Source organism: Mycobacterium sp. D16Q13 (genome assembly GCF_002013375.1).
Taxonomy (GTDB): domain Bacteria; phylum Actinomycetota; class Actinomycetes; order Mycobacteriales; family Mycobacteriaceae; genus Mycobacterium.
Map to the genome: position 1 here is coordinate 1 of NZ_MAEW01000002.1, position 83,004 is coordinate 83,004.

At 65.0% G+C, this 83,004-nt stretch carries 80 protein-coding genes and 2 pseudogenes; 30 read left to right on the forward strand and 52 right to left on the reverse strand.

The features are described from left to right. On the forward strand, positions 1-1,997 hold a 1,997-nt coding region (locus B4400_RS02215), incomplete at its 5' end, for an ATP-binding cassette domain-containing protein (RefSeq protein WP_078355994.1). Positions 1,998-2,002: 5 nt separating this feature from the next. Here the strand turns inward: B4400_RS02215 and B4400_RS02220 are convergent. Both B4400_RS02220 and B4400_RS02225 read right to left on the reverse strand, forming a co-directional pair. Further along, positions 2,003-2,557 (reverse strand): pentapeptide repeat-containing protein, encoded by a 555-nt coding sequence (locus B4400_RS02220; protein WP_078308983.1) that lies wholly within the window; start codon positions 2,555-2,557, stop codon positions 2,003-2,005. A gap of 26 nt (positions 2,558-2,583) precedes the next feature. Next, positions 2,584-2,979 carry a tautomerase family protein gene (locus B4400_RS02225; RefSeq protein WP_078308984.1) on the reverse strand — a complete coding sequence of 132 codons (396 nt, stop codon included), beginning with the start codon at positions 2,977-2,979 and terminating at the stop codon, positions 2,584-2,586. A 65-nt stretch (positions 2,980-3,044) separates the two neighbouring features. Between B4400_RS02225 and B4400_RS02230 the strand changes: the two genes are divergently transcribed. Further along, positions 3,045-3,272 carry a hypothetical protein gene (locus B4400_RS02230; RefSeq protein ID WP_078308633.1) on the forward strand — a complete coding sequence of 76 codons (228 nt, stop codon included), beginning with the start codon at positions 3,045-3,047 and terminating at the stop codon, positions 3,270-3,272. A gap of 540 nt (positions 3,273-3,812) precedes the next feature. Here the strand turns inward: B4400_RS02230 and B4400_RS02235 are convergent. Then, positions 3,813-4,277: a GNAT family N-acetyltransferase gene (locus tag B4400_RS02235; RefSeq protein ID WP_078308632.1), complete on the reverse strand. Its 465-nt coding sequence runs from the start codon at positions 4,275-4,277 to the stop codon at positions 3,813-3,815. 60 nt (positions 4,278-4,337) lie between these two features. On the opposite strand from B4400_RS02235, the gene B4400_RS02240 reads away from it, so the two are divergent. Next, complete coding sequence (locus B4400_RS02240) at positions 4,338-4,799, forward strand: tRNA (cytidine(34)-2'-O)-methyltransferase (protein WP_078308631.1); 462 nt, start codon at positions 4,338-4,340, stop codon at positions 4,797-4,799. Here the strand turns inward: B4400_RS02240 and B4400_RS02245 are convergent. Beyond that, positions 4,796-8,077, reverse strand: coding sequence for an error-prone DNA polymerase (locus B4400_RS02245; RefSeq protein WP_078308630.1), 3,282 nt, complete (start codon positions 8,075-8,077; stop codon positions 4,796-4,798). The two genes, B4400_RS02240 and B4400_RS02245, sit on opposite strands and share 4 nt — an antisense overlap. A gap of 151 nt (positions 8,078-8,228) precedes the next feature. On the opposite strand from B4400_RS02245, the pseudogene B4400_RS02250 reads away from it, so the two are divergent. From B4400_RS02250 to B4400_RS02260, 3 genes and pseudogenes are all read left to right on the forward strand, one after another. Further along, positions 8,229-9,207, forward strand: a pseudogene (locus tag B4400_RS02250) (alpha/beta hydrolase). Positions 9,208-9,298: 91 nt separating this feature from the next. Then, on the forward strand, positions 9,299-9,871 hold the full coding sequence (locus B4400_RS02255) for a TetR/AcrR family transcriptional regulator (RefSeq protein WP_078308629.1): 573 nt from the start codon (positions 9,299-9,301) through the stop codon (positions 9,869-9,871). Continuing rightward, positions 9,868-10,617, forward strand: a complete 750-nt coding sequence (locus tag B4400_RS02260) for a nucleotidyltransferase domain-containing protein (protein WP_078308628.1) — start codon at positions 9,868-9,870, stop codon at positions 10,615-10,617. The genes B4400_RS02255 and B4400_RS02260 overlap by 4 nt, the downstream gene beginning before the upstream one ends. A 77-nt stretch (positions 10,618-10,694) precedes the next feature. On the opposite strand, the gene B4400_RS02265 is transcribed toward B4400_RS02260, so the two are convergent. Beyond that, on the reverse strand, positions 10,695-11,225 hold the full coding sequence (locus B4400_RS02265; RefSeq protein WP_502688370.1) for a PH domain-containing protein: 531 nt from the start codon (positions 11,223-11,225) through the stop codon (positions 10,695-10,697). Continuing rightward, positions 11,222-11,683, reverse strand: coding sequence for a hypothetical protein (locus tag B4400_RS02270; RefSeq protein ID WP_078308627.1), 462 nt, complete (start codon positions 11,681-11,683; stop codon positions 11,222-11,224). The genes B4400_RS02265 and B4400_RS02270 overlap by 4 nt, the downstream gene beginning before the upstream one ends. 129 nt (positions 11,684-11,812) lie before the next feature. Here B4400_RS02270 and B4400_RS02275 point away from each other — a divergent pair, with 129 nt between their 5' ends. Next, the gene (locus tag B4400_RS02275; RefSeq protein ID WP_078308626.1) at positions 11,813-13,825 is read left to right on the forward strand and encodes an SDR family oxidoreductase; all 2,013 of its coding nucleotides are present in this window, start codon (positions 11,813-11,815) and stop codon (positions 13,823-13,825) included. A 68-nt stretch (positions 13,826-13,893) separates the two neighbouring features. Continuing rightward, entirely contained in the window at positions 13,894-14,925 is a 1,032-nt protein-coding gene (locus B4400_RS02280) for a nucleoside hydrolase (protein ID WP_078308625.1), read from the forward strand. Positions 14,926-14,939: 14 nt separating this feature from the next. Here the strand turns inward: B4400_RS02280 and B4400_RS02285 are convergent, their stop codons facing one another. From B4400_RS02285 to B4400_RS02300, 4 genes are all read right to left on the reverse strand, one after another. Then, positions 14,940-16,460: a DNA polymerase Y family protein gene (locus B4400_RS02285; protein WP_502688371.1), complete on the reverse strand. Its 1,521-nt coding sequence runs from the start codon at positions 16,458-16,460 to the stop codon at positions 14,940-14,942. A 70-nt stretch (positions 16,461-16,530) separates the two neighbouring features. Beyond that, the gene (gene imuA', locus B4400_RS02290) at positions 16,531-17,235 is read right to left on the reverse strand and encodes a DnaE2-dependent mutagenesis accessory factor ImuA' (protein WP_078308624.1); all 705 of its coding nucleotides are present in this window, start codon (positions 17,233-17,235) and stop codon (positions 16,531-16,533) included. Between the two features lie 169 nt (positions 17,236-17,404). Further along, the gene (locus B4400_RS02295) at positions 17,405-18,046 is read right to left on the reverse strand and encodes a LuxR C-terminal-related transcriptional regulator (RefSeq protein WP_078308623.1); all 642 of its coding nucleotides are present in this window, start codon (positions 18,044-18,046) and stop codon (positions 17,405-17,407) included. Continuing rightward, positions 18,046-19,251 carry an ATP-binding protein gene (locus B4400_RS02300; RefSeq protein WP_170914912.1) on the reverse strand — a complete coding sequence of 402 codons (1,206 nt, stop codon included), beginning with the start codon at positions 19,249-19,251 and terminating at the stop codon, positions 18,046-18,048. The genes B4400_RS02295 and B4400_RS02300 overlap by 1 nt, the downstream gene beginning before the upstream one ends. Before the next feature lie 163 nt (positions 19,252-19,414). Between B4400_RS02300 and B4400_RS02305 the strand changes: the two genes are divergently transcribed. Then, a complete protein-coding gene (locus B4400_RS02305; protein WP_078308622.1) occupies positions 19,415-20,572 on the forward strand; it encodes a PspC domain-containing protein in 1,158 nt (385 codons plus the stop codon). Next, on the forward strand, positions 20,565-20,831 hold the full coding sequence (locus B4400_RS02310; RefSeq protein ID WP_078308621.1) for a tetraspanin family protein: 267 nt from the start codon (positions 20,565-20,567) through the stop codon (positions 20,829-20,831). Before B4400_RS02305 ends, B4400_RS02310 begins: the two co-directional genes overlap by 8 nt. A 4-nt stretch (positions 20,832-20,835) precedes the next feature. On the opposite strand, the gene guaA is transcribed toward B4400_RS02310, so the two are convergent. From guaA to guaB, 4 genes are all read right to left on the reverse strand, one after another. Then, positions 20,836-22,404, reverse strand: coding sequence for a glutamine-hydrolyzing GMP synthase (guaA, locus tag B4400_RS02315; protein ID WP_078308620.1), 1,569 nt, complete (start codon positions 22,402-22,404; stop codon positions 20,836-20,838). 46 nt (positions 22,405-22,450) lie between these two features. Next, positions 22,451-24,208 (reverse strand): GMC oxidoreductase, encoded by a 1,758-nt coding sequence (locus B4400_RS02320; protein WP_078308619.1) that lies wholly within the window; start codon positions 24,206-24,208, stop codon positions 22,451-22,453. Between the two features lie 93 nt (positions 24,209-24,301). Next, positions 24,302-25,438, reverse strand: coding sequence for a GuaB3 family IMP dehydrogenase-related protein (locus tag B4400_RS02325; RefSeq protein WP_078288324.1), 1,137 nt, complete (start codon positions 25,436-25,438; stop codon positions 24,302-24,304). A 26-nt stretch (positions 25,439-25,464) separates the two neighbouring features. Next, positions 25,465-27,000: an IMP dehydrogenase gene (guaB, locus tag B4400_RS02330; RefSeq protein ID WP_078308618.1), complete on the reverse strand. Its 1,536-nt coding sequence runs from the start codon at positions 26,998-27,000 to the stop codon at positions 25,465-25,467. Positions 27,001-27,163: 163 nt separating this feature from the next. Here guaB and B4400_RS02335 point away from each other — a divergent pair, with 163 nt between their 5' ends. Then, positions 27,164-27,568, forward strand: a complete 405-nt coding sequence (locus tag B4400_RS02335; protein ID WP_005056069.1) for a DUF5319 domain-containing protein — start codon at positions 27,164-27,166, stop codon at positions 27,566-27,568. Positions 27,569-27,585: 17 nt separating this feature from the next. On the opposite strand, the gene B4400_RS02340 is transcribed toward B4400_RS02335, so the two are convergent. The 3 genes from B4400_RS02340 to B4400_RS02350 form a co-directional block, all read right to left on the reverse strand. After that, entirely contained in the window at positions 27,586-28,953 is a 1,368-nt protein-coding gene (locus B4400_RS02340) for an anti-sigma-D factor RsdA (RefSeq protein WP_078308979.1), read from the reverse strand. Further along, positions 28,946-29,524 (reverse strand): sigma-70 family RNA polymerase sigma factor, encoded by a 579-nt coding sequence (locus B4400_RS02345; protein WP_078288326.1) that lies wholly within the window; start codon positions 29,522-29,524, stop codon positions 28,946-28,948. The genes B4400_RS02340 and B4400_RS02345 overlap by 8 nt, the downstream gene beginning before the upstream one ends. An 89-nt stretch (positions 29,525-29,613) precedes the next feature. Then, positions 29,614-30,447 carry a hypothetical protein gene (locus B4400_RS02350; protein WP_078308617.1) on the reverse strand — a complete coding sequence of 278 codons (834 nt, stop codon included), beginning with the start codon at positions 30,445-30,447 and terminating at the stop codon, positions 29,614-29,616. Positions 30,448-30,807: 360 nt separating this feature from the next. Between B4400_RS02350 and B4400_RS02355 the strand changes: the two genes are divergently transcribed. Then, on the forward strand, positions 30,808-31,098 hold the full coding sequence (locus B4400_RS02355) for a WhiB family transcriptional regulator (protein ID WP_030096777.1): 291 nt from the start codon (positions 30,808-30,810) through the stop codon (positions 31,096-31,098). Positions 31,099-31,170: 72 nt separating this feature from the next. On the opposite strand, the gene B4400_RS02360 is transcribed toward B4400_RS02355, so the two are convergent. The 14 genes from B4400_RS02360 to glmS form a co-directional block, all read right to left on the reverse strand. Next, positions 31,171-31,512, reverse strand: a complete 342-nt coding sequence (locus B4400_RS02360; RefSeq protein WP_139361231.1) for a DUF4333 domain-containing protein — start codon at positions 31,510-31,512, stop codon at positions 31,171-31,173. Positions 31,513-31,593: 81 nt separating this feature from the next. Next, the gene (gene groL, locus B4400_RS02365; protein WP_078308615.1) at positions 31,594-33,213 is read right to left on the reverse strand and encodes a chaperonin GroEL; all 1,620 of its coding nucleotides are present in this window, start codon (positions 33,211-33,213) and stop codon (positions 31,594-31,596) included. 108 nt (positions 33,214-33,321) lie between these two features. Beyond that, positions 33,322-33,621: a co-chaperone GroES gene (gene groES / locus B4400_RS02370; RefSeq protein WP_070952100.1), complete on the reverse strand. Its 300-nt coding sequence runs from the start codon at positions 33,619-33,621 to the stop codon at positions 33,322-33,324. A 183-nt stretch (positions 33,622-33,804) separates the two neighbouring features. Next, positions 33,805-34,263, reverse strand: coding sequence for a nuclear transport factor 2 family protein (locus B4400_RS02375; protein ID WP_078308614.1), 459 nt, complete (start codon positions 34,261-34,263; stop codon positions 33,805-33,807). Then, a complete protein-coding gene (tsaD, locus tag B4400_RS02380) occupies positions 34,260-35,294 on the reverse strand; it encodes a tRNA (adenosine(37)-N6)-threonylcarbamoyltransferase complex transferase subunit TsaD (protein ID WP_078308613.1) in 1,035 nt (344 codons plus the stop codon). Before tsaD ends, B4400_RS02375 begins: the two co-directional genes overlap by 4 nt. A gap of 12 nt (positions 35,295-35,306) precedes the next feature. Next, positions 35,307-35,774 (reverse strand): ribosomal protein S18-alanine N-acetyltransferase, encoded by a 468-nt coding sequence (gene rimI, locus B4400_RS02385; protein ID WP_078308612.1) that lies wholly within the window; start codon positions 35,772-35,774, stop codon positions 35,307-35,309. Next, entirely contained in the window at positions 35,771-36,394 is a 624-nt protein-coding gene (gene tsaB / locus B4400_RS02390; RefSeq protein ID WP_078308611.1) for a tRNA (adenosine(37)-N6)-threonylcarbamoyltransferase complex dimerization subunit type 1 TsaB, read from the reverse strand. The genes rimI and tsaB overlap by 4 nt, the downstream gene beginning before the upstream one ends. Further along, the gene (gene tsaE / locus B4400_RS02395) at positions 36,391-36,858 is read right to left on the reverse strand and encodes a tRNA (adenosine(37)-N6)-threonylcarbamoyltransferase complex ATPase subunit type 1 TsaE (RefSeq protein WP_078308610.1); all 468 of its coding nucleotides are present in this window, start codon (positions 36,856-36,858) and stop codon (positions 36,391-36,393) included. The genes tsaB and tsaE overlap by 4 nt, the downstream gene beginning before the upstream one ends. Next, positions 36,855-37,946, reverse strand: a complete 1,092-nt coding sequence (locus B4400_RS02400; protein ID WP_078308609.1) for an alpha/beta fold hydrolase — start codon at positions 37,944-37,946, stop codon at positions 36,855-36,857. Before B4400_RS02400 ends, tsaE begins: the two co-directional genes overlap by 4 nt. After that, positions 37,936-39,141 (reverse strand): alanine racemase, encoded by a 1,206-nt coding sequence (alr, locus tag B4400_RS02405; RefSeq protein ID WP_212566635.1) that lies wholly within the window; start codon positions 39,139-39,141, stop codon positions 37,936-37,938. Before alr ends, B4400_RS02400 begins: the two co-directional genes overlap by 11 nt. A 33-nt stretch (positions 39,142-39,174) precedes the next feature. Then, positions 39,175-40,605, reverse strand: a complete 1,431-nt coding sequence (gad, locus tag B4400_RS02410) for a glutamate decarboxylase (RefSeq protein WP_078308607.1) — start codon at positions 40,603-40,605, stop codon at positions 39,175-39,177. 10 nt (positions 40,606-40,615) lie between these two features. Next, positions 40,616-42,049, reverse strand: coding sequence for an NAD(P)H-hydrate dehydratase (locus B4400_RS02415; protein WP_078308606.1), 1,434 nt, complete (start codon positions 42,047-42,049; stop codon positions 40,616-40,618). Next, the gene (locus B4400_RS02420; RefSeq protein ID WP_078308605.1) at positions 42,046-42,999 is read right to left on the reverse strand and encodes an alpha/beta fold hydrolase; all 954 of its coding nucleotides are present in this window, start codon (positions 42,997-42,999) and stop codon (positions 42,046-42,048) included. The genes B4400_RS02415 and B4400_RS02420 overlap by 4 nt, the downstream gene beginning before the upstream one ends. Before the next feature lie 21 nt (positions 43,000-43,020). Next, positions 43,021-44,886, reverse strand: coding sequence for a glutamine--fructose-6-phosphate transaminase (isomerizing) (glmS, locus tag B4400_RS02425; protein WP_078308604.1), 1,866 nt, complete (start codon positions 44,884-44,886; stop codon positions 43,021-43,023). A 65-nt stretch (positions 44,887-44,951) separates the two neighbouring features. Here glmS and B4400_RS02430 point away from each other — a divergent pair, with 65 nt between their 5' ends. Next, positions 44,952-45,818: a dienelactone hydrolase family protein gene (locus B4400_RS02430; RefSeq protein WP_078308603.1), complete on the forward strand. Its 867-nt coding sequence runs from the start codon at positions 44,952-44,954 to the stop codon at positions 45,816-45,818. Here B4400_RS02430 and B4400_RS02435 read toward each other — a convergent pair whose 3' ends face one another. The 3 genes from B4400_RS02435 to B4400_RS02445 are packed head-to-tail and all read right to left on the reverse strand — an operon-like array spanning position 45,819 to position 47,978. Beyond that, positions 45,819-46,049: a hypothetical protein gene (locus tag B4400_RS02435; protein ID WP_078308602.1), complete on the reverse strand. Its 231-nt coding sequence runs from the start codon at positions 46,047-46,049 to the stop codon at positions 45,819-45,821. Then, positions 46,046-47,680, reverse strand: a complete 1,635-nt coding sequence (locus tag B4400_RS02440) for a hypothetical protein (protein ID WP_078308601.1) — start codon at positions 47,678-47,680, stop codon at positions 46,046-46,048. Before B4400_RS02440 ends, B4400_RS02435 begins: the two co-directional genes overlap by 4 nt. Further along, positions 47,670-47,978 (reverse strand): type VII secretion target, encoded by a 309-nt coding sequence (locus tag B4400_RS02445; protein ID WP_078308978.1) that lies wholly within the window; start codon positions 47,976-47,978, stop codon positions 47,670-47,672. The genes B4400_RS02440 and B4400_RS02445 overlap by 11 nt, the downstream gene beginning before the upstream one ends. Before the next feature lie 103 nt (positions 47,979-48,081). Here B4400_RS02445 and B4400_RS02450 point away from each other — a divergent pair, with 103 nt between their 5' ends. Beyond that, positions 48,082-49,119 (forward strand): LLM class F420-dependent oxidoreductase, encoded by a 1,038-nt coding sequence (locus tag B4400_RS02450; RefSeq protein WP_078308600.1) that lies wholly within the window; start codon positions 48,082-48,084, stop codon positions 49,117-49,119. A gap of 60 nt (positions 49,120-49,179) precedes the next feature. Then, complete coding sequence (locus B4400_RS02455) at positions 49,180-50,694, forward strand: alkaline phosphatase D family protein (protein ID WP_078308599.1); 1,515 nt, start codon at positions 49,180-49,182, stop codon at positions 50,692-50,694. On the opposite strand, the gene glmM is transcribed toward B4400_RS02455, so the two are convergent. The 7 genes from glmM to eccCa form a co-directional block, all read right to left on the reverse strand. Then, complete coding sequence (glmM, locus tag B4400_RS02460; protein WP_286151071.1) at positions 50,691-52,034, reverse strand: phosphoglucosamine mutase; 1,344 nt, start codon at positions 52,032-52,034, stop codon at positions 50,691-50,693. The two genes, B4400_RS02455 and glmM, sit on opposite strands and share 4 nt — an antisense overlap. A gap of 102 nt (positions 52,035-52,136) precedes the next feature. After that, on the reverse strand, positions 52,137-52,595 hold the full coding sequence (rpsI, locus tag B4400_RS02465; RefSeq protein ID WP_502688372.1) for a 30S ribosomal protein S9: 459 nt from the start codon (positions 52,593-52,595) through the stop codon (positions 52,137-52,139). Between the two features lie 47 nt (positions 52,596-52,642). Next, on the reverse strand, positions 52,643-53,086 hold the full coding sequence (gene rplM / locus B4400_RS02470; RefSeq protein ID WP_078288345.1) for a 50S ribosomal protein L13: 444 nt from the start codon (positions 53,084-53,086) through the stop codon (positions 52,643-52,645). Positions 53,087-53,374: 288 nt separating this feature from the next. Continuing rightward, positions 53,375-53,662 (reverse strand): WXG100 family type VII secretion target, encoded by a 288-nt coding sequence (locus B4400_RS02475; RefSeq protein ID WP_078308596.1) that lies wholly within the window; start codon positions 53,660-53,662, stop codon positions 53,375-53,377. 49 nt (positions 53,663-53,711) lie between these two features. Further along, positions 53,712-53,990 carry a WXG100 family type VII secretion target gene (locus B4400_RS02480; protein ID WP_078308595.1) on the reverse strand — a complete coding sequence of 93 codons (279 nt, stop codon included), beginning with the start codon at positions 53,988-53,990 and terminating at the stop codon, positions 53,712-53,714. A 140-nt stretch (positions 53,991-54,130) separates the two neighbouring features. Beyond that, complete coding sequence (locus tag B4400_RS02485) at positions 54,131-55,510, reverse strand: type VII secretion-associated protein (RefSeq protein ID WP_078308594.1); 1,380 nt, start codon at positions 55,508-55,510, stop codon at positions 54,131-54,133. After that, positions 55,507-59,493, reverse strand: coding sequence for a type VII secretion protein EccCa (eccCa, locus tag B4400_RS02490; RefSeq protein ID WP_078308977.1), 3,987 nt, complete (start codon positions 59,491-59,493; stop codon positions 55,507-55,509). Before eccCa ends, B4400_RS02485 begins: the two co-directional genes overlap by 4 nt. Positions 59,494-59,759: 266 nt before the next feature. Here eccCa and eccD point away from each other — a divergent pair, with 266 nt between their 5' ends. Further along, positions 59,760-61,295: a type VII secretion integral membrane protein EccD gene (eccD, locus tag B4400_RS02495; protein ID WP_078308593.1), complete on the forward strand. Its 1,536-nt coding sequence runs from the start codon at positions 59,760-59,762 to the stop codon at positions 61,293-61,295. Then, positions 61,292-62,734: a type VII secretion-associated serine protease mycosin gene (gene mycP / locus B4400_RS02500; RefSeq protein WP_078308592.1), complete on the forward strand. Its 1,443-nt coding sequence runs from the start codon at positions 61,292-61,294 to the stop codon at positions 62,732-62,734. The genes eccD and mycP overlap by 4 nt, the downstream gene beginning before the upstream one ends. A 17-nt stretch (positions 62,735-62,751) precedes the next feature. Here the strand turns inward: mycP and eccB are convergent, their stop codons facing one another. Next, positions 62,752-64,230: a type VII secretion protein EccB gene (eccB, locus tag B4400_RS02505; protein WP_078308591.1), complete on the reverse strand. Its 1,479-nt coding sequence runs from the start codon at positions 64,228-64,230 to the stop codon at positions 62,752-62,754. Between the two features lie 205 nt (positions 64,231-64,435). Between eccB and eccE the strand changes: the two genes are divergently transcribed. Then, positions 64,436-66,070: a type VII secretion protein EccE gene (gene eccE / locus B4400_RS02510; RefSeq protein ID WP_078308590.1), complete on the forward strand. Its 1,635-nt coding sequence runs from the start codon at positions 64,436-64,438 to the stop codon at positions 66,068-66,070. Between the two features lie 13 nt (positions 66,071-66,083). On the opposite strand, the gene B4400_RS02515 is transcribed toward eccE, so the two are convergent. After that, positions 66,084-66,638: a CGNR zinc finger domain-containing protein gene (locus B4400_RS02515; RefSeq protein ID WP_078308589.1), complete on the reverse strand. Its 555-nt coding sequence runs from the start codon at positions 66,636-66,638 to the stop codon at positions 66,084-66,086. A gap of 72 nt (positions 66,639-66,710) precedes the next feature. Between B4400_RS02515 and B4400_RS02520 the strand changes: the two genes are divergently transcribed. The 5 genes from B4400_RS02520 to B4400_RS02540 all read left to right on the forward strand — a co-directional run bounded on the left by B4400_RS02520 (position 66,711) and on the right by B4400_RS02540 (position 70,873). After that, entirely contained in the window at positions 66,711-67,763 is a 1,053-nt protein-coding gene (locus tag B4400_RS02520) for an EamA family transporter (protein ID WP_078308588.1), read from the forward strand. Between the two features lies 1 nt (position 67,764). After that, a complete protein-coding gene (locus B4400_RS02525) occupies positions 67,765-68,415 on the forward strand; it encodes a cutinase family protein (protein ID WP_078308587.1) in 651 nt (216 codons plus the stop codon). 10 nt (positions 68,416-68,425) lie between these two features. Next, positions 68,426-69,415, forward strand: a complete 990-nt coding sequence (locus tag B4400_RS02530; protein WP_078308586.1) for an alpha/beta fold hydrolase — start codon at positions 68,426-68,428, stop codon at positions 69,413-69,415. A gap of 132 nt (positions 69,416-69,547) precedes the next feature. After that, positions 69,548-70,099 carry a cutinase family protein gene (locus B4400_RS02535; protein WP_078308585.1) on the forward strand — a complete coding sequence of 184 codons (552 nt, stop codon included), beginning with the start codon at positions 69,548-69,550 and terminating at the stop codon, positions 70,097-70,099. A gap of 57 nt (positions 70,100-70,156) precedes the next feature. Beyond that, on the forward strand, positions 70,157-70,873 hold the full coding sequence (locus B4400_RS02540) for a cutinase family protein (protein ID WP_078308584.1): 717 nt from the start codon (positions 70,157-70,159) through the stop codon (positions 70,871-70,873). Here B4400_RS02540 and truA read toward each other — a convergent pair whose 3' ends face one another. From truA to B4400_RS02585, 9 genes are all read right to left on the reverse strand, one after another. Continuing rightward, on the reverse strand, positions 70,874-71,758 hold the full coding sequence (truA, locus tag B4400_RS02545; protein ID WP_078308583.1) for a tRNA pseudouridine(38-40) synthase TruA: 885 nt from the start codon (positions 71,756-71,758) through the stop codon (positions 70,874-70,876). Positions 71,759-71,761: 3 nt separating this feature from the next. Then, the gene (gene rplQ / locus B4400_RS02550) at positions 71,762-72,322 is read right to left on the reverse strand and encodes a 50S ribosomal protein L17 (RefSeq protein WP_078308582.1); all 561 of its coding nucleotides are present in this window, start codon (positions 72,320-72,322) and stop codon (positions 71,762-71,764) included. 59 nt (positions 72,323-72,381) lie between these two features. Then, positions 72,382-73,434: a DNA-directed RNA polymerase subunit alpha gene (locus B4400_RS02555; RefSeq protein WP_030096739.1), complete on the reverse strand. Its 1,053-nt coding sequence runs from the start codon at positions 73,432-73,434 to the stop codon at positions 72,382-72,384. 77 nt (positions 73,435-73,511) lie between these two features. Then, entirely contained in the window at positions 73,512-74,117 is a 606-nt protein-coding gene (gene rpsD / locus B4400_RS02560) for a 30S ribosomal protein S4 (RefSeq protein WP_078288360.1), read from the reverse strand. Between the two features lie 16 nt (positions 74,118-74,133). Next, positions 74,134-74,550, reverse strand: coding sequence for a 30S ribosomal protein S11 (gene rpsK, locus B4400_RS02565; RefSeq protein WP_078308581.1), 417 nt, complete (start codon positions 74,548-74,550; stop codon positions 74,134-74,136). A 4-nt stretch (positions 74,551-74,554) separates the two neighbouring features. Beyond that, positions 74,555-74,929: a 30S ribosomal protein S13 gene (gene rpsM, locus B4400_RS02570; protein ID WP_030096736.1), complete on the reverse strand. Its 375-nt coding sequence runs from the start codon at positions 74,927-74,929 to the stop codon at positions 74,555-74,557. Positions 74,930-75,084: 155 nt separating this feature from the next. After that, positions 75,085-75,198, reverse strand: coding sequence for a 50S ribosomal protein L36 (rpmJ, locus tag B4400_RS02575; RefSeq protein ID WP_003886927.1), 114 nt, complete (start codon positions 75,196-75,198; stop codon positions 75,085-75,087). A 28-nt stretch (positions 75,199-75,226) separates the two neighbouring features. Further along, positions 75,227-75,448 (reverse strand): translation initiation factor IF-1, encoded by a 222-nt coding sequence (gene infA, locus B4400_RS02580; protein ID WP_003418601.1) that lies wholly within the window; start codon positions 75,446-75,448, stop codon positions 75,227-75,229. Between the two features lie 205 nt (positions 75,449-75,653). Beyond that, on the reverse strand, positions 75,654-76,937 hold the full coding sequence (locus B4400_RS02585; protein WP_078308976.1) for an FAD-dependent oxidoreductase: 1,284 nt from the start codon (positions 76,935-76,937) through the stop codon (positions 75,654-75,656). A gap of 93 nt (positions 76,938-77,030) precedes the next feature. On the opposite strand from B4400_RS02585, the gene B4400_RS02590 reads away from it, so the two are divergent. The 7 genes and pseudogenes from B4400_RS02590 to B4400_RS02620 all read left to right on the forward strand — a co-directional run. After that, a complete protein-coding gene (locus tag B4400_RS02590) occupies positions 77,031-78,122 on the forward strand; it encodes a SecDF P1 head subdomain-containing protein (protein ID WP_139359949.1) in 1,092 nt (363 codons plus the stop codon). 72 nt (positions 78,123-78,194) lie between these two features. After that, positions 78,195-78,707 (forward strand): NfeD family protein, encoded by a 513-nt coding sequence (locus tag B4400_RS02595; RefSeq protein WP_078308579.1) that lies wholly within the window; start codon positions 78,195-78,197, stop codon positions 78,705-78,707. Positions 78,708-78,768: 61 nt separating this feature from the next. After that, the gene (locus B4400_RS02600; protein ID WP_078308578.1) at positions 78,769-80,280 is read left to right on the forward strand and encodes a flotillin family protein; all 1,512 of its coding nucleotides are present in this window, start codon (positions 78,769-78,771) and stop codon (positions 80,278-80,280) included. Positions 80,281-80,309: 29 nt separating this feature from the next. Beyond that, entirely contained in the window at positions 80,310-81,134 is an 825-nt protein-coding gene (locus tag B4400_RS02605) for an LLM class F420-dependent oxidoreductase (RefSeq protein WP_078308577.1), read from the forward strand. Positions 81,135-81,154: 20 nt separating this feature from the next. Next, a complete protein-coding gene (gene rfbB / locus B4400_RS02610) occupies positions 81,155-82,150 on the forward strand; it encodes a dTDP-glucose 4,6-dehydratase (RefSeq protein WP_078308576.1) in 996 nt (331 codons plus the stop codon). A gap of 1 nt (position 82,151) precedes the next feature. After that, positions 82,152-82,769 carry a dTDP-4-dehydrorhamnose 3,5-epimerase family protein gene (locus B4400_RS02615; RefSeq protein ID WP_078308575.1) on the forward strand — a complete coding sequence of 206 codons (618 nt, stop codon included), beginning with the start codon at positions 82,152-82,154 and terminating at the stop codon, positions 82,767-82,769. 45 nt (positions 82,770-82,814) lie between these two features. Continuing rightward, positions 82,815-83,004, forward strand: a pseudogene (locus tag B4400_RS02620) (hypothetical protein); the annotation flags it as partial.

Consider the following 83,004-nt stretch of genomic DNA (forward strand, 5'->3'; position numbering starts at 1 on the left):
CCCCGATACCCGCCCCGCACTCCGCCGAGCCGGTGGAGCCGTTCGGTACCCGCGCGATGCGGGCGCTGGGCATCGGCGGCGGCGCGCCGAAACCGTCACCCGGTGCCGTCACCGTCGGCCGTGCCCCCGACAACACCATCGTCGTCAACGACGTGCTGGCCTCACGGCACCACGCCCTGTTGCTTCCCACCGCTGGTGGCCTGGAAATCCAGGACCTGCACACCATCAACGGCACCTTCGTCAACGGTGTCCAGGTCGAGCAGGCAACGGTGCGCGAGGGCGACACCGTCACCATCGGTAACGTCGACCTCGTCGTCCAGGACGGCACCCTCGTCAAACCCACGATCGCCACCCGTGTCGGCGGTCTTGAGGTGCAGGGCATCGACTTCACCGTCGAGGGGGGCAAGAAGCTGCTCGACAACATCAGCTTCTCGGCGGGCCCCGGCTCGCTCACCGCGGTCATCGGCCCCTCGGGCGCCGGCAAGTCCACTCTGGCCCGGCTGATCGTCGGCAACACCCAACCGTCGGCGGGCAAGGTGTCCTTCGAAGGCCACGGGGTGCACGCCGAATACGCCGTGATGCGAAACCGCATCGGCATGGTGCCGCAGGACGATGTGGTGCACCCGCAGCTGACCGTCAGCCAGGCGCTGCATTACGCCGCCGAGCTGCGACTGCCACCGGACACCAGCAAGGAAGACCGCGAACAGGTGGTGTCCCGGGTTCTCGAGGAACTCGAGATGACCAAGCACGCCGAGACCCGCGTCGACAAGCTCTCCGGTGGACAGCGCAAGCGCGCCTCGGTGGCCATGGAGCTGCTGACAGGTCCGTCGCTGCTGATCCTGGACGAGCCCACCTCCGGTCTGGATCCAGCGCTGGACCGTCAGGTGATGAGCCTGATGCGCCAGCTCGCCGATGCCGGCCGCGTGGTTGTGGTCGTCACGCACTCGCTGACCTACCTGAGCTACTGCGACCAGGTGCTGCTGCTGGCGCCCGGCGGCAAGACCGCCTACTGCGGACCTCCGCGCACCATCAACCAGGAGATGGGCACCACCGACTGGGCCGATATCTTCGCTAACGCCGCGGCCGATCCGGACGGTGTGCACCAGGCCTATCTGACGCGGCACCCCGCCGCGAACAAACCCGTCACCGCCCCGGTGAAACCCGGCGACCTCGGGAAGCCACCCAAGACCAGTCTGCTGCGGCAGGTCTCGACGGTGGCGCGGCGTCAGGGGCGGCTGATCCTGGCTGACCGCGGCTATTTCATCTTCCTGGCGCTGCTGCCGTTCGTTCTTGCCGGACTGGTGCTGTCGGTACCCGGCAGCGCCGGTTTCAACGTGGCGCTGCCCGACAACCCGAACGAACCGGGACTGCTACTGGCGCTGACCAACCTCGGCGCAAGCTTCCTGGGGCTGGCGCTAACCATCCGTGACTTGATCGGTGAACGGGTGATCTTCCGGCGTGAACAGGCAGTGGGCCTGTCGGCCACGGCCTATCTGCTGGCCAAGATCATCACGTACTGCGGTGCCGCCATCGTGCAGTCCGCGGTGATGACGGCGGTCATCGTGATTGTCCGCGGTGGGCCGACGCAGGGTGCGGTACTGCTCGGCAACGCCAACTTCGAGCTGTGGGTCGCCGTGGCCGCGACCGCGTGCGCGGCCACCGTGCTGGGCCTGGTGCTGTCCTCGCTGGCCACCTCCGCCGAGCAGGTGATGCCGATGCTGGTGATCGCCACCATGACGCAGATCGTCTTCAGCGGCGGCCTCATCCCGGTGACGGGACGTGCGGGGCTGGAACAGTTCTCCTTCCTGTTCCCGTCTCGCTGGGGATTCGCGGCAACGGCCTCGACCACCGACCTGCGCAAGCTGGTACCGGTGGGGCCGCAGGACGAGTTGTGGAATCACGATGCCGGAACATGGCTGTTCGACATGGGCATCCTGGCGCTACTGGCGCTGGTGATGGCGGGGTTCGTACGCTGGCGCATCCGCCTCAAGGGCTAGATTCGCTAGCCGCCGTGCACATCCAGTCCGTGCCCTGCGGCATACGCGACAGCCTGCGGCAGATCGACTTTCGCGGCGACCAGGCTTGCGGTGGTCCACAGCGTCGGGTCGATGCGGGCACCCCGCAGGTCGGCGCCGTCGAGCTTGAGGTTCTGCGTGCGGGCGCCGGTGAAGTCGGCGCCGTGCAGATTGGCCTTGCGCATATCGGTGCCCACCAGGTTGGCCTCCCGGAAACGGCAGTCCGACAGATCCATCTCACGCAGATCGAGCCCACCGAGCGAGGACAGGGTGAAATCGGTCTCGATGAACTTCGACGGACGCACCCGGCAGTCGGTGAGGGTGGAGCCCAGCAGGCTGCACTGGCGGAACTCCGAATGCCATAGGGAGGTGCGGCGGAAGGTGCAGTTACGGAAGGCCGTGCCGATATGCAGCGACTCGGTGAGATTGGCTCCGCTGAAATCGCATTCGGTAAAGACCACACGCTCGGTGCGCAGTTCGCGAAAGTCTTCGTCGTAGAAGGTCTCCGCGGTGATTTCACGGTCAACCCAGTGCTCGGCCATGACTGACATCATGCCCGGAGGGTCCGTCAGACGTTCACATCGAAACCCAGGTCGATATCACAGGCGGCCTGACCGCCACGGATTCCCCAGTTCTCTGTCACGCTCTCGCGCAGCACAATGGTGACGTGATCCGGTGGTATGCCCAGCAAGGAAAGCTGTTTCACAATCTCGGCATAGAGGTTTCGTTTCGCTCCTATCGATCGGCCCGCGAAGCAGTCGATGGAGACGAAGGTGTACAGCTCTGGCCGGGCCAGATTTGGCGCGTGCGAAAACCTATGGGGTTCATGCACAACGAGGCGCACATGCTTGTCTTCTTCCGGTATCTGAAAGGCAGTGACGAGCGCACCGTGAACCGCATCGATGATCGCCACCTCTTCGGCCTCGGTGTAGACCCGGCGGACCTCGACCACTGAACTGGGCATGCCGTGGATCATCACACGAAGGGGCTACACAGCCAACGAATTTATCGTCCGGATCATGCGGTGCGGTGAGCGGCGGCATCTGCATACTTGCTGAGCCGCGCGAAAGCACCGTCCAGAAGTGGCTTTACCGGGCCGTCGCCGCTCTGGTCGCCGTTGTTTGTATCTCACTGGCCCTCAAGAGCGTGCTTGCCGGTTTGGGGATCGGCGCCTTTGTGGTCTTGTTTCTCGCCCTGACGTACCTCCGATACGAGCTCTGGCACCCGACAGGTCGAGTACCGATCTTCGACATTTGAACGAAGACTCCGAGGTTCTTCGGCGTACAGTGCGCTCATTGGATAGGAATTGGGGAGGGAACCATGAGAGCTGTCCTGATTGTGCTGGCCACGCTAATAAGCTGCGCCCCAGTCAGTTATGCCGGCCCCATCAAATTCTTCAACAACACCGACCTCGGTACGTGGCTGGCATCAAACGGATTCAACTGCGTGCCGCACTCGATTTTCTGCTGTGCTCTTACCAAGAACGTGCACATTCGTGGCAATTTCAGGTAGTCAATGGCGATACCACCGCCAAGCGAAAGGCAAGCTGCGACGCGGGAACTGCGTTGAGCCAAAGCCACCTACAAGGCGACACATGGGCCCTCTTCTCCGGGAAGGGAGATGCGGCCTTATCCGGGATGCTCGAAACGATGAGTACGAAGGGCTTGACGGACGGGAAGATCGTTACTTCATGCCCCTACAACTAGGCTGAACTATGTTCAGAGTTCTGTTTCATGAGCCGACAACCGCCTTCTGCTGAACACGCCACGACTCCTTATCGCTCCGGGCGATTCTGAACTACTGGATGGCTAGCGTCATGAAGATGCTGCGCGGATCTTCGACGTAATTACCGAAGGGGCCACACGCAACAAACCCGTGTTTACGGTAGAACTCCCGCGCGGGGGCGAAGAAGCTCATACTCCCGGTCTCCAACGAAATCCTGTACACACCAAGATGTTTCGCGTCATCGAGGGCATGCGCGAGGAGCATCGAGGCGACACCCAAACCTCGGTGCCGCGGATCAGTGCGCATGCTCTTGAGTTCTTCATGACATGCCGAGATCCGCACCAGTGCAACAGTTCCGACGAGATTTTGTCCGTCGGAAGCGACCCACATTCTGATTCCGGGTTTCTGGAGACCTGCAGCGTCTAGGGCATGCCGACTCCCCGGAGGCGCTGTCGGCGCCATATCGTCCAGGTGAGCCTGCAAGAACGCCAGTAGCGTGGCGTTCTTGAAATCTGCCGCAGTGACTAAAAACGCCACAACCTGCTCTCCATCACTTCCGCCGATGAGACTTCGTAGCCTCTAAACCATAATGGTTGGGTGTTCCGCATCCTCTTTCATGAGCCCCGTATCGCCCCGAATACCGGCAATGCGATTCGGATGGCGGCGGGCACCGGATGCGAGCTGCATCTGGTGCAGCCGCTGTTCGACCTCTCGGAAGCCAAAGTACGTCGGGCCGGCCTGGACTATCACGACATGGCTTCGGTGACGGTCCACGAGAGTCTTTCCGCTGCTTGGGAATCGCTGCGGCCGCAGCAGGTCTACGCCTTCACCGCGCATGCGAGCGTCAGGTACACCGATATCGGCTACCAGCCCGGCGATGTGCTGCTGTTCGGTCCCGAACCCACCGGGCTGGATGCCGAGGTGCTGGCCGATTCACACATCACCGAGAAAGTGCGCATTCCGCTGTTACCCGGCCGCAGATCCCTGAACCTGTCCAACGCCGCAGCCATCGTCGCTTACGAGGCCTGGCGTCAGCACGGTTTTCACGGGTCCATCTAACGGAAGTCGCGCGAGGTGGATTTGACGCGCAGATCCAGTGGCCGCAGCTGATCGGCCACCACGGTGATGGCTCCGCTGGTGTTCTGTACCTGACCACGAATGATCAACGCCTGAGCGGTCACCGCCAGCTTGCGGTACCTCGCCCACAGGCCCACCGAGCACACCACGTTCACCATGCCCGTCTCGTCCTCAAGATTGATGAACGTCACCCCGGCCGCGGTGGCCGGCCGTTGACGATGCGTGACGGCTCCCGCCACCAGCACCCGCGCCCCGTCCGGAACATCGAACAATCCCTTGGCCGGAACGACACCCAACTCGTCAAGCTGTTCCCGCAGGAACTGGGTGGGATACGCATCGGGGGTGACTCCGATGGCCCACACATCAGCGGCGGCACGAGTCACCTCCCCCATCGGCGGTAGCTCCGGAATCCGGGAAGACACCCCGACTCCGGGCAACCGGTCGGGCCGCTGCGCGGCGGCCGCACCCGCGACCCACAGCGCCTCACGCCGGGACATACCGAAGCAGCCCAGCACGCCCCCCGTGGCCAAGGCCTCGACCTGCGCCGTGGTCAGCTGGATGCGGCCGGTCAGATCGAGCAAAGAGGCGAACGCGCCGTGCGCTTTTCGCTCCTGGACAATCGCCTGAGCCAGGTCATCCCCGATGTGACGGACGGCGCTCAGGCCCATCCGGACCTCCAGGCCCGCATTCTCCAACGTCGCATACGACAGGCTGGCGTTGACATCGGGGCCATGCACGGTGACACCGTGGCGACGGGCATCGGCCACCAAGGACTGCGGCGAGTAGAAACCCATGGGCTGCGCGCGCAACAGCGCCGCGCAGAACGCAGCGGGGTGATGCAACTTGAACCACGACGAATAGAACACCAACGAGGCGAAGCTCTGCGCATGACTCTCCGGGAACCCGAAATTGGCAAAGGCATAGAGCTTTTCGTAAATGCGGTCGGCCCGCTCTCCGGTGATATTGTGCAACCTGGCCATGCCCTCATAAAACCTGGCGCGTAATTGCTCCATCCGCTCTGGAGAGCGCTTGGACCCCATAGCGCGGCGTAGCTGATCGGATTCGGCAGGAGTAAAACCGGCCACATCGACGGCGAGCTGCATCAGCTGTTCTTGAAACAGCGGGACGCCGAGAGTCTTCTTCAGCGCCCGTTCCATCGACGGATGCTCATACTTCCAATCCTTTTCGATCCCGTTGTACCGCCGTATATATGGATGCACCGAGCCGCCCTGGATGGGTCCGGGACGGATGAGCGCCACCTCCACCACCAAGTCGAAGAACTTCGCGGGTTTCAGCCGTGGCAGCGTGGCCATCTGCGCACGCGATTCCACCTGGAACACCCCCACCGAATCGGCCCGGGCAAGCATCTCGTACACCGCCTGCTCCTTCAGGTCTATTTGAGCCAAGTCAACCGTGATGCCCTTATGCTCGGCGACGAGATCGATGCAGTAGTGCAGCGCCGAAAGCATGCCCAGACCCAGCAAGTCGAATTTGACCAAACCGACTGCGGCACAATCATCTTTGTCCCACTGCAACACGCTTCGGTCCTCCATGCGCGCCCACTCGACGGGCACCACATCCGCCAGCGGACGATCGCAGATGACCATGCCACCCGAGTGAATGCCCATATGCCGGGGAAAATCCTTGACCTGCTGCGCCAAATGGATAACCTGCGGCGGAATGCCGTCGACCTCGGCGGCGTCAGCCAAACCGCCCCAATGACCCATCTGTTTACTCCAGGCGTCCTGCTGTCCCTGTGCGTATCCGAGTGCTTTGGCCATGTCCCGCACTGCCATCCGTCCCCGGTAGGTAATGGTGTTGGCCACCTGGGCGGCACGTTCACGGGTGTGCTTGGTGTAGACGTACTGGATGACCTCTTCTCGGCGATCGGATTCGATGTCGATATCGATATCCGGTTCACCGTCACGCGCCTCGGACATGAACCGTTCGAACAGCAGGCCCTCCGCCACCGGGTCGATGCTGGTAACACCAAGCGCGTAACAGACCGCCGAATTAACGGCAGACCCTCGACCCTGGCATAGGATGTCACTGTCGCGACAAAACCGCGCAATGTCGTAGACGACCAGGAAGTATCCCGGAAAGTCTTTCCTTGTAATGATATTCAACTCTTTTTCGATCTGGGCGTAAGCCTTCTCAGCACCCGCCCGTGGCCCGTAGCGCCGAGCAGCGCCCTCGATCGCCAGCTTCCGCAAAAAGCTAGCCTCGGTGTGCCCGTCTTCGACGTCAAAGGGTGGCAGCTTGGGGGCAATGAGTTTCAAATCGAAAGCACACGCCTCCCCCAGCTCGGCTGCCGCCGTCACAGCGTGCGGACAATGCGAGAACAGCCGGGCCATCTCATCCCCGGACCGCAGATGCGCTCCCCCCACCGGGGCAAGCCACCCTGCGGCATCATCGAGACTCTTGCGTGCTCGCACTGCCGCCATCGCCATGGCGAGCCGCCCACTATCGGGTGTAGCGAAATGTGCTGCGGTGGTAGCGACCACACCGACACCAAACTTCGGCGCCAACTCGGCGAGCACCGCATTGCGCTCATCCTCATCAGGATGGCCATGCCGGCTGAGTTCGATGCTGACCCGATCCGCCCCAAACCGGTCGACCAAACCAGCCAGCGCCTTTTCCGCCGCGTCTGGTCCGTGAGCGATGAGTGCTCGTCGCACATGCCCCTTACGGCAGCCGGTCAGAATATGCCAATGACCACCGGCAGCCTCGGCCAAAACGTCAAGGTCGTAGCGCGGCTTACCTTTCCGATCCTTGGGTGTACCACCGGACATATGCGCAGCCGACATCTCACGCGATAACCTCCGATACCCCTCCTGGCCACGCGCCAACACCAATAGATGCGTGGAGTCCTCCGTGTTGCCCTGTCCACCAAGAGACAGCTCCGCACCGAACACCGTGGGCAAGCCGAGCTCCCTAGCGGCTTCCGCAAAACGGACCACCCCGTAGAAGCCATCATGATCAGTGAGCGCCAGAGCCTTGAGATCGAGCCGGGCCGCCTCCTGCGCCATCTCTTCCGGCAGGCTGGCGCCGTCGAGAAAACTGAACGCCGAATGCGCATGTAGCTCGGCGTAAGGCACCGACGACCGTCCGCGCTCACGGGTGGGCGGCTCATAGGGTGGGCGCTTTCGGCTCCACGCCGGACCATCCCCGCCATCCCCCGGAGGCGCGTGACGGTTGGGGCGCCCATCAAGCACCCTCTCCATTTCCGCCCAGGTTGGGGGACCCTGCGACCAGCCCATCCCACCAGTGTATCGAACATATGTTCCATACGTGGCCGCTCCCGCAATTCATACAAGGCAGGTAACTAACTAGATATATACATGTATGCTGGCGGTACTGGCCCGCATCCGACGCGACGGCAAGCAGCTAGACGAGAATCTGGAGAAGCGAATGCCACACCACGGCAACTACACGCCCGAAAAGGTCGTCTTCCCCTCGCACGGCGAGGACATCGTCGGTGTCGTACACCGTCCCCACGGTGACGGCCCCTTCCCCGCAGTGGTCCTGCTGGGCCCCTATTCGTTCGAGAAAGAAACAAGCGCCAATCCACTACGCCACCCGTCTCGCTGACGAAGGTTTCCTGGCGCTGGCGTTCGATCCCCGCACCGTGGGCGAGAGCGGCGGCACACCGCGCCGTCTCGAGAACCCGAAGATGAAGAACGAGGACGCCGTAGCGGCCATCGACTACCTGCTGAACCGCGATGACGTCGACCCATCGCGCATCTTCGGGGCCGGTGTCTGTCAGGGTGGGCCCGAGATGCTCGATATCGCCTCCTATGACGACCGGATCAAAGCCGTTGCCTCGGTGACCGGTTACTACCGCGACCGCGAGACCGACCTGTTCATGATCGCCGCCGGCGTCAGCGAGAACCCGTTCGATCCGGCGACCGCGCCCACCACCGAGCAGCTGGAAGCTCTCCTGGACGCCAGGCTCACGCGGGCGCGTGATGCCAAGGCCCGGTACGAGCAGACCGGCGAAGTCCTCTACGCACCGCTGGTCTCCCCCGACCTCGGTGACCCGGTCGCCGGATCCGATGCCGGGTTGCCCGGGCCGCTGGTGTGGAGCTGGTACGGATCGTGGACGCTCAAGGGCTGGGAGAACCGCTACGCCATCATGAGCGACCTCGACCACTTCGACTACACCACCGTGCCTGGTGCCGCCAGGCTGGAGAAGCCCGCATTGGTGATCCACTCCGACACCTGCATGAATCCGGCGGCAGCACGGCGGCATTTCGAGTCGATTCCATCCGCCGACAAGAAGCTCATCTGGGAGAACGGCACCAATCACTTCCAGTACTACGACCAGCCCGACGTCGTCGACCGCACCGTCGGTCACATCGCCGACTGGTTCAACAGCCACCTGGCCTGATGGGGGCGCACCGTCTGGGCTGGCGGCATAACCGCTGCCCCAGCCGGTGCGCTGCCGAAATCGCGCGGCGACATGCCTCTAGGCTTATGGGATGCCGCCCGACGCCTCTGCCACCAAGAAGCGGCTGCTCGATGCCGCGTACGCGGAGTTCGCCGAGCATGGACTGGCCGGTGCACGTGTCGACAGGATCGGTGCCGCGGCAGAGGCCAACAAGCGGCTGCTCTACGTCTACTTCACCAACAAAGAAACACTGTTCGACACCGTGGTCGCCCATTCCATTGAGCGGATGTCCGATGCCGTCCCCTTCACGCCCAGGGATCTACCGGGCTATGCGGGCGCGTTGTTCGACCATCTGATCGACCATCCCGAACATCTCAGACTTGCCACCTGGGCACAGCTGGAACGCCCCATCGCCGGTCCCGCGGAAACTGCCGCCTACGCAGGAAAAGTCCAAGCGATCGCCGAAGCATGCCCTCCCTCAGTGCGTGTGGAACCTGCCGACATCCTGGCCCTCACGCTCGGGCTGACCACCGCGTGGTTCGGTGCATCACCGGCGCTGCGCAGTCTCGCAACTACAGAGCCCTTCTCACCCGAGCGCCTGGCCGCCCACCGGGCCGTACTCATCGCGACCGTCGAGGCTCTCATCGATACCGCCGGACGATGACCGACACCGCGTTCCTCGACTCCATCGCCGACAGCCTGGTGGCACTTCCCGCAGTCGAGGCGGTTACCCTTGGCGGTTCCCGCGCACAGGGCACGCACCGCCCGGACAGCGACTGGGACCTGGCGATTTACTACCGCGGCGATTTCGACCCTGACGAACTGCGCCAGATCGGTTGGGACGGAGAAGTCTCCGAGATCGGCGCTTGGGGTGGCGGCGTGTTCAACGGCGGCGCTTGGCTTCACATCGACGGCCGGGATGTCGACGTGCACTACCGCGACCTGGCAGACGTCCAGAAACAACTGGTGCGCGCGGAGCGAGGCGAGTTCCACATAGAGCCGCTGATGTTCCACCTCGCGGGAATCCCCAGCTATCTGGTGGTCGGCGAGCTCGCCCTCAACAAGGTGTTGCGCGGCATCCTGCCATGTCCGGATTACCCTGCGGCGCTTCGTGAGTCGGCGCCCGAAATGTGGTCTGCGCGCGCCGCGCTGAATGTGCGCTATGCCGAGAAGAACCACGCACCGCACGGCCGGGTGACTCAATGCGCGGGACTACTGGCCGTCGCCGCGATGGAGTACGCCCACGCAGCACGGGCCGCACGCGGCGCGTGGGTAACCAACGAAAAGCACCTGCTCGAGGCCGCCGGGCTTGCTGCCGTACATACGATTCTCGCCGGCTTGTCACCCGATCCGGCAGCGCTCACCAAGGCCGCAGCCGAGATCCGCGCTCTCGGCGAAAGTGTCGGCTAACGCGATATCTTCGCGCGGAGCGGGTCGCAGCGGTGCAAACACTCACGACCTCGCGGTGGGCCAGGAACAAACGTCATCTATTGATATACCGAAGCCTCATCCACCAGCTCGAACAGCCTCTCGACGACCTCACGCGCGGTGTCGACGTCCAGGCCCACGATCCGCAGCTCCCCCTGATCCGCCCGCACCACCACCATCGCCAGCCCCAAGGATCGCGACAGTGGGTCTTGCCGCAGTTCCACGGTCCGCACCAAAGCAAACGGAATCACCCAGAAAGATTTGAGCCACAACGTCTTCGACGCGATATAGACCAGGTCGTCGTCGAGGACACCCCAACGATATGTGCGATAACGCTGCAGTGGCCGAAGCACCACCCACGCCACCGCGCCCGCGATGCACAGCAGCCCCAACACGCCCACCGCATGCTGCAACGGGGTGCTCGCGTGTGCGGGCGGCGCCGTCACCGCCCACACCACCGCGACCACGACAACCAGAGGGATGCACGCCAACGCGTATTGGATGGCCCAGAGCACGGGCGCCGATCTACTGGCACCGAGTCCCACCGGTGCCATCGACGTCGCAGGCGCCGTGGGCACGGTATCGATCACCGTTCGTTCACCATCGTCGGAGCGAACCGACGCATCCACACCTGCCGTATCGCGACGGCCGCAAGTACAAACACCAGAACCACAGTCGGCGACCAGACGACGGTACGGTCGATGTCCCCAAACGCGTAGCCAATCATCCCCATCGATATGAAGGGGATGACAACCGCCACCGCGGCACGCCACTGCCGGCTGATCGCCATTTCGACGACGGCCGAGGCCACCACGAGCGAAAACGCGGCGAACACCACCACACCCATCAGCTGCACGGTGGAGTCGAACGACGGGACGTAGTCGGCATAGCGGCGCGGCGCGCCATCGGTGAGCGGGGTGTACGCGGTCCAGCCGAGATCCCAGCCCCAAGGGTTGAGCCCCCGGTTCAACAGCACGGCTACCACGAACGTCCACCAGGCCGCATTGCCCGTGATCCGGGCAGCACTGAACACCTGGATGCGCGACATTCCTGGAGTATCCCCTATGGCTAACTCCCCGATGACGAACTTGTCACACATCGTTGACGAAACACCCCAAAACGGCAACGATGACTCCAACCGGGCCGATAAGCGGCCTAACAGTCTCAGAGGTAGCACGTGAAATACATCGTTACCGGCGGCACCGGCTTCATCGGACGACGGATCGTGACCCGAATTCTCGAGACCCAGCCGGGCGCCGAGGTCGCGGTCCTGGTGCGTCGCGAGTCCCTATCGCGGTTCGAAAAGCTCGCCGAACAATGGGATGACCGCGTGCAGCCGCTGGTGGGTGACCTCACCCAGCCCGATCTGGGCCTGCCCGCCGACGCGGATCCGGTCACCGCCGATCACATCGTGCACTGTGCCGCGATCTACGACATCACGGTGGACGACAAAGCACAGCGCGCCGCGAACGTGGAGGGCACGCGGTCGGTCATCGCGCTGGCCAAACGCGCCGGCGCCACCCTGCACCACATCTCCTCCATCGCGGTCGCGGGCAGTTACGAGGGCGAGTTCACCGAGGAAGACTTCGACGTCAACCAGGATCTGCCGACGCCGTACCACCAGACCAAGTTCGAGGCCGAGTTGCTGGTGCGCTCGGAACCCGGACTGCGCTACCGGATTTACCGGCCTGCCGTCGTCGTCGGCGATTCCAAGACCGGCGAGATGGACAAGATCGACGGCCCGTACTACTTCTTCGGGGTCTTCGCCAAGCTGGCGCGCCTGCCCCGATCCACGCCGATGATGCTGCCAAAAGCCGGGCGCTCCAACATCGTTCCGGTCGACTACGTCGTCGACGCGACCGTCGAGCTGATGCACCAGGAGGGCCGTGATGGGCAGGCCTTCCACCTGACCAATCCCGAGGTGACCTACCTGCGCGACATCTACTCCGGCATTGCCACCGCTGCCGGTCTGCCACCCGTGCGCGGCTCGCTTCCCCATGCCATGGCCACCCCGTTCCTGCGGGCACGGGGCACGCTCAAGGTCTGGCGCAACATGGTGGTCACCCAACTCGGCATCCCGCCCGAGGTCATCGACATCACTGAGATCATGCCCACCTTCGTCTCCGAGGCGACACAAAAAGCCTTGCGGCCCAGTGGAATTACCGTTCCTCCGTTCGACAGCTACGCAGGCAAGCTGTATCAGTATTGGCGTAAGAACCTGGACCCGGAGCGGTACCGCCGTGACGACCCCGCCGGGCCACTGGTCGGCCGGCACGTCATCATCACCGGCGCCTCCAGCGGCATCGGACGTGCGGCGGCCATCGCGGTCGCCCAGCGCGGCGGCACTGTCTTCGCCGTAGCGCGCGACGCCGAGGCGCTCGACAACCTCGTCGCGGAGATTCGCGAGGATGGCGGTAAGGCGCATTCGTTTCCCTGCGATCTGACCGACTACTCGGCCGTCGACGACACCGTGAAGAGCATCCTCGGCCAGTTCGGGCATGTGGACTACCTGGTCAACAACGCTGGTCGCTCGATTCGCCGCTCGGTGGTGAACACTGTCGACCGGTTCCATGACTACGAACGAGTCATGGCGATCAACTACTTTGGCGCCGTGCGCCTGGTCTTGGCACTCCTCCCCCATTGGCGGGAAAGGAAATTCGGCCATGTCGTCAATGTGTCGACGGCCGGGGTGCAGACCCGCAACCCCAAGTACGCGTCGTACATCCCCACCAAGGCGGCACTGGATGCCTTCTCCGATGTGGTCGCGACCGAGACGGTGTCTGATCACATCACCTTCACCAACATCCATATGCCGCTGGTGAAGACACCGATGATTCAGCCTTCGAACAAGCTGAACGTGGTGCGCGGGCTCACACCGGAACATGCCGCCGCCATGGTGGTTCGCGGACTGATCGAGAAGCCGACCCGGATCGACCATCCGATGGGTACCTACGCCGATATCGGCCGGTACATGACACCGAAGCTGACCCGCCGGATCATGCACCAGATGTATCTGGCATACCCAGACTCCCGCGCCGCCCGCGGCTTGGAGCCCGTCGACGATCGCCAAGACCTGTCGACCTCGCGACGTCGCCCCAAGGCCGCCAAGCGTGTTGCGGCCGTGCCGAAGTTACGTGTTCCCGGTCCGGTGATGAAGGTGGTGCGCCTCATCCCCGGGGTGCACTGGTGAGCTAGAAACGGGCCCCAAATCGCGTCGGTGCCCGGATTGGCGAGCTAACTGACGGTAGGTTGACGTCCATGGTTTCCGTTTTTGCCGACGTTGATACCGGAGTCGACGACGCACTGGGATTGATCTTTCTCCTCGCTAGCGAGGAGGTGGAGATCGTCGGTATCGCCTCTACGGCGGGCAATGTCTCGGTGGATCATGTGTGCGCGAACAATCTGGGCCTGCTGGAGCTGTGCAACGCCCCGCAGATCCCCGTGTCCAAGGGCGTCGCCGAGCCGTTGAGCGCGGCGCTACGGACCGCGGAAGACACGCACGGACCCACCGGGCTCGGATATGCCGTGCTGCCGGAGACCACGCGCACACTCACCGATTACGACGCGGCAGAGGCCTGGGTGAGGGCCGCGCACGCACACCCCGGCGAGTTGGTGGGCCTGGCGACCGGCCCGCTCACCAATTTGGCGCTGGCCCTGCGCGCCGAGCCCGAGTTGCCCAAACTCATCAAACGGCTCGTCATCATGGGCGGCTCCTTCGACTACCCCGGCAACACCACGCCGGTGGCGGAATGGAATGTCGTGGTTGATCCGGGCGCGACGGCGGAGGTGTACGCCGCTTGGGGAGCCGCTGGCGTACAGGAACTTCCGATCGTGTGCGGCCTGAATCTCACCGAGACGATCGCCATGACACCGGAGCATCTGGTCAGGCTGGCCGAGGCCACGGGTGCCACCACCGCGCCGTTGTCGGTGCTCGACCTTCCCTCGAGCCGTTCGGCGGCGACCAACTCACTACTGCGATTCATCGAAGACGCGGTGCGTTTCTATTTCGAATTCCACATGAAGCAGGACGAGGGCTTCTTGGCTCATATGCACGATCCGTTCGCCGCCGCGGTGGCGCTGGATCCAGCATTAGTCCAAACACGTTCCGCGACCGTGGATGTGGAGCTGACCGGCGATCTGACCCGCGCGATGACCATCGCGGACTGGAAGGGCCAGTGGGGCCAGAAGCCCAATGCACAGATCGCGGTGGAGACCGACCCCGGGGCCTTCTTCGCGCGATTCATCGAGCGAGTGAGCGTCTTCGCGCGAAAGGTTGACGGCACTCGCTGATTCCGGCCAGACCGTCATTCATAAACACCCTCCACGTACCATCGCTGCCTGCGGAAATGCAGGAGCAGCGCCCGACCGCCGCCCTTGTCTTCCAGCAGCACTTGGGCCCTGGCGGCCACGGATACCGGGGTGGGATTCGGCTCCGGCTCCTCCCACCATCGCTCATCGATCGGCCATGGTCCCGCCCACCAACTCAACTCCCACCGGCCATTACCCCGCCGGACCCCGGCCGGTTCCCCGGAGAACATTCCCCGTCCGGTCACCGTCACCGGCGCTCCATCGATATCTAACAGCTCCACCGGTTCGCCGTCCTCGCCGAGCAGCACCGCCGGAGCCGGATCGGGCAACCTCCCGGGCCACGGGGCATCGGGATCTGCCCGTGGCCTCAGCTCATCCCCTAAGGGCACCAACGTAATTCGCTCGGCCGGACCGCGCCCACCGCTGATCACTCCCACCTGTACCGACTCCTCTCCCAATAAATCCTGAACTCGTGTCAATGCACGGCGAGCGCGCTGGCGTTCCTCGGCGCCCACCGCTCCCCACAACGTCAGCTGCAATGCCTCGGCAGCCACCACCTCGACCGGCTCCAACCGCAACATCGCCACCGGCCCGTCCAGAGACCAGCGCCGGGCAAGCCAGCCGTCAAGCTGCCAGCGCACCCGGTCGGCGGTCGCCTCCTCGGTGAGCGGTTCGGCACACCGCCACACCCGCGACAACTCCTGGCCGTCCACCGTCACCGCGTGAATAGCCAACCGGGAGCAGGCCACTCCAGCCGAGGCCAGCGCCTCGTGCAGGCTCACCGCCAGCGTTCGCCCCGCGAAAGCCGCCGCATCCACCCGTTCGATCGGCGGATCGCACGGCAGCTCCACTCCCAGTTCGGCCGGGACCGCATGACCCGAGGGAGAGCGCTGCGGTTCGGCGCGCGCATGGCGGTGCGCCTGCACCGCGTCATCGTCGAACCGCGAGGCGACATCCGACCGTGCCAGTTCCGCGAAAGCACCTATTGTTCGAATTCCCATGCGCCACAACAAATCCACCAAGTCTTCACGCTGCGGGCGACACAGGCTGGGTTCGGCGGCCATCTCCTTGATCGACAATGGAGCCAGGAACTCGGCATCCCCACCGGGTGACACCAATACCGCATGCCGCGCGGCGTACACCGCCGTGGACATCTGATCGGCAATGCCCACCTGACATTCGGCTCCGGCCACCGAGACCGCATCAGCCAGCCGTTCCGCCGCGGTCTGCTCACTGCCGAAGTACCGGGCAGCACCGGTCACCGGCAGCGCCATCAGCCCAGGGCGCAGGATCTCGGCCCCCGGCACCAGATCGTCTACCGCGGCGATCATCGGCTCGAAGAACCGCGCATCACGATCGACATCGGCCGCCACGACATGCAGTTGCGGACAACGGGCTTGGGACTCGCGTCGCCGCATCCCCCGTCGCACCCCCAGCGCCCGTGCAGCGGCAGTGCATGCCGTCACCCTGTTGGCCAGGGTCACCGCCACGGGGCGAGTGGCAGGAAGATCGGCCATCGCCGCGGCCGCCACCGCCGGCCAGTCCGGGCACCAAATCGCCAGCACCCGAGGAGCTTTACGCTGCCTTTTATGCAGACCTGATCGAGCCACGGCTGCCACACACCTCCCCGGCAGCTCTGAGCACCCTGCGCCCCGTCGCCCGTACCGCTGTCCGCACCCCACGAATCCGCCCCAGACCACAGGTGGACACTCCGTCATAGCCGGTTATCCGGGCCTGCAACCGCACCGCGGCACCTTCCCAGTCCCCATCGACGGCTAGCAATGTGCATCCGTTGCTATGCGCCCGGGCCACTATCGCGCGCGCGGACGTCGAGGTCACTCGTCGGCCACCCAGACCCAACACCACCAGATCCATCCCGTCCATGAGCACCGAGGCCACCTCCACCGCACTCAGGCCCGGGCGGGGAATCAGCGCCAGGCGGCTCAAGTCCGCCCCCCGCTCCACCGCCGCCAGCACGCTCACCTCCGGCATGCCCACGATCGCGGCGTACCCGCCTGCCGCGGTTACCGAAGCCACCACATCCAAGGGCAGCGACCGGGCCCCGCTGGCCACCGCGACCGTGCCGCGCCGCAACACGTGACCTATCGAGCTGGCCAGCGCATCGGACCCCGGTAGCAAAGATTGAGCGTCCGGCAGTGCCTCCTGAAACCGGCCGGCCGACGACCTGTCCCCACCGACCTTTCCCGATATCGACGCCATCTGCTGCCGGAGCTTTTGTAGCTGGTCAGCACGGTTGACCAGCACCTCGTCGGCGGCTGCCACTGCCGTCACAACCGCACCTCCAGACACATTCGACTAGAACATATGTTCGATGTCTGGAGTAAACACCTAGCCACCGACAACCGTCAAGACGAGAGGTGCGGACTGGGCCCCATGCTGGACCCATCTGCCGACACGCCGTGTTGCGATGGATTCGTGTCGCACATGTCCGCCACGAGTCCTAGTCGAGCTGGCGGGTGTGCGCCCAACGAGTCAACGCGTTGCGATTGGACTGCTGTGTCTTACGCAGCACATTGGAGGCATGCGTCTCCACTGTCTTGACGGAGATCACCAGATCCTCGGCGATCTCCCGGTATGTGTATCCACGGGCAAGGAGCCGCAGCACCTCAAGCTCGCGTGGCGTCAATGAGTCCAGCTCCGGATCCAGCGCCGGCTCCGGAGTATTCGACCGTCCCGTGAACGAATCGAGCACGAATCCGGCCAGCCGCGGACTGAACACCGCATCCCCGCCGGCCACCCGGCGCACGGCATCGGCGAGTTCACTCCCCGAGATCGTCTTGGTGACATAGCCCCTGGCTCCCGCGCGGATTACCGCGATGACGTCCTCAGCAGCGTCCGACACACTAAGCGCCAGAAACACCGGTCCGGAACCACCGGCCCCATTGATGACGGCGACCCCTCCACCGGAGGGCATGTGTACATCGAGCAACACCACATCCGGTGCGCTGGCACGTATTCCGGTGACCGCCTCAACTACCGACCCCGCCTCGCCAACGATCTCGATATCCGATTCGCCAGCCAGCTCGGCCCGCACCCCGGACCGGAACACCCCGTGATCGTCGACCAGGAACACCCGCAGCATTACGCACCCTTCTGCGCGTCGTCATGATTGGCATCGTTGTACGGCATGGTAATTCGTACCTCGGTACCTTTGCCGATCTCCGATTTGAACTGAACCTGGCCACCCCGGCGCATCACCCTGGCTTTGATGGAGCGCACGATGCCCTGCCGGTCCTGTGGCACCGTCTCGAGATCAAACCCCTTGCCCCGATCCCTGACGAAAACGCTGATCTGCCCGGGTTCCACCTCGGCATACAGGTTGATATCCGATTGCCCGGAATGCTTGGCGGCGTTGACGAGTGCCTCACGGATGGCGCCGATCAGCGCGCGTCTGGTCTCAGGTTCCGCGGACAGGTCGGCATCGCCGACGATCACCGAACTGACCACCACGGTGTGCGCATCCTCGACCTCTCCGGCCACGGTGCGCAGCTCCTCTGCCAGCGATGAGTCCGAGGACACCCCTGCGGAGAACAACCAGCTGCGCAGTTCCCGCTCCTGGCTGCGGGCCAGCCGCAGCACCTCACTGGGGTTATCCGTCCGCTTCTGGATCAGCGCCAGCGTCTGGAGCACCGAATCATGCAGATGCGAGGCTATTTCTTCGCGCTCCTCGGTACGGATGCGTGCGGCACGTTCGGCACCGAGAGCACGCCACAACCGCAACCACAACGGCACTGTCAGCAGCACCGCACCCACCAGAGTGGCGGCGATCGCCACCAGCGAGTCGCGCAGCGAGGATAGATCCACATTGCGCAGGACCACCACCGCGATCCCGCCGAAGACCAGTGCCGCACCGGCGATCACCCGAACCAAAGTCAGCAGCGACGATTTTCCTGAATCGCCCAGCACCGCCGAACTTGGCCCCTGCGCATCGAATTCGCGCCACACCACGGCGAGCCCGACAAGCGCCAGCACGATCGGGAAGACCAATGCTGCCGTCGAACCACTGACCGTCGACATCAAGATGATCAGCGCGGCAAGACTCAACAGCAAGAGCCCTGTTGCCCGCCTACGGTCCGTCGCGCTGACAGCGGCGACGTCGTCGCCCGGCGGCATCAGCATCCACAACAGCCCGTAGGCCGCAATGCCCATACCGCTGGCCGCCCCGAGCACCGCGAAGGCCAACCGCACCCGAAACACCGGAACGTCGAGATGGTCAGCGAGCCCCCCGGCGACGCCGGCGACCACCCGTCCACCGGTACGCCGACGCAACGGCGGGGCGGCTGTCAGCCGATTCCCGCCGGCGAACGCATTCCGGAACGTGGGACTCACCTCTGCGATACTGCCATGGCAAAGCTCCCCACGGCATCGGGCTTATCCCTGAACCCCACCGTGCAAAGATCAGGGTGAATCCTGATGGCGTACATGCCCGCGGCTGGGCAACATAGCTGTCATGGACACGGATACCACCACCAAACGGACGCCGTCCTCCACCCTCGGAGACATGTGGCGGACGCGGCCGTTGCGGCTGCCGGGGCACGGCAAGCTCGCCGGTGTTGCCGCGGGAATCGGCTACCGCTACAACGTCGATCCGCTGTTGGTACGCGTAATTTTCGTGGTCACAACAATTTTCGGCGGTGCGGGCGCCATCATGTACGTGGCGTGCTGGTTGTTGATGCCCACCGCCCGCTACACCACTCCGTACCACGAGTCCAAGGTGAAGATGGTCTTCTGGATCATCGTCTTGCTGCTTGTCGGCGGGCCGTTCATCGATCCCGATCGCGACCCGTGGGGATTGGTCAGTGCCGTTGTCCTGCTCGGGGGCTGGTATCTGCTCTACCAGCGCCAGACTGAAACTCCGGTGCCTCCGGCGAGTTCGCCGGTGCAGTCCAGCACCGGCGAGCCTCTCACCACTGAAGATGACGAATCGAACAGCAACACCGCGGCCACCGAGCCGCTCTTGCCGCCGCCCCCGCTCACCTGGGATCCGCTGCGGGCGGCCCCTTTCGCCTGGGACTTGCCCGATCAGGCGCCGCTGCCAGCGCCACCTGCCAAACCCAAGTCTCGCGTGGTCTCGGTGACCATCGGAGCGGCGCTCATCATCAGCGCGGTGCTCGTGGCCATCGGGCTACTCGGCGGCACCTGGGTGACACCCGTAGTGGTGACAGCGGCGGCACTGGTTGTCCTCGGCGTGGGCATGCTGGTGGGAGCATGGCTTCGCAGCGGTTACTCACTGCTCTTCCTGGCGGTACCACTGGGCGTATTCGTCATCGTGGCCTCCTCCATTGGCCCGCTGGAGGTATCACTCAACGTTGGCGACCAAAGTTACCGCGTGACAGAGGCTTCCGAAATCGAGGATTACTACGAGATCGGCATCGGCACCATCACCCTTGACCTCACCCAGGTCACGCTCACCCATGATAAGACGGTGAACCTCGACGTCGGGATGGGCGATATCCAGGTGCTGGTTCCTCCCTCGATGAACGTGCGCACCTCATGCGAGGTGAGCATCGGCAGCTTTGATTGCCTGCCCTCGCCCAACGGCACCGGTCCGGTACTGACGATCAACGCAACGGCAAATGTAGGAAGCATTGAGGTGCAACGTGTCTGAGAACATCGACGAACCAGTAACCGGCGCCGAGAATCGAGCGGAATCCTCATCGGAGGCCACCACCGAAGAGAAGGGCAGACCGTCCATCCTGCTGGCGTTGTCCGGGCTGGTCGCCGTGGTCGTCGGGGGCTGGGCCCTCACCGGCCAAGACTTCGGGGCACTGGTGCACAGCAATCTGATCGGCTGGGTCGCTATTGCCGTGGCGATCGCCATCGGCGTTGCGCTAGTGGCAGTTCCGACCCGCCGTAACCGGACCTAGTAGCTCACTCCCATTCGATGGTGCCGGGCGGCTTGCTGGTGATATCCAGCACCACCCGGTTCACCTCGGGAACCTCGTTGGTGATTCGGGTCGAGATCCGCTCTAGCACCTCGTACGGCAGACGCGTCCAGTCCGCGGTCATCGCGTCCTCACTGGATACCGGCCGCAACACAATAGGATGCCCATAGGTACGGCCGTCACCCTGTACCCCGACCGAGCGCACATCGGCCAACAGCACCACCGGGCACTGCCAGATGTTGCGGTCCTGGCCGGCGGCGGTAAGTTCCTCGCGCGCAATGGCATCGGCACGGCGCAGAGTATCCAGCCGGTCGGCAGTGACCTCGCCGACGATCCTGATGGCCAGACCCGGTCCCGGGAATGGCTGGCGGCCAACGATTTCCTCGGGTAGGCCCAGTTCACGGCCGACGGCGCGAACCTCATCTTTGAACAACAGCCGCAGCGGTTCTACCAGGGCAAAGCTCAAGTCCTCGGGAAGTCCGCCCACATTGTGGTGACTCTTGATGTTGGCAGTGCCGCTGCCACCCCCGGACTCGACGACATCCGGGTACAGCGTGCCCTGTACCAAAAACTCGATCCCGTCCTCGGAGTTGCCGATCGCATCGGAGACGGCCCCCTCGAACGCCCGGATGAACTCACGGCCAATGATCTTGCGTTTGGTTTCCGGATCGCTGACACCGGCGAGCTCACCGAGGAACTTCTCCGCGACATCAACAGTCACCAGCTTGGCGCCGGTGGCTGCCACGAAGTCGTGTTCCACCTGAGCCCGCTCTCCGCTGCGCAGCAGACCGTGGTCAACGAACACACAGGTCAGCCTGTCGCCGATGGCGCGCTGCACCAGGGCTGCCGCCACCGCGGAATCCACCCCACCAGAGAGCCCGCACAATGCGCGGCCGTCACCGATCTGCGCACGCACCTGCTCGACCAGAGTCTCGGCGATATTGGCTGCCGTCCACGCGGATTCGATACCGGCGAACTCGTGCAAAAAGCGGCTGAGCACCTGTTGTCCGTGCGGCGAGTGCAGCACCTCGGGGTGATACTGCACCCCGGCCAGACGCCGCGCCCGATCCTCGAACGCCGCCACGGGAGCACCCTCGCTAGTGGCGACCACGGTAAAGCCTTGGGGTGCTTCGGTTACGGCATCGCCGTGGCTCATCCACACGGGCTGGACGCCGGGCAGACCATCATGCAGGTCTCCGCCCACCACGTTCAGCTCGGTGCGGCCGTATTCGCTGGTGCCGGTGTGCGCGACAGTTCCGCCAAGCACCTGCGCCATGGCCTGGAAGCCGTAGCAGATGCCGAAAACAGGAACATCCAAATCGAATACACCGGGGTCGAGCTGGGGTGCGCCCTCTTCATAGACACTCGACGGGCCACCCGACAGGACGATCGCGCGGGGGTTGCGGGCCTTGATCTCATCGATGCTCGCCGAATGCGGGATCACCTCGGAGAACACCCGCGCCTCACGCACACGCCGCGCGATCAGCTGCGCGTACTGTGCCCCGAAGTCGATGACCAGAACCGGTCGGTCGCCATGCTGCTCCGTTTGCGCCACCGGCTTAGCTTAGTGGCGCTGGGGGCATCTCCCGCTTGCAGGGGGACTAGCTGACCGACCGCACCGGTTCGATCGGCAGACTCCGCAATGCGCCGGGGGCACCTGCCGGGACGACGGGGTGCGCCGGGGGCACCGCCGCCATCCGCTGATACGGCAGACCCTGCTCCGGGCGCAGGTCCAGCTCGCCCTTGTTGGGCCACAACGACGCCGCCCGCTCGGCTTGCGCGGTGATGCTCAGCGACGGGTTGACGCCCAGGTTCGCCGAGATCGCGGCACCGTCCACCACGTACATAGTCGGGTACCCGTACACCCGGTGGTACGGGTCGATGACGCCGTCCTCCGGGCTGGTTCCGATCACGGCCCCGCCCAGGAAGTGCGCGGTCAGCGGGATGTTGAACAGCTCGCCCCAGGTGCCACCCGCCACGCCATCGATCTTCGCGGCGAGTCGCCGCGTGGCCTCGTTGCCCGCGGGAATCCAGGTGGGGTTGGGTTCTCCGTGGCCCTGCTTGCTGTCCAAGCGCCGCCAGAACAGCGTCTTCTTGGTGAACGTGGTGATCGAGTTGTCCAGGTGCTGCATGACCAGCGCGATGACCGTCCGCTCGCTCCACTGCGTCACATTGAGCATGCGCAACGTACCCCGGGGGTCCGCCCGCGCGGCATCGATGAGCTGGCGCCACCGCGACTTCTCGCCATCGCCGTCGGTCATCAGGGTCTGCAGCAGGCCCATCGCGTTGGAGCCCTTGCCGTATCGCACCGGCTCGATATGCGTGTCGCTGGTCGGGTGGAACGAGGACGTGATGGCCACACCGTGGGTGAGGTCCAAATCGTCCTTGTACTCCAATCGGCCTGCACCGACGATGGATTCGGAGTTGGTACGGGTCAGCACGCCCAGGCGCTGCGACAGCTTGGGCAGCAGACCCTTGTCCTTCATCTTGAACAGCAGGTTCTGTGTGCCCCAGGTTCCGGCGGCCAGCACCACGTACTTGGCTGTGTAGGTCTTGCGCTGCTTACGCACCCAGCGCCCCGTGCTCTTGGTGGAGACCCGCCAAGTCCCGTCGGCTCCCTGCTCGACCGCGGTGACGGTGGTGAGCGGAATGACCTGGGCACCAGAGGATTCAGCCAGCCCCAGATAGTTTTTGACCAGGGTGTTCTTGGCGCCAACCCGGCAACCTGTCATGCAGGAACCACACTCGGTGCAGCCCACCCGGTCGGGTCCGGCACCACCAAAGTAGGGATCGGCCACCTTGACTCCGGGTGCCTTGGCGCCGTCTGGCCCAAAGTAGACACCCACCGGGGTGGCGACGAAGGTGTCGCCGGCACCCATGTCGTCGGCGACCTCCTTGATGAGCCGGTCCGCGTCGGTGAAGGTGGGGTTCTTCACCACGCCAAGCATCCGCTGCGCCTGCTCGTAATGCGGCGAGAGCTCGGAACGCCAGTCGGTGATGCCCTTCCACTGCGGATCGCTGAAGAAAGGCTCCGGCGGTACGTACAGCGTGTTGGCGTAGTTCAGCGAGCCACCGCCCACCCCAGCGCCCGCCAGGATCATGCAGTTACTCAGCAGATGGATCCGCTGAATCCCGAAACACTTGAACATGGGCGCCCACAGGAACTTGCGCAGATTCCAGGATGTCTCGGCGAACTCCTCGTCGGAGAACCGGCGACCGGCCTCCAGGACCCCTACGCGGTAACCCTTTTCAGTCAACCGCATGGCGGTGACGCTTCCGCCGAATCCTGATCCGACGATGAGCACGTCAAAGTCGGTATCTGCTTCAGATTTTACAGGGACTGCTACCGGTGATGACATCGTTGGCCTACCTCCGCATGGTCACGTTACCGACCAGTATGGAATACAACGAGGGGGGTTATGTAAATTAGGTCACCCTAAGTAGACACATGTCTAAGAGTTGACGGTCAACCCGACCTTCTGAAATTCCTTGAGATCGCAGTATCCGGACTTCGCCATCGAACGGCGGAGCCCACCAACGAGATTCAACGTGCCGAACGGGTCGTCGGACGGCCCGGCGAGCACCTCGCTCAGCGGCGGCCGCTCCCCGACCGCCACCTGCAGCAGTGCACCACGGGGCAGCGACGGATGTGCGGCGGCATTCGGCCAGAACCACCCGTCGCCCGCGGACTCCTGCGCGGCGGCCAGCGGTGTACCCAGTACGACGGCGTCGGCACCACAGGCGATGGACTTCGCGAGATCTCCCGACGTGTGGATGTCGCCGTCGGCCAGCACGTGCACGTACCGGCCGCCCGTCTCGTCGAGATACTCACGGCGGGCAGCGGCGGCATCGGCGATGGCGGTGGCCATCGCGACGCTGATACCCAACACCTCACCACTGGTCGTCGCACCCGCGGTCTGCCCGTACCCGACGATGACGCCGGCAGCCCCGGTCCGCATCAGGTGCAAGGCCGTGCGATGGTCGATCACGCCACCGGCGACGACGGGGATATCCAGTTCGGAGATAAAGGTTTTCAGGTTGAGCGGCTCACCGTCGCGGGCCACCCGCTCGGCCGAGACGATGGTGCCGTGAATGACCAGCAGGTCGATACCGGCGGAGATCAAATGCGGGGTGAGCAGCTGCGCGTTCTGCGGACTCACGCGCACCGCAGTCGTCACCCCGGCACCGCGCACCTCGGCGATCGCCGCCGCCAGCAGCTCGGGATCGATTGGCGCCGAATGCAATTGCTGCAGCAAGCGAATAGCGGCGGACGGCTCCGGCTCCTTCTGGGCAACCTCGACCACCTCGGCGATGCGAGCCTCGACATCGGCGTGCCGGCCCCACAGTCCCTCACCGTTGATCACGCCGAGCCCACCGGCCCGGCCGAGTTCGATCGCGAAGCGCGGCGAAACCAGTGCATCGGTCGGGTGCGCCACCACCGGAATCTCGAAACGGTAGGCATCGAGCTGCCATGCCGTCGACACGTCCTGTGAGGAACGGGTGCGACGCGACGGGACAATGTTCACATCATCGAGTTCGTAAGTACGGCGGGCGCTTCTGCCCATGCCGATTTCGACGAGGTCACGCATGTTGAGTTCCTTTGCGGTGCCGACAGTTAACGCACGTAGTAGTTCGGCGCTTCGGCCGTCATGGTGATGTCGTGCGGATGGCTCTCCTTGAGCCCCGCCGCGGTGATCTGTACGAACTGGGCGTGCTGCAACTCTTCGATGCTCGACGCCCCGGTGTACCCCATGGCAGCGCGCAGGCCGCCCGTCAATTGGTGCATGACCGTCGACAATGGACCGCGGAACGGAACCCGGCCCTCGATGCCCTCGGGCACCAGCTTGTCCTCCGACAGCACGTCGTCCTGGAAGTAGCGGTCCTTGGAGTAGCTTCGTCCGGTGTTCCCGGCCGCACCGCGGCCCTGCATGGCGCCCATGGACCCCATGCCGCGGTAGCTCTTGAACTGCTTGCCGTTGACGAAGATCAGCTCGCCGGGCGACTCCGCGGTACCAGCCAGCAGCGACCCGAGCATGGTGGTGGATGCACCCGCCGCAAGCGCTTTGGCGATATCGCCCGAGTACTGCATGCCACCGTCAGCGATCACGGGAACACCGGCAGGGTGGCAGACCGACGCAGCCTCGAGGATTGCGGTGATCTGCGGTGCGCCGACACCGGCCACCACACGAGTGGTGCAGATGGAACCGGGGCCTACGCCGACCTTCACGGCGTCAGCGCCTGCCTCGATGAGCGCCGCGGCGCCCGATCGGGTGGCGACGTTCCCGCCGACCACGTCGACGCGCTCGCCCACCTCGGCCTTGAGCTTGCCGACCATGTCCAGCACCTTACGGTTATGCGCGTGCGCCGTGTCCACGATCAGCACGTCGACACCGGCGTCCACGAGCGCCATGGCCCGCGTCCACGCATCATCGCCCACACCGACGGCCGCGCCGACCAGAAGCCGTCCGTCGCTGTCCTTGGTGGCATTGGGGTGCTGTTCGGTCTTCGCGAAATCCTTGACCGTGATGAGGCCGGTCAGGCGGCCCTCCCCGTCGACAATGGGCAGCTTCTCGATCTTGTTGCGCCGCAGCAGACCCAGCGCGGCGTCTGCGGTCACGCCCTGGCGCGCGGTGATCAGCGGCGGCTTGGTCATCACCTCGGCGACCGATTTGGACAGGTCCGCCTCGAACCGCATATCGCGGTTGGTGATGATGCCGACGAGCGAACCTGCCTTGTCGACGACCGGCAGACCCGAGATCCGGAATCGAGCGCACAGTGCGTCGACCTCGGCCAGGGTGTTGTCGGGCGAGCAGGTCACCGGGTTGGTCACCATCCCGGCCTCGGACCGCTTGACGGTCTCGACCTGGCCGGCCTGGTCCTCCAGAGAGAGGTTGCGATGCAACACCCCCATGCCTCCGGCGCGGGCCATCGCGATAGCCATCCGGGCCTCGGTCACGGTGTCCATCGCCGAGCTGACGAGCGGAACGTTCAGTCTGATCCGCTTCGTCAGCTGCGAAGACGTGTCGGCGCCGTTGGGCAGCACATCCGAGGCGGCGGGCAGCAACAGCACATCATCAAAGGTCAACCCGAGCATGGCGACCTTGTGCGGATCGTCGCCGCCGGTGTGGACGGACCCTGCCGCAATGGTCATTCAGGCCTCCATGCCAGATAGCCGTCGTATACATCCCAGGAGTGGGATGGAAAGGAGTAGATCCATCCTATCGGCTCGCCTCGGCTGCAATCTCCCGGACGTGTGCTCGGACATGCGCCACGTGAGCTGGCGCGCGAACCCGCGAACTGCGTACTCTAGGAGTGTGCGCGACCACTTTCCGCCGGGATTGCCGCCAGATCCGTTCGCCGACGATCCCCACGATCCGTCGGCCGCACTCGACGCGATCGAGCCGGGTCAGCCGCTCGATCCGCAAGAGCGGATCGCGGTCGAGGAGGATCTCGCCGACCTCGCGGTCTATGAGGCGTTGCTCGCCCATAAGGGAATTCGCGGATTGGTCGTTTGCTGTGACGAATGCCAGCAGGACCACTATCACGACTGGGACATGCTCCGCGCGAACCTGCTGCAGCTGCTCGTCGACGGAACCGTGCGACCGCACGAGCCCGCCTTCGATCCCGAGCCCGAAGCCTACGTGACCTGGGATTACTGCCGCGGGTACGCCGATGCCTCGCTCAACGAGGCGGCGACGGACCGCGACGGATTCCGCTGATTTAGCTGCTCTGGAACCTATTCGCCGGAGCTCGAACCCGCGCCGCTGCCGTGGCTCGACGATCCACCCCCGGGATTGGCCGGCGCCACCGGCACCGACGTCATCACTGGCATATGCCGTGATGGATTGTCGGAGTCAGAGCCCGCGCTCCCGCCACTGCCGGGGAAACCATGGATGTTCCCGGAGCCCGGGTTGTTGACGGGTGCCTGATAGACCGGCACCGGGTTGTCGGGGGTGCGGGTAATCGGGGACGGAGCCTGGATCGTCGTCGGCGCGGTAATGACGGGTGTGTCCACCGCTCCGCGCTGAGTGGTGACGATGGTCACCCCGTCGGGAGTGGTGGGGACGGTCACAACGGGGGCCGTCGAGGGCACCGTGGTGATGACCGTCGACCCCGCCACGGATGTGGACGGCGTGGGCACCGTCGTCGTCACCGGCGCATTGGACGCGGTCGAGGTGGCCGCCGATGTCGAACTCGGCGGCGTCGACGTGGCCGACACGGTGATCGACGTTGATGCCGAAGGGGATGTCGGCGCGGAGCTCGACGACGCAGAGCCGGAGGTGCTCGCCGATGTCGAACTTGTTGTCTCCGTCGGTGACGAGGCGGTGGTCGAAGTCTCCGTCGACGATGAGGGCGTTGACGTCGGGGTCGCGGTCGTCGTCGTAGGCGTGGATTCCGATGACATCGAAGTCACCGAGGTCGTCGTGTTGGTGGCGGTCGTAATGACCGGAGGCGACAGCATGATTCGCGGCGTCTCGGTCACCATCTCCGGCGGCACCGTCGCCACTGGGTCCTTGGCGTCGATCCTGACCTCCGCCTGCTGCACCCGGCTGGCCAGTTCGGCCTTCTGCTGAGCGTCGCCCACCTCGTTGACGCGCGCGGCGGCCACCCCGAGCTGCTGCTGTGCGCCCTCCCAATCGCCTTGGGAAATAAGCTTTTCCACCTGAGCGAGCTCAGTCTGCGCCGACAGCACCACGGGGTCGGTGCGCACCGCCGGTCCGGCACCGAACAACGAGGTACGCAGCCCGTACAACGCGTCACCGGGATGCGATTGGTACACCGCCGCACCGAATCCACCGAACAGCAATGTCACGGCGGCAGCCGAACCCACCGTGGTGGCCAGCAGCCGTGAACGGCCACCGCGATCACGTAGGGCGTTACGCGCCTGCCCGAGTGTGGGTTTCGCGGGCATTGGCTCACGCCCGACATCCTCGCGCCACGCCGCCAACATCATCGCCACGGCGTACTCGTCGGAATCGGAGGTGGCCACCGGCAGATCCGCCGCGATGGCGTCGATCATCCGGTTGGTGCGCCGCAGTGCCGCCAGGTCCTCGGGCCCCTCGTCACCCTGCCCGCGGGGGAACCATCCGCGTTCATCAGCCACGGTGATCACCCGCCCGGGTCATCTCGGCCTTGAGTCTCTGCAATGCCCGGTGCTGCGCCACGCGCACCGCGCCCGCGCTGCTGCCCACCGCGTCGGCGGTCTCCTCCGCCGACAGGCCGACGACCACTCGCAGAATCAGGATCTCGCGCTGCTTCTCGGGCAGCACCTCCAGCAGGGCCTGCATCCGTCGTGCCGACTCGGAGTTCAACGCCTCCTGCTCGGGCCCCGCGTGGCGGTCGAACTGCTCGGGAAGACTCTCGGCCGGATCGGACTTGTCACGAGCCATCGCACGATGCGCATCAGCCACCTTGTGCGCGGCGATGCCGTACACAAACGCCAGGAACGGGCGTCCCTGATCCTGATAGCGAGGCAGCGCTGCGATCACCGCGAGACACACCTCCTGCGCTACGTCGTCTGCGGAGAGACCACTTCTTTCCGCCGTTCCGACACGCGCGCGGCAATATCGCACCACGACGGGCCGGATGGCACTAAGTACCTCGGAAAGCGCGTCGCGATCGCCCTTGACGGCAGCAGCAACGACGTCGTCGAGCCCGCTCTCCGTACTTGTCATCGACTGCGCATTCCCCAGTGTTACGTGTGGTGCACCGTGGTGGTGCTGTCACCTAGGACAATAGCGTTGGACGCGGAGGGGTAACGCATTTAGTCCACCACCTCGAGGCGCCACCGGCCGCCCGCCTGGGCTATCCACGCGGCACAGTCGCGGCGAATAGCAACGAGGTCTTCACGGCTTTGCCCCACCTCCTCAGCGGCGGGCAGACTCGCCAGCATCGCCGCCAGCGCCCAGCGCAGCGGTACCAGCCCATGGGCCGTCGCGGCCTGCAGCCCTCGCGCCGCGACGGCCGCCGATTCCGCGAGATCGCCCGCACTACTGAGCGCCGCCGCAAGCACCATCTCCGTCTTGACCTGGTGTCTTACCGACGGCACGTCCTGCGCGAGCCGTTCGGCGGTGCGGGCATACCGCAACGATCGCACGCCGTCACCGGACACCATGGCCAGCTCGGCGCGCACCCAGGCCAGCCGCAGGGGCAGGCGCCATGGCCAACGAGGGTCGCCATGCGCGGATAGCCGCTGCGCCTGTTCCAGTAACGCGTGAGCAAGCGGGAATCGCCCCAGCCCCAGCGCATCCGCCGCCAACCCGACGAGCCCGTCAGAGCGAGCCTCCGCGTCCGCATGGGCCATCGCCAACGCTCGGCCATCGAACCCCCGGGCCAGCGCATGCCAGCCGAGCTGACGCAGGAGCGACGCGCGTGTGCTCAGCGCCAGCGAGGCAATCCGATCCGTGTGACCCCTCGGCACCTCCAAGGCGTTCAAGCCGGCGTGCGCGGCGGCATAGCGTCCTGCTCCCCCCAACGCCACCGCGCGCAGCCAGGCATCCTCGGGTGCCGAGGCAGACGGAAGTGGCCAGATTGCTGGATGCGGCCCAAAGGCGGCATCGGTGAGCTCGGCCGCTGTGGACGTTCGGAAAGTCACCATGGGAGCGGTCACGGTACCAATTCCCTCGAAAATGGAGTTAACAGTTGATGCAGCGGACGTTAAATCCACGTCAACGGGCGTCGTAAACGCTAACCCAACGCAGCGTTAAGGAAACGGAAAACCCACGGCCAAAACCCGCTGACCACGCGGGTGAGCGAGCGTTACGTACCAACGAAGAGCAAAGACGATGAACGTGATGTTAATTCTGGACCTAATGGCGTGATGTTGCCATGATCATCGCCTATTGACTGCATTTCGACCGCGCACCTACTTTGTGTACACCGCTTGTCATCGGCGACACGTCTGGTGCACTTCACTCACGCGCAGGTCGACTGCGCGCGCAGCGAGAGGGTTAACCACATGCCGCAGCCACAGCAATTGCCTGGGCCCAACGCAGATATTTGGGATTGGCAGATGAAAGGCCTTTGCCGAGGGGTCGATTCGTCCGTTTTCTTCCATCCCGACGGTGAACGCGGCCGTGCCCGCGCACAGCGGGAGATGAAGGCCAAGGAGATGTGCCGGGCATGCCCGGTGCTGGTGCAGTGCCGCGCACACGCGCTGGCCGTCGCCGAACCGTACGGAATATGGGGTGGACTCTCCGAGTCCGAACGCGAACTGATTCTGCGCCGCGGGATACGCCGCAGCGCCTAACACGTGCAGCATGCGTTGGGCCCCCGCAACCATCCATCAGGTTGCGGGGGCCCAACGTTTGCGGAGGCCGATCTAGGTGGTGGCGCCCGCCGGCTGATCGTCGACCTTCCAGGTGAAGGAAATCTGCGATCCCTGGACATCGGTTGCCGTGACGGTGACGCCGATCGTCTTCCCCTCACCGTCGACAACCGCACACCGCCGCGTGGCGCCCTTCTCCCCCTTCAACGGCCCGTCACACGTGGCGCCGGTGAGCGTGACCCCCGTCTTGTCCTTGATGCCATCCTTGAGCCCCTGCTCCAGCTTCGCCGTGGCGAGCTCAGGGGACGATGACCCCAGACTGAACTGCGCCTCGCAGCCCGAAAGCAACAGCCCAACGAGGATCAACCCCGTCCGTCGCGGCATGTGAGTGGCCATCGGATCAGTAAACCTCCGCACGGCACAGACGAAAACACCCCCGGTCCACACGGGCCGGGGGTGTTTTCGTAGTGCGTTGAGCTAGTGAGCGTGACCGTGGTGTCCGTGGCCGTGGTCGGCCTGCTCAGCCGGCTTCTCGACGATGCTGGTCTCCGTGGTCAGGATCATCCGGGCGGCCGATGCGGCGTTGATGACGGCCGAACGGGTCACCTTCACCGGGTCGATGACGCCATCGGCGATCAGGTCGCCGTACTCCAGCGTCGCGGCGTTGAAGCCGTGCCCGGCGTCTAGCTCGGCCACCTTGCTGACTACTACGGCCCCATCGAGGCCCGCATTGGTGGCGATCCAGAACAGGGGCGCGGACAGCGCGGCCTCGAACACGTCGACACCCTTGGCCTCATCACCCTTGAGCTCGACGCGCAAGCCGTCCAGCGCCGAACGAGCCTGCACCAGGGCGCTACCGCCGCCGGCGACGATGCCCTCCTCCACGGCCGCCTTGGCCGCCGAGACAGCGTCCTCCACGCGGTGCTTGCGCTCCTTGAGCGCGGTGTCGGTGGCAGCGCCCACCTTGATCACCGCGACGCCGCCGGCCAGCTTGGCGAGGCGCTCCTGCAGCTTCTCGCGGTCCCAGTCCGAGTCGGTGGTTTCGATCTCGGCCTTCAACTGGGCGACACGCGCCTGGATGGCGTCCTCGGTGCCGCCGCCCTCGACGATGACCGTCTCGTCCTTACTCACCACGATGCGACGGGCGGTGCCGAGCACCTCGATGCCCGCCTCGCGCAGCGACAGACCCACATCGGGGTTGACCACCTGGGCGTTGGTGACGATCGCGAGGTCCTCCAGGAACGCCTTGCGGCGGTCGCCGAAGAACGGCGCCTTGACCGCAACGGCCTTGAGGGTCTTGCGGATAGCGTTGACGACCAGGGTGGACAGCGGCTCGCCCTCGACGTCCTCGGCCACGATCAGAAGCGGCTTGCCCTCCTTGGCCACCAGCTCCAGCAGCGGCAGCAGATCGGGCAGCGAACTGATCTTGTCGCGGTGCAGCAGCACCAGCGCGTCTTCCAGGATCGCCTTCTGCTCGTCGAAGTCGGTCACGAAGTACTGCGACAGGTAGCCCTTGTCGAACTGCACACCGTCGGTGATGACCAGCTCGGTGTTGATGGTCGACGATTCCTCGACACTGACCACGCCGTCCCGGCCGACCTTGGTCATGGCCTGGCCAACCAGCTCACCGATCTCGGCATCACGCGAGGAGACCGTGGCCACCTGGGCGATGGCGTGCTCGCCGGACACCGGGGCGGCGACCGTCAGCAGCCGCTCGGACACCGCGTCCGCGGCGCGGGCGATACCGGCGCCGAGTGCGATCGGGTTGGCACCGGCGGCCACATTGCGCAGGCCGGCCTTGACCAGCGCCTGGGCCAGCACCGTGGCGGTGGTGGTGCCGTCACCGGCGACGTCATTGGTCTTGGTCGCCACCGACTTGACGAGCTGGGCGCCCAAGTTCTCGAACGGGTCCTCCAGGTCGATATCGCGGGCGATGGTGACGCCGTCGTTGGTCACGACGGGACCGCCGAATGCCTTGGCCAGCACCACGTGCCGTCCACGGGGACCGAGCGTGACCTTGACCGCGTCGGCCAGCTTGTTGACCCCGGCTTCCAGGGCGCGGCGCGCGGTCTCATTGAATTCGATCAGCTTGCTCATGTGTTCTCTCTATTCGGCTGATTCAGTACCGGACAGGAATAGGTAAAAACGCGTGCCGCCCCGGAAATCGCCTGCGGTGCAGGCCGATTCCGGGGCGGTCACACGGTGTTACTTGCTAACGACAGCCAGCACGTCGCGAGCCGACAGGATCAAGTACTCCTCGCCGTTGTACTTGATCTCGGTGCCGCCGTACTTGCTGTAGATGACGACGTCGCCTTCGGACACGTCCAGGGGGATCCGCTTGTCGCCATCCTCATCCCAGCGGCCGGGGCCAACTGCGACGACGGTGCCTTCTTGCGGCTTCTCCTTGGCGGTGTCCGGGATGACCAGACCGGAAGCGGTCGTGGTCTCGGCCTCATTGGCCTGAACGAGGATCTTGTCCTCGAGTGGCTTGATGTTCACGGCCACAGTGATCCCTTTCCCTCTCAGGGTGGCTCGGTGGGCCTGATGCCCATGAGCCTGGATTGTCAACAGATGTTTCGGCGGCCGGATGAGTGTCGCGCCGTCGTCGCGGGTGCCGACACGACGTCCAACCGATCGCCATCTAGCACTCTATACATGAGAGTGCTAGCGCTCAAGGCTGGGTTCTGGTTACCCGCTCAGAGTCTCGGGATCCATGAGCAGATGTGCCGACACATCGCCGATCATCTCGACATCCACCCGGCGCGAGCTGAAGTACCAACCCCGCTCGTCCCGGGCGAATGTGTCCCGATATCGGCCCACGACGATCGGCTGCAGCGGCAGCTGCTCGGTGGCCTGCACCACGCAAAACGTCGATCGGGCCGAGGCTGTGCCGTCGTCGGTGACCTCGACGATCGGGTTGAGCACCAGATGCCTGGTGCGCGGTGTGCCGCCGGTCTCGCGGTAGCGGCGGGTGGTGGTGAAGAAAAGTTTGGTGATGGCCGAGGCGCCGGAGACGCTCCCCTGTTCCCCGCCAAAGGAGCCGCGACCAAGGAGCTCACCGACCCCGTCGAAATCGCCCGCGTCCATCAGCTCGGCGTACCGGTACAGCAGATCGGTGATGGCAAGGCGGTCCGCGACGCTTGTCACCGCACCTGGCCCCGGACGACCGGCAGCCCCGGATCCACAGCGGCCTGTAGCGAGGACGGCTGCGCCCCCGCCGCCACCAAGTGCGCCGCGAAGGAGGCGATCATGGCGCCATTGTCGGTGCACAACCGCAACGGCGGCACACGAAGCGTCAGGCCTGCCTCGGCGCACCGCTGCTCCGCCAGCTCACGCACCCGCGAGTTGGCGGCCACACCACCGGCGATCAGCAGCGTCGTCACCCCCAGGTCTGTCGCCGCACGCACCGCCTTCATGGTCAGCACATCGGCCACCGCCTCCTGGAACCCTGCGGCCACATCCGCCGGAGAGAAATCGGGTGCTTCACGGTGTTTTTCCACGTAGCGCGCGACAGCCGTCTTGAGCCCCGAGAAACTGAAGCTATGTCTGTCGTCGCGCGGCCCCGTCATCCCGCGCGGAAACGGAACCGCCGACGAATCACCTTGCCGGGCAAGCTCGTCAAGCGCCTTGCCGCCCGGGTATCCGAGACCGAGGAGCCGGGCCACCTTGTCGTAGGCCTCACCGGCGGCATCGTCGACCGTGGCACCGAGTTCCTCGATCGGCTCGGCGAGCGACCGCACGTGCAACAGACTGGTGTGCCCTCCCGAGACCAACAGCGCCACGCATTCGGGCAGCGGCCCGTTCTCGTAGACATCGGCGGCAATGTGTCCGCCCAGATGATTGACGCCGTAGAAGGGCAGCCCCCAGGCCAGTGCCAGCCCCTTGGCCGCCGAGACCCCGACGAGGAGCGCCCCCGCCAATCCCGGCCCGATGGTCGCGGCGATCACGTCAGGCTTCTGCACCCCCGCGATATCCAACGCGCGCCGGGCAGTGGCACCGAGCGCCTCCAGATGAGCGCGGGATGCGATCTCGGGCACCACCCCACCGAAACGTGCGTGCTCGTCGACGCTGGAGGCCACCTCGTCGGCCAACAGCACCACCGACCCGTCCGGGGTCAGCTCGGCGATACCCACTCCGGTTTCATCGCAGGAGCTTTCAATGGCGAGGATGACTGTCATGGCAGCATCAGCCTATTTCACAGCACCGTGCGCAGGGCGTTTCATGGTAAAGGCGTCTGCCCCACTGCCTGGGTAGTACCGCTTGCGCACGCCGACGGTCTCGAATCCAGTGCCATGATAGAGCGCGATCGCGGCCTCGTTGTCGGTGCGCACCTCCAGGAACACTGGCCCTGGGTCCCGGTCGGCATGCGCGAGCAACGCATCCAGCAGACGCCGTCCTATCCCCTGCTTCTGATAGGCGGGATCGACGCCGATGGTGTGAATCTCGTACTCCGGTTCCTGATGTCCCAACCGGGAGATGCCGCCGTATCCCACCACCGTGTACCCGTCCCTGGCCGCCAGGTAGTAGATGTGGGTGGATGCGAGCTCCGTGCGGAATGCCGACTCCGGCCACGGGTCGTCACCTGCGAACAGAACCGCCTCGAGTTCGGCGCATCGACGAGCATCGCGCCGGCGAAGCGGCTTGAGCACGACCGTCATCGACGTGGTTCTTTGGCATCGGGGCGGCGCAGATACAGCGGAGTAAGAGCACCCGGGGGCCGGCCCCAGTCCACCGCCTGCACCAGCCTGGACGGCGACGGGTACTGACGGTCGAGCACCGGGAGGTCGAAAAGCACTGTGTGGTCCGGTGATCCGGCCACCCGGGTGAATCCCTCTGACGACACGGCTGCGGGCGCATCGACGGCCGGGCCGCTGATGCGTGTGCCGTCCCGATAACCGGCCCAGTACACCTCACGCCGGCGCGCGTCGGTGACGACGAGAACGCTGCCGCTGGTGCCGTAGCCGATGGCGTCGAGCGTGCACACCGGGTACACCGGAATATCCAGCGCCAGGCCCATGGCCGATGCGGTGGCCATGCCCACGCGCAGGCCCGTGAATGGACCCGGGCCGCAACCCACCACGATCGCGTCGAGCTCGCCCACCGATACGCCGGCGTCCACGCAGGCCGCACCGATGTTGGGCGTGAGCGCCTCGGCATGCCCCTTGGCACCCATGGTGATTCGCTCAGAAAGGGCGTCCACCGATCCATCTGGCGCGCGTCTGACAAGGCCCGCCGTGATGGCAGGGGTGGCCGTGTCCACGGCGAGTATCACGCTCATGGCTCACGGCTCCAATGCCAGGTTGCGGTGCGCTCATCGGAGTCGGCCGCGCGCTCCAGCCGGATGTCCAGATGGTGTTCCGACAGTCGCTCCGCAAGCCCCTCTCCCCATTCGACGACCACCACCGAATCGTCGAGGTCGGTATCGAGGTCCAATGAGTCGAGTTCACCGATCAGGTCGGCACTCTGATGTTCCAGCAATCGGTAGACGTCCACGTGCACCAGCGCCGGGGCCCCTGGGCGGCGCGCCTCATGAACCCGCGCGAGCACGTAGGACGGCGAGGTTACCGGGCCGTCGACATCCATGCCCTGCGCAATCCCCTTGGTCAACGCCGTCTTTCCGGCCCCGAGAGGCCCACTGAGCACCACGACATCGCCCGCGGCGAGGTCTCGTCCGATCCGCGCACCGAAATCCAGCGTGTCCTCCAGCGTCGGCAAGGCGACGCTTCCCGACTCATCGATCACAGCCCGGTCCGATCACGCAGACGCTGTTTGATCGCGGCGAAGAGTGTTGGGGTTGATCGCCTGACTAGCCGATCAATGCCGTCGTTGACGATTCCCGGATGCTCCAGCTGCACCAGATGTCCCGATTCGCGCACCAGGATCAGCTCATCGAGTCCACGTGTCCCCAATTGCGCTGCCATGGACTCCGATTGGACCTGCGGGGTCAGCATGTCCGTATCGCCGCACACCACCAGACTGGGCAGCGGCGCGATGGTTGGCAGCGCCGCGGTCTCATCGTGCTCCTCCAGTGCCCGCAGAAAATCCACGATGGTTGTGACGGGTGTCTGATGGATCATCCGCTCGCTGAACTTCACCAGCGTAGGGCTCACCCGCTGGCCGCCATACGAGGCGGCCTGCAGCACCGGACCAACGAGTGACTTGACCGCGCCGCGGCCGTGGTGGGCGGGACGCGGCGCGTAATGAACGGCCGTCCGCAGGACACGCAGTGCCGGATTGCGCAACCCCTCGCCAATCGCCGTGTGCGAAAGACCTTCGGCCGCACTGGCGATCAACCCGACACCGACAATTCTGCGGCCATACTGCCCGGGATGGCGACCGGCGTGCGCGAGGATAGTCATGCCGCCCATCGAATGCCCCACCAGAACCGCATTGCCCCGGGGCACCAACACCCGCAGCACCGTTTCGAGGTCATCGCCGAGCTGTCTGATGGTGCACGACTTCGGGGCAGGAAGACCCGAACGCCCATGTCCGCGTTGGTCATAGAAAACCATCCGAACCTGGTCGCCCCAGCGGTCGGCGAGCTCGCGGCGCTGGAAATGAAAGGACGCCATCTGCAGACAGAATCCGTGTACGAACACGACGGTCAGTGGCGCATTCGACGGGCCTACCTCGCGAACCGCGAGCGGCACACCGTCATCGGTCATCACGATGCTGCCGCGATCGGTCTCCAACAGGTCGAAGTCCTCATCGCGGTAGGGATCGTCGAACCTGCGCCGACCGATCGAGCGCGCGGTGCCCACACCGGCCACCGTGACCACGGCACCGAGCCCTGCCACGCCGGCCAGCCAGGCGTTCGACTTACTGCTCAACGGACCTGGAATCCCGGTAGGTCCGCACGACCCTGCCCCGCGGGCAGGTGACCACCTCGTAGGCGATGGTGTCGAGCAGCTGCGCCCAGTCCTGCGCGGTCGGCTCTCCGTCCACGCCCGGCCCGAAAAGTGTTGCGACATCGCCCGACTTCACCCCGGCCTCGTTGTCGCCCAGATCAACCACGAACTGGTCCATACAGACGCGTCCGATGTTGGGGTAGCGGCGCCCACCGATGGCCACCTCGAAGCGGTTGCCCAGTCCGCGGATCACTCCGTCGGCGTACCCGATGCCGACGAGCGCCGCGTTGGTGTCATGCGGAGCCGTCCATACGTGCCCGTAGGACACGCCCTCACCGGCCCGCACCGGCTTCACCGACGACACCGCACAGGTCAGGGACATCGCCGGGATCAAGCCAAACGACTCGTCACCCGGGCCGGATGTCGCCGACTGCGCGGCTCTCGGCATCGGGCTGATGCCGTACAGCGCGATACCCGCGCGCACCATGTCATATCGGGCATCGGGCCGGGTCAACATGGCCGCCGAATTCGACAGGTGCGCCACCTCGTAACGCAATCCTAGACCACGCGCCAATTCGAGTGCCTCGTTGAACCGGCCGATCTGCGTGTCGATGGTGGGATTACCGGGCTGATCGGCATATGCGAAATGAGACATGATGCCGCGCAATCGGACTGACTGCTCGGCCTGCGCCTTCGCCACGGCCTCGAAGAGGTCGCGGGTGTACTCGGCCGGTACCCCATTGCGATTGAGTCCGGTATCCACCTTGACGGTCGTGATGGCCTGACGCCCGGTCGTTCGGGCGGCCTCGAGCAGCTCATCGAGCTGCTCGAGAGAGGACACCGCGACCTCGACATCAGCCGCCAGAGCGGCGGCGTAGTCGGCGCCCGGCGCATGCAGCCAGGCAAGCAGTGGCGCGTCGATCCCGCCCGCGCGCACCCGCAGCGCCTCGCTGATGGTGGCGACACCCAGCTCGTCGGCTCCGGCGGCGAGTGCGGCACGGGCCACCTGCACCGCTCCGTGCCCATACCCATCGGCCTTGACGACCACCATGAGCCGCGCCGGACCGGCGTACTCGCGCAGCAACCGAACGTTGTGCGCGATGGCGCCGAGGTCGATGACGGCCTGGGCCGTGGTCTCCCCCCTGTTCGGCGGGAGACCGGCTGCTGTCTGCGGAATTTTTGTCACCGCCCCTATTGTCCCATCACCCCGCTAGTGCGCGAACGGCTGCACCGCGTCGAAGTGCCCGTTCGGTTTCAGCTCGTCAAGCCCCTTCAGCACGGTGACCAGGTCGTCGCGCAGTGCCCGGGCAAGGTCACCCGAGAAGCCCTCGCGCACCACCACCCGCAGCACCGCGATATCGGTGACGTCCTCGGGCATGGTGTAGGCCGGCACCTGCCAGCCGAAGGCCCGCAGCGAATGCGAGATATCGAACTCGGTGTACGGGCGCTCGCCCTTGAGCCGGAACGACACCACGGGGATCGCCGAGCCGTCGGTGATCACCTCGAAGTGCTCACTCTTGCTCAGCTCATCACCGAACCAGCGGGCAGTCTCGGACAAGCAGCGCATCACCTGTGCGTATCCGGCCCGGCCGAGTCGCAGGAAGTTGTAGTACTGCCCCACCACCTGATTACCCGGCCGGGAGAAGTTCAGGGTGAACGTCGGCATGTCACCACCGAGGTAGTTGACCCGGAACACCAGCTCTTCGGGCAGGTGTTCCTTGCTGCGCCACACCACGAAACCGATTCCGGGATAGGTCAGGCCGTACTTGTGCCCGCTGACGTTGATCGACACCACCCGGGGCAGCCGGAAGTCCCAGTGCACTTCAGGGTGCAGGAACGGCACCACGAAACCACCGCTGGCGGCATCGACGTGCACCGGCACATCGGGCTTGCCGGGCGTGGCCGCCAATGTGTCCAGGGCCGCGCAGATCTCGGCGATGGGCTCCAGCTCACCGGTAAAGGTGGTGCCGAGGATGCCCACCACCCCGATGGTGTCGTCGTCCACCGCACCGAGCACTTGCTCGGGCGTGATGACGTACCGGTCCTTCGCCATCGGCAGGTATCGCGGCTCGACATCGAAGTACCGGCAGAACTTCTCCCACACCACCTGCACGTTGGAACCCATCACCAGGTTCGGCGTGCGTCCCTTCCAGCCGTTCCCGTCGGCGCCGCCCACCTTGGCGCGCCAGCGCCACTTGAGCGCCAGCCCGGCGAGCATCACCGCCTCACTCGACCCAATCGTCGACACCCCAACCGCCGACGACGGATCCTCGGCCGACAGGTCATCGGCGTGGAACAGATCGGCCACCATGGCCACACATCGCGACTCGATCGCGGCAGTCGCCGGATACTCGTCCTTGTCGATCATGTTCTTGTCGAATGTCTCGGCCATCAGCTTCTCGGCCTCGGGATCCATCCACGTCGTCACGAAGGTGGCCAGGTTCAGCCGGGAACTGCCATCGAGCATCAGCTCGTCGTGAATGAACCGATAAGCGGCCTGCGGGTCCATTGGCTCGTCGGGGAGGCGCAGCGCCGGGATCGGAGCCGTCGACAACCGGCCGGTATAGGCGGGGCTGAAGGACGAGGCGTTGATCTTGCCGGCGTGGGCCGAGAGGCTGAACTGATCGCGGGGATTCGACATAAGCCGATTCTCACCCTATTTCGGCGATCGCCCACCGCAGATGTCCAAGAAGACGGGAAGCCGAGATAGGGGCCGTGCCCGGACCCGGATCCGCCGCAGCGGCGGCAGCCGCTCGAGCATGCACGTAGGCACCCATCGCGGCGGCCTTGTCCGCCGGTACTCCAGCGGCAAGCAGGGCACCGATCACACCCGAGAGCACGTCACCCGAACCCGCCGTCGCGGCCCACGATCCGTACGACCGATTTACGTACGCAGTCCCGTCCGGCTGCGCGATGACGGTCACGTTCCCCTTGAGAAGCACCGTGGCGCCCAGTTTCACCGCCAGCGACCGCGCCGCGCCGATTCGGTCGGGGCCGGGCAGCACACCTGCGAGCCTGCGGTATTCACCGGCGTGTGGGGTCAGGATCGTGGCCGCCTCGCGCGATGCCACCAGATCCGCCAGCTCGGGGTGCTCGGCGAGGATCGTCAGGGCGTCGGCGTCGACGAGTACGGGCAAGCCGCCCGACAGCACCCGCCGCAATGTTCGCGTCTGGCGCTCGCCGGTTCCGTATCCGGGACCGATCACCCAGGCCTGTACCCGACCGGCCGCCTCTTCCGTCTGGGTGGCAATCACCTCCGGCCAATGCGAAACCACCTCGGCAGCAGCAGATCCGGCATATCGGACCATCCCGGCCGTCGCGGCGACGGCGGCACCCGTGCACAAGATGGCCGCCCCGGGGTAGGTATGTGATCCCGCCAGCACCCCCGTGACGCCCTGTGTGTACTTGTCGTCGGCCGGTCCGGGTACCGGCCACGCGACCGACACATCCTCGGCATCGAGTTCCCGGATCACCGTCGCGGGCAGATCGAGCCCGATGTCGATCAACCGCACGACACCACAATCACCCAGGGCATGAACGGGTTTATAGCCACCGAACGTCACGGTGACCGCGGCACGGAAGGCCGGGCCGTCCACCATCCCGGTGTGCACGTCGACGCCGCTGGGTATGTCCACCGCGATCACCGGAATGCCCTCGGCGTTGGCCTGCTCGGCGATCTCGGCGGCGCCCGGCCGCAGCGGACCGGTTCCCGAGATTCCCACCACACCGTCGACAATCAGATCGGTCTCGCCGGGTACCGCGGACACCACCCGGCCGCCGGCCTTGCGGAAGGCGGTCAGGCCGGCGTGATGGGCCCGGTCCGGATTCAGCAGCACCGCACTAGCGGCGACGCCACGCCGACGCAGGAAGGTCAACGCCCACAAGGCATCTCCTCCATTGTCGCCGGAACCCACGATCGCGCACACACGTCGCCCGGCTACCACTCCGGCCCGGCGTGACAGCTCGTCCGCGACGACCGTGGCCAGTCCATACGCCGCGCGCCGCATCAAAGCTCCCTCGGGCAGCGCCGCCAACAGCGGCGCCTCGGCCTCCCGAATCTGCTCGGCGCTGTAGTAGTGCCTCATGAACTGTGGGCTCCCCTCGCTCCCCCGTCGATGTCGTCGAGGAACTGGTGGGTGGCATCGGAAATCCGCTCCGGGAACTCACCGTTGAGTGCATGCGAGGCGTCGCTCCACCGCAGGATGCGCGCGTGCGGCAGCAGCCGCTGCGCCCGGACCGCGGCCCGCTTGGGGCGGTGCACGATGCTGCGCCCCGCGATCACCGCCAACACCGGCAATCTCAACCCTCGGAGCTGCTCGTCGGTAAACGGGCGCGGCGCGGGGAGATACATCGCGAAATCTCGCATGCCGGAGGAAATCAGCGCGGCCTCGGGCATCGAATCGTCGACCGGTACGCCGCCAGAAATCCAGCTCAACAAGCGATTTCGGAGCCACTGCGGCATACCGGGGACAACTGCGCCGAGGGATACCACAAGCATCTTCCAGGTGACCGGCGCGAACGTCATCGCTGGATCCAGCAGAGTCAGCGAAGCGAGCCGGTTCGGGTATCGGACTGCGTGATTGACGGCATGCCAACCACCAATGGACAGGCCGAGCATGTGTACGCGGTCGAGCTCAAGTCCGGCGAGCGCTTCCTCCAGCCAAGCAGCCTGATCCTCGGCACCGGTGATCGCCTTGTCTTGCACGCTCATACCGGCCTCCCCAAGCAGATCCAGGGTATAGACGGTACGCCGCGTGATCAGCGATGCCAGGTTGGCGCGCCACATGGGGGTGGAGGCGTTCCGGCCGGGAAGCAACACCAGCGGAGTCCCCGGCACCGACCCAAATCTGTACGCCCGCACAGTCCCAAGCCGAGTGTCAATGTCGGCACCGGACATCACGGCGGGCAGGTCATCCATTCCGCGCAGATATGCCCGCACGAACCTCTCGAACGCCGCTTCATCGGTGAAATGCCCGACCTTCTCAGGGGCCCAATGCCTTCCGACGCGATGCACAGGTACCGCAACGGAATTCATGCAGACGGCCTACGGCTGTCGCTATTCGACGGTTACCGACTTGGCCAGGTTTCGCGGCTTGTCCACGTCATACCCGCGGGCCTGCGCGACCGCCGCGGCGAATACCTGCATGGGAATCGTGGACAGCAGCGGTTGGTACAACGTCGACACCGCCGGAATCTCGATGAGATGATCCGCGTACGGCCGAATCGTCTCATCGCCCTCTTCGGCGATGACGATCGTCCGCGCGCCGCGGGCCTGAATCTCACGAATGTTGCTGAGCAGCTTCGAATGCAATAGCCCCATGCCCTTGGGCGACGGCATCACCACGATGACCGGAAGTCCCTCTTCGATCAGCGCGATCGGCCCGTGCTTGAGCTCTCCGGCCGCGAAACCCTCGGCATGCATGTACGCCAGTTCCTTGAGCTTGAGCGCACCTTCGAGTGCCACCGGATACCCCACATGGCGCCCCAGGAACAGGATGCTGGAGGACTGCGCGTACTGCCGCGCGAGCTCGGCGACCGGATCCATCGCGTCGATAACGCGCTGGATCAATTCCGGCATGGCCTCGAGCTCGTGGTACTCGCGCGCCACCTCGTCTGGGTACTTGGTCCCGCGCGCCTGCGCCAAGGCAAGGCCCACAATGTAATTGGCGGTCACCTGCGCAAGGAACGTCTTTGTCGCGGCGACACCGATCTCCGGCCCGGCCCGCGTGTACAGCACCGCGTCGCACTCACGGGGAATCTGCGAACCGTTGGTATTGCAGACGGCCAGCACCTTGGCCTTCTGCTCCTTGGCGTGCCGCACCGCTTCCAGGGTGTCCGCTGTCTCACCCGACTGCGAAATGGCGACGACCAGGGTGCTGCGATCCAAAACCGGGTCGCGGTAGCGGAATTCGCTCGCGAGCTCGATCTCCACGGGCAGCCGTGTCCAGTGCTCGATGGCGTATTTGGCCAGCAGACCCGAGTGGAATGCCGTACCGCAGGCCACCACGAACACCTTGTCGATATCACGCAGTTCCTGATCAGAGAGCCGCTGCTCGTCCAGCACTATCCGGCCGAGGTCGAAGTGCCCCAACAAGGTGTCGGATACCGCCGCCGGCTGCTCGGCGATCTCCTTGAGCATGAAGTATTCGTAACCGCCTTTCTCGGCGGCCGACAGGTCCCAATCGATCGTGAATACCCGGGCGTTGTGGGCGTCGTCGTTACCCGCGAAGTCGGTGATGCGGTAGCCGTCGGCGGTGATGACGACAACCTGGTCCTGCCCCAGTTCGACGGCTTCCCGGGTGTATTCGATGAATGCGGCCACATCGGACCCCAGGAACATCTCGCCGTCGCCGATGCCGACAACCAGTGGGGTGGACCGGCGTGCGGCCACGATCGTGCCCGGGTCGTCGGCGTGGGAGAAGACGAGGGTGAAATGCCCCTCCAGCCGTCGCACGACGGCCTGCACCGACGCCACGAAGTCGCCGGCGGTATCTCCGGATTCGTACTGGCGCGCCACTAGATGCACGGCCACCTCGGTGTCGGTGTCACTGGCGAACTCGACGCCAGCGGCCTCCAGCTCAGCGCGCAGCGCCGGGAAGTTCTCGATGATCCCGTTATGGACGACCGCCACCTTGCTGCTCGCATCCCGATGCGGGTGAGCGTTGCGGTCGGTGGGAGCACCGTGGGTGGCCCAGCGGGTGTGCCCCATCCCCGTCGTCGCGGCGAAGGACTCGCCGGATTCCGCGATCGCGGACTCCAGGTTGGCCAGCCGGCCGGCCTTCCGCTGCACCAGGAGACCGCCGCTGCCGTCGGCCAGTGCAACTCCTGCGGAGTCGTAGCCCCGGTACTCGAGCCGCCGCAGCGCCTCAAGGACGACACCAAGGGCGTCCCGGTGGCCGACGTACCCGACGATTCCGCACATAGCCCACCAGGGTAGTTCAGTTCCCGCTGCAGTCCGTAACGGCAACGATCCGCTACGGTCATGCCATGGCGAGTACCCGCACGCTATTCAAAGCCCTGACCCGCCGCGGTCCGCACAAGGTTCTGCGCGGCGACCTGGCCTTCGCGGGGGTAACCGGCGTCGTCTACACACCGGATTCCGGCTTCAATCTGCCTGCGGTGGCGTTTGGACACGACTGGCTGACCGGTACGGACAAGTATCGAGCGACCCTGGAACACCTCGCGTCCTGGGGAATCGTCGCGGCCGCCCCCGATACCGAGAAGGGGTTGATCCCGTCACACCTGAACCTCGCTGCCGACTTGGCCACAACGCTCGAGATTGTGACCCGGGTGCGGCTTGGCGACGGCAAGATCAGCGTGCACCCGACCAAGCTCGCGCTCGCGGGGCACGGACTGGGCGCCTCGGCGGCGGTCTTCGCGGCGACCCGGTCTCCGGCGCCGGCGGACAAGAAGAATCGGCCCTCGGGGGCTAAGGCCGTCGTCGCACTATTTCCCAGCCAGACCCAGCCACCCGTGGAGAACAGCGCGGCCGCGCTGGCCATCCCCGGACTGGTGGTGACGAGCACCGAGGACACCCAATCGCTGCGCTCGAATGCCCTGGCTCTGTCGCGGGCGTGGCCGGGTGCCGATCTGCGAAATGTCGCCAAGGCGAAATCCGGTGGGCTACCCGAACACAGCTGGCTGCGTAGGTTTGTCGGGCTCGGCGGGTCGAACCGCGCAACCCAGCGCAACACTCGCGCCCTGCTGACCGGCTATCTGCTGTTCCAGCTGGCGGGCGACAAGCGCTACCGGGACTTCGCGGATGCCACGGCGGAGCTACCGAACACCTCGCTGCCCGACGTAGCCGAACTGGAGATCAGCGAGATCGATCGCGTGCAGTCGCTGCTGCGGTAGTCAGCGCCTCCACCGCTGCCAGCGGTACAGGTCGTCCTCGTCGAAATCGGACTCGTTCACGTGGACCTGTGTGGGCATCTGAAATTCATGAGCGGATTTCACGGTTGTCGCGGGCATCTGTGCGCCGGGCAGGATCTCGTCGCGAGCCGCGTCGGCCTCGTCGCGCAGCTGGTCAAGCGTGCTCTCGAAATCCGAGACGATTCCCGCAAGTGCGTCGGTGATATCGATCATCGTCCGGCCTTGGGCAGCTCGTCGGCGGCAATCTCACACGGCGTCTCGCCCGCATCGGTCCCTGCGGCCTGAGGCCGCGCCGACGGGCTGGTGGGCCCCACCGATGGCACGGGTGACGGCTGCTGCGCCGCGGCAGGCTGAGGCTCGGGCTGCTGAGGCGCGGCGGCCGGTTGTTGCGCATGAACCGGTGGTGGGCTCATCGAGCCCGCGGGTTGTGCCCCCGGGAAGCCGCCGGTGGACGGAGGAACCGCACCCCCTGGCGGCGTCGTGCCCAGCGGTGCACCCGGGGCGGTCTGGCCCGCGGGGGTCAGTGTGGCGTCCGGCCCACTCGCCCCCGCCAACTGAACACCCGGGCCCTGCATCGGCTTGCCATCTGTGGCGAACGTTGCCCCCGCATCGGTGCGGGCCTCCTGGATCGCAGCGTCCTTGGCCGCCGCCATCTTGGCGTCTGGCTCCTTCTTGTCGGCGGCCTCGTCGGCCTTCCCGTCGATCTTGTCGTCGGGCTTCTCGTCCCCTGGTCCCGGCTCGCCGCCCTGCCCCATCTGGTCGAACGGGATGCTGGAGAGGCCCTCGGTGATCGCGCTGACAATTCCGCTCGCCGCCTGGCCGATCGATCCCAGGGCACCTGTCATGGCGCCGGTCAGGCCACTGACGATCTGGCTCGGGTCCATGCCCTGCTGTCCTTGTCCCTGCCCGGCACCCTGCTGCCCACCGCCGGACATCTGGCCGCCCTGGGCACCCATCGCGGATGCCGGCGTGGCCGAGCCCTGCATTCCGCCACCTGTTGCACCGCTGGAGGAACCACTGGCGCCACTGCTCTGGCCGCCGCTGGCGCCGGGCTCCTGCTCCCCACCCTTGTCCTTGGCCCTGGCCCTGTCTGCGGGGTTCTGCTGGGGCTCGGTATCCGCGTCATACTCGGGCCCGAGCTGGCCGGGCGGGTTCTTGAACTCCGGAGGCAGCTCTTGCTTCAGCGCGCTGGTGAAGGTGTCGTACGCCTCGCCGCCCTTACCCCAGGCAAGCTTCATCGCGGGCAGCCATTTGCCCTCGATGTTCTGCTGAACATGGGGCCCGATCTTCGTCGCGTTGGTCTCATCGGCGACGGACTTGTCGCCAGTGCCGGTCTTGTAGGTCGCGACAGCACTGTCGAAGGACGCGCGGTCGGTGACCAGCCCGTCGACCATGGTCGACGCCTGCTTCTTCAGATCGACGATGGTCCACAGCGCTTCGCGCAGCCCATCCAGACCGGTGGATACCTGTCCGAACTCCTTGGTCACCGCGTCGGCAGTGGAGTTGTGTGTCCTGAGGAATTGGTTAGCGGCCTCCGAACCTTTGCCTTCCCACATCCCCATGAGCTGCTGCAGCTGCCCGTGCTGACGCTCGGCCGCGGCCTTCATGGTGGTCACCGCGCTCTTGAACAGCTCGAGATCCGCGCCGAGCTTGTTCAGATCCATGCCGGCATCCATGTCGTACCAATCGAACAGCTGACGCTCGTTGGCGGTGAGGTCCGGGTTGGTGATCGTGACCGGCGACTTCCCGTTTCCCCGGATCGCGGTGGTCGTGTAGTTCTGCGAGTTCGCGATCGCCTGGATTCCCTCGCTGCGCAGCGACTCGATGTCGTACTTACCGGCCATTGGTCGCAGCCATCCTGGCCTTGTTCTTGGCATCACGATCGGCATACCGTTGCGCGGTCGCACGGAGCTGCTCGGCGATCGCGGTGTTGGTGCGCTGCCAATTCTCCAGATGGGTGACCACCTCGCGCAGACCGTTCCTGACGTCATCACCCTTGGCGGTGTGCCACTGACCGGCCGATGCCCCGCCGAAGGACAAACCACGCAACTGCGTAATCGCTTTGTTCAGCTCATCTGCCACGCTGTCGAACTCCCCAGCGACCCCCCGGACACCAGCGACATTGATCGAGGTTTCTCCCATATTGACTACGACGGGTGCATACCAATTCCGGTTCCATCTTTTTTCGCCGATCTGTGGATCATGCATCTTCCCGTTCAACCGCTTGGTCGGGTAGGGTCGCCGCATGCGCATTGGAACCACGCTGAGCTATGCCGGCGGATTCACCGAAGTCGTTGACGAGCTCGCTGAGCTGGAGAAAGTCGGACTGGACATCGCGTTCGTCGCCGAGGCTTACTCCTACGACGCCGCGAGCCAGCTCGGATATCTCGCCGCCAAGACATCCACCGTAAAGCTCGCGTCGGGCATCTTCCAGCTGTACACCCGCACCCCCACCCTGCTGGCGATGACAGCGGCCGGCCTGGACTACGTCTCCAACGGCCGGTTCGTCCTCGGCATCGGCGCCTCAGGCCCTCAGGTCATCGAGGGATTCCACGGCGTGAAGTACGACGCACCCCTGGGCCGCACTCGTGAGACGGTCGAGATCTGCCGCAAGGTGTGGCGCCGTGAACGCCTGGAGTTCGAGGGCAAGTACTTCACCGTGCCGCTGCCGCCCGAGCAGGGCACCGGCCTGGGCAAGGCCCTGAAGCTGATCAATCACCCTGTGCGCGAGCGCATTCCGGTGCTCATTGCCGCTCTTGGCCCCAAGAACGTGGCGCTGACCGCGGAGATCGCCGAGGGCTGGCAGCCCATCTTCTTCCTTCCGGAGAAGGCCAATGACGTGTGGGGTGCCTCCCTGGCCGAGGGCAAGGCCAAGCGCGATCCGTCGCTCGGCGAGCTTGAGGTCTACGCAGGCCCAGCTCTTGCCATCGGCGATGACGTCGAGGCGCTGTACGGGTTCGTCAAGCCGAGCCTGGCGCTGTACATCGGCGGTATGGGCGCCAAGGGCAAGAACTTCTATCACAACCTCGCGACCGCCTACGGGTACGGCAAGGAAGCCGACCGCATCCAGGAGCTCTACCTGGCGGGCAAGAAGGCCGAGGCAACCGACGCGGTGCCCGACGAGCTGGTCAGAAACGTCTCCCTCATCGGGCCGAAGAGCTTTGTCGCCGAACGGGTAGCGGCCTTCAAAGAGGCGGGTGTCACGACCCTCAATGTGGCACCGCTCGCCGCCGACGCAGCAGGCCGGATCAAGCATGTCGAGGCACTGCGCGAGCTGCTCTGATTCGCCCGCCGTTCGCGTAGCGTTCGGCGTGTGTTCGCGCGGCACCCGGAAAGTGGTGGGATGACAGCCATCCCGCGCCGAACCGTCTTGCGGGCCGCCCTACTGGGACTCGCGGTGGCTCCAGCCGTCGCGTGCGGGCCGACGTTGGTGACAGCGCGGCCGAGGCTTACCCATGGGGTGGCCAGTGGATTCCCCCGCACCGACGGCGCAGTGATCTGGGCCCGCTCCGATCGCCCCGCCACCATGATCGTCGAAACGGCTGCCACCGAAAGCTTTTCGGATGCGCGACGTTTCACCGGGCCGGTGCTCACGCCGGAATCGGACGGGACCGGTCGGCTACGCCTCACCGGCCTGCCCGCCGGCACCGAGGTGCATTACCGGGTGACACTCGACTCGGAGGGGTCACTGAGTGAGCCTGTCACCGGCGTCTTTCGGACTGCACCGACGACCGCAGGAAATGTGCGGCTGATCTGGTCGGGCGATGTCGCCGGACAGGGGTTCGGTATCAATCCGGACGTCGGCGGAATGAGAATCTTCCGCACCATGGCAGACCGAAATCCGCAGTTCTTCATCCACAGCGGAGACACGGTGTACGCCGACGTGCCAATTCCGGAGACACTGACATTGCCCGACGGACGGATCTGGCGAAATCAGGTGTCGGAGGCGAAAAGCGCTGTCGCGCAAACCCTCGAACAGTATCGCGGTCAACACGCCTACAACCTCACCGATGCCAACTACCGATACTTCAACGCACGCGTGCCGCAACTTGTGCAGTGGGATGACCACGAGGTGATCAACAACTGGTATCCCGGGGAGATTCTCGACAACGACAAGTACACCGAAAAGAGAGTCGACGTCCTCGCGCAGTACGGACACCGGGCATTCCACGAATGGCAACCGACCGAACCCCGCGAGGCCGTAGATGGTCTTGTATACCAACGGGTCTCATACGGTCCGCTGTTGGACGTATTCATTCTCGACATGCGCAGCTACAAGGACCCCAACTCCCCGAACCGACAGCAGCACGGCGCAATCTTCGGCGCCCGCCAAACCGAATGGCTGATCAACGCCATGGCGTCATCGACGGCCGTATGGAAGATCGTCGCCAACGACCTGCCGCTCGCACTGGTGGTACCCGACGGCAAGACACATTTCGAGGCGGTCGCCAACGGTGATAGCGGCCCCCCACTCGGACGGGAAACCGAACTGGCGCATATTCTCTCGCAGCTCAAGACGCGACAGGTTCGCAACGTGGTATGGCTGACAGCCGATGTGCATTACACGGCGGCGCACGAGTACTCACCCGCGCGCGCCGCCTTCACGGACTTCGATCCGTTCTGGGAATTCGTGTCGGGCCCGCTGAACGCCGGCGCCGGCGAGGAGAAGCCGCTCGATGGAACCTTTGGCCCGCGAGCAGATTTCGTTCATGCGGCACGGCCTGATCAGCAATCACCGCTGGACGGTTACCAGCATTTCGGACAGATAGACATCGACGGCGGAAGCGGCGATCTGACCGTCACACTATGCGATGCCGCAGGTTCCGCGCTGTACACACGTAGCCTGGCACGCACCTAGACCGCGCCGACCACTTCAGCCACCCGCTCCGCCAGACGCTGGGCAGTCGACTGCTCATCCGCCTCAACCATGACGCGGACTAGCTGCTCGGTTCCGGAGGGACGCAACAGGATTCGCCCATTACCCGCGAGCTCGGACTCCACCGCGGCAACGGCGGCGAGCACCTCGGGCGCCTGCGCCACCGTGTGCTTGTCCGAGACCGGCACATTGATGAGCGTTTGAGGAAGACTACGCATCGCGGACGCGAGGGTGGCCAAGGACTTACCGGTTTGCGCCATCCTGGACATGAGTCGCAAGCCTGTCACTATGCCGTCTCCGGTGGTGGCCAGAGAAGGCAGCACGATATGACCGGATTGTTCACCGCCCAGGGCGAATCGGCCCGCACGCAGCTCCTCCAGCACGTAACGATCGCCGACGGCGGTCACCTTGACGTCGATGCCTGCGGCGCGCATGGCGATATGTAGCCCCTGATTACTCATCACCGTGGTGACCAGGGTGTTATCGGTGAGCTCACCGTCTTCGGCCATCGCCGCGGCGAGCACCACCATGATGGCGTCACCATCGATGACGTTTCCGTCGGCATCCACCGCGAGACACCGGTCGGCGTCGCCGTCATGCGCAAGCCCGAGCTGGGCATTGTGTGTCTTCACCGCGGCCTGCAGCGGACCGAGATGCGTTGACCCACAACCGTCGTTGATATTGAGCCCATCCGGGTCGGCGTTGATGTCTATCACGTGAGCACCCGCGGCCCGGTAGGCCAGCGGGGCCGCGTCGGAAGCTGCCCCGTGTGCGCAATCGACCACCACGGTGACTCCGCTCAGCGGGTGGGTCGCGGCGTTGGCGACATGATGCAGGTACCGGTCCAGTGCGTCGACGGCATCGCGCACGCGGCCGATTCCCGCACCGGTGGGACGTGCCGGAGGAGTGTCCAGCTGAGCCTCGATGGCGTTCTCGGCGGAGTCGTCGAGCTTGTGACCGCCGGCGCCGAAGATCTTGATGCCGTTGTCGGGCATGGGGTTATGCGAGGCCGAGATCATGACACCGAAGGCCGCGCCATACGCGCCCGTCAGATACGCCACCGCCGGAGTGGGGAGCACACCGACCCGGAGAACATCGACACCTTCTGCCGCGATACCCGCGACGACCGCCGCCTCCAACATCTCGCCGCTCGCGCGCGGATCGCGGCCCACGACCGCGGTGGCGCGCCCCTTTGTCAACGACCGCGCCGCGGCCGATCCCAACGCGACCGCCAGTTCGGCCGTCAGCTCGGCATTCGCGACACCGCGGACGCCGTCAGTGCCGAATAGAGATGAGCCGCTTGCGCGAAGAACGTCAGACACCGTGCCCATTCCTTAAATTTCTCACACCAAACTGGCCCAATAACGCGATTGCGCCGACACACAGGTTGTGTGCCGGCGCAATACGCGGACGAACAGAATCGATCAGCGCTTCGAGTACTGGGGCGCCTTACGGGCCTTCTTGAGACCGTACTTCTTACGCTCGATCGCACGCGGGTCACGAGTGAGGAATCCGGCCTTCTTCAGCACCGGACGGTCCTCAGGCTCCACGATGATGAGTGCACGCGCGATGGCGAGACGCAGTGCGCCTGCCTGGCCTGAAGGGCCGCCACCGGTCAGGTGAGCGTAGATGTCCACGCTGTCCACACGGTTGACGGAAACCAGCGGCGCCTTGATGAGCTGCTGGTGGACCTTGTTCGGGAAGTACTCTTCCAGGCTGCGGCCATCCAGGAAGAACTTGCCGGTGCCGGGAACGAGGCGGACGCGGACGACAGCCTCCTTACGGCGGCCAACAGTCTGAATCGGCTTGTCGATCACAATGGGGCTACGAGGAGCGGCCTTGACGACCGTTTCGTCGGCAGTTTCCTCGACGACTGCCTCCACTGTGGCTTCCGCGTTGTCTTCGGGGGTCTGCTCTTCTGCGATATCGGTCACTGAGCCACCTGCTTAATCTCGAACGGGATCGGCTGCTGCGCGCCGTGCGGGTGCTCGGGGCCGGCGTACACCTTGAGCTTGCGCTCGATCTGGCGGCCAAGCTTGTTCTTGGGCAGCATGCCGATGATTGCCTTCTCCACCGTGCGGGTGGGGAACTTCGCGAGCTGCTCGCCGATGCTGCGCTTGCGCAGGCCGCCCGGGTAACCCGAGTGACGGTAGGCGAACTTGTCGGTGAGCTTCTTGCCACTCAGGGCAATCTTCTCGGCATTGATGATGACGACGAAATCGCCACCATCGGCATGGGGGGCGTAGGTCGGCTTGTGCTTGCCGCGCAGCAGGGTAGCTGCTTGAACGGCAAGACGGCCGAGTACTACATCCGTGGCATCGATGACATACCAGCTAGTGGTGATGTCACCCGCCTTCGGCGTGTAGGTAGGCACAGTCTTTCCTTGTCTACTCGGGTGGATCCCCGGACGGTTTCTGCCGTTCGGAGCGCTGGTCGTGGCGAACGGTGGAGGTTGATCTCGGCGACCAGTGGTGACCCGAGCCTCGTGTGCGATGACATACCGCACGCCAGCGGTGAAGCTTACCGGGCCACGTCACCGCAGGTCAAAACGCGGTCGACCCGGCCCTATCGTCAAACCTTCGTACACTCATACAAAAACTGTGGGGCCTTGGTGGCTCTCCTCCACCAAGGCCCCACAGGGTCTTGAAAAACCGTCGGCGATTTAGCCGTGCCAGGCACCCGCAGCGCTCTGGTCGGTGTGCTGCGCGTCCTGGTTACCCTGGTCAACCTTTGAGTTGAGCTGGGTCAGGATCTGGTTGAGGTCCTGGGCGGATTGGTGCCAAGCCTTCTGGTACTCCTGGTACGCAGTCGCTTCCTGCCCCTCGGCCTGCTGGACGAGGGGCTGAATGTCGTGCTGCAGCTCCTCGAGGCCGGCCTGGAACTTGTTGATGATGCCCTTGACATCGGCAACCAGCGCGTCGATCTCGCCGTGGTTGTAAGTAATCTGCATGGTCGATCCCCTTTGCTATGTAATGTCTTTGATGACTATTACGAGACGCCTAGAAGGTCTGGCTCTCGTCCATCTCCTGGATGCGACGCTTGTTCGAGTCCATGGTGTCGTGGATCTGCAAGAGCACCTTCTGGATGTCGCCCATCTCTTGATCGAAACGGGCCATCGCCTCATCAAAGGCATGCCGCGCCTGACCCTGCCAAGTGCTGGTGCCTACCGCTACGCGATCCCGCAGCTGGGTCTGCATCGCAGTGAACTCCTGGTACTTGCCGTCGATCTTCTTAGCCGTGGAATCAAGCAACGCCAGGTCATTCTGAAAAACAGCCACTTCGTGTCCTCCCTTGTCCCCAGGCCCGGCCAGTCACGGGTGTGACTTCCGGTTTCTGGCCGGTTTGTCCTTACAACTACATACGATGGCCCTATCGTCAGATCGGTTCCATCTTTTTCAAACTTTTTTCAGCAATCTTATTAGTTACCTGATAGTACCGCATTTGCCGTTCGAATTGCCAGTTCACAGGCCTGCTGAACCGAATCGTAGCTACCCTTTTTGAATTGACAGCCAACACCTATTCGCAGGTCATCGTCCAGAAATACGGCCCACGCGATGTCATGGCCCGCGCGGACCTCCGTGTAGGTGACCGCTGCCCGCCCCATTGTGCGATCGTCGGCCTTGAAGTCCGTGAATACCCCCGGCAACTCCTTCTCCATGGCCACACGCAGCGTCTCGGCGGTTGATGCCAGGGTTTCGGCCGACTTCACCCGCACCTGAGTCACATGCACGGTCGCCTCGGGATCCTTGGGCGAGATCACCTCCACCCGCGCCGAACCAGCACCGCCCGCAGGGATACGTCGCACCGCCCACTCGGCGGGCACCATGAACTGCACACCCCCCTCCACCAGCAGCGATGTCGCCATTACGGGAGTCGTCGGTGACGGTTGCCGCCCCCGTGTGGAGGCCACCGTCAACACCACACCCGCCACGACAACCGCGGCCGCCAGACCAATCGCGGCAACCGGCCACCGCACGGGAAGTCGCGGAACCGATCTGGCGGATGAGGTGGGTGTCCATTCGGGCCGTCTCGCGCTAGCGGGCTCGTCGGCGGGCTCGTCGATGAAGGCCGAGACGCGGGGAGATTGGCTAACGTCACGGAACACCGCATCCTCGGCGACCTGCGATACCCCGGGAGTCAGGCCGATCCGATCGACCGCGTCGACGATCGCCTCGCCCATCTCACTCTCGGCCGAGTCGACAAGGATCGCGGCAACTCCGGGCCGTTCGCCCCGGACCACCTCCTCGACAGCACGCGCCACAGCGCGCGCGACATCCGCGGCCGTTTTGGTCTCCCAGGATCGCTCTTCGAGATGACGAACCGCCGATCCCGGCTCACCGGCAGAGCCGTGCCCCACCACGGTGACGGCGACCTCACCCGGCGACACCTCGACCACCACGAGCGAGCGGCCCGACAAATCGGCACGCACGCCGCGCTCGGCGAGGGCGAAAGCGCGCGAACGCACGGTCAGCGTCGCCGCCATCATCCGCGCCGCATTCGACAACAACGTGCGCCGTCCGGAACTCCACGTCGTCGGATAAATCAGCAGCACGGAATCAACGCGGACCGGAGCACTCCGATCGGTAAGCAACGACTCGAACAGGGCGGCCCAGAGTGCGCGAGACGGAACCACGCGACCGGATAGCAGCGCCGTCTCGTCGTCGAGTGCGGCGACCGCCGACCGGACATCGGCCTGTCCGGCTTCCCGGATGACATCCCCGATTCGTGCCCGGATGGCGGTCTCGGTCACTTCAATCGCTACCCGCGTCCCTGTCTGCGGGTCGCGATCCAGGATCACTGCGGATCGCTCCAGGCAACCTGGATCAGTTGTTGGCCGCCCGAGCGCATGACCAAAGTGCCGCGACCCGGCGGCTGCTCACCCGGCCGAACCGTGCCGATCAGAACACCTTCGTCCTTGTTTCCGCTCATCTGCAAACCGATGCAGGAGAGGTCCTTCATGCGCGCCATCATCGGCTCGAACATGGCTCGCGAGGCGCCGCTAGTGCGGCGCGCGATGACAACATGCAGCCCGATGTCCTTGGAGTGCGGCAGATACTCCGCGAGCGGCAACAGCGGGTTTCCGCTCGCCAGGGCCACCAGGTCGTAGTCGTCGACCAAGATGTAGATCTCCGGGCCGGACCACCAGGATCTGTCACGCAACTGCTGCTGTGTGACATCGGGTCCCGGCATCCGGGATTTGAGAAGCTCGATCAACACCGGAACCTCATCGACCAAGGTGGTGCTCGACATCGCGTACTTGGCCAGGTGTTCCGTCTCGACGACACCGAGCAAGGTGCGGCGGAAGTCCACGATGAACAGCTGCGCCTGCTGCGGGGTGGTGGTCCGAACAATCTCGCGGCAGATGGTGCGCAACAGCCCGGTCTTGCCGCACTCGCTGTCGCCGAAAATCATCATGTGCGGCTGCTCGCCGAATTCCAGGAACGTCGGAGCCAACTCCGTCTCGTTGATGCCGACGAGGATGCGCAGGTTTGGCAGCTCGTTCTTCGGCGCCTGTGGAACCAGCGCGGCGTAATCGATCTTGTGCGGCAGCATGCGAACCTGCGGAGCCTCCGCCGAGCTGCGCTGCCGCATGCTCGCGGCGGCGGCAGCGAGTGCCTCACCGAGGTCCTGATTCGACGAGACGCTGTCGACGCGCGGCAGTCCGATGAGCATGTGCCGGCGGTCGCGAGTGATACCCCGACCTGGCCTGCCATCCGGAACAAGCTGTGCCAGCTTGCGGTCGAAGTCCGAGTCCAGCGGATCACCGAGGCGAAGTTCGACGCGCGAGCCGATCTGGTCCTTCAGGGCTGGCCGGATCTCGGCCCAGCGTGATGCCGTGACCACCGTGTGCACACCGAAACCGAGCCCCTGCGCCGCCAGCGCTGTGACCTGCGGCTCCAGCGCCTCGAACTCCTGACGAACCGTGGACCAGCCATCGATGATGAAGAACACGTCACCGAATGGATCGCTCGCGAGCTGCGGGTCACCGGCACCCTTGCGCCGCCGGTACTCGGCCATCGAGTCAATCCCGTAGGCGCGGAAGGCATTCTCCCGAGACCTGACGATCGTCAGCATTTCGGCGAACGTACGCCGGATCAGATCCGACTCCAGCCGGCTGGCCACCGAACCGACATGCGGTAGTTGCGCCAGCGAGGTGAGCGTGCCACCACCGAAGTCCAGGCAATAGAACTGCACCTGCGCGGGACTGTGCGTCACCGCGAGCGACGTCACCAGCGTGCGCACCGCCATGGACTTTCCGGACTGGGGTGCGCCGACGATGGCGACATTGCCCGCCGCGGCGGACAGATCAACGATGTACGGGTCACGCCGTTGCTCGTACGGCCGATCCACGATTCCGATCGGGATGGTCAAACTGCCCACCGCGTCGAAGCCGGCGCGACCGTGACGGGGAATCAGATCTCCGAGAGTCGGCGAATCGTCCAACGGCGGCAGCCACACCTCGTGCGCTGGATTGCCATGTCCTTCAACGCGATCAAGGATCGTGTCGATGACCGACCGGCCGATCACCCCTTCGGAAGCAGCAACGGTGTCGTCTTCCACGATTTCCGCGGGGCGCATTTGCAGCGCCACCGGTGCGGCGGTGAACAACCGCGGCGCGGCGCTCGTGCCGCCGGAGGAGACGGCACGACGCGCCGGCCCGTACGGGACATACGCACCGGACACATAGGAGGTCTGGAACCGTGTCAGCTCCCCCGAGTCATCCTTGAGGTAGCAGGAACCCGGGGTGTTGGGCAGGTGGTAGGCGTCCGGGACACCAATCGCAGCACGGGACTCGTTCGCCGAGAAAGTCTTCAGACACAGCCGATAAGACAGGTGAGATTCCAGCCCGCGCAGGCGGCCCTCGTCCAGGCGCTGCGAGGCGAGCAACAAATGGACGTGCAGCGACCGGCCCAAACGGCCGATCGCCACGAACAGCTCCGCGAAATCCGGGTGCTGGCTCAGCAATTCGGAGAACTCGTCGACGATGATGAAGAGTGCCGGCAGCGGGGCGAGGGACGCACCGGCGGCGCGGGCACGCTCGTACTCGGTGACATTGGCGAAGTTGCCCGCGGCGCGCAGCAGCTCCTGGCGCCGGTTCATCTCACCGGCCAGCGCGTCCTTCATGCGGGACACCAGATTCGCCTCTTCGGCGAGGTTGGTGATGATCGCCGAGACATGCTGCGCCCGGTCCAGGCCCAGGAACGTCGCACCACCCTTGAAGTCGACAAGCACGAGGTTCAGGGCATCCGGCGAATGCGTGGCGATCATGCCCAATGTCAATGTGCGCAGGAACTCCGATTTACCCGAACCGGTAGCGCCGATGCACAGTCCGTGCGGGCCCATGCCGTTCTCGGCGGCCTCCTTGATATCCAGTTCCATGGGAGTGCCATCGACTGCGATTCCGATGGGTACACGCAGCCGGTCGCGACCAACCCGGTTGCGCCACACCACTTCCGGGTTGAGCAGACCAGGATCGCCGATCCCCACGATGTCGGACCAGCGCGTGCTGACCTCGGTTTGGATCTGGACCTCGTCGCTACCTCCGGCGAGTACCCGATAGGGCGCCATACGGCGGGCGCACGCCATCGCCTCGGTGATGGTGAGGTGATCGGGGTGTGCGAAGACCTCAGATCCCACATTGCCCTTGGCTCCGAGGCCGCGATCGCTCAGCTCCAATTGCATACCGCGGCGGGCCGCGAGCGGGTCCACCCGCGTGCCGATCTCGACGAGGGTCACCGAATCGATGCCGTGATCGATGATGAGGCGTTCGGAACCGATCAACGTGCCACTGTCCACAATGATGAGGATCTGCGGTCGTCCGGAAGAGGGCTGCGCGGTCCGCGAGAACCGTTCACGTTCAGTGATGAGCGAAGCCAACGACTCCTCGACCTCCCCCAGCGAGTGGTAGACCAGCCTGCTGGCGCCGACACCGTCGAACGCGGTCGGATGCTGGGCGTGCGGAAGCCATTTGAGCCAGTCCCAGTGCGGGGCCGCATGCCGGTTCACCACTGCAGCGACCAGGAATTGGTCCGGCCCATGGAACATCGCCAGCTGACAAATCATGGCGCGCAACATGCCTCGCGCCACCTCGGGTGAGCCATCGATGGTGACGGCCGCGAAACCCCTCAGGTTCAACGCGATCGGCAGCTCAGGCACCAGCGAGTGTGTCCGCACGAACCGGCGCAACGCCACGGAGGCCACCGGCTCCAATTCTTCGACCGGACCGATCTCGGGCGCCACCAGCTGCGCCGCCAGACGCTGATCCCCCACCCCGACACGTACATGGCAGTAGTCACTGTCGCCAGGACGCCGCTCCCACATCCGGCGGCCACCGGCGAGCGTCCACAGCGCAGACGGGTCAGGGTTGTTCCACAGCAGGGCCTTACGCTGAGCACCACCGGTATCGGTGACATTCTTGCGCACCACTTCGAGGTACCGCAGGTAATCCTTGCGGTCCTCGTTGATTTCGCTGGTCTTGGCTCCCTTGCCGCCGCTGTTGGAGACCATGCTGACCATCGAGACCATCATCATGATCGGGAACAGCATGAACATCGGGCTGCGCCCGATCCCGCCGCCCGCGCCGCCACCCAGGCTCCCCGAGGTGACAAAGAAGGCAATCATGCCCACCATTGCCACCACCATGACCAGCGGCATGATCTTCGCGATGATCGGCGACGGCACCGGCCGTGGAATCTCCGGCGGTGGCTGCACATTGATCTCGCCACCCGGAACACGAGGCACCGCAAGCCGAGGCCGACGAATGAATATTGTGGTGTTCACCCCACGCTCACCCTGGCCCTCCGGTTTCCCCCGCGCCACATCTCGTGCCTATTTCGCATCCACGCTACCGCCCAAGCCCACGGCGGGCTAAAGGATAGGGCCGTTATATCCGGTGCCGCAACGAATTCGCTCACACGATCGCCAGGGCCGCTGGTTGGTCGGCTGACGTTCGCCTGTATGCGCCGAACCGCTGGCGGCGCTCAGGCGCGTTCGGCTAGTGTGCATGCGCAAAGATCAATGACCGTGGGGGCAGGTAGGGGCACAGCATGACACATGCGCAGTCGGGCGCCGAGCAACGTTCGGCGGTTCTCGAACTGTGCCGCGTTTCCATTCAGGCTGACCGCACTCAGGTCGACCTGGCGCTGCCGACGAGTGTCCCGCTCGCCCTCTTGGTCGGCTCTGTCGTCGACATCATCAACCAGCATGTCGGTGTCCCCGAGCTGACCAGCCCAGGGGACGCCGTGGAAACGCATTGGCGTTTGTCCCGGCCTGGTCAGCCGCCACTGCAGATGTCCAGCACCCTTGGGGAGTTGGAGGTTCGCGATGGCGATCAACTCATCCTCACCACCTCCGATGTCACCGCACCGGATCCGCTGTTCGACGATGTCTTCCTCGCCGTGTCCACATTTCGTACCGTGTCGGCACATCCGTGGAGCCGCACCGCCGCTCGAATACTCGGCGCTTCCGCGTGCGGACTGGCCGCGGTGCTCGGCGCCACGGCGCTCCTACGCGCGGGCGCGACAAATCCCGGCCTGCTCCTTCCGATCATCGCCGTCGCGATCGCCTTGGTGGCGATGACCGCCGCGGTCTTCGCGAACAGGGTTTACGACGATTCGCTCGCCTCCGTGACGCTGAGTCATTGCGCCGTCGGCTTCTCCGCAGTGGCGGGAGCGCTGTTCGTGCCGGGAAAGTACGGCGCCCCGCACGCGATGCTGGCACTGATGGTCGCGATGGTCGTATCCATCCTCGCCATGCGCGCGACCGGCACCGGCACGATGTCACTCGTCGCGGTCGCGTCGGGATCACTGCTCGGGTTCGCGGCAACGCTGGGTTACGTGCTTTTCGAGCCGTCGATCTACAGCCTTGGGGCCGTACTCGGCGCGGTCGGAATCTGCTCGGTGGCCCTTTCGCCGCGTGTGGCAATGGCTCTCGCTCGACTACCCCTTCCCCCGGTGCCCACACAGGGCGCACCATCTCGTCCCGAACATTCGACGGCCCCGATCGAAGCCATCGAGGGTCTGGATGGACTGGATACCGAGGCTGACAACGTCGAGGACGCCACGGCGCTGCCGCCGCTCCCCGATCTGCGCGAGAAGGCGCTGCGAGCGCACGCAGTGCTGACCGGGCTGGTGTGCGGAACATCCGCCGCCACCGCAGCGGGCGCCATGCTCGCGGCGCTGACCTTCCCCGGTGCAGGCGACCACCATCCCACCGGCGCACACCGATTCAGTGGTGTGGTGCTGGCGGGATTGATCGCGCTGGCGATGATGCTGCGGGCGCGCTCGCATGCCGACCTCGCGCAGACAGTGGTCATCAACCTGGGCGGCTTGGCCATTCCCGTCGCGGGATTCGCGTTCATCGCCATCGCGTACCCGACAGCCGCCGTGTTCACTACGGCAATGATGGCGATCGCGGCCGGTTCGGCCATCGCCCTCGGCTTCCTGGTGTCGGCGCGCAAGTACTCCCCTGTCGCACGTCGCACAGTGGAGATCATCGAGTACATCGCGCTGTCGCTGATCGTTCCCGTGGCCGTCTGGGTATGTGGTGTGTACAGCGCCGTGCGGGGATTGAACCTGCCATGAACCTCGGCGTGGCCCGCCGTATCGCCACCGCTGCAGCCGTTGCAATGTTGGCGATGTCCTCACAGCTGGCGACCGGTTCGATGCACATGCTCGCGACGGCACACGCCTTCGCTCCACTTCCGGTCGATCCGAGCATGCTTCCCGGCCCGCGGCCTCCCGGTCCCATCGAACCCACGGAGCAGAAGGAACTGTGCCGATTCCCCGGCATCGATCCCAAGCGCGACCTCAACAAGGTGCCCGCGCAGCAGCGTGGACTGGATCTGCCGTTGGTCTGGCAACTGTCGCGTGGTAGCGGCCAGACGGTCGCGGTGATCGACACCGGCGTGGCGCGCAGTCCACGCCTACCACCACTCATCCCCGGCGGAGACTACGTCTTCGAGGGCGGCAACGGCACTCAGGACTGTGACGCGCACGGCACCATTGTCGCCGGAATCATCGCGGCCGCACCGGATCCCACGGGAGCAAGCGCGTTCAGTGGCATCGCGCCCGATGTCAGTCTCATCACCATTCGGCAATCCAGCGCGAAGTTCGCAGTGAAGAACAAGAGCGGCGGAAACGACAGAGACGATCCCTCCAAGATCAGCGGCGTCGGAAACGTCGACACCCTGGCGATGGCGGTGCGCACCGCCGCGGACCTCGGCGCGACGGTCATCAACATCTCCGAGGTGGCGTGCGCCTCCGCCAAACAATTCCTGGACGATCGACCGTTGGGCGCCGCACTGCAGTACGCCGTGGATGTCAAGAACGTCGTGGTGGTGGTCGCCGCGGGAAATGTCGGCGAGGGGCAGTGCAAGAACCAGAACCCACCGCCGGACCCAGCTCGACCCAATACCCCGGACTGGGATGCCGTCCTGGAAACGGTGAGTCCGGCGTGGTACAACGACCTCGTCCTCACGGTGGGCTCAATCGGCCCGGACGGGCAACCCTCCAAGTTCAGCCTCGGCGGCCCCTGGGTCGATGTCTCCGCTCCCGGTGAAGACATCCTCTCCTTGGATCCCAACCGTGATGCGCTGACCAACGCCTACATGGGCGAGCAAGGTCCGGTACCGATTCAGGGCACCAGCTTCTCCGCGCCGGTCGTCAGTGGCGTTGTCGCGCTGGTACGTTCACGTTTCCCTCAGTTGAGCGCTCGTGAGGTCATGGACCGCATCAAGAACACTGCGCACCGCCCGCCGGGCGGCTGGGACCCCTATCTGGGCTACGGGATGGTGGACGCACTCGCCGCGGTCAGCGACGACCTCGGCACCACAAGTGATCTCGCCCGGGCCAACGCGGCGAAAAAACTGCAGCTGCCACCTGCGCCTGCACCCGCCGACCCGCGGCCGCGGCATGTAGCGTTGATCGGAATAGCAGTCTGCGCGGCATTTCTCGCCGCGGCGCTGGCGATGCTGGCGCCGGTGCGCAAGCTGCGGCAAGGCCGGGACAACTCCACCGACTAGCGCCGGTGGCGTGCGGTTTACGCGGGCGCGGTGCTCGATGTTGACGGATTGATCGCCAAACCTGTTTTGTCGGGAGGCATTCCGTCGTGCTCGACGAGCGCGTCTTCCTTGCTCAGCCGGGGCCCTGGCGGGAGCAGCCCGACGACCGGCCACGGTGCCGGAACCGGTTCAACCGTGAGGCCCAGCGATTTCGCGGCCTCCAGGTTACCGATACCGAAGCGCACGCCGGTATCGAGGATGAGATAGAGAGACTCCGCACGCCCGGTGTCCCCGCCCAGGCCGGTGGAGCGGATGAAGGCGCTACGCGCGGGCGGAATGTAGGCAGTGTCGACGTTGAGGCCCTCCTTGTCGGCCTGTGCTAGCACAACCGGTACCTGATCGGTCTTCAACGGCAGCGAGTTTCCCATCAACACTTTGGTGGTGGCGTGCTCCTGCGTCTTCTCCTGTCCGGGCTTCCAACTGCTGCACAGCACCGACTTCTCCGGGATGTCCACGATCTTCCCCGCGCGTTCCGGAAATGTCTGTACCGCAAGCTGGTTGAGGCTGGGATACCCCGAAATCACGTCGGGAGCCACAGCGACGATGTCCTGCGCACCCTGGGAATCGGAAAATCTGATCAGATCCGCGGTGACCTCGTTGACGCGTTGCACTCCACCGGAGAGCACGACGTAGTACTCGGCGGAGTCCGCCCGGCTCATCTTGATGACCGACCCCACCCGAACGCCCGCGGTTGTAATAGGCGACGGCCCTCCAGCGTCCGGGATGGGCGGCGGAGCGATAGCCGGTACCTCGGGCACGGCATTGAGTACGGACATCGAGATCGGCCGCGGCGTCACACCTTCGAGACGCAGCGCGCGGGTCACCGCGGGATTCGTCAGGTCGACCGCCGCGCGCTTGCCGTCATAGAGCAGGTACATCTGGCTATTCACCGTCACCAGGGCATACCTGTCGTTGGGCATCTCCTGGTTGCCGTTCTCCAGGGTTACCTTGCCCGCGATTACCGTGGTGGTGACGGTCGAGCTGGGCGGGGGTGTCGCGACATCGCACACCGTCCAGATGGTGTCGTCACCCGTCAGCGGCGCCGAAATGGATGCTGGCGCACCGGGAATCCCGACCAACGGGCCACGGCGCGCCTTCGCCAACTCCGAGTCCTTGACCGGCTTGGGATTCTCGTTGTTTCCGGAGATCAGTCGCGCGGACGCCAAATTGAGGGCGGGATGAAGTGTGTCCTGGATCCGGACGTAGACCGCGCCGGTGTCCTTGGCCATGACAATGGGCTGATCACCCAGCGGCATGTTAGGCCGAAAGAACGCCAAGATCGCACAGCCGGCAACGACGACGGTGGCCAGCACAATGCCGACCATGAGCGAATTGGACTGCGCCCGCATCGGGTCGTGGATCATTCGGACGTCACGGCGAACCAGCGCGTGCTCCATACGCCGCACGAGGAACCGGTACCCGCTGACCTGCAACCGGGTTGTCGGTTGTCGCGCCATCGTCCCCCTCCAGGAAATCTGCGAAACTCGCATCTACAACCTAGTGATGCCACCAGGCCGGCCCCCAGATCTTGTTAGATCCTACGTACGGGCCACACGGCCATGCAGCCTATTGCAATACTGGGCAACCACGATAGGTTGCGGGTGGCAGCCGCGGGCCTCAGTCGGGTGGGTGCGGCACAACGGCGGGACAGAAGGGGGAAAGGTGACCTCGAGCGGGGCGGCTCCCGAGCAGGTACGTCGGGCCACGATGCCGATCCAGATCATGGTGATCTCGCAGCTGCTGATCCTCGCCGCAGTCCTGATCTCATTACTGTTCGGCTGGCCGTGGTGGGCAGCACTACTGATCGCGATCGTGTCCTTGGCACTGGTCCTAGGCCGATGGGGAGGTCAGACCGTCAGACATTGGGCGGTTACCGGATTCAAGTATCTGACGGGCCGCACTTACCGAAGCTCGGGCAGCATTGCCGACACTCCCAGCAGCCAGGACAGCTGGACCGGAACCCGTTGGGAGAACGGAAAACTCATCACGGTACTGGAGGTCAGTGCAACCCAGCGCCACCCCTCGGTCATCACCCCGGATCACTGCGCCACCGACTCCCTGGTGCCTCTGCGTGTACTGCGGGAGTGCATGCATCAGAACGATATTGAGCTCGAAAGCATCGATGTCATCAGCAATGGCCAGCGCACGGCACAAGGAACAGTATTGCGCGGTGGATACGACCGACTGGTGGGCCCGCTGCCTGCCGTCGCCATCCGCACCGTCTGGGTGGTACTTCGGTTTGACCCCGGCGTGAACGTCGACGCGGTATTCCGACGCGGGGGCGGCCGCCGCGGTGCGGAGAGGTGCGCCGTCATCGCCACGGCACGAGTCCGGCGGGCACTGGCGGCCGCCCACTGCGCCAGCACCATCCTGCAGGCCGGACAGATTCACCGGATCAGCGCCGAAATGCTCCGCCAGTACGCGGGCGCGCCCATGCACGAGGAGTGGAGTGGGCTGATGCTGATCGACTCCTACAACGTCGCCATGGGAATTGACCCGTGGTACATCACCGATGCCACCCTGACGGGATTGTGGGCCCGGCCGACGCTGGAGACCACCGTGACCGTTCGGCTGCGCCCCGCCACGAAGGGCCGCACATCGGTTGGCGCACTGGTTCGGTGGGCAACTGACGAACAACTCCCCGTACGCCACTCCACCGGAATGACCTCACTCAACGGCAGCCAGCGTGATGCGTTCTTCGCCGGACTCCCCGTGGGCGCCATCGGGCTGGAGTATCTGACCCGCAGCATCGAGATGAGCAACGAGGAGCTCGACGGCATTCATCTGCCGACATCGGGCTGCGGACAGTTGATCGGATCGGATATGTCGGGCCGCGCGATCGCGGCGCGGCTGTCCGGGCTGGGCGTTCACACTGTGGTGGTACGCGCCGAGCTCTACGTATGCCAGCAGGTGGTGCTGAGATCGGTGGCGATCGGCGCGCTCGTGGTCGTCTACACCGACCGTCCCCACATGTGGGATGTCATGGTGACCTCGATTGGCGACGCCAATCGCATCCAATTTGCCAGTGGCCCGGGCTTTATCGACCCCCGATGCACCCTGGCCGTCGTGGACGGCATGCAGCCGACCGCGTTGCCCAGCAACTGCACGGCCGTGCACATCATCAGCAGCGAGTACGACGCGCTTCCGGCCCGGCCGGATGTCATCATCGACCAGCCCAACGGCTACGGCGACCACATTCTCCTGACCGCGGGCGGGGAAACCATCCAGGTCCGCCTCGTGACGGTCAGCGATGAGCTCGCCTACCTGGGCCGACCGATCCAGGCCTACGCGCAGTAGAGCTTTCGCGCCACTAGGGCTCGTCGCGTATACGCCCCCGATAGGCGGCCACATGCTGCCGGTTACCGCAGTTCCCGGTGTCACAGAACATCCGGGACCTGTTGCGCGACAAGTCAACCAGGACAGCATCGCAATCCGGTGCGGCGCAGGTCTTCAGGCGTCGCTGCTCGCCCGTGCGTACCAGGTCCGCGAACACCATTGCGGTCTCGGCACCGAGACGGTCCGCCAGTGGCGCATCACTGGCAGCCATATGCAGATGCCAATCGGGCTCCTCGACATGCCGGGTGAGCCAGGGTGAGGCGTGGGTATCGGCGAGCAAGGCGTTGACCTGCCGGACCACATACTCCTCATCGTTGATATGCCCCCAGATATCGCCCAATCGAGTCCGTAGCGCCTTCACGGCCCGCAGTTCCGCCTCGTCGCCGTCGCGCCTGCCCGTCCAGCCGTACCGATCCAGAAGCGGCGGCAGCGCGCCCGGATCCGGGAGTAGCTCCCGGTCATTGCGCGCGGTGTTGATCAGCTCAGCAGCCGACTTCAGCCCTTGCTCCGCGTCATGAGTGAAAAGCATTTGACACCTGACATCCTTCACTTATACCGTCATGACCATATTCGATTTTACTCATGACATGCGGGAGGTGCGGTGAACGACAAGGCCAATTTTCGGGCCGGCGTGATACTCGCCCTCGTCTCGGCCGCGACCTTCGGCTTTTCCGGCCCCTTCGCCAAGTCGCTGATGGCGGCCGGCTGGTCCCTGACCGCCGTCGTCACCGCGCGCCTGGCCACCGGCGCCGCAGTCATGGTCGTGGCAGCCTGCATCGCGGCCCCCGGCTGGTTCGCCGAGGCCCGGCGCCACGCCAAAGTCGTTGTGCTCTACGGAATCATTCCCGTCGCCGGCGCCCAATTCTGCTATTTCGGTGCGGTCAGGCACATGTCGGTCGGCGTGGCGATGCTCCTGGAGTTCCTGAGCCCCATCCTGGTGATCGCCTGGATCTGGCTGTCCACACGGCAACGCCCGCATGCCCGCGTGCTCGCCGGCGCGGCACTCGCGCTAGTAGGAATGCTGCTGGTGCTCAACATCTTCAGCGGCTCCCGCGTCGAGCCGGTGGGGGTGCTGTGGGGACTGGGAGCGGCGGTCTGCGCCGCGTACTACTTCATCTCGTCACACCGGGCGGGCGGCAAGGCACAAGGGCTGCAACCGATCACCCTGACTACCAGCGGGCTGCTCGTCGGAACGGTCGCGGTGGGAGGCTTCGGGCTGACCGGCATCATGCCGATGACCTTCTCCACCCAGGCTGTGCAGGTCGCGGGCTGGCATGCGCCGGTGTACGTGCCCATCCTCATTCTCGGGGTAGTCACCACCGCGATCGCGTACCTCACCGGTATCGCCGCCATTGCCCGACTCAAACCGAGCTACGCGTCGTTGATCGCGCTCACCGAGGTGCTGTGCGCGGTGATCGCGGGATGGGTACTCCTCGGGGAAACCATCGCGCCCATCCAGTACGCGGGAGCCGCGGTCATTCTCGCCGGACTGGTTCTGGCACACCGGGGTGCGGATACCCCTTCGGACCCCGAATCCAGCACAGCCGGACACACAGCTTCTTTACCCGCGGGATTGAAATCACATGGCAGTGACAGCGAATTATCCGTAACCTCGGTGTGTGACGCTACAGCCGAATCCACGCCCAGCCAGTAAGTTGCTTACCGCCGCCGCCCGCGCGGCGGTTGTTTCGGTTGCGGCAATCATGTTGACCACGGGTCTCGCGGTCCTTCTCCCCGCCACCGCCTCGGCGGCCTGTCCGAATGTCGAGGTGTCGTTCGCCCGCGGCCGCAGTCAGCCGCCCGGTGTCGGAAACATCGGCGACGGCTTCATCAGTGCATTGCGCAATCGCGTCAAAGACGTTGGCGTTTACGCGGTCCGATACGACGCCAACACCGACGTCAGCGGCGGAGCCAACGATTTGAGCGCACACCTGCAGTCGGTGGCCAACTCGTGCCCCAACACCAAGCTGGTTGTCGGCGGGTACTCGCTAGGCGCCGGGGTTGTCGACACCGCGCTGGGTTTCCAGGGTCCCGTCTCGATCGGAGACTTCTTCAACTTCACCAACCCGGTTCCCCCCGAGGTCGGTGACCGCATCCGGGCGATTGTCACCTTTGGCAACATCGTCAACCGCTTCGCCCCCATTCAGAATCTGGCCGGCGCCTACTCCGATCGCGTCCTTGACCTGTGCAATGACGGCGATCCCGTCTGCATGGCCGGCGACAACGAAAGCTGGAAGTCCCACACCACGTACCCGCCGGCACTCTTTGCGCAGGCTGCGGACTTCGCGGCCGCCCGGGTGAACTAACGTCGCCCGGGTGACTGTTTCCCAGATCACCCACCGTCAGCTGCATGTCAATGGAATCGACATGCACGTCGCCGAACAGGGCGAAGGCCCGGCGGTTGTTCTGTGCCATGGCTTTCCCGGGCTCTGGTACACCTGGCGCCACCAACTGGCCGCACTTGCGGCGGCCGGATATCGGGCCATCGCACCGGACATGCGCGGATATGGACGTACAACGGCGCCGCGGGACCCTACGGCCTATGACCGCGGCACCACGGTCAACGACCTCGTGGGCCTGCTCGACGCCCTCGATCTGCCGGACGCGGTGTTCTCCGGGCACGATTTCGGGGCACATCTGGTGTGGGACATGCCCGCCTGGGCAGGGGATCGAGTCCGTGCACTGATCCAGCTGTCGGTGCCACGTACCCGACGGCTCCCGGTCAAGCCGAGCATTGGCTTCAACTACCTTGCCTCTCAGCACTTCACGCATCTGGAGTACTTCCAGGAGCCGGGCGTAGCGGAGTCTGAGCTGAATACGCGGCCAAAAGCCTTCCTGGCCACGCTGTTCCACGCGCTCAGCGGAGCGAACCGCTATCTGGATTGCTGGGATCACCCGGCGCAGGTGGATGGCAAGCGCAATGGCTACCTGGACGTACTACCGACTCCTCCTCCCCTGCCCTGGAATTGGCTGTCCGAACAAGATCTCGACTACTACGCGGCAGAATTCACGCGCACAGGATTCACCGGCGGCCTCAACTGGTATCGGGCCGAGGATCTGGTGTGGGCCCAGAACGAGCACCTGCAGGACACACCCATCGGCATACCGGTGGCCTTCATGGCGGGATCGGCCGATCCGGTGCTGGAAATGCTTGGTCGCGACCCGATGACGGCGATGGCCGATCTGGTTCCCGGGCTGAGGTCGGTTCTGATCGTCGAGGGGGCCGGGCACTTCGTGCAAATGGAGCGGCCCGACGCGATCAACTCCGCGATGGTCGAGTTCCTGGCCTCGCTTCCGCCCAGGTGACGCGACCCATACCGCACCGACATGACAACTAGGTTGACTTACCCGTAGCATTCGCGTGTGACGACGCACAGTGCTGTTTCACCTGCAATCTCGCACGTCCGGCGGCCCGGATATCTCCTCGCTGCCCTGCTCATGTTCATCGGCCTGGTGACCATTTCGCAGCCGGCGCCCGCGAGCGCCGATCCGTGCGCCGCGGTGGATGTCTCGTTCGCCCGCGGCCGTGATGAGCCGGTCGGTCTGGGCCGTGTGGGTCAGGCGTTCGTCGACGCCCTCGGGTCCAAGGTCGGCAGCATGAACGTCTACCCCGTCAACTACAGCGCCGGACTGCTCTCCACCGGAGAAGGCGCCGACGACCTGCGTGGACACCTCAGCGACGTCGCCGCATCGTGCCCCAACACCAAGCTGGTGATCGGCGGGTACTCGATGGGCGCAACCGTCGTGGACGACATCGCCAACAACCCGCCGCCGGACGTCGCGGGCCGGATCAAGGGCATCGCGACGTTCGGGAACATCGACCGTCGCGGTGGCGGCATGACCGGGCCCCTCGCCGGACGGTGGATCGACCAGTGCAATCCCGGCGACCCCGTCTGCCAGGAGGGCGGCCGCTCATGGACCGCGCATCAGACCTACGAGCAGACTAATCTGCCCTCGCAGGCCGCATCGTTCGTGGCGGGCAAGCTTTAGCACGGGCACAGTCCACGAAACGGCGCGCAGGAACTTGCTGACCCGTAGCATCGTGGTGTGACCACGCATCAGCGGGGCACGAGGGTCGGCGTTGTCCTGAGTTATCTTGTCGCCCTGACGGTGTTCGCGCTGTCAGCGGCGAATGTTGTCGGACTTGTCTATGCGTTACCTCAAGCTGCGGCAGATCCGTGTTCGGATGTCGACGTCTCCTTTGCGCGGGGACGCAAGGAGCCCGTCGGGTTGGGCCGAGTCGGCGATGAGTTCGTGGACTCCTTGACCCCACGCATCCAGGCCACCGGCGCCAGCATGAACGTCTACCCCGTCAACTACGACGCGGGTATTTTCTCGGCCGGCGGCGGAGCCAACGATCTCAGCAATCACCTGCAATCGGTGGCCGCCAGCTGTCCGCGGACAAAGTTCGTCATCGGCGGGTACTCCATGGGCGCCGAGGTGATCGACACCATCATCGGCGTCCCGAACGTCGGAATCGGGTTCAGCCGCCCCCTGCCTCCCGCGGTGGGCGATCGCGTCGTCGCCATCGCAACATTCGGCAACGCCACCCACCGAACCGGTGGCCCACTGAGCGGTATTGCCGGCGTATTCGGTTCTCGTGCAATCGATCTGTGCAATCAAGGAGATCCGATCTGCATGGCCGGACCCAACAACAGCTGGGATGCCCACACCTCATACGAACGCACCGGGCTACCCGCCGAGGCCGCGGCCTTCGTCGCCTCGAAACTCAACCGGCACGGCGAAGCCGAGTCCGCCGAGTAGTTAGTCCTGCCGCACTCGAATGTCGCGGGTGATCAACACGCGCGCCGCCATCTCATCGTCTGGCGGATAGTCGACACCGACCAGCGTCAGTCCGCGCGCCGGCGCTGCAGCGAAATCGCTTGAACGCCTTTCTTTCTTCAGCAAGTCGGCGCACCACTGCACCGGCCGCCTACCCTCCCCCACGACCAGCACCGCACCCACCAGCGAACGCACCATCGACCAGCAGAACGCGTCGGCACTCACGTGCGCGGCCAGTTGATGCCCGTCGACCGTCCAGTCGAACCGCTGCAACTCGCGGATCGTTGTGGCACCGTCACGATGGCGGCAGAAGGCGGCGAAATCGTTCAGCCCCACCAGTTTCCGCGAGGCCTCCGCCATGGCGCCGACGTCCAGCGGACGGTGCCATCCGACGACCTCATGCCGCGCGAGAGGCAGCACTCCGAATGGAGCCGTCGATATCCGGTACTCGTAGTGCCGCCGCAAGGCAGAGAACCGTGCATCGAAATGTGCCGGGGCGCGGCAGATATCGAGCACACGCACGTCTTTGGGCAGGAAGCGCGACAGCCGCCGAATCAGCCTGCCGAATTCGGGCGCATCCACGGAGCGGGATCTGCCGAGAATTTCCGGTAGCCGGGCGTGTGGGATGTCCAGATGCGCCACCTGGCCTGTCGCATGCACGCCCGCATCCGTACGCCCGGCGGCGTACAGCGACACCGGCTCGCCCACGATGGTCGTGAACGCCTCACCCAGCACCCCCGCGACCGTGCGCTGGTTGACCTGAGTCGCCCAGCCCGCGAAATCGGTTCCGTCGTAGGCGATATCGAGCCGTAAACGAACCAGCCCGCCACCGTCTCCGGTAGCGGGCTGGTTGTCAGAGGTGACCAAAGGTCACTCCTTCTTGTCTGCGTCCTCGGCCGTGTCAGTCGCGGCGTCCGCCGCACCTTCGTCCTCGGCGGCCGCATCATCGGCAGTGTCGGTCTCGACCTCGACGGCGTCCTCGGCAGGAGTCTCCTCGGCCTCGGCAGCGGCCGGAGCCTCAGCCTGCTTGGTCGAAGCGACCCGGCGAGCCCGGTCGGCCTCGGAGGTGACCGTCTTCTCCTTCACCAGCTCGATGATCGCCATGGGCGCGTTATCGCCCTTGCGGTTCTCGACCTTGATGATGCGGGTGTAGCCACCGTTGCGATCGGAGTAGAACGGACCGATCTCGTCGAAGAGGGCGTGGACGACGTCCTTATCGCGGATCTTCTTGAGCACCTCGCGCCGGTTGTGCAGATCACCCTTCTTGGCGTGGGTGATCAGCTTCTCGGCGTACGGCCGCAGCACACGGGCCTTGGTCTCGGTTGTCTTGATCCGGCCGTGCTCGAACAGCGCGGTGGCAAGGTTGGCCAGGATCGCCTTCTGGTGTGAAGACGACCCACCGAGCCGCTGACCCTTCTTGGGCTTGGGCATTGCAACTATCTCCTATTCGGGGCCGGCCCCCGTATCAGGTAGGGCCGGGACGGATTGTGTTAGAGCTGTTCGGTTTCGGCGAAGTCCTGATCGCCATCGAAGTCGTACGAACCGGTGTCCGACCACGTGCCGGTGGCAACGTCGTATCCGGCGACCTCGGACGGATCGAAGCTGGTCGGGCTGTCCTTGAGCGACAGGCCGAGCTGATGCAGCTTGATCTTCACCTCGTCGATGGACTTCTGGCCGAAGTTGCGGATGTCCAGCAGATCCGACTCGGTGCGGGCAACCAGCTCGCCGACGGTGTGCACACCCTCGCGCTTGAGGCAGTTGTACGACCGGACGGTCAGGTCCAGGTCCTCGATGGGCAGCGCGAACGAGGCAATGTGGTCTGCCTCGGCCGGCGACGGCCCGATCTCGATGCCCTCGGCTTCGACGTTGAGTTCACGTGCCAGGCCGAACAGCTCAACCAGCGTCTTGCCTGCCGAGGCCAGCGCGTCACGCGGGGTGATCGAGTTCTTGGTCTCCACGTCCAGCACTAGTTTGTCGAAGTCGGTGCGCTGCTCGACGCGGGTGGCGTCGACGTTGTACGTCACCTTGAGCACCGGCGAGTAGATGGAATCGACGGGGATACGGCCGATCTCAGCACCCGAGGCCTTGTTCTGCACGGCCGGGACGTAACCGCGACCGCGCTCGACGACGAGCTCGATCTCCAGCTTGCCCTTGTCGTTCAGGGTCGCGATGTGCATATCGGGGTTGTGCACGGTCACGCCGGCAGGCGGCACGATGTCACCGGCGGTGACGGCGCCCGGTCCCTGCTTGCGCAGGTACATGGTGACGGGCTCATCCTCTTCCGAAGACACCACGAGGCTCTTGAGGTTCAGGATGATGTCGGTGACGTCTTCCTTCACCCCGGGAACGGTGGTGAACTCGTGCAGCACACCGTCGATCCGGATGCTGGTGACCGCCGCGCCCGGGATGGACGACAGCAGGGTGCGCCGCAGCGAGTTGCCCAGGGTGTAGCCGAATCCCGGCTCCAGGGGCTCGATGACGAAGCGCGACCGGTTCTCGGCCAGCGTCTCCTCGGACAGGGTGGGTCGCTGAGAAATCAGCATTCTTCTTCTATCTCCTTCTCGGCACCCGCTATTTGATGCCGGTCAGTGAGGGCAGCCCGGATAGGCGGCCCGACTTCTTACTTCGAGTAGAACTCGACGATCAGCTGCTCGGTGAGCGGCACATCGATCTGCGAACGCTCGGGGAGCTGGTGCACCAGAATGCGCTGGCGCTCGCCAACAACCTGCAGCCAGCCCGGGATGGGCCGGTCGCCTGCGGTCTCGCGTGCGACCTCGAACGGCAAGGTGTTCAGCGACTTTTCCTTGACGTCGATGATGTCGTACTGCGACACCCGGTAGCTGGGCACATCGACCTTCACGTTGTTGACCGTGAAGTGACCGTGCGACACCAGCTGGCGGGCCATCCGGCGGGTACGGGCCAGGCCGGCCCGGTACACGACGTTGTCGAGACGGGTCTCCAGGATCTGCAGCAGCTGCTCACCGGTCTTGCCGGAGTGCCGGTTGGCCTCGGCGTAGTAGCGACGGAACTGCTTCTCCATGACGCCGTAGGTGAAGCGAGCTTTCTGCTTCTCCTGCAGCTGCGTGCGGTATTCGCTCTCCTTGACCCGCGCGCGGCCGTGCTGGCCGGGAGGGTAAGGACGCTTCTCGTACGCGCTGGAGCCACCGACGAGGTCGACGCCCAGACGACGGGACTTGCGAGTGACGGGTCCGGTATAACGAGCCATTTAGTTCAAACCTCCCTTAGACCCGGCGCCGCTTGGGCGGACGGCAACCGTTGTGCGGCTGTGGAGTGACATCGGAAATCGCGCCCACTTCGAGGCCCGCGGCCTGCAGCGAACGGATGGCGGTCTCACGGCCGGAGCCGGGACCCTTGACGAACACGTCGACCTTCTTGACGCCGTGTTCCTGAGCCTTGCGAGCCGCGTTCTCGGCAGCCAGCTGCGCGGCGAACGGGGTCGACTTGCGCGAGCCCTTGAAGCCGACGTGACCGGACGACGCCCAGGCGATCACGTTGCCCTGCGGGTCGGTGATCGAGACGATCGTGTTGTTGAACGTGCTCTTGATATGAGCGGCGCCGAGCGGGATGTTCTTCTTTTCCCGGCGACGGGTCTTCTGCGCCTTCTTGGGGCCCGCAGCGCCCTTCTTTGCTGGTGGCATGGTTTTACCTGGCCTTCTTCTTGCCTGCGATGGTGCGCTTCGGCCCCTTGCGGGTACGCGCATTGGTCTTGGTCCGCTGACCGCGCACCGGCAGGCCACGACGGTGGCGCAGGCCCTGGTAGCAGCCGATCTCAATCTTGCGGCGGATGTCGGCCTGCACCTCGCGGCGCAGGTCACCCTCCACCTTGAGAGAGGCTTCGATGTATTCACGCAGCTGAGTCACCTGATCATCGGTCAGATCCTTGCTGCGCTGTTCGGGGCTGATGCCCGTGGCGGCCAGGATCTCCTTGGAGCGGGTCCGGCCAATGCCATAGATATAGGTGAGCGCGATTTCCATACGCTTATCGCGCGGTAGGTCAACGCCTACGAGACGTGCCATGCGGCAGTTCCTCTTTCATTCAACGAAGGTCTGTTCCCAGTCCGCCCCCTCTAGGTTGGGGCCCCGGCCTCCGTTCCGGGGGTGTCTGTCCGGCGTACCCGGTCAGTGGTTCTGGGAGGTCATCATTCAGTTATGTGTGGGCTTGGCCTGACGGCTTAGCCCTGCCTCTGCTTGTGGCGAGGGTCCTGGCAGATCACCATGACCCGCCCGTGCCGGCGAATAACGCGGCACTTGTCGCAGATCGGCTTGACGCTCGGGTTGACCTTCACGTTCTTCGATCCTGTCTTGCGGTTGTAGTTACTTGTACCGGTAAACGATCCGACCGCGGGACAGGTCGTAGGGAGACAACTCCACCACCACTCTGTCCTCGGGCAGGATGCGGATGTAGTGCTGCCGCATCTTGCCGCTGATGTGGGCGAGCACCTTGTGTCCGTTCTCCAGCTCAATGCGAAACATCGCATTGGGCAGGGGTTCGACCACCCGACCCTCGACCTCGATGGCTCCGTCTTTCTTAGCCATATCCTCCGCGATTCTGATTGCCTGCCCCGGCTGTCGCCGGCATGACACGGCAAACTTTACCGACCCTCGAACGTGAGCCGGTAACAGGAAAGTCCAGGACTGGGCACGCAGATAGTCGGCACGTAAGCCGCACCGTTGGTCAAGGATACCCGCGTAACGCCCCCAAACCAAACCGGCGAAGGGGGCGGCCACTGCCCCGCCCACCTCAGGACCAGGTGACTCCCGACCTGCTGATATGCGGAATCGCCGTGGGTCGCACCAGACCCGCTGTCAGCCAGGCACCCGCGATCCAGATATGAGGCGCGGATTTGGCCGCCATCGTGCGTCTGGCCCGCATCGATACGTCCGAACCGTCCAGAACTCGCTGCGCCCGCACGGACAGCATCCGGTTACGCACTCCCGACCGGCGCCGCTCCCGAGCGCTCCTGTTGATCGCCAACCAGGCCGCGGCGAGATCGCTGGACTCGCCCAGCGCCTCCGCGATGGCCTCCGCGGCCGCGACCGCGTCGGACACACCCGAGTTGAGGCTGCGGCCGCCCAAGGGGGCGAACTGATGGGCGGCCTCACCCGCGAGCAGCACCCGGCGATTCACGTCGGTGTAGCTGGCAGCTACTCCCTGAACGGTCTGATGCACCTCGACCGACCTGATGTGATCCGCATACCAGGCATCACCGGTGAGCGCCGTCACCCACGAACGCACCTGCTCGGTCGTCGGTGTCTCCGCGTCGTTGGACAGGAACTGAACATCGAGGCGCAGACCGTCCGGGTACGGCAGGCGAATCGCGTGACGCCCGCCGAGATCGGGATGGTGATATTGGATCTGCACGGGCAGATCCACCGTGACACCGTCCGGATGCGGTTCGACGTCGATCACCACAGACGGCGGCGACGGCGGTCGCGCCGACATACCGATGCCCAGCGCCTGGCGAATGGCCGACTTGGAGCCGTCGGCGGCGATGACGTAGCTCGCGCGCAGCCGGTCTCCGCTGGCGAGGGTGAGCCGTGCGCCGGTGTGGTCGGTACTGATGTCGGTGACGGCGACCCCGCAGTGGTACTCCACGCCCAGATTCAATGCCTCAGCAAGTGTCTCTTCCTCAATGGTGCGCTGCGACAAGCTCATTCCCCATGCCGCGGGGTTCCACGGACCAGGAATTCGCGACGGAGCGTACGAGGACATGACGAATACCGGACGGCCCTGATAGAAGGTTTGGACGCCATGGACCGCGAGCGCCGACTGGCGTAGCCGCGCACCCAGTTCGGGTGCCACCCGGTCATATCGCCGTAACGTCGAGTGCCCGACGAAGGTCGCGCAGTTCCGGTGCCGCTGACGTTCTTTCGAACCCGCGGCCTCCAGCACAACCACGCGAATTCCCTGGCGCGCCAACAAGGTGGCAGCGAGCAACCCGACAGGACCGCCGCCGACGATCACCACGGCATCATCGGTGATGTCCCGACGCGCGTCCGCGGATACTGCCGCTAGGTGAGGCACCCCATGACGGTACCGCGCGTGGCCAATCAGGCGCCCATCGAGATTTGGGTCCATATATTGGGGCCATCACATACCGGCTGAGGGGGATGCCAGATGACGATGCCGCAACCGCAGTTCGGCCATCCAGAGGCCATTAGGCCCAACGATGGACCGTCGACTGTTGTGCGTCTGCTGGTGGTGCCGCTGCTGCTGGTATTCGTCCTCGGCTACGGTCTGGCCGTCTTCCTCACCAGGGATGTCTGGCACAACTCCCGCGAAGGCACCCGCCTGACCTTTACCGCTCAGACTTCGGACGGAGCAGCTCCGCCAGCGGCCATGGTGGCGGAAACCGCAAATGTGGTCAGGGAACGACTCAGAGGTCACGGGGCGACCGTTGCGGTCCAAGGCAGGGATGTCGTCGTCACCGTTCCGGGCCGTGACGTGACGCCAGCTGCCCTGGGCAGCGTGATCAAGACCGGCCGCCTCTACATCCGGCCGGTGGTGCAGATGGTGCCGGCCCAGCCGCAAACCTCACCCCTCCCGCCGAAACCCGCCGACCCTTCTGCCATCGAGTTCGAGAAGCAGATCCGCCAGACCACAGACCCCCGCATGCAGCTGCTCGCGCTGCAGGTTCAGGCCACACGCTGCCATGACCCGGATCCACTAGCGGGTAGCGACGATCCCAACCTTCCCCTCATCACCTGCGGTACTGACAGCGTTGGCGGGGCCGCGGCATACCTGCTCGACCAGTCGATTCTCAGCGGTGCCGATATCGCGAAGGCATCCTGGGGGCTCGACGAACAGCGCGGCGTGTACGTGGTCAGCATGGAATTCACCCCGAAAGCCGCACAGGTGTGGGCCGACTTCACCAGCCGCCATTGGCAGCAGGGCACGCAGACAGCGTTCATCGTGGATACACAGGTCATCAGTGCACCGGCGATTCGTGAACCAATCGTCGGGGGCACAGTCGAGATCACCGGACACTTCACACAGCAATCCGCACGCGAGCTCGCCGAGATCCTCGGTTCCGGCCCGCTGCCAGTGCCCTTGATTTTCACGTCGTCGTCAGAGGGAATCCTCGGGGCGACAACGATGTCCAAAGTGTTGCGGGTGGCGATCGTTGGGCTGGGCGTTGGCATCACCGCAATCGTGATCGCGGCGATGATCTACCTAGCGCGGCGCGCTCCTGACCACGTGAGCACGTAGCCAGCAGGACCGATTCGTGGTACCTATGTCGGTAGTGGCGAACATCGGCGTCGGCAACGGGGAGGGGGGCGAGTGGACGGTCTGACGATCGGGTACCTCGCGGCCTTTGCGGTCGGCGGGATAGCGGTGCTCTCGGCGCTGCTGCTCACCGATATCGGCCACGGCGATGGGATGCCATTTCTGAGCCTGACCTCGGTTTCTGCCGCACTGACGGGTGCGGGCGCCGGCGGATTCGTCGGCTCGGCCCTGGGCATCTCAGTGCTGCCGACAGCAATCATCGCCGGCGTGTGCGCTGTTGCGCTGGTGTCGATCCTGCAACTTTTCTTGACGTATCTGCGACGCCAGCAGGCGAACTCGCACTCGGGGCGCGCGTCCTATGTCGGACGACTCGGCACGGTGACCCTGAAGGTGCCCCCGGGCGGCGGCTGGGGGGAGATCGCGTTCACCGACGCGGACGGCAACCGGGTGCGTTCACGGGCGATCACCGATGAGCCCGAGGGGCTGGCCAAGAACGCCGCCGTCTACATCGCCGACGTTGACTCCGAATACCTGCACGTGGTCAGCGTTCCCGAGGCACGTCTCTGATGACCCCTCCACGTCACACCGTTAGTTCACATCACGAGTTCACACCACAAAGGAAACCCGCATGAGTTCGCTTCTCATCATCGTCACCATCGCCATCGCGGCGCTGGTCATCTTCGTGGCGCTGCCGCTGGTCTACGTACGCAACTACATCAAGGTGCCACCGAACGAGGTCGCGGTGTTCACCGGGCGCGGCCAGCCGAAGGTGGTGCGCGGTGGTGCCCGTTTCAAGATGCCCGGCATCGAACGGGTGGACATCATGTCGCTTGAACCGTTCAACGTGAACATCAATCTGCAGAATGCGTTGTCCAACAACGGTGTTCCGGTCAACGTTGAGGCCGTAGGGCTGGTGCGCATCGGATCGAACGACGAGGCGGTGCAGACCGCCGTCCAGCGCTTCCTCACCGCGGATCTCAGCGAATTGCAGCGTCAGATCAACGAGATCCTGGCAGGCAGCCTGCGCGGCATCACCGCCACGATGACCGTCGAGGACCTGAACTCCAATCGCGACTCTCTGGCGCGCAGCGTCGTCGAGGAGGCCGGCGGCGATCTCGCCCGCATCGGCATGGAGGTCGATGTCCTCAAGATCGCGGGCATCTCCGACCGCAATGGATACCTGGAGTCTCTCGGCCAGCGTCGCATCGCCGAAGTGCGCCGCGACGCGACGGTCGGCACTGCTCAGGCCGAGCGGGACGCACAGATTCAGTCGGCTCAAGCCCGGCAGGCCGGCTCCATCGCGCAGGCCGAGGCCGATACCGCGATCGCCTCCGCCAACCAGAAGCGCGACGTGGAACTGGCCCGCCTGCGCGCGCAGACCGAAGCCGAGAACGCCCAGGCAGACCAGGCGGGCCCGTTGGCCCAGGCCCGGGCCGAAAAGGACGTGGGTATCGCCCGCGAGCAGGCGGAGGCCGCGCGCATGCAGGCCCGCACCGAGGTGGAGCAACGTCGTACCGAGCAGGCCCAGGCCGCGTTGCAGGCCGACGTCATAGCCCCGGCCGAGGCACGTCGCCAGGCCGACATCGCGATCGCGGAGGGCAGCCGACAGGCCGCGATCCTGAAGGCGCAGGCCGATGCCGAGGCCGAGCGGCAGAAGGGTTCGGCAGAAGCCGACGCCCGCAAGGCAGCCGCGGACGCCTTCCGGATCGAGCAGCAGGCTGCCGCCGACGGCACCAAGGCCAAGCTGATCGCCGAGGCGGATGGCATCAAGGCCAAGCTGCTGGCCGAGGCCGACGGTAAGAAGGAAGTCGCCGCGGCACTCAATGCCTACACGCCGGAGGCAGCCCGACTGCTCACACTGCCGGACATCCTGGCATCGGTGGTGCAGGCAACCGAGGCCGCATCAAAACCGATCGGCGAGATTGAAAGGCTGTCCATCATCGGCGGCTCCGGCGATACCCAGGACGCGTTGGGCACCCTTTTAGGAGTAAGCCCGCAGGCAGTGGCGAAAGTGATTGAGAGCCTCAAGATTTCGGGCATCGATGTGGCCGACCTCCTGAACCGCACCCAGCAGGTCAAGGAATCCGCGTCCCCTGCCCCCGCGCCCGCGGCGCATCCGGAAGGATGGGTGGAGGAATAGCGACACCTCCTGCGAAGTTGGGACGCGACATGGGCGAATCGAACCTCAACCGGTATGGAATTTGGAACGGCGGTCCGGTCACACCGGAGCAGGCGAAGGCCATCGAGGATCTCGGCTACGGCTCGGTATGGATCGGGGGCGTGTTCACCTCAGATCTTGCGTACGTAGAGCCGCTGCTCGAAGCGACCGAGAATCTCACGGTCGCGAGCGGCATCGTGAACATCTGGACCTCGCCCGTCGAGGAGATAGCCGCCGCTTTCCATCGCATCGAAGCGAGTTACCCCGGGCGGTTCCTGCTCGGCGTGGGCGCCGGGCATCCCGAAGCATCGGCCGAGTACCACAAACCGTACGACGCCCTTGTCGAATACCTGGACGGGCTGGATGCCGCGGGCGTGCCGAGGGACCGCCGGGCGCTGGCCGCACTCGGACCCAAGGTGCTGAAGCTGTCCGCGGACCGGACCGCGGGCGCGCACCCCTACCTGACGACACCAGAGCACACCCGAGAGGCTCGAGCGATCATCGGTCCGGACGCCCTGCTCGTTCCCGAGCACAAGGTGGTGCTCAGTACCGACCCGGAGAGCGCACGGGCAATCGGCCGGCGCACCGTGGATTTCTATCTCCAGCTGAGTAACTACGTAAACAACTGGAAGAGACTCGGTTTCAGCGACGAGGACGTCACGTCGCCGGGAAGTGACACATTCATCGACGCCGTGGTGGCGCACGGAACCGCCGAAGAAATCGCCGCGCGTTTGCACGAACACCTTGACGCCGGCGCAGACCAGGTGCTCATCCAAGTTCTGGGTGACAAGGGGTTGGTCGACACGTTGACCTCGTTGGCGGACACGCTTCGGTAATCCCCTACTAGGGTGAGTGCATGCGAATTTTGGTGACCGGCGGCGCCGGTTTCATCGGAGCCAACTTCGTACATGCGACCGTCCGGGAGCGCCCCGACGTCTCGGTGACGGTCCTCGACGCACTGACCTACGCAGGCACTCGCGAATCGCTGGCCCCGGTCGCCGCCTCGGTCGAGCTGGTACAGGGCGATATCTGTGACGCCGAGACGGTGGAACGGCTGGTCGCCGACAATGACGTCGTGGTGCATTTTGCCGCGGAAACGCACAACGACAACTCGCTCGCCGACCCATCACCATTCTTGCGCAGCAACATCATTGGCACCTACACCCTACTGGAGGCGGTGCGGCGCCACGACGTGCGGCTGCACCACATCTCCACCGACGAGGTGTTCGGCGACCTCGAACTCGATGACCCGAATCGGTTCACCGAGACCACCCCGTACAACCCGTCGAGCCCGTACTCGGCGACCAAGGCCTCGGCGGATCTGCTGGTGCGCGCCTGGATGAGATCGTTCGGCATCCGCGCGACGATCTCCAACTGCTCCAACAACTACGGGCCGTATCAGCATGTGGAGAAGTTCATTCCGCGACAAATCACCAACATCCTCACGGATCGCAGGCCACGCCTCTACGGTGCCGGCGCCAATGTTCGGGACTGGATTCACGTCGACGACCACAACAGCGCGGTATGGCGCATCATCGAGGCGGGCGCCATCGGACGTACGTATCTCATTGGAGCAGACGGAGAACGAGACAACCTGTCGGTGCTGCGCACCATTCTCGAACTCATGGGCAAGTCGCCGGACGATTTCGACCACGTCACCGATCGCGCCGGCCATGACCTGCGTTATGCCATCGATCCGACACCGCTGCGTGATGAATTGGGCTGGAAGCCAACACATGGCGATTTCACCGGCGGGCTGGCCGCCACCATCGAGTGGTATCGGGACAACGCGGATTGGTGGCGTCCCATCAAAGATGCCGTGGAATCGCAATACGCCGCGAGGGGGCAGTGACGTGAAGATCCGTGAACTATCGGTACCCGGCGCCTTCGAGATCACCCCGGTGCAGCATCACGACAGCCGGGGCGTGTTCCTCGAATTGTTCAAGGGCGCAGCGCTTGCCGAGGCCATAGGCCACCCGTTCGACCTGCAACAAGCCAACTGCTCGGTATCGGCGGCCGGGTCACTACGCGGAATACACTTCGCCGACGTGCCGCCGGGACAAGCCAAGTACGTCGCCTGCCTGACGGGGTCCGTGTATGACGTCGTGGTCGACATCCGCGTGGGGTCACCGACGTTCGGCGCCTGGGACGCAGTACTTCTCGACCCCCAGGACCGCCGCGCCGTATATGTGCCGGAAGGGGTGGGCCACGGGTTCCTGGCACTCGAGGACGACTCGACGGTGGTCTACCTGTGCTCCGCCGGATACGCCCCGGGCCGTGAGCACGGCGTCAATCCGCTGGATCCCACTGTCGGGATCGCATGGCCGACCAGCCGCCCCGACGGCACCGAGTTGTCACTGGTTGTCTCCGAAAAAGACAGTGCCGCACCATCATTAATCGATGCCAGAGACTCGGGCCTACTCCCGGTCGCCAGCGAGGTTGAGGCCTTCCTAGAGAGCCTCTCTCACTGATCGACGAATCTATCCACGCCACCGCGTGTTTGCTAAAGTCCCTACATGACGCAACCGCCTTCCGGGCCGCCGCCCTCGGATCCCGGGCCGCCGGAGTACCCGCAGTACCCGACGCCAACGGGCCCCGGGTACCCACCGGTCGGGCCGCCACCGGCGGGCGGATATCCACCCGTTCCCCCCGCTGGGGCCCCCGGGGGCCGGGCCGGATCCCCACCCCGCTGGCGCGGTATCCAAA

Bases quoted from the DNA above. Each gene is read 5' to 3' on its own strand.
- tsaB (WP_078308611.1), bottom strand. From the start codon at position 36,394: ATGAGCGTGATACTCGCCGTGGACACGGCCACCCCTGCCATCACGGCG.
- groL (WP_078308615.1), bottom strand. From the start codon at position 33,213: ATGAGCAAGCTGATCGAATTCAATGAGACCGCGCGCCGCGCCCTGGAA.
- B4400_RS02435 (WP_078308602.1), bottom strand. From the start codon at position 46,049: ATGATCGATATCACCGACGCACTTGCGGGAATCGTCTCGGATTTCGAG.
- B4400_RS02285 (WP_502688371.1), bottom strand. From the start codon at position 16,460: ATGGCCGATCTTCCTGCCACTCGCCCCGTGGCGGTGACCCTGGCCAAC.
- eccD (WP_078308593.1), top strand. From the start codon at position 59,760: ATGACACATGCGCAGTCGGGCGCCGAGCAACGTTCGGCGGTTCTCGAA.
- rimI (WP_078308612.1), bottom strand. From the start codon at position 35,774: ATGACGGTCGTGCTCAAGCCGCTTCGCCGGCGCGATGCTCGTCGATGC.
- tsaD (WP_078308613.1), bottom strand. From the start codon at position 35,294: ATGACAGTCATCCTCGCCATTGAAAGCTCCTGCGATGAAACCGGAGTG.
- rfbB (WP_078308576.1), top strand. From the start codon at position 81,155: ATGCGAATTTTGGTGACCGGCGGCGCCGGTTTCATCGGAGCCAACTTC.
- B4400_RS02590 (WP_139359949.1), top strand. From the start codon at position 77,031: ATGACGATGCCGCAACCGCAGTTCGGCCATCCAGAGGCCATTAGGCCC.
- B4400_RS02555 (WP_030096739.1), bottom strand. From the start codon at position 73,434: ATGCTGATTTCTCAGCGACCCACCCTGTCCGAGGAGACGCTGGCCGAG.
- mycP (WP_078308592.1), top strand. From the start codon at position 61,292: ATGAACCTCGGCGTGGCCCGCCGTATCGCCACCGCTGCAGCCGTTGCA.
- B4400_RS02305 (WP_078308622.1), top strand. From the start codon at position 19,415: ATGGACACGGATACCACCACCAAACGGACGCCGTCCTCCACCCTCGGA.
- B4400_RS02225 (WP_078308984.1), bottom strand. From the start codon at position 2,979: ATGCCCAGTTCAGTGGTCGAGGTCCGCCGGGTCTACACCGAGGCCGAA.
- B4400_RS02255 (WP_078308629.1), top strand. From the start codon at position 9,299: ATGCCGCCCGACGCCTCTGCCACCAAGAAGCGGCTGCTCGATGCCGCG.
- B4400_RS02600 (WP_078308578.1), top strand. From the start codon at position 78,769: ATGAGTTCGCTTCTCATCATCGTCACCATCGCCATCGCGGCGCTGGTC.
- B4400_RS02350 (WP_078308617.1), bottom strand. From the start codon at position 30,447: ATGGTGACTTTCCGAACGTCCACAGCGGCCGAGCTCACCGATGCCGCC.
- infA (WP_003418601.1), bottom strand. From the start codon at position 75,448: ATGGCTAAGAAAGACGGAGCCATCGAGGTCGAGGGTCGGGTGGTCGAA.
- B4400_RS02605 (WP_078308577.1), top strand. From the start codon at position 80,310: ATGGGCGAATCGAACCTCAACCGGTATGGAATTTGGAACGGCGGTCCG.
- B4400_RS02360 (WP_139361231.1), bottom strand. From the start codon at position 31,512: ATGGCCACTCACATGCCGCGACGGACGGGGTTGATCCTCGTTGGGCTG.
- B4400_RS02355 (WP_030096777.1), top strand. From the start codon at position 30,808: ATGCCGCAGCCACAGCAATTGCCTGGGCCCAACGCAGATATTTGGGAT.
- B4400_RS02415 (WP_078308606.1), bottom strand. From the start codon at position 42,049: ATGAGGCACTACTACAGCGCCGAGCAGATTCGGGAGGCCGAGGCGCCG.
- B4400_RS02280 (WP_078308625.1), top strand. From the start codon at position 13,894: ATGGTTTCCGTTTTTGCCGACGTTGATACCGGAGTCGACGACGCACTG.
- rpsD (WP_078288360.1), bottom strand. From the start codon at position 74,117: ATGGCTCGTTATACCGGACCCGTCACTCGCAAGTCCCGTCGTCTGGGC.
- B4400_RS02320 (WP_078308619.1), bottom strand. From the start codon at position 24,208: ATGTCATCACCGGTAGCAGTCCCTGTAAAATCTGAAGCAGATACCGAC.
- B4400_RS02220 (WP_078308983.1), bottom strand. From the start codon at position 2,557: ATGGCCGAGCACTGGGTTGACCGTGAAATCACCGCGGAGACCTTCTAC.
- gad (WP_078308607.1), bottom strand. From the start codon at position 40,605: ATGTCGAATCCCCGCGATCAGTTCAGCCTCTCGGCCCACGCCGGCAAG.
- B4400_RS02475 (WP_078308596.1), bottom strand. From the start codon at position 53,662: ATGCAGATTACTTACAACCACGGCGAGATCGACGCGCTGGTTGCCGAT.
- B4400_RS02430 (WP_078308603.1), top strand. From the start codon at position 44,952: ATGGCGAGTACCCGCACGCTATTCAAAGCCCTGACCCGCCGCGGTCCG.
- B4400_RS02440 (WP_078308601.1), bottom strand. From the start codon at position 47,680: ATGGCCGGTAAGTACGACATCGAGTCGCTGCGCAGCGAGGGAATCCAG.
- rpsM (WP_030096736.1), bottom strand. From the start codon at position 74,929: ATGGCACGTCTCGTAGGCGTTGACCTACCGCGCGATAAGCGTATGGAA.
- B4400_RS02345 (WP_078288326.1), bottom strand. From the start codon at position 29,524: ATGACAAGTACGGAGAGCGGGCTCGACGACGTCGTTGCTGCTGCCGTC.
- B4400_RS02515 (WP_078308589.1), bottom strand. From the start codon at position 66,638: ATGCTTTTCACTCATGACGCGGAGCAAGGGCTGAAGTCGGCTGCTGAG.
- B4400_RS02295 (WP_078308623.1), bottom strand. From the start codon at position 18,046: ATGCTGCGGGTGTTCCTGGTCGACGATCACGGGGTGTTCCGGTCCGGG.
- B4400_RS02325 (WP_078288324.1), bottom strand. From the start codon at position 25,438: ATGCGTGACCTCGTCGAAATCGGCATGGGCAGAAGCGCCCGCCGTACT.
- B4400_RS02260 (WP_078308628.1), top strand. From the start codon at position 9,868: ATGACCGACACCGCGTTCCTCGACTCCATCGCCGACAGCCTGGTGGCA.
- B4400_RS02450 (WP_078308600.1), top strand. From the start codon at position 48,082: ATGCGCATTGGAACCACGCTGAGCTATGCCGGCGGATTCACCGAAGTC.
- B4400_RS02270 (WP_078308627.1), bottom strand. From the start codon at position 11,683: ATGTCGCGCATCCAGGTGTTCAGTGCTGCCCGGATCACGGGCAATGCG.
- rplQ (WP_078308582.1), bottom strand. From the start codon at position 72,322: ATGCCCAAGCCCAAGAAGGGTCAGCGGCTCGGTGGGTCGTCTTCACAC.
- B4400_RS02420 (WP_078308605.1), bottom strand. From the start codon at position 42,999: ATGAATTCCGTTGCGGTACCTGTGCATCGCGTCGGAAGGCATTGGGCC.
- B4400_RS02445 (WP_078308978.1), bottom strand. From the start codon at position 47,978: ATGGGAGAAACCTCGATCAATGTCGCTGGTGTCCGGGGGGTCGCTGGG.
- eccB (WP_078308591.1), bottom strand. From the start codon at position 64,230: ATGGCGCGACAACCGACAACCCGGTTGCAGGTCAGCGGGTACCGGTTC.
- B4400_RS02535 (WP_078308585.1), top strand. From the start codon at position 69,548: ATGTTCATCGGCCTGGTGACCATTTCGCAGCCGGCGCCCGCGAGCGCC.
- B4400_RS02455 (WP_078308599.1), top strand. From the start codon at position 49,180: ATGACAGCCATCCCGCGCCGAACCGTCTTGCGGGCCGCCCTACTGGGA.
- glmS (WP_078308604.1), bottom strand. From the start codon at position 44,886: ATGTGCGGAATCGTCGGGTACGTCGGCCACCGGGACGCCCTTGGTGTC.
- rpsK (WP_078308581.1), bottom strand. From the start codon at position 74,550: ATGCCACCAGCAAAGAAGGGCGCTGCGGGCCCCAAGAAGGCGCAGAAG.
- B4400_RS02245 (WP_078308630.1), bottom strand. From the start codon at position 8,077: ATGGGCTGGTCGCAGGGTCCCCCAACCTGGGCGGAAATGGAGAGGGTG.
- guaB (WP_078308618.1), bottom strand. From the start codon at position 27,000: ATGACCATTGCGGCAGGGTCCGTCCACACCGGCGGCGACGATCCGCAC.